The organism is Hydrogenophaga sp., from assembly GCF_030373225.1.
Classification (GTDB): domain Bacteria; phylum Pseudomonadota; class Gammaproteobacteria; order Burkholderiales; family Burkholderiaceae_C; genus Hydrogenophaga.
In genome coordinates, this window is record NZ_JAUCZG010000016.1 from 1 (window position 1) to 87,743 (window position 87,743).

General features: G+C 67.3%; 93 protein-coding genes, 2 tRNA genes and 1 pseudogene. 40 read left to right on the plus strand and 56 right to left on the minus strand.

Going from position 1 to position 87,743, the window contains the following annotated elements; translation table 11 throughout:
- Positions 1-53: 53 nt before the first annotated feature.
- Positions 54-362, minus strand: a pseudogene (locus QUV35_RS10595) (response regulator); the annotation flags it as partial.
- Positions 363-397: 35 nt separating this feature from the next.
- On the minus strand, positions 398-1,459 hold the full coding sequence (locus tag QUV35_RS10600) for a histidine kinase (protein WP_300873477.1): 1,062 nt from the start codon (positions 1,457-1,459) through the stop codon (positions 398-400).
- A 172-nt stretch (positions 1,460-1,631) separates the two neighbouring features.
- Between QUV35_RS10600 and argH the strand changes: the two genes are divergently transcribed.
- Positions 1,632-3,083, plus strand: a complete 1,452-nt coding sequence (argH, locus tag QUV35_RS10605; protein WP_300873479.1) for an argininosuccinate lyase — start codon at positions 1,632-1,634, stop codon at positions 3,081-3,083.
- 1 nt (position 3,084) lies between these two features.
- Here the strand turns inward: argH and QUV35_RS10610 are convergent, their stop codons facing one another.
- Positions 3,085-3,414, minus strand: coding sequence for a hypothetical protein (locus tag QUV35_RS10610; RefSeq protein WP_300873481.1), 330 nt, complete (start codon positions 3,412-3,414; stop codon positions 3,085-3,087).
- A gap of 100 nt (positions 3,415-3,514) precedes the next feature.
- On the opposite strand from QUV35_RS10610, the gene QUV35_RS10615 reads away from it, so the two are divergent.
- From QUV35_RS10615 to QUV35_RS10630, 4 genes are all read left to right on the plus strand, one after another.
- Complete coding sequence (locus QUV35_RS10615) at positions 3,515-4,006, plus strand: hemerythrin domain-containing protein (RefSeq protein ID WP_300873483.1); 492 nt, start codon at positions 3,515-3,517, stop codon at positions 4,004-4,006.
- A 5-nt stretch (positions 4,007-4,011) separates the two neighbouring features.
- Positions 4,012-5,556: a bifunctional aminoglycoside phosphotransferase/ATP-binding protein gene (locus QUV35_RS10620; protein ID WP_300873485.1), complete on the plus strand. Its 1,545-nt coding sequence runs from the start codon at positions 4,012-4,014 to the stop codon at positions 5,554-5,556.
- 107 nt (positions 5,557-5,663) lie between these two features.
- On the plus strand, positions 5,664-6,824 hold the full coding sequence (locus QUV35_RS10625; protein ID WP_300873487.1) for an alpha-hydroxy acid oxidase: 1,161 nt from the start codon (positions 5,664-5,666) through the stop codon (positions 6,822-6,824).
- Positions 6,821-7,333, plus strand: coding sequence for an anti-sigma factor (locus QUV35_RS10630; protein ID WP_300873489.1), 513 nt, complete (start codon positions 6,821-6,823; stop codon positions 7,331-7,333). Before QUV35_RS10625 ends, QUV35_RS10630 begins: the two co-directional genes overlap by 4 nt.
- Positions 7,334-7,340: 7 nt before the next feature.
- Here the strand turns inward: QUV35_RS10630 and QUV35_RS10635 are convergent, their stop codons facing one another.
- On the minus strand, positions 7,341-8,063 hold the full coding sequence (locus tag QUV35_RS10635; RefSeq protein WP_300873492.1) for an SIMPL domain-containing protein: 723 nt from the start codon (positions 8,061-8,063) through the stop codon (positions 7,341-7,343).
- A gap of 64 nt (positions 8,064-8,127) precedes the next feature.
- Here QUV35_RS10635 and QUV35_RS10640 point away from each other — a divergent pair, with 64 nt between their 5' ends.
- From QUV35_RS10640 to QUV35_RS10650, 3 genes are read left to right on the plus strand one after another with little or no spacing between them, the layout of a single operon-like run.
- A complete protein-coding gene (locus QUV35_RS10640) occupies positions 8,128-9,435 on the plus strand; it encodes a DNA polymerase IV (protein ID WP_300873494.1) in 1,308 nt (435 codons plus the stop codon).
- The gene (locus QUV35_RS10645) at positions 9,395-10,237 is read left to right on the plus strand and encodes an enoyl-CoA hydratase-related protein (RefSeq protein ID WP_300873496.1); all 843 of its coding nucleotides are present in this window, start codon (positions 9,395-9,397) and stop codon (positions 10,235-10,237) included. Before QUV35_RS10640 ends, QUV35_RS10645 begins: the two co-directional genes overlap by 41 nt.
- A 29-nt stretch (positions 10,238-10,266) precedes the next feature.
- Positions 10,267-11,328 carry a histone deacetylase family protein gene (locus tag QUV35_RS10650; RefSeq protein ID WP_300873498.1) on the plus strand — a complete coding sequence of 354 codons (1,062 nt, stop codon included), beginning with the start codon at positions 10,267-10,269 and terminating at the stop codon, positions 11,326-11,328.
- Between the two features lie 38 nt (positions 11,329-11,366).
- Here QUV35_RS10650 and QUV35_RS10655 read toward each other — a convergent pair whose 3' ends face one another.
- Entirely contained in the window at positions 11,367-11,966 is a 600-nt protein-coding gene (locus QUV35_RS10655; RefSeq protein ID WP_300873500.1) for a ferritin-like domain-containing protein, read from the minus strand.
- A 246-nt stretch (positions 11,967-12,212) separates the two neighbouring features.
- Here QUV35_RS10655 and QUV35_RS10660 point away from each other — a divergent pair, with 246 nt between their 5' ends.
- The 5 genes from QUV35_RS10660 to QUV35_RS10680 all read left to right on the plus strand — a co-directional run bounded on the left by QUV35_RS10660 (position 12,213) and on the right by QUV35_RS10680 (position 15,770).
- Complete coding sequence (locus tag QUV35_RS10660) at positions 12,213-13,160, plus strand: DUF3034 family protein (RefSeq protein ID WP_300873501.1); 948 nt, start codon at positions 12,213-12,215, stop codon at positions 13,158-13,160.
- Positions 13,161-13,183: 23 nt separating this feature from the next.
- The gene (locus QUV35_RS10665; protein WP_300873502.1) at positions 13,184-13,660 is read left to right on the plus strand and encodes a group 1 truncated hemoglobin; all 477 of its coding nucleotides are present in this window, start codon (positions 13,184-13,186) and stop codon (positions 13,658-13,660) included.
- A gap of 19 nt (positions 13,661-13,679) precedes the next feature.
- The gene (locus QUV35_RS10670; protein ID WP_300873503.1) at positions 13,680-14,339 is read left to right on the plus strand and encodes a plastocyanin; all 660 of its coding nucleotides are present in this window, start codon (positions 13,680-13,682) and stop codon (positions 14,337-14,339) included.
- A 68-nt stretch (positions 14,340-14,407) separates the two neighbouring features.
- Positions 14,408-14,980, plus strand: coding sequence for a sigma-70 family RNA polymerase sigma factor (locus QUV35_RS10675; protein ID WP_300873642.1), 573 nt, complete (start codon positions 14,408-14,410; stop codon positions 14,978-14,980).
- 10 nt (positions 14,981-14,990) lie between these two features.
- Positions 14,991-15,770, plus strand: a complete 780-nt coding sequence (locus QUV35_RS10680; RefSeq protein ID WP_300873504.1) for an anti-sigma factor — start codon at positions 14,991-14,993, stop codon at positions 15,768-15,770.
- 16 nt (positions 15,771-15,786) lie between these two features.
- On the opposite strand, the gene queF is transcribed toward QUV35_RS10680, so the two are convergent.
- From queF to QUV35_RS10710, 6 genes are all read right to left on the minus strand, one after another.
- A complete protein-coding gene (gene queF / locus QUV35_RS10685) occupies positions 15,787-16,638 on the minus strand; it encodes an NADPH-dependent 7-cyano-7-deazaguanine reductase QueF (RefSeq protein ID WP_300873644.1) in 852 nt (283 codons plus the stop codon).
- Between the two features lie 40 nt (positions 16,639-16,678).
- Positions 16,679-17,545: a 2OG-Fe(II) oxygenase gene (locus QUV35_RS10690; RefSeq protein ID WP_300873505.1), complete on the minus strand. Its 867-nt coding sequence runs from the start codon at positions 17,543-17,545 to the stop codon at positions 16,679-16,681.
- 10 nt (positions 17,546-17,555) lie between these two features.
- Positions 17,556-18,332, minus strand: coding sequence for a peroxide stress protein YaaA (gene yaaA, locus QUV35_RS10695; RefSeq protein ID WP_300873506.1), 777 nt, complete (start codon positions 18,330-18,332; stop codon positions 17,556-17,558).
- A 99-nt stretch (positions 18,333-18,431) separates the two neighbouring features.
- On the minus strand, positions 18,432-19,022 hold the full coding sequence (locus tag QUV35_RS10700) for a DUF3501 family protein (RefSeq protein ID WP_300873507.1): 591 nt from the start codon (positions 19,020-19,022) through the stop codon (positions 18,432-18,434).
- A gap of 9 nt (positions 19,023-19,031) precedes the next feature.
- The gene (locus tag QUV35_RS10705; protein ID WP_300873509.1) at positions 19,032-20,381 is read right to left on the minus strand and encodes a heterodisulfide reductase-related iron-sulfur binding cluster; all 1,350 of its coding nucleotides are present in this window, start codon (positions 20,379-20,381) and stop codon (positions 19,032-19,034) included.
- A 176-nt stretch (positions 20,382-20,557) separates the two neighbouring features.
- Entirely contained in the window at positions 20,558-20,980 is a 423-nt protein-coding gene (locus QUV35_RS10710; protein WP_300873510.1) for a rubrerythrin family protein, read from the minus strand.
- 286 nt (positions 20,981-21,266) lie between these two features.
- On the opposite strand from QUV35_RS10710, the gene QUV35_RS10715 reads away from it, so the two are divergent.
- The 4 genes from QUV35_RS10715 (at position 21,267) to QUV35_RS10730 (ending at position 26,859) form a co-directional block, all read left to right on the plus strand.
- Positions 21,267-21,878 (plus strand): VOC family protein, encoded by a 612-nt coding sequence (locus tag QUV35_RS10715; RefSeq protein ID WP_300873512.1) that lies wholly within the window; start codon positions 21,267-21,269, stop codon positions 21,876-21,878.
- A gap of 52 nt (positions 21,879-21,930) precedes the next feature.
- Positions 21,931-23,661, plus strand: a complete 1,731-nt coding sequence (locus QUV35_RS10720; RefSeq protein WP_300873514.1) for an FAD-dependent oxidoreductase — start codon at positions 21,931-21,933, stop codon at positions 23,659-23,661.
- Positions 23,658-23,855: a DUF2783 domain-containing protein gene (locus QUV35_RS10725; protein WP_300873516.1), complete on the plus strand. Its 198-nt coding sequence runs from the start codon at positions 23,658-23,660 to the stop codon at positions 23,853-23,855. The genes QUV35_RS10720 and QUV35_RS10725 overlap by 4 nt, the downstream gene beginning before the upstream one ends.
- Before the next feature lie 85 nt (positions 23,856-23,940).
- Positions 23,941-26,859 carry a valine--tRNA ligase gene (locus tag QUV35_RS10730; protein ID WP_300873518.1) on the plus strand — a complete coding sequence of 973 codons (2,919 nt, stop codon included), beginning with the start codon at positions 23,941-23,943 and terminating at the stop codon, positions 26,857-26,859.
- Between the two features lie 56 nt (positions 26,860-26,915).
- Here QUV35_RS10730 and QUV35_RS10735 read toward each other — a convergent pair whose 3' ends face one another.
- The 4 genes from QUV35_RS10735 to cysM all read right to left on the minus strand — a co-directional run bounded on the left by QUV35_RS10735 (position 26,916) and on the right by cysM (position 29,745).
- Entirely contained in the window at positions 26,916-27,956 is a 1,041-nt protein-coding gene (locus QUV35_RS10735; protein ID WP_300873520.1) for an NAD(P)-dependent oxidoreductase, read from the minus strand.
- Between the two features lie 26 nt (positions 27,957-27,982).
- Entirely contained in the window at positions 27,983-28,210 is a 228-nt protein-coding gene (locus QUV35_RS10740) for a sulfurtransferase TusA family protein (protein WP_300873522.1), read from the minus strand.
- Between the two features lie 76 nt (positions 28,211-28,286).
- Positions 28,287-28,835, minus strand: a complete 549-nt coding sequence (locus QUV35_RS10745; protein WP_300873524.1) for an NUDIX domain-containing protein — start codon at positions 28,833-28,835, stop codon at positions 28,287-28,289.
- A gap of 7 nt (positions 28,836-28,842) precedes the next feature.
- Positions 28,843-29,745: a cysteine synthase CysM gene (cysM, locus tag QUV35_RS10750; protein WP_300873526.1), complete on the minus strand. Its 903-nt coding sequence runs from the start codon at positions 29,743-29,745 to the stop codon at positions 28,843-28,845.
- Positions 29,746-29,784: 39 nt separating this feature from the next.
- Between cysM and QUV35_RS10755 the strand changes: the two genes are divergently transcribed.
- Together QUV35_RS10755 and QUV35_RS10760 are read left to right on the plus strand one after the other, a co-directional pair.
- A tRNA-Leu gene (locus QUV35_RS10755) sits at positions 29,785-29,869 on the plus strand.
- A 123-nt stretch (positions 29,870-29,992) separates the two neighbouring features.
- A complete protein-coding gene (locus QUV35_RS10760; RefSeq protein ID WP_300873528.1) occupies positions 29,993-30,970 on the plus strand; it encodes a calcium/sodium antiporter in 978 nt (325 codons plus the stop codon).
- A 7-nt stretch (positions 30,971-30,977) separates the two neighbouring features.
- Here QUV35_RS10760 and QUV35_RS10765 read toward each other — a convergent pair whose 3' ends face one another.
- Positions 30,978-31,898, minus strand: coding sequence for an SDR family oxidoreductase (locus QUV35_RS10765; RefSeq protein WP_300873530.1), 921 nt, complete (start codon positions 31,896-31,898; stop codon positions 30,978-30,980).
- A gap of 83 nt (positions 31,899-31,981) precedes the next feature.
- Between QUV35_RS10765 and QUV35_RS10770 the strand changes: the two genes are divergently transcribed.
- Both QUV35_RS10770 and QUV35_RS10775 read left to right on the plus strand, forming a co-directional pair.
- A complete protein-coding gene (locus tag QUV35_RS10770; RefSeq protein ID WP_300873532.1) occupies positions 31,982-33,013 on the plus strand; it encodes a CDP-6-deoxy-delta-3,4-glucoseen reductase in 1,032 nt (343 codons plus the stop codon).
- Positions 33,014-33,135: 122 nt separating this feature from the next.
- Positions 33,136-34,113 (plus strand): tripartite tricarboxylate transporter substrate binding protein, encoded by a 978-nt coding sequence (locus QUV35_RS10775; protein ID WP_300873534.1) that lies wholly within the window; start codon positions 33,136-33,138, stop codon positions 34,111-34,113.
- A gap of 311 nt (positions 34,114-34,424) precedes the next feature.
- On the opposite strand, the gene QUV35_RS10780 is transcribed toward QUV35_RS10775, so the two are convergent.
- The 5 genes from QUV35_RS10780 to QUV35_RS10800 form a co-directional block, all read right to left on the minus strand.
- Positions 34,425-34,964, minus strand: a complete 540-nt coding sequence (locus QUV35_RS10780; RefSeq protein WP_300873646.1) for an SCO family protein — start codon at positions 34,962-34,964, stop codon at positions 34,425-34,427.
- 74 nt (positions 34,965-35,038) lie between these two features.
- Positions 35,039-35,944 (minus strand): heme o synthase, encoded by a 906-nt coding sequence (gene cyoE, locus QUV35_RS10785; protein WP_300873536.1) that lies wholly within the window; start codon positions 35,942-35,944, stop codon positions 35,039-35,041.
- The gene (locus tag QUV35_RS10790; RefSeq protein ID WP_300873538.1) at positions 35,941-37,107 is read right to left on the minus strand and encodes a heme A synthase; all 1,167 of its coding nucleotides are present in this window, start codon (positions 37,105-37,107) and stop codon (positions 35,941-35,943) included. The genes cyoE and QUV35_RS10790 overlap by 4 nt, the downstream gene beginning before the upstream one ends.
- A 1-nt stretch (position 37,108) precedes the next feature.
- On the minus strand, positions 37,109-37,795 hold the full coding sequence (locus QUV35_RS10795) for a hypothetical protein (RefSeq protein WP_300873540.1): 687 nt from the start codon (positions 37,793-37,795) through the stop codon (positions 37,109-37,111).
- The gene (locus tag QUV35_RS10800) at positions 37,779-38,513 is read right to left on the minus strand and encodes an SURF1 family protein (RefSeq protein WP_300873648.1); all 735 of its coding nucleotides are present in this window, start codon (positions 38,511-38,513) and stop codon (positions 37,779-37,781) included. Before QUV35_RS10800 ends, QUV35_RS10795 begins: the two co-directional genes overlap by 17 nt.
- Before the next feature lie 75 nt (positions 38,514-38,588).
- Here QUV35_RS10800 and QUV35_RS10805 point away from each other — a divergent pair, with 75 nt between their 5' ends.
- Positions 38,589-38,831, plus strand: coding sequence for a twin transmembrane helix small protein (locus QUV35_RS10805; RefSeq protein WP_300873542.1), 243 nt, complete (start codon positions 38,589-38,591; stop codon positions 38,829-38,831).
- Between the two features lie 87 nt (positions 38,832-38,918).
- On the opposite strand, the gene QUV35_RS10810 is transcribed toward QUV35_RS10805, so the two are convergent.
- The 8 genes from QUV35_RS10810 to QUV35_RS10845 form a co-directional block, all read right to left on the minus strand.
- On the minus strand, positions 38,919-39,800 hold the full coding sequence (locus QUV35_RS10810; protein WP_300873544.1) for a cytochrome c oxidase subunit 3: 882 nt from the start codon (positions 39,798-39,800) through the stop codon (positions 38,919-38,921).
- A gap of 61 nt (positions 39,801-39,861) precedes the next feature.
- Positions 39,862-40,068: a DUF2970 domain-containing protein gene (locus QUV35_RS10815; protein ID WP_300873546.1), complete on the minus strand. Its 207-nt coding sequence runs from the start codon at positions 40,066-40,068 to the stop codon at positions 39,862-39,864.
- Positions 40,065-40,673, minus strand: a complete 609-nt coding sequence (locus tag QUV35_RS10820; RefSeq protein ID WP_300873548.1) for a cytochrome c oxidase assembly protein — start codon at positions 40,671-40,673, stop codon at positions 40,065-40,067. The genes QUV35_RS10815 and QUV35_RS10820 overlap by 4 nt, the downstream gene beginning before the upstream one ends.
- Positions 40,674-40,706: 33 nt before the next feature.
- Positions 40,707-40,817, minus strand: a complete 111-nt coding sequence (locus QUV35_RS10825; protein ID WP_216637513.1) for a cytochrome oxidase small assembly protein — start codon at positions 40,815-40,817, stop codon at positions 40,707-40,709.
- Positions 40,818-40,836: 19 nt separating this feature from the next.
- On the minus strand, positions 40,837-42,453 hold the full coding sequence (gene ctaD, locus QUV35_RS10830; RefSeq protein ID WP_300873550.1) for a cytochrome c oxidase subunit I: 1,617 nt from the start codon (positions 42,451-42,453) through the stop codon (positions 40,837-40,839).
- Between the two features lie 42 nt (positions 42,454-42,495).
- On the minus strand, positions 42,496-43,629 hold the full coding sequence (coxB, locus tag QUV35_RS10835) for a cytochrome c oxidase subunit II (protein WP_300873656.1): 1,134 nt from the start codon (positions 43,627-43,629) through the stop codon (positions 42,496-42,498).
- A 167-nt stretch (positions 43,630-43,796) separates the two neighbouring features.
- Entirely contained in the window at positions 43,797-44,228 is a 432-nt protein-coding gene (locus QUV35_RS10840) for a DUF2244 domain-containing protein (protein ID WP_366945420.1), read from the minus strand.
- A gap of 224 nt (positions 44,229-44,452) precedes the next feature.
- Positions 44,453-45,361, minus strand: coding sequence for a biotin synthase (locus QUV35_RS10845; protein ID WP_300873552.1), 909 nt, complete (start codon positions 45,359-45,361; stop codon positions 44,453-44,455).
- 275 nt (positions 45,362-45,636) lie between these two features.
- Here QUV35_RS10845 and QUV35_RS10850 point away from each other — a divergent pair, with 275 nt between their 5' ends.
- The 3 genes from QUV35_RS10850 (at position 45,637) to QUV35_RS10860 (ending at position 47,111) form a co-directional block, all read left to right on the plus strand.
- A complete protein-coding gene (locus QUV35_RS10850; protein ID WP_300873554.1) occupies positions 45,637-46,161 on the plus strand; it encodes a ComF family protein in 525 nt (174 codons plus the stop codon).
- Between the two features lie 11 nt (positions 46,162-46,172).
- Positions 46,173-46,646 (plus strand): tRNA (uridine(34)/cytosine(34)/5-carboxymethylaminomethyluridine(34)-2'-O)-methyltransferase TrmL, encoded by a 474-nt coding sequence (gene trmL, locus QUV35_RS10855; RefSeq protein WP_300873556.1) that lies wholly within the window; start codon positions 46,173-46,175, stop codon positions 46,644-46,646.
- Positions 46,647-46,787: 141 nt separating this feature from the next.
- Entirely contained in the window at positions 46,788-47,111 is a 324-nt protein-coding gene (locus tag QUV35_RS10860) for a hypothetical protein (protein WP_300873558.1), read from the plus strand.
- Between the two features lie 9 nt (positions 47,112-47,120).
- On the opposite strand, the gene QUV35_RS10865 is transcribed toward QUV35_RS10860, so the two are convergent.
- From QUV35_RS10865 to QUV35_RS10905, 9 genes are all read right to left on the minus strand, one after another.
- A complete protein-coding gene (locus QUV35_RS10865) occupies positions 47,121-47,576 on the minus strand; it encodes a MaoC family dehydratase (RefSeq protein ID WP_300873560.1) in 456 nt (151 codons plus the stop codon).
- A 61-nt stretch (positions 47,577-47,637) separates the two neighbouring features.
- The gene (locus tag QUV35_RS10870; RefSeq protein WP_300873562.1) at positions 47,638-48,255 is read right to left on the minus strand and encodes a ParA family protein; all 618 of its coding nucleotides are present in this window, start codon (positions 48,253-48,255) and stop codon (positions 47,638-47,640) included.
- A 73-nt stretch (positions 48,256-48,328) separates the two neighbouring features.
- Positions 48,329-49,084, minus strand: a complete 756-nt coding sequence (locus QUV35_RS10875) for a sulfite exporter TauE/SafE family protein (RefSeq protein WP_300873564.1) — start codon at positions 49,082-49,084, stop codon at positions 48,329-48,331.
- Positions 49,085-49,155: 71 nt separating this feature from the next.
- The gene (locus QUV35_RS10880) at positions 49,156-49,455 is read right to left on the minus strand and encodes a Dabb family protein (protein WP_300873566.1); all 300 of its coding nucleotides are present in this window, start codon (positions 49,453-49,455) and stop codon (positions 49,156-49,158) included.
- A gap of 5 nt (positions 49,456-49,460) precedes the next feature.
- A complete protein-coding gene (locus QUV35_RS10885; protein WP_300873568.1) occupies positions 49,461-49,766 on the minus strand; it encodes a YciI family protein in 306 nt (101 codons plus the stop codon).
- A 10-nt stretch (positions 49,767-49,776) separates the two neighbouring features.
- Entirely contained in the window at positions 49,777-51,096 is a 1,320-nt protein-coding gene (locus QUV35_RS10890; protein ID WP_300873570.1) for a TRAP transporter large permease, read from the minus strand.
- Positions 51,093-51,647 (minus strand): TRAP transporter small permease subunit, encoded by a 555-nt coding sequence (locus tag QUV35_RS10895; protein ID WP_300873572.1) that lies wholly within the window; start codon positions 51,645-51,647, stop codon positions 51,093-51,095. Before QUV35_RS10895 ends, QUV35_RS10890 begins: the two co-directional genes overlap by 4 nt.
- A gap of 149 nt (positions 51,648-51,796) precedes the next feature.
- Complete coding sequence (locus QUV35_RS10900) at positions 51,797-52,888, minus strand: C4-dicarboxylate TRAP transporter substrate-binding protein (protein ID WP_300873574.1); 1,092 nt, start codon at positions 52,886-52,888, stop codon at positions 51,797-51,799.
- 38 nt (positions 52,889-52,926) lie between these two features.
- Positions 52,927-53,757 (minus strand): intradiol ring-cleavage dioxygenase, encoded by an 831-nt coding sequence (locus QUV35_RS10905; protein ID WP_300873577.1) that lies wholly within the window; start codon positions 53,755-53,757, stop codon positions 52,927-52,929.
- 127 nt (positions 53,758-53,884) lie between these two features.
- On the opposite strand from QUV35_RS10905, the gene QUV35_RS10910 reads away from it, so the two are divergent.
- Positions 53,885-54,814, plus strand: a complete 930-nt coding sequence (locus QUV35_RS10910; protein ID WP_300873579.1) for a LysR family transcriptional regulator — start codon at positions 53,885-53,887, stop codon at positions 54,812-54,814.
- A 15-nt stretch (positions 54,815-54,829) separates the two neighbouring features.
- On the opposite strand, the gene QUV35_RS10915 is transcribed toward QUV35_RS10910, so the two are convergent.
- The 5 genes from QUV35_RS10915 to QUV35_RS10935 all read right to left on the minus strand — a co-directional run bounded on the left by QUV35_RS10915 (position 54,830) and on the right by QUV35_RS10935 (position 59,627).
- Positions 54,830-55,888 (minus strand): maleylacetate reductase, encoded by a 1,059-nt coding sequence (locus QUV35_RS10915; protein ID WP_300873581.1) that lies wholly within the window; start codon positions 55,886-55,888, stop codon positions 54,830-54,832.
- Positions 55,885-56,754, minus strand: coding sequence for an NAD(P)-dependent oxidoreductase (locus QUV35_RS10920; RefSeq protein ID WP_300873583.1), 870 nt, complete (start codon positions 56,752-56,754; stop codon positions 55,885-55,887). The genes QUV35_RS10915 and QUV35_RS10920 overlap by 4 nt, the downstream gene beginning before the upstream one ends.
- Before the next feature lie 131 nt (positions 56,755-56,885).
- Entirely contained in the window at positions 56,886-58,088 is a 1,203-nt protein-coding gene (gene pcaF, locus QUV35_RS10925) for a 3-oxoadipyl-CoA thiolase (RefSeq protein ID WP_300873585.1), read from the minus strand.
- A 118-nt stretch (positions 58,089-58,206) separates the two neighbouring features.
- Positions 58,207-58,929: a 3-oxoacid CoA-transferase subunit B gene (locus QUV35_RS10930; protein WP_300873587.1), complete on the minus strand. Its 723-nt coding sequence runs from the start codon at positions 58,927-58,929 to the stop codon at positions 58,207-58,209.
- Entirely contained in the window at positions 58,926-59,627 is a 702-nt protein-coding gene (locus tag QUV35_RS10935) for a 3-oxoacid CoA-transferase subunit A (protein ID WP_300873589.1), read from the minus strand. Before QUV35_RS10935 ends, QUV35_RS10930 begins: the two co-directional genes overlap by 4 nt.
- Positions 59,628-59,730: 103 nt before the next feature.
- Here QUV35_RS10935 and QUV35_RS10940 point away from each other — a divergent pair, with 103 nt between their 5' ends.
- Genes QUV35_RS10940 through QUV35_RS10950 form a run of 3 tightly spaced genes read left to right on the plus strand, consistent with a single transcriptional unit; the run spans position 59,731 to position 61,640 of the window.
- Positions 59,731-60,531, plus strand: a complete 801-nt coding sequence (locus QUV35_RS10940; RefSeq protein ID WP_300873591.1) for an IclR family transcriptional regulator C-terminal domain-containing protein — start codon at positions 59,731-59,733, stop codon at positions 60,529-60,531.
- Entirely contained in the window at positions 60,528-61,178 is a 651-nt protein-coding gene (locus QUV35_RS10945) for a trimeric intracellular cation channel family protein (RefSeq protein WP_300873593.1), read from the plus strand. Before QUV35_RS10940 ends, QUV35_RS10945 begins: the two co-directional genes overlap by 4 nt.
- 27 nt (positions 61,179-61,205) lie before the next feature.
- Complete coding sequence (locus QUV35_RS10950; RefSeq protein WP_300873595.1) at positions 61,206-61,640, plus strand: DUF1841 family protein; 435 nt, start codon at positions 61,206-61,208, stop codon at positions 61,638-61,640.
- Positions 61,641-61,835: 195 nt separating this feature from the next.
- On the opposite strand, the gene QUV35_RS10955 is transcribed toward QUV35_RS10950, so the two are convergent.
- Positions 61,836-62,504: a c-type cytochrome gene (locus tag QUV35_RS10955; protein WP_300873597.1), complete on the minus strand. Its 669-nt coding sequence runs from the start codon at positions 62,502-62,504 to the stop codon at positions 61,836-61,838.
- A gap of 182 nt (positions 62,505-62,686) precedes the next feature.
- Between QUV35_RS10955 and QUV35_RS10960 the strand changes: the two genes are divergently transcribed.
- From QUV35_RS10960 to QUV35_RS10990, 7 genes are all read left to right on the plus strand, one after another.
- The gene (locus QUV35_RS10960) at positions 62,687-63,529 is read left to right on the plus strand and encodes a MoxR family ATPase (protein WP_300873599.1); all 843 of its coding nucleotides are present in this window, start codon (positions 62,687-62,689) and stop codon (positions 63,527-63,529) included.
- Positions 63,530-63,540: 11 nt separating this feature from the next.
- Positions 63,541-64,134, plus strand: coding sequence for a GNAT family protein (locus QUV35_RS10965; RefSeq protein ID WP_300873601.1), 594 nt, complete (start codon positions 63,541-63,543; stop codon positions 64,132-64,134).
- Positions 64,135-64,148: 14 nt separating this feature from the next.
- On the plus strand, positions 64,149-65,336 hold the full coding sequence (locus tag QUV35_RS10970; RefSeq protein ID WP_300873603.1) for a VWA domain-containing protein: 1,188 nt from the start codon (positions 64,149-64,151) through the stop codon (positions 65,334-65,336).
- Between the two features lie 4 nt (positions 65,337-65,340).
- Positions 65,341-67,389, plus strand: a complete 2,049-nt coding sequence (locus QUV35_RS10975; protein WP_300873605.1) for a BamA/TamA family outer membrane protein — start codon at positions 65,341-65,343, stop codon at positions 67,387-67,389.
- A 7-nt stretch (positions 67,390-67,396) separates the two neighbouring features.
- Positions 67,397-71,500: a translocation/assembly module TamB domain-containing protein gene (locus QUV35_RS10980; RefSeq protein WP_300873607.1), complete on the plus strand. Its 4,104-nt coding sequence runs from the start codon at positions 67,397-67,399 to the stop codon at positions 71,498-71,500.
- 53 nt (positions 71,501-71,553) lie between these two features.
- Positions 71,554-71,628 (plus strand) — tRNA-Arg (locus QUV35_RS10985).
- A 262-nt stretch (positions 71,629-71,890) separates the two neighbouring features.
- Positions 71,891-72,322, plus strand: coding sequence for a VOC family protein (locus QUV35_RS10990; RefSeq protein ID WP_300873609.1), 432 nt, complete (start codon positions 71,891-71,893; stop codon positions 72,320-72,322).
- A 37-nt stretch (positions 72,323-72,359) separates the two neighbouring features.
- Here QUV35_RS10990 and QUV35_RS10995 read toward each other — a convergent pair whose 3' ends face one another.
- The gene (locus tag QUV35_RS10995) at positions 72,360-73,967 is read right to left on the minus strand and encodes an iron ABC transporter permease (protein ID WP_300873611.1); all 1,608 of its coding nucleotides are present in this window, start codon (positions 73,965-73,967) and stop codon (positions 72,360-72,362) included.
- Positions 73,968-74,105: 138 nt separating this feature from the next.
- Here QUV35_RS10995 and QUV35_RS11000 point away from each other — a divergent pair, with 138 nt between their 5' ends.
- On the plus strand, positions 74,106-75,224 hold the full coding sequence (locus QUV35_RS11000) for an ABC transporter ATP-binding protein (protein WP_300873613.1): 1,119 nt from the start codon (positions 74,106-74,108) through the stop codon (positions 75,222-75,224).
- Between the two features lie 40 nt (positions 75,225-75,264).
- Here QUV35_RS11000 and QUV35_RS11005 read toward each other — a convergent pair whose 3' ends face one another.
- Together QUV35_RS11005 and QUV35_RS11010 are read right to left on the minus strand one after the other, a co-directional pair.
- Entirely contained in the window at positions 75,265-75,744 is a 480-nt protein-coding gene (locus QUV35_RS11005) for a copper chaperone PCu(A)C (protein WP_300873615.1), read from the minus strand.
- A gap of 117 nt (positions 75,745-75,861) precedes the next feature.
- Positions 75,862-76,251 (minus strand): DUF2946 family protein, encoded by a 390-nt coding sequence (locus QUV35_RS11010; protein ID WP_300873617.1) that lies wholly within the window; start codon positions 76,249-76,251, stop codon positions 75,862-75,864.
- Between the two features lie 98 nt (positions 76,252-76,349).
- Between QUV35_RS11010 and QUV35_RS11015 the strand changes: the two genes are divergently transcribed.
- Positions 76,350-76,994 carry a glutathione S-transferase gene (locus tag QUV35_RS11015; RefSeq protein ID WP_300873619.1) on the plus strand — a complete coding sequence of 215 codons (645 nt, stop codon included), beginning with the start codon at positions 76,350-76,352 and terminating at the stop codon, positions 76,992-76,994.
- On the opposite strand, the gene QUV35_RS11020 is transcribed toward QUV35_RS11015, so the two are convergent.
- From QUV35_RS11020 to QUV35_RS11045, 6 genes are all read right to left on the minus strand, one after another.
- A complete protein-coding gene (locus tag QUV35_RS11020) occupies positions 76,995-77,738 on the minus strand; it encodes a 1-acyl-sn-glycerol-3-phosphate acyltransferase (RefSeq protein ID WP_300873621.1) in 744 nt (247 codons plus the stop codon).
- On the minus strand, positions 77,735-79,078 hold the full coding sequence (locus QUV35_RS11025) for a dihydroorotase (RefSeq protein ID WP_300873623.1): 1,344 nt from the start codon (positions 79,076-79,078) through the stop codon (positions 77,735-77,737). Before QUV35_RS11025 ends, QUV35_RS11020 begins: the two co-directional genes overlap by 4 nt.
- Positions 79,079-79,345: 267 nt before the next feature.
- Positions 79,346-80,308: an aspartate carbamoyltransferase catalytic subunit gene (locus QUV35_RS11030; protein WP_300873660.1), complete on the minus strand. Its 963-nt coding sequence runs from the start codon at positions 80,306-80,308 to the stop codon at positions 79,346-79,348.
- Entirely contained in the window at positions 80,305-80,823 is a 519-nt protein-coding gene (gene pyrR, locus QUV35_RS11035; protein WP_300873626.1) for a bifunctional pyr operon transcriptional regulator/uracil phosphoribosyltransferase PyrR, read from the minus strand. The genes QUV35_RS11030 and pyrR overlap by 4 nt, the downstream gene beginning before the upstream one ends.
- Positions 80,820-81,194, minus strand: coding sequence for a Holliday junction resolvase RuvX (ruvX, locus tag QUV35_RS11040; protein ID WP_300873628.1), 375 nt, complete (start codon positions 81,192-81,194; stop codon positions 80,820-80,822). Before ruvX ends, pyrR begins: the two co-directional genes overlap by 4 nt.
- A gap of 101 nt (positions 81,195-81,295) precedes the next feature.
- Positions 81,296-81,883 carry a YqgE/AlgH family protein gene (locus QUV35_RS11045; protein ID WP_300873630.1) on the minus strand — a complete coding sequence of 196 codons (588 nt, stop codon included), beginning with the start codon at positions 81,881-81,883 and terminating at the stop codon, positions 81,296-81,298.
- 76 nt (positions 81,884-81,959) lie between these two features.
- Between QUV35_RS11045 and QUV35_RS11050 the strand changes: the two genes are divergently transcribed.
- On the plus strand, positions 81,960-83,480 hold the full coding sequence (locus QUV35_RS11050) for a deoxyribodipyrimidine photo-lyase (protein ID WP_300873632.1): 1,521 nt from the start codon (positions 81,960-81,962) through the stop codon (positions 83,478-83,480).
- 8 nt (positions 83,481-83,488) lie between these two features.
- Here the strand turns inward: QUV35_RS11050 and tldD are convergent, their stop codons facing one another.
- From tldD to rodA, 3 genes are read right to left on the minus strand one after another with little or no spacing between them, the layout of a single operon-like run.
- Positions 83,489-84,949, minus strand: a complete 1,461-nt coding sequence (gene tldD, locus QUV35_RS11055) for a metalloprotease TldD (RefSeq protein WP_300873634.1) — start codon at positions 84,947-84,949, stop codon at positions 83,489-83,491.
- A gap of 38 nt (positions 84,950-84,987) precedes the next feature.
- Positions 84,988-85,875, minus strand: coding sequence for an NAD(P)-dependent oxidoreductase (locus QUV35_RS11060; RefSeq protein WP_300873636.1), 888 nt, complete (start codon positions 85,873-85,875; stop codon positions 84,988-84,990).
- Entirely contained in the window at positions 85,872-87,026 is a 1,155-nt protein-coding gene (gene rodA / locus QUV35_RS11065; RefSeq protein ID WP_300873638.1) for a rod shape-determining protein RodA, read from the minus strand. The genes QUV35_RS11060 and rodA overlap by 4 nt, the downstream gene beginning before the upstream one ends.
- A gap of 22 nt (positions 87,027-87,048) precedes the next feature.
- Between rodA and QUV35_RS11070 the strand changes: the two genes are divergently transcribed.
- Positions 87,049-87,657 (plus strand): YqiA/YcfP family alpha/beta fold hydrolase, encoded by a 609-nt coding sequence (locus QUV35_RS11070; RefSeq protein ID WP_300873640.1) that lies wholly within the window; start codon positions 87,049-87,051, stop codon positions 87,655-87,657.
- The last annotated feature ends 86 nt before the right edge of the window (positions 87,658-87,743 follow it).

Here is an 87,743-nt window from a genome sequence, read left to right on the forward strand (position 1 = left end):
TTGCCTCCCATGTCCAGACTCAGCTCGTCAAGAAACAACCTCTTGACTCTTCACAGGTAGTCCACCGCTTCGAGCTCGAAAGCCTGCACCGCGTGCTCCGCATAGGCGGTGATGAAAACCACCGCCGGGGGCGCCGCCAGCTCGCGCAGGGTCTTGGCCAGCGCCATGCCGTCCACCCCGGGCATGTGGATGTCGAGCAGCACGAGATCACAACCGGTGCGCTGGATCTGCTCCATCGCCTGCACCGCGTTGCCCGCCTCGCCCACCACGTCCACGCGCGGCTCGCTGCACTCGCCGAGCAGGGTGCGCAGCCTCGAACGGGCCAGCGCTTCATCGTCAACGATCAGTACCTTCAGTGTCATGTCACGCTCCGTAGCCAGACGGGTTCAAAACCCGCTTATACCGGTATTTCAAGGCGAACCTGAAACACCCCGTTGACCAATGCGCTCTGGAACCGCCCCTGCACATCGTGCAGCAACGCCAGACGCTGCCGCACGTTGTCCAGGGCGAGCCCGTTGCCCCGCCGCCCACTGCCTGCCGGCACCGTGTTCGTCACCTTGATCACCACCAGGCTGCCGCGCCGCTGCGTGCTGATCCGCACCACCGCGCCGGACGGGCTCGGCTCTACGCCGTGTTTCACCGCATTCTCCACCAGCGGCTGCAGGATGAGGGGCGGCAATTTGGCCCGGGAGGCGGTGTCGTCCACGCTCCACTCCACCTTGAGCCGGTCACCAAAGCGCACCTGCTCGATGGCCAGGTAGTGCTCGGCCAGCTCCAGCTCCTGCCACAGGGGCACGGCCTCCTTGGCATCGGCCAGCGCGTGGCGGAACAACTCGCTCAGGTCTTCCAGCAGGCTTTCGGCCTTGGCGGGCTCCTCACGCACCAGGGCAATGGCGCTGTTGAGCGTGTTGAACAGGAAGTGGGGCCGGATGCGCGCCTGCAACTCGGCCAGCCGAGCGGTGGTCCCCGCGGGCATGCGGGCCTTGGCGCGCCACACCAGCGCGCCCACCAGCACGGCGGCCACCAGGGCGCCCGCCGCGCCGCTGGCCACCCAGGGGGCCGGGTTGGCCAGGCCCATGAGCACGAGCAGCCCGCAACCATAGAGCCCGGCCAGCACACCCAGACCGACGCCCGAGGCCCACTGGGCCTGAACCTCCATGCGGCCGAGCTTGCGCTTGAGCCCGCAGACGCACAGCAGCCACGCCAGCACGGCAGGCAGGGCGGCACCGGTGAGCACCGCCATCTGCGTGATCCAGCCCACGGGTGTGGACGCGCCGAAGATGGCGGCGACGGCCACGATGGCCTGCACGAACAGCACCGCGCGCAACACCACGCCGACCTGGCAGGTGTCGAACACGCGGTCGCGCGCACGGATGTGCTCGGGCATCTCCTGCGACGACTGCGTGCCCAATGTGCTGGGCAGGTCCTGGAAGGTCGATAAAATTCGGGAGTCTTTCATGGGGCGTGCGTCAATGCTGGGGGTCGGTCGACGTTGGATTGTGCGTTGGTCCGGTCCCCGCACCTGGCGAGCGCACGGCGCTGCGATCAAAACGCCGTTCCCGCCTGCCCTGCACGCCTTCCTTGCTGCGGTCTTCCGCTGCTTCTCTTTTCCCTACAGCCGCTGGCACACCATGTCCACCAACCAACTCGACAAGAAATCCGAAGCCTGGTCCGCCCTATTCTCGGAGCCCATGAGCGAGTTGGTCAAGCGCTACACCGCCAGCGTCTTCTTCGACAAGCGACTGTGGCAGGCCGACATCGAAGGCAGCCTGGCACACGCCGGCATGCTGCAAGCGCAGGGCATCATCGGCGCGGCCGACCTCGCCTCCATCGAGCAAGGCATGGCGCAGATCACCAGCGAGATCGAGGCCGGCGACTTCGACTGGAAGCTCGACCTCGAGGACGTGCACCTCAACATCGAGGCGCGCCTGACCCAACTGGTGGGCGACGCGGGCAAACGCCTGCACACCGGGCGCAGCCGCAACGACCAGGTCGCCACCGATGTGCGGCTGTGGCTGCGCAGCGAGATCGACCTCATCATGGGCCTGCTGGGCGAGCTGCAAGTCGCGCTGGTGGACGTGGCCGAAAAAAACGTGGACGTGATCCTGCCGGGCTTCACCCACCTGCAGGTGGCCCAGCCGGTGAGTTTTGCGCACCACCTGCTGGCCTATGTGGAGATGTTCTCGCGCGACGCCGAGCGCATGGTCGACGTGCGTCGGCGCACCAACCGCCTGCCGCTGGGCAGCGCAGCACTGGCCGGCACCACGTATCCGCTGGACCGCGAGCGTGTGGCGCGCAGCCTGGGCATGGTCGATGAACGCGGTGAGCCGCAGGTGTGCCAGAACAGCCTGGACGGCGTGAGCGACCGCGACTTCGCGATCGAGTTCTCTGCCGCCTCCGCCCTGTGCATGGTGCACGTCAGCCGTTTCAGCGAAGAACTGATTCTGTGGATGAGCCAGAACTTCGGCTTCGTGAAGATCGCCGACCGCTTCACCACCGGCTCGTCGATCATGCCGCAGAAGAAAAACCCCGACGTGCCCGAACTCGCGCGCGGCAAGACCGGCCGTGTGGTGGGACACCTCATGGGCCTGATCACGCTCATGAAGGGCCAGCCGCTGGCCTACAACAAGGACAACCAGGAAGACAAGGAGCCGCTGTTCGACACGGTGGACACCTTGAAGGACACGCTGCGCATCTTTGTCGAGATGGTCGGCGGCCAGCTGAATCCGGCCACCGGGGTGAAGGAGGGTGGCATCACGGTCAATGCCATCGCCATGGAAGAAGCCGCCAGACGGGGCTACGCCACCGCCACCGACCTGGCCGACTACCTGGTCAAGAAAGGCTTGCCGTTTCGCGATGCCCACGAGACCGTGGCCCACGCCGTGAAAGCGGCGGTGACGCACAACTGCGACCTCTCCGAACTGCCGCTGACCGTGCTGCAGGGCTTCAACGCCTCGATCGAGAAGGACGTCTACGAATGCCTGAGCCTGCGTGGCTCACTGAACGCGCGCAACACCCTGGGCGGCACGGCCCCCGCGCAGGTGCTGCACCAGATCGCACGCCACCGCGCCCGGCTGGGCTGAGTCAGTTGCAGGGATCGGGCTGCGGCACCTCGGTGCAGCGCTCGAAGGCCTGCGGCTTGAGGCCCCCGCCCACCAGACGGTACTGGTCGAAACACGCCGCACTGGCCGCAAACGCATGCCAGCGGCGTTCGCAGGCGCTCGTGCCCTCGGGCAGGGGTGTTGTGGCGGGCACGGCCCGGTGGGCGTAACGCTGCGGCACATCGGTCATGACCCCGTAGTAAACGCGGCCCCCGTCGTCGGTCCAGCGAACCAGTTCCGCGCCTGCGGCCCACAGCGGCAGGCACAAGGCCAGCGCCAGGGTGCATGTCTTGAGACGGTGTTGGTATGTCATGCCCGTTGCGATCCCGCCGGAGCGCCAGGGTTCCATCGGCGTCCGGGCGCCTTGATGTGCATCAAGGCCGCGCCGCAACACCCGCGGTAGAGTCCCGCCCATGACCGTCACCGCCCACCCCGTCGCCCCTTTGCAATGGTCATCTGCCCTGTCGGTGGGCGATGACCGCATGGACCACACCCACGCCGAATTCGTGGAACAGCTCAACCAGCTGCTGGACACACCGGCAGGGCAGCAGTTGCCGCTGTACCAGGCCTTCGTGGACCACACGGTGGCGCACTTCGCCCAGGAGGAGCGCTGGATGCTGGCCACCGGCTTCGCGCCCGACAACTGCCACGCCGCCCACCACGCCAGCATTCTGGAGACCATGCGTGCCGTGCAGGACCACCACCAGCAGGGTGACCGGGAGGTCATCACCCGCCTGGCCGAAGCGCTGGCCGAGTGGTTTCCCCAGCACGCGGCCAGCATGGACGCCGGGCTGGCGCTGCACCTGCAGGCCGTGGGCTTCGACACCGGCACCGAAACCCTGGCCGACCCGGGCCGCGTGCGCCCCGCCAGCATGAGCGGCTGCGGGAGCGTGGGCTGCAGCTGAGCCGCATGGCCGCTGCGCTGCCCGACCTGATCCACGCCCTGCTGGATGCGGCGCGCTACCCGCACGCGGCGCAGCGGGTGGAGTTGATGGAGACCCACGGCGCCTGGGTGCTGCTGGCAGGTGAGCACGCCTACAAGATCAAGAAGCCGGTGCGGCTGCCGTTCATGGACTTCGGCACGCTCGCCCTGCGCCGCGATGCCTGCCAGGCCGAGGTGCGGCTGAACCGGCGCTTTCAGACCGACGACCCGGCGACACACCTGTACCTCGGCGCGTTGCCGATCGTGGGCACCGCCCGGCTGCCCCGCTGGGGCCAGGCCGGCGCTGACGACGACGAAGCCATCGAATGGGCCGTGCACATGCGCCGCTTCGACGAAGACCGGCGACTTGACCACCTCTGCGCGCGCGGCGCCTTGAAACCCGAACACCTCACCGCGCTGGCCGGACGCATGGCCGCGTTTCAGGCCTCGGCAGCGGTGTCCCCGGCCGATGGACCCTGGGGACGCTTCGACGATGTGCTGGCTTTCGCGCGCGACAACCTCGACACCCTGCGCAGCGGTCTGCCCGGCGCCAGCGAGGCCGAGCAGGTCGAATCGCTGGGCCGCTGGACGCAGGCGTGCGCCACACGCCTGGCGACGCGGCTGGCGCAACGCCGGGGCGAGGGCCGCGTGCGCGAAGGCCATGGCGACCTGCACCTGGCCAACCTGGTGCTCATCGGCGACGAGGTGGTGCCGTTCGACGGCATCGAGTTCAACGACGCCTTGCGCTGGATCGATGTGGCCAGCGACATGGCCTTCGTCTGGATGGACCTGCTCGACCACGGCCAGCCCGGGCTGGCCAACGGCCTGCTGAGCGACTGGCTGGACGCCAGCGGCGACACCACCGCAGCCGACGTGCTGCCGTTCTTTGCGGTGTACCGCGCGCTGGTGCGCGCCAAGGTGGCGGTGATCCGCAGCACCCAGGCCGGCGCCGACGTGGCCGCCGCGCAGGACGAGGCCCGCGGCTACACCGCGCTGGCCGGGCGCATCGCGCAGCCTCCCCCGCCGCAGCTCGTCATCACCCATGGCCTGTCGGGCAGCGGCAAGACCTGGGCTTCCAGCCGCTGGCTGCAGGCCGAACGCAGCGGGCGGGCGATCCGGTTGCGCTCCGACGTCCAGCGCAAGCATCTGCACGGCCTGCGCGCCACCCAGGCCAGTGGCTCGGGCCTGAACGCCGGCCTGTACAGCCCGCAGGCGCACACCGATACCTACGCCCACCTGCTGGAGCGCACGGCGCAACTGCTGCGCGAAGGCTGGTCGGTGCTGGTGGACGCGGCCTTTCTGCGCCGGCACGAGCGCGAGGCCTTTCACGCGCTGGCCCGCTCAATGGGCTGTGCCTTCCACATCCTGGCGACCGAGGCGCCGCTGGCGGTGCTGCGCGAGCGCATCGCCGCGCGCCAGGCACGCGGCGCCGACGCCTCCGAGGCCACGCTGGCGGTGCTCGATCAGCAGCTGGGCTGGCTGGAGCCGCTGACCGATGACGAGCGTGCGCTGGGCCTGCCGGCGCCCGGCTGAGCCCACCACCAAAAATTTCAATCCGGCTTGTTCCGCTTTCACAAGCCATTTGGCGGGGGCACCGCTACCATCAGGCCCGGACCCGCCCCAACAACACTGGAGACCCCATGACCGTCATTACCACCGTGGAAGACCTGCGCGTGCTCGCACAGAAGCGTGTGCCGCGCATGTTCTACGACTACGCCGACAGCGGCTCCTGGACCGAGGGCACTTACCGCGCCAACACCAGCGACTTCCAGAAGATCAAGCTGCGCCAGCGCGTGGCGGTCAACATGGAGAACCGCAGCACCCGCTCGACCATGGTGGGCCAGGAGGTGGCCATGCCGGTGGCGATTGCACCCACGGGCCTGACCGGCATGCAGCACGCCGATGGCGAGATCCTGGCCGCCCGCGCCGCCAAAAAAATGGGCGTTCCGTTCACGCTCTCCACCATGAGCATCTGCTCCATCGAAGACGTGGCGCAACACGCCGGCGAGGGCTTCTGGTTCCAGCTCTACGTGATGAAGGACCGCGCTTTCATCGAGCGCCTGATCGACCGCGCCAAGGCCGCCAACTGCTCGGCACTGGTGCTCACGCTCGATCTGCAGATCCTGGGCCAGCGGCACAAGGACCTGAAGAACGGCCTGTCCGCTCCGCCCAAGCTCACCATCGCCAACATGATCAACATCGCCAGCAAGCCGCGCTGGGCGCTGGGCATGCTGGGCACGAAGCGGCGCCAGTTCGGCAACATCGTCGGCCATGTCACCGGCGTGGCCGACATGAGCAGCCTCTCGGCCTGGACGGCCTCGCAGTTCGACCCCGCGCTCAACTGGGGCGATGTGGAGTGGATCAAGCAGCGCTGGGGTGGCAAGCTCATCCTCAAGGGCATCCAGGACGTGGAAGACGCGAAGCTGGCGGTGGCCTCGGGCGCCGACGCGCTCATCGTGAGCAACCACGGCGGGCGCCAGCTCGACGGGGCGCAGAGCAGCATCGAGGCGCTGCCGACCATCGTGGACGCCGTGGGCAGCCAGATCGAGGTGCACATGGACGGTGGCGTTCGCAGTGGCCAGGACGTGCTCAAGGCCCGGGCACTGGGCGCGCGCGGTGTCTACATCGGCCGGCCTTTCCTCTACGGCCTGGGCGCCATGGGCGAAGAAGGCGTGACCAAGTGCCTGCAGATCATCCACCGCGAACTCGACCTCACCATGGCCTTTTGCGGCCACACCAACGTCGAGACGGTGGACAAGTCCATCCTGCTGCCCGGCACCTTTCCCACCGCCCTGTCATGAACTCACCCGTGCCGGCGCCCAAGCCCCGCACCTCGAAGTTCTGGCTGGGCATCAGCGTGGTGCTGACGCTGGTGCTGCTGATCGGGGCGGCCACCACGGCCAGCATGTACGAGCAGCTCAAGACGCAGATCGTGCACCTGCAGCAGCGCCTGGCGGTCACGCCACAGGTGCGCTACGTGTCGGTGCTGCTCGATGCGCAGGAACTGCCGGCCCTGCTGGTGACCCTGGACCCGCAGGCCGGCGTGCTGCAGGTGCAGCGCCTCAACGAGGTGAAGGAAGGGCGCGAGGACAGCATGCAGCTGTGGGCGCTCGCCGGCGACCAGCCGCCGCGCTCGCTGGGCGTGATCGAGAGCAAGTTCAAGACACTGCAACTGCCGGCCAAAGAAGCCGCCCTGGAAGGTGTGACCCAGCTGGCCATCAGTGTGGAGAACAAGGGCGGCGTGCCGCAGGCGGCAGGCCCGCGCCTGCCGTACCTGTTTCAGGGCTGGCTGGTCCAGAAAGCAATCTGAGCCGTCCTCACTTCAGCTCGTATTCGAAGGTGCTGACCACGCGCAGCCGCTTCCTGCGCGAACTGCCGTCGTCGAAGTCGTTGCCGTCGTCGCCGGTGATGCGGATCACGCCCTGGTTGGCGTTCTTCAGCGGGCCAAGTTCGGCGCCCGCTTCGGCAGCGAACTTGTCGGCCTGTTCGCGCGCATTGCGGGTGGCCTCGGCCAGCAGCGGCGCCTTCACGTCATTGAAACCCCTGAGCTGAAAGCGCGGACCACTGCGGCCTTCGTTTTCGCCGCCGAGCTGCACGCCCGCCTGGATCAAGGGATCGACCGCGCGCGCGGCGGACTCGACCTCGGCCACGCGCGGCGACCTGACCAGCACCTGGCCGGTGCCGTTGAAGCGGAACGGCTGGTTGCCCTGCGCGTACTCACGCGTGAACAAGTCCTGCACCTGCAGGGGCCTGGCCTCCACCTCGGTGTCGGTGAAACCACGCTCCTTCAGGAAGGCCAGCACCTTGTCGCGGTCACCCGCCAGCGCCTGCTGCACGCCACCGAACTCGCTGCCCGCCCGGCGAAAGGACAGCGTCCAGACCGCGAAGTCGCTCTCCACGTCTTTCTCGGCCAGGCCCTTGACCGTGACCGAGCGGTCCGACATGCGAAAACGCTCCAGGCCCTGGCTCACGGCGAAGCCGGCCACGGCGATGCCGGCGGCGATCAACAGGGCAGTGACAAGGCGTGCAAGGGTGTTCATGAAATGTCCTGTTCCAGGCGTGCGCCGGCCGGTGGCCAGCGTCTTGCGCCATGGTAATCCCGCTATGCTCGACCGCGTGGATGCCCCAACCGACCCGACCCTGCCCCGGCGCATCGCCCACCTCGACATGGACGCCTTTTTCGCGTCGGTGGAGTTGCTGCGCTACCCGCAACTCAAGGGCCTGCCGGTGGTGATTGGCGGCGGCCGGCGGCGCGAAGACGACCTGCTGCAGCGCCTGCGCGAGGCCTACCCGCAGCGCGAATGGCACACCGACAGCCTGGACCACATTCCGGTGGACTTCTTTCCACGCCTGGCGGGCTACACCGGTCGTGGCGTGGCCACCACCGCCACCTACGCAGCGCGCCAGTTCGGCGTGGGGTCGGCCATGGGCCTGATGAAGGCGGCCAGGCTGTGCCCGCAGGCCATCCTGCTGCCGGTGGATTTTGACGAAGTGCGCCGCATCTCGCGCCTGTTCAAGAACACCATCCGCGAGATCGCGCCGGTGGTGGAGGACCGCGGCATCGACGAGGTCTACATCGACTTCACCGAGGTGCCTGGCGGCCAGCGCGAGGGGGGGCGGGTGCTCGCACGGCTGATCCAGAAAAGCATCTTCCAGGCCACCGGCCTGACCTGCTCCATCGGCGTGGCGCCGAACAAGCTCATCGCCAAGATGGCCAGCGAGTTCAGGAAGCCCAACGGCATCAGCATCGTGCAACCGCAGGACCTGCAAACGCTGATCTGGCCACTGCCCTGCCGCAAGATCAATGGCGTGGGCCCCAAGGCCGACGAGAAGCTGCAGGGTCACGGCATCCGCACCATCGGCGAGCTCGCGCAGCGCGAACGCGGCTGGCTGGTGGACACCTTCGGCAAGAGCCATGGCGCCTGGTTGCACGAGGTGGCCTGGGGCCGCGACGAGCGCCCGGTGCAGACCGAAAGCGAGCCGGTGAGCATGAGCCGGGAAACCACCTTCGAGCGCGACCTGCACGCCGTGCGCGACCGCGTGGAGCTCGGTGCCATCTTCACCCGGTTGTGCGAGCAGGTGGCCACCGACCTCGGCAACAAGGGGTACCTGGGCAAGACCATCGGCATCAAGCTGCGCTACGACAACTTCCAGAGCGTCACGCGCGACATGACGCTGGACAGCTTCACCGCCGACCCCGCCACCATCCGCCGCCAGGCCGGCCTGTGCCTCAAGCGGGTGGACCTCACCCGGCGCATCCGCCTGCTCGGCGTGCGGGTGGGCAAACTCGTCAAGCTCGGGACAGACGGCACCGCGGTGCAGGTCTACAGTGAGTCGCCATTGCCATCCCCACCACGAGAGCCGAACCACCATGACCGCAACGACCTGCTTTTCCCTGAGCTTGACGGATGACGTCGCCCACCTGGTGATGAACCGGCCCGCCGAGTTCAACACCATGCACCCCACCTTCTGGCGCGAGCTCGACGAGGTGCTGACCACCCTCCACACCGAAGGCACGGCGCGCGCGCTGGTCATCAGCAGCACCGGCAAACACTTCAGCGCCGGCATGTCGCTCGACACCTTCTCGGGTGCCATCAGCATGGACGACCAGAGCCCGGAGGGCCGGGCCGCCATCTTCGACCTGCTCACCGACATGCAGGCCACGTTCACCAAACTGGAGAACCTGCGCATGCCGGTGATCTGTGCCATCCAGGGCGGCTGCATCGGCGGCGCGGTCGACATGGTCACGGCCGCCTGCATCCGGTACGCATCGGCCGACGCCTTTTTCTGCATCCAGGAAATCAACATCGGCATGGTGGCCGACGTGGGCACGCTGCAGCGCCTGCCCAAGCTGGTGCCGCTGGCGGTGGTCAAGGAGCTGGCCTACACCGGCCGCCGCCTGCCGGCCGCCAAGGCACTGACCCACGGCCTGGTCAACGAGGTGTTCGACACCCACGAAGCCACGGTGGCCGCCGCCTTGCAGTGCGCCCGGGAAATCGCCTCCAAACCGCCGGTGGCCATCTGGGGCACCAAACAGGCGGTGAACTACGCCCGCGACCACTCGGTGGAAGACAGCCTGCGCCAGATGGGCTGGCTGCAGGGCGCGGTGTGGAGCAACGCGCACGTGCGCGAAGCGATCACGGCCATGAAGGAAAAGCGCGCCGGCGACTTCACGCCGCTGTCGGCCCTGCAGTCGTTCAAGGCGCTGGGCTGAGCACCCACACCGTCGGGCCCGGGCTTCCCATGAAAACCTTCCACAACCCCCACCACGCTGCCCACGCCGGCCAGCAGGAAATGTTTCGCGGCCGCATGGTGCCCTGCCACGAAGTGCCTGCGCGGCTGGACTTCGTGCTGGCCGAACTGCGGCGCCGCCCGCTCGGTGCGCTGCAACCCCCCGAGGTGGACGACGCGCTGCTGGACGCCGCCATCGGACGCGTGCACAGCGCGCGCTATCTGGATTTCCTGCGGGGTGCCTGGGACGAGTGGGTGGCGATGGATCCGGACAACGCGCAGCGCGACGCCCTGCCCTCGGTCTGGCCGCTGCCCAACCGCCATGGCTTTCGCAACGACGTGCTGCCCGCCAACTTCGCAGCGCGCCTGGGCCTGTTCAGCTTCGATTCGGGTTCACCGCTGACAGCGGGCACCTGGGCGGCGGCGCGCGGCGGCGCCGCCTGCGCACTGGCGGCGGCGAACGATGTGGCAGCGGGTGCACGCTCGGCGTTTGCGCTCTCGCGTCCGCCCGGCCATCACGCGGGGGGCGATTTCTTCGGTGGTTACTGTTTACTGAACAACGCCGCCATCGCGGCGCAGGCGCTGCGCGATGCCGGCCACCACCGGGTGGCGGTGCTGGACGTGGACTACCACCACGGCAACGGCACCCAGACCCTCTTCTACGAACGGGCCGATGTGCTCACGGTGTCGATCCACGGCGACCCGGCCAGCGAGTACCCGTTTTTTCTCGGCCATGCGGACGAGCGCGGCGCGGGTGCGGGCGAAGGTTTCAACCTCAACCTGCCGCTGCCACGCGGCACCGGGTTTGACCTCTGGATCCAGGCGCTGGCCACCGGCGTGCAGGCGGTGCAGCGCTTCGGGGCCACGGCGCTGGTCGTGCCCATGGGGCTCGACACCTTCGAGGGTGACCCGATCTCGGGCTTCACCCTGAAAAGCGCCGATTACCTCGCCGTGGGCCGGGCGCTGGCGGGCGCCGGCCTGCCCACGGTGTTCACCTTTGAAGGTGGCTACGCGGTGGACGCCGTGGGCACGAACGCGGTCAACCTGCTGGAGGGCTTCCAGCAGGCCGCCTGAGCTGGCGCCGACCCTTCGACGGGCTCAGGGCGATCGGCTCAGGCGCCGAACGAGAGGGCGCCGGGTGGCAGTGGGCGGCCCAGGGCGCTGGTGAGCACGGTGTAGTGCATGGTCTCGTCGGCCGCCAGGCGCGCGGCCACCTTGGCCAGCTCGCGGTCGCCCAGGGCCGGGATCACGCTCAGGTAGGCGTTGGTGGCGCCCAGTTCCAGGCGGGCTGCGAGGTCCAGCACATCGGCCTGGCTCTTGAGCGAGGCGGCGTTGAGCGACCGGGCGTAGTCCTCCAGCTTCATCTCGGCCACCGGCTTGCCACCGAGCTTCTGGATGGTGGCGATCAGCGCGTCGCGGTGGGTCTTGTGGTGGCCCTGGAACTGCACCGCCACGTCGAGCACCGGCTTTTGCAGCAGGCCGCTGCCGGCACCGAGCTGGTATGCGTTGATGGCTTCGTGCTCCAGGCCGAGCGCCACGTTGAGAATGCCCACGTCCTTCGACATGTCCGTCTTCTGTGCGTGGGCAGCAGCCATCGCGTCGTTGCCGGCCAGCAGGGCCACGGCAGCGGCGGAGAGCACGCCGCCGCTGCGCATGAAGCCACGGCGCGAGGCGGGGGAAATCAGGGTGTCGGGGGTTGGGATGTTGTTCATGGAAAGTCCTGGGTTGGTGGGGGGGGTGAGCGGTGGTCACCGGGCACAGGCCCTGTGACCACCGTCACGTTGAATACGCAGCCCGGGCCGCCAGTGGATTCAAAAAGCCCGTTGATCGCACTCGACCTCTGCCGCGAACCCGGTTGAATCCGGTCGGGGCCGCGCTGCGTATTCAGTGGGTCAGGCAACCAGGTCTGCCATGCACCGTGACCGGTGCACCCCTCAACCGCCCACCCACCCTTCACCATGGACCACCCGAAAACGAACACCGCCGCGCAGGCACCCTGCTGGCTGCCCCTGGCCGCCGCCATCGCACTGTTGTGTGCCACGCCCGCTCACGCCGACACCGGCAAGCTGCTGCTCACCGGCGGCGTGAGCAGCGTGGAAGGCGCCGCCGGCGGCGGCCTTTCACCCTGGGCCGTGATCGGCAGCCAGGCCACCAGGGGCGAGGTGGGCGTCTCGGCCCACGCCAGCCGCGTCAGAACACGTGACCACGGTCTCGACACCCATGGTGTGGCCGTGGGCTTCCACGACCGACTGGAGCTCTCGCTGGGCCGGCAGGATTTCAACACCGGCGTCACCGGCACGGGCCTCGGCCTGCCAGGCCTGCACCTGAAGCAGGACATCCTGGGCGCCAAGCTGCGCCTGGCAGGAGACGCCGTGCTGGACAGCGACACGCTGATGCCGCAGATCGCCGTGGGCGTGCAGTTCAAGCACCTGCAGTCGTCCGGACTCGACAGCACGCTGGGCGCTCTGGGTGCCAGCCGCGACGGGGTCGACGTGTATGTGAGCGCCACCAAACTGTTTCTCGCGCAAGGTGTGCTGGTCAATGGCACGCTGCGCGCCACCAAGGCCAACCAGGGCGGGCTGCTGGGCTTCGGCGCCACGCTGGGGGGCGCCGACAACGGCGTCGAACTGCAGCCCGAGATCTCGGTGGCCTGGCTGATCAACCGCCAGCTGGCCGTGGGTGTCGAGTTCCGCGCCATGCCCGACAAGCTGCGGCGCGCCGGTCAGGCCGCCGGCCTGGGCGATGGTCTGCGCGCCGACGACTGGAAAGACATCTTCATCGCGTACGCGCCCAACCAGAACGTCTCGCTCACCGCCGCCTACGTGGACCTGGGCCGCATCGTGCCGGCCACCACCGGCGGGCGCAAACAGACCGGCGTGTACCTCTCGGCCCAGATCGCTTTCTGAACTTCTCTCTTTCGATCCTTCACATGAAACACCTCATCACATCCACCGCCCTCACCCTGCTGGCCCTGGCCAGCGGCGCCACGCTCGCGCAGTCCATGCGCCCCGCCCCGTCCGACGCCAGCGCCTACCCGGTGGCACCGGCCGCCGGTCTCTACCGGGCCTTCGGCGAGGAGGCCGGCATCCGCAGCCTCATGGACGACTTCGTCCTGCGTCTGAAGGCCGACCCGCGCGTCGGCGAGCAGTTTCAGGACACCAACCTGACCAACCTGGCGAAGTCCCTGAGCGACCAGCTCTGCCAGCTCTCGGGCGGCCCCTGCGTCTACCGGGGCCCCGACATGAAAACCGCGCACGCCGACCGGGACACCACGCGCGCGCAGTTCAACGCGCTGGTGGAGGTGCTGCAGCTGAGCATGGAGGCGCGCGGCATTCCGTTCACGCGGCAGAACCAGATGCTCGCGCTGCTGGCCCCGATGCACCGCGATGTGATCACCGTTCGCTGAAGCCCCGCCAGGACCGACCATGAAACATCCGCACCTCGCCGCCGGGCTGATCGCCGCCGCCACCCTGTTGTCCACCGCCGCACAGGCCGCCACCGTGCAGGTGACCGTGCTCGGGCGCGACGGCCAACCGCTGCCCGATGCGGTGGTGGTCATCGAATCCGCATCGGGCATCAAGCCGGCCGCACCGGCACCGGTCTCGGCCGTGATCCACCAGCAGAAGATGCAGTTCGTGCCCGCCACCAGCGTGCTGCCGCTGGGCTCGAAGGTGACCTTCACCAACCTCGACCGCTGGGAACACCATGTGCGTGGCAGGCCTGCCGGCCTGGCGTCGCTCAACCCCGGCGCCCAGCCAGGGTTCGAGCTGCGGCTCGATGGCCGGGTCGACGGCAGGGAGGTGGCGGGCGCAGAGGTGATCCTGGGCCAGGCCGGCGCGGTGCAACTGGGTTGCCACCTGCATGGCTCGATGCGCGGCTTCATTTTTGTGGCCGACTCGCCCTGGACCGTGAAGACGGATGCGAGCGGTGTGGCCACGCTGCAGGGTGTGCCCGAAGGTGCGGCCAGGGTGCGTGTGGTGCACGCCGATCAGATCCTGGATGCGCCGCCGCTGGCCGTCAACATCACGCCGGTCACGGCGCTGAGCGTGCCCACGCAGGTCCAGCCCCGCCGGCGCCGCCCATGAAGCTCACCTCGGTGTTCTCGCAAGCCCCGGCGCCGGCATGGGGCCAGCCGGTGCCGCACAATGCCCGCATGAGCGCACAACCCGACGACCTGCTGATCGAACTCATCGACCGTGTGGCCCGGCGCGACGAAGCCGCCCTCAAGGCCTTGTACGACCTGACCTCGTCCAAGCTGTATGGCCTGTCGATGCGCGTGGTGGGAAAAAGCGAATGGGCCGAAGACGCGCTGCAGGAAACCTTTCTGCAGATCTGGCGCAGCGCGGGCGACTACCGCGCAACGCTGAGCCCACCCATGGCCTGGCTCGGGCTGATCGTGCGCAGCCGATCGCTCGACGGCTTGCGCCGGCGCAGCGCGGAGCGCAGCCACCTCACCGACGACATCGACGACGCGATGGCAGACACGATGGAGGGCGATTCGCCCAACCCGATGGACACCACGCTGGCCAGCCAGCAAGCCTGGGCCCTGCACCAGTGCCTGGGCCAACTGGAGAACCGCCAGCGGGAGGTGGTGAGCCTGGCCTACCTGCGCGACCTCAGCCACAGCGAACTGGCCGAGCAGCTGAGCCTGCCGCTGGGCACCGTGAAAACCTGGATCCGGCGCGGGCTCGATCAATTGCGCACCTGCATGGCGCGCTTTGCGTGAGGGCAACGTCATGAACCTGATCCAGCACCCCGAACTCCTCGACCGTCTCGCTGCTGCCCACGCGCTGGGCACCCTGCGCGGTGGTGCACGCCGCCGCTTCGAAGCCATGGCCCGCGAGCAGGCCCCGGTGCGCGCCGCCGCCCTGGTGTGGCAAAGCCGTGTGGCCAGCCTGAACGAACTGCAGTCGGCGCAACCGCCCGCACCCGCCGTGTGGACGCGCATCGAAAACCTGGTGCAGGGCGACAGCCAGCGGCAGGCGATGGCCGCCGCGCGCGCCGACGCCGCCCAGCGGCCCGCCAGTGGCTGGCTGCGCAGCCTGGCGCTGTGGCGCGGCGCCACCGCCGCCGGCGCGCTGGCCACCGTGTTCGCCCTGGTCACCGTGGCGGGTCTGCGCGACAACCTGGGCGCGCAGATCGACGACCTGCAGGCCCGACTGGAAGCCGCCCCGGTGATCGAGTACGTGGCGGTGCTCAACGACGACCAGGCCAACGCCTCCATGCTGGTCACCTTCAACCCGAAAAACGGTCAGCTCACCCTGCAGCGCGTGGGTGGGTTCCAGGAAGCCAGCGACAAGTCGCTGCAGCTGTGGGCGCTGCCGCCGTCGGGCGGTCCACGCTCGCTGGGCGTGCTGGGCCAGGACCGCCTGCTGCAACTCGCCGCAGGCGTTGCCGACGTGCGCGAAGTGCCGACACTGGCCATCAGCCTGGAACCCAGGGGCGGTGTGCCGAGCGAACGCGGCCCGACCGGGCCGGTGCTGTTCAAGGGCGCGCTGATCCAGAAAATGCTCTGAACCGCGCCGGCCGCGCTCACTGCCGGGCGGTGCGCACGTTGGCCGGTGGCGACTGGGGATGGCTGGTGCGCCAGGGGTTGATGTCCAGGCCACCGCGGCGGGTGTAACGCGCATACACCGCCAGCTTGGTGGGCCGGCAGCGCGCCAGGATGTCCATGTAGATGCGCTCCACGCACTGCTCATGGAATTCGTTGTGGTTGCGAAAGCTCACGATGTACTGCAGCAGCCCGGCCTGGTCGATCTGCGGGCCGCTGTAGCTGATCTGCACGCTGCCCCAGTCGGGCTGGCCGGTCACCAGGCAGTTGCTTTTGAGCAGGTGGCTCACCAGGGTTTCGTCCACCGGCTTTTCATCGAGCGCGGCGCTCAGCAGCTCGGGCGCGGGCTGGTAGCGCGTGCACTCCACGTCCAGGCGGTCGATCGACAGGCCCGAGAGTTCCTGCACCCGCTCACGCTCCAGGTGCTCGGGCAGCAGCAGCTTCACGCCCGCGCTGGACAGCAGCGCGCCGCCGTGCCAGATGGCGGTGCTCACATCGGCACGGATGCGCTCGCGCACCGCATCGGCACTGGCGAAAATGCTGTTGTTGAAGCTGTTGAGGTAGAGCTTGAACGACTTGCTCTCGACGATGTGCGTGCTCTCGCATGGCACGGTGATGTGCGCCACGGCCACCTGCGGCTTGCCACGCGGGTTCAGCCAGCTGAGCTCGAACGCGGTCCAGAGGTCGGCGCCCAGAAAGGGCACGCTGCCGGTGATGCCGATCTCGCGCCGCTTGGTCTCGCGCGGCAGGGGAAACAGCAGGCTCGCGTCGTATTGGTCCACATAGGCCGAGGCCTGGCCGAGTTGCGATTGTTCGGGGGTGTTCTGGGTCATGTCGGGAAGAAGGCCTGGGGTGATGGTCATGCCTGGCGCTTCAGACGAATTCGCGCTCGCGCAGCCATTTCGTGGCCACCCACTTCTCGCCCTCGATCACCGGCGCGCCGCCGTGCAGCGTGCGGGTCGAGGGGTGAGGCCGGTCGTAGCTGAAGAACACGGCGTTGCCGCGCACCGGCGCCACCTCGAGCCCGATGTCGGGGAAGGTGGTGCCGCCACCGCGCGCGGGCTCGCTCAGGTACATCACCAGCGTGGCCAGGCGCTGCCCGCCGCGCTTGAGGATGCTCGGCGTGCCCGGTTCGTCGGGGTCGAAGTAGTCGTAGTGCGGCTTGTACTCGGCGCCCGGGCGGTAGTGCAGCACCTGAAAGCCCTCGCCGTTGACCAGCGGCCAGTTGAGCAGGCGGGCGATGCGCGCTTCGATGCGCGCCACCTCGGGCGTCTGCCCGCGCGTGAAGAACATGCCGCTGCTGGTGCGATCCGGGTTGAGCTCTTCGCCGCCGGTCTTGATGGCCACGGTGAGCGAGCGCGCGAGCTGCGGGCGGGCCGATTCGATCAGGGCTTCGCACTCCTCGGCACTGAGCAGGTTGCCCAGCACCACCACGCGCGGCTGGCTCAAGGCCACGATCACATCGACCATGCGGTCACCGGCATCGATCTGGCGCGGCGACTGGCTCAGGTCGAGGTCGGGCAGCCGCCGCAAGGCAGCAGCGGCTTCGCGACGCACCGGTGCGGCCGGTTGAACCGCCACCGGCACAGGGTCTTTCCAGGTGACGTTCAGTGCTGCGAGCGCCACCGGTTGTTGCCAGCCCGAAGCCACCATGGCGGCCAGCACGGCGTCGCGCGAGAAGCCGGCGGCGGCTTGCTCCACGATCCACTGGCGCAATTCGGGGGTGATCGGCTGGTTCATGGTCATCTCCTCAAGCCCTGGCCTCGCGGCGGAACACCAGGCGGTCGGGCCCGGAGGCGGCGCTGTTGAAGCGGTAGCCTTCCAGGTCGAAGTGTTTGAGCTGCTCGGGTGTGGTGACGCGGTGCTGCACCGCGTGACGCACCATGAGTCCGCGCGCACGCTTGGCCATGAAGCTGATGACCTTGTAACCATCGGCCTTGCGCTCCTCGAACACACAGGTCACCACGCGCGGCAGCAGCACCTTGCGGTCGACGGCCTTGAAGTATTCCTCGCTGGCGAGGTTGATCACCACCGGGCTCAGGTCGGCGCGCGCGCGTTCATTGAGGTGGTCTGCGATCTGGCGACCCCAGAACGCATACAGGTTCTTGCCCCGGTGGGTGGGCAGGCGCGTGCCCATCTCCAGCCGGTAGGGCTGCATGCGGTCGAGCGGACGCAGCACACCGTAGAGGCCGCTGAGGATGCACAGGTGCTGCTGCAGCCAGTCGAGGTCGGGACCGGTGAGGGATTTCGCATCGAGGCCACCGTAGACATCACCGTCGAAGGCGAGCACGGCCTGCCGGGAATTCTTCGCGGTGAACGTCGGCTGCCAGGCCTGGTAGCGCGCCACGTTCAGCCCCGACAGGGTGTCGGACAACTTCATGAGCCCGGCGATCTGTTGCGGCGACTGCCCACGAAGAACGTCGATCAGCTCGGCCGCCTGTTTCACGAACAGCGGCTGGGTGTGGGGAGCCTCGGGGCGCGGGGACTCGTAGTCGAGCGCCTTGGCAGGGGAAAGCAGGAACAGCATGGGAGGAAGGTCCGGTCGGGTTCGGGTGGATGCGGTCGGGCCATGAAAAAGGGCTTCCCGAGGGAAGCCCTGATTATCGCCACCGCCACCGCCACCGCCCTAGCGCAGGTCGCCCGCCAGAGAGGCCAGCGTCTCGGGAGACACCTGCACATGGGCGGGGTAGTGGGTGTGATCGCAGCCGATCTTGACAGCAGCGCCGGCCTGGATGGCGGCGCGCATCGCCGGTGTGAATTCGAAACGCACAAAGTGCACGGCGGAGGTCTTGACATCGTTCTCGCGGTCGAGGTCTTCGTCGGCAATGGCGTAGACACGCGCATGGCCTTCGACCTCGACGAACATGCGGTCTTCCACGCCGATCAGGCGGGCGAGTTCGCGCTTGCGTTCGTTGATGTCGGTGTACTCGATCATCATCGTGGCCTTCCAGTTGGAGCCGTCGGGCACGAGCGGCGCATAGGCCTCGATCTCCTGCTGGATGCCCTCTTCCTCGAACACCTTCTCGATGCGCAGCATTTCCTGGATCTGGTAACGGATGGTGGTCTCGCTCTCGAACTGCAGGTTGATGTGCTCCCCCAGCTGCACGCTGCGCAGCTTGCGGTGTGCGATGACATCGGGCTTGTGGACCTTGCGCCACTTGGTGTAGGCCTCCAGGCTCATGAGCGAGTCGGCGGTGATGTGGCCGGTGAGTTGCATGGGGTCTCCTTATTTCAGTCCGTAGGCGCGCGCCACCAGGCTCAATGGGTGCTGCAGTTCGGGCGCACCCAGACCGTTCACTTCAAAGCCCTGTGCAATGTGGTGGCCGCCGAGCGGGCAGTCCGAACTGATGTAGTCCGGCTGGCTGCCGTCCTTCATGGTGGCCATGGCCTTGAACACCGGCTTGCCGATCTTCATGGCGGTCTGGTGGGTGGCCTTCTTCACACCGAAGGTGCCGGCATGGCCCGAGCAGCGTTCAATGGTGTTGAGGGTCGTGTCCGGAATCATCTTGAGCATTTCCTCGGTCTTGCGACCGATGTTCTGCACCCGGCCGTGGCACGGGATCTGGTAGCTCACCTTGCCCAGTTTCTGCGGAAATTCCGTCTTGAGCAGCCCGTCGCGCTTGCGGGCCATGAGGTATTCAAACGGGTCCCACACATGCTCCTTCACGAGCTGGGTGTCGGCGTCGTCGGGGAACATCAGCGGAATTTCCTGCTTGAACATCAGCGAGCAGCTCGGCACCGCCGAAAGGATGGCGAATCCGTCCCTGGCGTACTTGGCGAGCACCGGGATGTTGGCCTCCTTGCTCGCCTGCACCGAGTCGAGGTCACCCAGTTCCAGCTTGGGCATGCCGCAGCATTTCTCCTTCTCCACGATCACGTACGGAATGTCGTTGTGGTCGAGGATCCTGAGCAGGTCCAGGCCGATGCCGGGCTCGTTGTAGTTGACATAGCAGGTGGCGAAGATCGCCACCTTGCCCGGCGTCTTCTCGCCGTCCTTCACGACCGTGGCGCTGGCCTCGGGTGCCGACGAGCGAAACCGTTTCGTCGCGAGTTCGGGCAGCCAGGCTTCCTTGTCAACGCCGGCCACGCTTTCCATCACGTTGCGGGCCAGCTTCGTCTTGTTGATCGCGTTGACCGCCTGCACCACGATCGGGATGCCCGCGAACTGGCCATGCACGTCGGTGGAAGCGAGGAATTTTTCGGCAGCACCGACCTCGCCCTTTTTGAACTTGATCGCCTTGGCCCGCAGCATGGTGTGCGGGAAGTCCAGGTTCCATTCGTGCGGCGGCGTGTAGGGGCACTTGGTCATGTAGCAGAGGTCGCACATGTAGCACTGGTCCACCACCTTCCAGTAATCCTTCTTGTCGACGCCGTCGACCTCCATGGTCTTGCTCTCGTCGACCAGATCGAACAAGGTGGGAAAGGAGCCGCACAGGCTCACACAGCGGCGGCAACCGTGGCAGATGTCGAAGATGCGCTCCAGCTCGTGGAAGCACTTCTCCTCGTCGTGAAAGTCCGGGTTTTTCCAGTCCAGCGCATGCCGCGTGGGCGCCTGCAGATTGCCTTCTGTGGCCATGGGGTCCTCGTCGAAAGAAACAACTTCACCAGGTTTTCGTCAGGGCTCCGCAAGCCCTGACGAAAACGCTGCGCTCCAGTGAGCGCAGCTTCCAGGACACCGCGGCCATGGCTCGGCCAGGCCGCAGGTGTCACCCCTTGCAGAGGTCGCGCGAAGCGCTGCGGGGGTGAGCCCTCTCAATCCACCAGTTCGTTCAAGGCCTTGGTGTAGCGGTTGGCGTGCGAGCGCTCGGCCTTGGCCAAGGTCTCGAACCAGTCGGCCACCTCGTCGAAACCTTCCTCGCGCGCGGTCTTGGCCATGCCGGGGTACATGTCGGTGTACTCGTGGGTCTCACCAGCCACGGCCGAGGCGAGGTTGTCGCGCGTGGAGCCGATCGGCATGCCGGTGGCCGGGTCACCCGACTGCTCCAGGAACTCCAGGTGGCCGTGTGCATGGCCGGTTTCGCCTTCGGCGGTGGAGCGGAACAGGGCGGCCACGTCGTTCTGGCCTTCCACGTCGGCCTTGTTCGCGAAGTACAGGTAGCGGCGGTTGGCCTGGGATTCGCCGGCGAAGGCGTCTTTCAGGCACTGCTCGGTTTTCGAGCCTTTCAATGCGGGCATGGGGTTCTCCTTTCGTGGGTTGAAGAAGCGCTCGACAGGTGCAGAAAGCTGTCTGCATCCGCAGAGACCGGCAAACCTTAGCCCTGACGGACGTCTGCGTCCAATTGTTCCGGGCTATGCGGGGCATTGCATTGCTCTATCGGACGAACCCGGTGGATATCCCCTTCCAGGCTGGGTCGACAAGCCGGCAGCAAAGCCGCAAACTCCCGGAACACCGATTCAATGATTGCACTAAACGAAATGAATTGCATAATGTTGAATCCCGACCGACCTTGAGGAGACACCCATGAAGCCCGCCACCCTGCCCGCTCCGGCCCCGATCCAGCAGTTGCACCACTTCGCCCACCGGGCCAGGGATGCCGAGGAAACGCGCCGCTTCTACGAGGACATCCTGGGCCTGCCGCTCTACCACATCATCCAGAGCGACCACGTGCCCAGCACGGGCGAGTACTGCCCGTACACGCACTTCTTCTTCCGCCTGCAGGACGGCTCCTTCATTGCCTTCTTCGACCTCGGCGACGACGAGGCTGCGTTGCCCAGCCCGAACACGCCGAAGTGGGTCAACCACATCAGCTTTCGCGTGAACACCGAGCGCGAGCTCGAAGACACCAAGGCGCGTCTGCAGGCCAGCGGCATCGAGGTGCTGGGCGTGACCGACCACCACATCTTCAAGAGCATTTACTTTTTCGATCCGAACGGCATCCGGCTGGAACTCACGGCGCAACTGGCCGACGAGTTCGAGATGCTCGAAGAGAGCAAGACGGCGCATGCGCGGCTGGCCGAATGGACCCGGCGCAAGGAACAGTGGCGCCGGGAACGGGCCGAGGGCCACACGGCCGAACCCCTGAAGCCGCAGCAAAACGATCGACCCGAAGTGGGTGGACGCGCGAAGGCCTGAGCTGCCCGGTTGCGGCACACCACGGCAAGACACACCCAGCAAGGAAAGACGCATGCCCATGACGACCTGGCGCGAGACGGCGCTCACCAACAGCTACGAGTTCGCCGCCGGCGCGGGCTACGAGTTGCCGCAATACCCGTTTGTTGAGCCGCCGGAACTCCATGCCAACCGTCGGGTGCGACACCCCGTGGTCATCGTGGGTGGCGGCATCACCGGCCTCACCATGGCCTGTTCGCTGGCGCACCTGGGCGTGCGGGCGGTGCTGATCGACGAAGACAACACCGTCGGCGTGAAGGGAGCCTCGTCGCGCGGCATCTGCTACACGCAGAAGTCGCTCGAGATTTTTCAGCGCCTCGGACTCTACGAACGCATCGCGGCCAAGGGGGTGCAGTGGAGCGTGGGCCGCACCTTCGCCGGCCACGACGAGGTCTACAGCTTCGACTTGCGCCAGCAAGGCAACTTCCACCTCTCGCGCCAGCCGCCCTTCATCAACATCCAGCAGTTCTACATCGAAGGTTTCCTGGTCGAGCGCATCCAGGAACTCGGCGCGGTCGAACTGCGCTGGCAGAACCGCCTCACCGCCTTCGAGCAGAACGCCGACTTCGCCACGCTGACGATCGAAACGCCAGCTGGCCCTTACCAGCTGGAGGCCGAGCACGTGATCGACGCCAGCGGCTCGCACAGCCCGCTGCGCAAGTGGCTGAACGTGCCCTTCGACAGCAAGCGCGGCGACGACCGCTGGTGCATCGCCGACGTGCGCTTCTCCACCCACCCGCCGCAAGAGCGCCACACCTGGATCGAAGCACCTTTCAATGACAACCGCGCGGTGTGGCAGCACCTCATGGCCGACGACGTCTGGCGCATCGACTACCAGATGGCGCCCAACGCCGACCCCGAGGCCGTGAGCCGCGAAGACGTGGTGCGCGAGCGCCTGGCGCGCCAGTTCGGCGCCGACGTGCAGGTCGACATCGTCTGGGTCGGGCCGTACGCCTACCGCAGCGAGTGCGTGCACGCCATGCGCCACGGCCGTGTGTTCCTGATGGGTGACTCGGCCAAGGTGGTGAGCCCGTTCGGCGCGCGCGGCGGCAACACCGGCGTGGCCGACGCCGACAACCTGGCCTGGAAACTGGCCGCCGTGCTCAGCGGCAAGGCCGACGGTGCGCTGCTGGAGAGCTACAACGACGAGCGCCTGGACGCAGCCCGGCAAAACGTCAGCGTGACCAACCGCACCGCGCGTTTCCTGCGCCCGGCCGACGGTACCGAGCGCGTGTTTCGCCAGGCCGCCATCGGCCTGGCGAAACAACACCCGTTTGCCCGCGCACTCATCAACACCGGCCGCATGGCCGTGGCCAATGCCTACGCCCACTCACGCGCCTGCACCTATGCACCGACCGGTGCGGCAGGCCAGTCGGTGCAGAACGTGGGCTTCGAATGGGCGGACGGATCGTCGGGCGATGTGAACGACCTGATCAGCTGGGCCCACGGCGACCTGCTCGTGCTGGCCTTCGGCGAACTGCCACCGACCACCCTGCAGCGCCTGCGCCGCCTGTGCCTGGACGCACCGGTGCGCAGCGTTCAGGTGCTCGGCGCCCGGGGCACGGCCCAGGCCCTGGAGCATGTGCGCGACCCCCGGGGCCACCTGCAAGGCGCCTGCCTCGCAGATGGCCAGGCCTGGGCGCTGGTGCGCCCGGACGGTTACCTGGCGGCCACGGGAGAGGCCATCAATGCCCAACTGGTCGCGGCCATCGAGCGATCGCTGGGCCTGCGCGGAGAACCAGCATGAAGACCACCAACGAATTCCAGGACGCCGACGCGTTCTACGAACACCTGCTCGACGCCCACGCGGGTCTCTCGCGCGACCACTCGGAGCTGCTCAACGCGCGCCTGATCCTGCTGCTGGCCAACCAGATCGGTGACGCGCAGGTGCTCAAGGCCTGCATCGACGCCGCGCGCGATGCGCCCGCCAGCCCGGGCTGAGGGACCGGTCGAATAAAATCCGCGGGTACCCCCATTTCCCCTCACGGCATCCTGCGGGATGCCGTTTCCATTTTTGGCGCGCCCCATGACCGACACCCTGAACCAACCCGGCCTGCAATCCCTGGCCAAATCGTTCGAACCCGCTCCGCTCGAAGCCCGCTGGGGCCCCGAGTGGGAGAAGCGCGGCTACGGCATGGCTGGCTTCCGTGGCACGGGCGCACCCCGGGCCGACGCTGCGTCGTTCGCGATCCAGTTGCCCCCGCCCAATGTGACCGGCACGCTGCACATGGGCCACGCGTTCAACCAGACCATCATGGACAGCCTCACGCGCTACCACCGCATGGCCGGCGCGAACACGGTCTGGGTGCCCGGCACCGACCACGCCGGCATTGCCACGCAGATCGTGGTGGAGCGCCAGTTGCAGGCCAGGGGCATCAGCCGCCACGACATGGGCCCCACGCCCGCCGAAGCGCGCAAGAACTTCGTGGCCAAGGTCTGGGAGTGGAAGGAAGAGAGCGGCAACACCATCACCACGCAGATGCGCCGAATGGGCGACAGCGTGGACTGGAGCCGCGAGTACTTCACCATGGACGCCAAGCTCTCGAGCGTGGTGACCGAGACCTTTGTGCGCCTCTACGAGCAGGGCCTGATCTACCGCGGCAAACGCCTGGTGAACTGGGATCCGGTGCTCAAGACCGCGGTGTCCGATCTCGAGGTCGAGAGCGAGGAAGAAGAAGGCTCGCTGTGGCACATTGCCTACCCGCTGTCCGACGGCAGCGGTTCGCTCACCGTGGCCACCACCCGCCCTGAAACCCTGCTCGGTGACGTGGCGGTGATGGTCCACCCGGAAGACGAGCGTTACACCCACCTGATCGGCAAGACGGTGCACCTGCCCCTGTGCGATCGCGACATCCCGGTGATCGCCGACGCCTATGTGGACCGCGCCTTCGGCACCGGCGTGGTCAAGGTCACCCCGGCGCACGACGCCAACGACCATGCGGTGGGCCAGCGCCACGGACTGCCCGTCATCGGTGTGCTGACACTGGACGCCGCGATCAACGAAAACGCGCCGGCGAAATACCAGGGCATGGACCGCTTCGTGGCGCGCAAGGCGGTGGTGGCCGACCTCGAGGCCGCCGGCCTGCTGGTGGAAACCAGGAAGCACAAGCTCATGGTGCCGCGCTGCGCCCGCAGCGGCCAGGTGATCGAACCCATGCTCACCGACCAGTGGTTCGTCGCCATGCAGTCCAGGGGCAACGAGAAGAACACCAGCGGCACGTCGATTGCCGACAAGGCGATCGCGGCCGTGCAGTCGGGCGAGGTCAAGTTCGTGCCCGAGAACTGGATCAACACCTACAACCAGTGGATGAACAACATCCAGGACTGGTGCATCAGCCGCCAGCTCTGGTGGGGCCACCAGATCCCGGCCTGGTACGACGAAGCGGGCAACGTGATCGTGGCGCGCAGCGAGGCCCAGGCCCAGGCCCAGGCCCCGGGCCAGACACTCGTGCGCGACCCCGACGTGCTCGATACCTGGTATTCGTCGGCCCTGGTGCCGTTCAGCACCATGGGATGGCCCCAGTCCGACAACGCCGTTCAGGGCGACCAGGAGTTGTCGGACTACAACCTCTACCTGCCCAGCACCGTGCTGGTGACCGGCTACGACATCATCTTCTTCTGGGTCGCCCGGATGATCATGATGACGACGCACTTCACCGGTCGCGTGCCGTTCAGGCACGTCTACATCCACGGCCTGGTGCGCGATGCGCAGGGCCAGAAGATGAGCAAGAGCGAGGGCAACGTGCTCGACCCGGTGGACCTGATCGACGGCATCGCGCTCGCGCCCTTGCTGGACAAGCGCACCACCGGCCTGCGCAAGCCCGAGACCGCGCCCAAGGTGCGCAAGCAGACCGAAAAGGAATTCCCGGACGGCATTCCGGCCTACGGTGCCGACGCCCTGCGCTTCACCTTCGCCGCGCTCGCCTCGCTGGGACGCAGCATCAACTTCGACAGCAAGCGCTGCGAGGGCTACCGCAACTTCTGCAACAAGCTCTGGAACGCCACGCGCTTCACCTTGATGAACTGCGAAGGTCAGGACTGCGGCCTGCAGGAGCACACCCAGGAACAGTGCGCGGTGGGCCAGCCCTTCCACGGCTACCTCAGCTTCAGCCAGGCCGACCGCTGGATCAGCTCGCTGCTGCAGCAGACCGAGGCCGAGGTGGCCAAAGGCTTTGCCGAGTACCGGCTGGACAATGTTGCCAACACCCTCTACGACTTCGTCTGGAACGAGTTCTGCGACTGGTACCTGGAAATCGCCAAGGTCCAGATACAGACCGGCGACGCCTCACAGCAGCGCGCCACCCGCCGGACGCTGATCCGCACGCTCGAGGCCATCCTGCGCCTGGCGCATCCGGTGATCCCGTTCATCACCGAAGAGCTGTGGCAGAAGGTCGCGCCGGTGGCGGGCCTGCCCGGCGAATCGGTGAGCATCGCGCGCTACCCGCAAGCCCAGTTGAACAAGATCGACGAGGCGGCGATCGCGCACGTCAACAAGCTCAAGGCGCTGGTGGACGCCTGCCGCAACCTGCGCGGCGAGATGAGCGTGTCGCCCGCCACGCGTCTGCCGCTGTACGTGCTGGGCGACACCGCGTGGATGCAGGCCATGGGCCCGGTGCTGCAGGGCCTGGCCAAACTCAACGAGGTGAAGGTGTTCACCGACGAAGCGGCGTGGGCCGCTGCAGCGCAGGCGGCACCGGTGGCCGTGGTCGGCGAGGCCCGCCTGTGCCTGTTCATGGAGATCGACCTGGCCGCCGAAAAACTGCGCCTGGGCAAGGAAGCCGCGCGGCTGGAGGGCGAGATCACCAAGGCCACCGCCAAGCTGTCCAACGAAGCCTTCGTGGCCAAGGCCCCGCCGGCGGTGATCGACCAGGAAAGAAAACGCGTGGCCGACTTCACGGCCACGCTGGAGAAGATGCGCGAACAGCTGCAGCGGCTGGGCGCCTGACAGAGAACCCACCAGATCGCTCCGGCGGCGGGGGGTGGCACCCCTCGTGCCGGGGGTCAGCCCCTGTGCAAGGCGATCGAGCCCCACTGCGAGGGCGTGACCGCCTGCGGGTCTTCGGGCTCGTGGTACCCGATGCTGTCCAGCACGGTGAAGTCGCTCGCAGCACCGTCATGCCCCACCGCGTGGGGTGACAGGGTTTCATGGATGCGGTGGGCCACATACCAGCTCGCGCGCAACTTGGCCTCGCGGGTGTGCGAACCGAGGCGCGGCGTGAGGTGCAGGTTGGGAATGCCGTGCAGGGGTGTGCCTTCGGCAGCGAACTGCGGGTTGGCACCGTCCATCAAGCAGGCGTCGATGCGCCCGTCGCACAAGGCCAGCGCCAGGGCGTCCTGGTCGAACAATGTGCTGCGGCTCACGCCCACCCACAGCTGGCCCGGCTTGCAGTGATTGAGCAGGCGCTCGTTGATCCAGCCGCGAAAACGCGAGGCGTAGACCATCTGCAGCGAGATCGCATCGGAGCGTGCCAGCAACTCCTGCAGGGACACCGGCTCCACGCCGAGCTTGTCCCAGATGGAGGCTGCATGGTGCACCGCCGGGTCGTAACCCAGCAGGCGCACGCCGAGGCACTTGAGCATGGGCGCCAGCGTGTGGGCCACCGGCGCCAGGCCCAGCAGGCCCACCGTGCTGCCCGAGAGTTCACGCCCCATGCGCACCTGGGAGATCTTGCGACCGAGCAGCGCGCTGATCATGCCGCGGCGGTACAGCATGAGCAGGCCATAGAGCAGGTATTCGGCGTTGGACCGGACGGTCGCGCTGCGCGCCTGCAGCACCCGCACATGGCGCCGCGCGCAGGCGTCCAGGTCGGTGTTGTCGCTGGAGATCTGCATGCGCGCCACGATCTCGAGCTTGGGAGAGAAATTGAGAAACTCCTCGGACACCACCACATGGGGAGGCAACACGATGGCCCGGGTCTTGTAGGTGGCCTTGCGCAACTCCACCGGGTCGTCCCCCAGTTCGGGGCGGTAGGCCACCTCGTGCCGCTCCTGCAGCCAGGACAGCGCCTCGGGCACCAGCGGATCGACGAGGAGAACTTCCATGGGGTCGGAGCGACCGGGGGTCGGCTTCAGCGGCGCTTGAGCAGCGTGATGTGATCCTCGCCCACGGTCTGCTGGTCGACCAGCACGTTCCCGGTTTGTTTGGCGAAGGCCTGGAAATCACGCACCGAACCCGCGTCGGTGGAAATCACCTTGAGGGTCTGGCCGCTGTGCATGTCGGCCAGCGCTTTTTTGGCTTTCAGGATGGGCAGCGGACAGTTGAGTCCGCGGGCATCGAGTTCTTTGTCGGCGTGCATGGGGCTTTCCTTGGATTGGACGCATTCTAAGCGGCGCGGACTTTTACCAGCGCCGTGTCTACGCACTCTTTCTGCGCTAGCTGACCGGGTTGGCAGGCCGCTGGACATCCTCCATGAAGACCGGCTCCAGGCCCTGGCCGCGCAGCCAGTCGGCCAGCGCAAACCCAGTGCCGGCGCGCCAGCAGCGGATGTTGGCGGGTGCCATGAGCTTGTACTCGGCCAGCTCCGGCGACAGCCGGACCTCGCCCTGCGCAAGCGCGTGATAGGTCACGATGAGCTGGTTCATGCGCTGAAAGTCATGCACCCCCACCAACGTGAGTTTTGTCACGTCCAGAGAGGTTTCTTCGGCAATCTCGCGACGAATGCCCTCCTCGGGCGACTCGCCCGCCTCCATGAATCCGGTGATCAGCCCGAACATGCGGCCCGACCAGGCGGCGTTGCGCGCAAGCAGGATGCGCCCGTCGAGTTCGACGATGGCGGCCAGCACCGGCGTGGGATTGTTCCAGTGGGTGAAACCGCAGGCCGGGCAGCGCAGGCGCTGCTTGTCGCCTCCGTCTTCGGCTTGCGTGATCCATTCCAGCGCGGTGGCGCACTGCGGGCAATGGCGGAACTCGACAGCGGTCATGCGCGCCTCAGGCGGGGAACACGCCGGTGGAGAGGTAACGGTCTCCCCGGTCGCACACGATGAAGACGATGGTGGCCTGCTCGACCCGGGCCGCGACCTGCTGGGCCACCCAGCATGCGCCCGCTGCCGAAATGCCCGCAAAGATGCCCTCCTCGCGTGCCATCTGCCGGCACATGGACTCGGCATCGGACTGGCTCACCAGAATGAGCTCGTCCACCGCGGCGGGGTCGTAGATCCTGGGCAGGTACTCGGTGGGCCACTTGCGGATGCCCGGGATGCGGGAGCCTTCGCTGGGCTGGGCACCGATGATCCGGATGGCCGGATTCTTTTCCTTCAGGAAGCGCGAGACCCCGGTGATGGTCCCGGTGGTGCCCATGGCGCTGACGAAGTGCGTGATGCGCCCACCGGTCTGCTCCCAGATCTCGGGCCCGGTGGTCTCGTAATGAACGCGGGGGTTGTCGGCGTTGGCGAACTGGTCGAGCACGCGGCCCTTGCCTTCGGCCTGCATCTTCAGCGCGAGGTCACGCGCCGATTCCATGCCGCCGCTCTTGGAGGTGAGGAGCAGTTCGGCGCCAAACGCCTTCATGGTCTGGGCGCGCTCGATGGAGAGGTCCTCGGGCATGATCAGCACCATGCGGTAACCCTTGATCGCCGCCGCCATCGCCAGCGCGATGCCGGTGTTGCCCGATGTGGCTTCAATGAGGGTATCGCCGGGCTTGATCTCGCCGCGTTCCTCGGCACGCCGGATCATCGAGACCGCCGGCCGGTCTTTCACCGAGCCTGCCGGGTTGTTGCCTTCGAGCTTGCCGAGCACCACATTGCCGCGCTGCGCGTTGTCCGCTGCACCGATGCGCTGCAGCGCCACCAGGGGCGTGTGGCCGATGGCGTCTTCTATCGTGGGGTAGTTCATCCTGTGCACTGTGCCATAATTTGCATCCCATTCCAGAGCGCCCGGGTGGTGAAATTGGTAGACGCGCCGGACTCAAAATCCGGTTCCGAAAGGAGTGCCGGTTCGATTCCGGCCCCGGGCACCACACACGAAGCCGCACCGCATCCGCCGTGCGGTTTTTTTGTGTGCGCGGCTTGAAACGGCGACTGAACAGAGACAATCCGCGAAGCTTCCACCCGATGTCCGCCCACCAGGAACACTGCCCGCCATGCTGATGCCTGCCCTCGCCGTACTCGCCGGACTGCTGCTGCTGGTCTGGAGCGCCGACCGCTTCGTTGAAGGCGCTTCCAGCACCGCCGGCCATTTCAGTGTGCCGCCCCTGCTGGTGGGCATGGTCATCGTCGGATTCGGCACCTCGGCGCCCGAGATGGTGGTCTCCACCCTGGCCGCATCGCAGGGCAACCCGGGACTGGCACTGGGCAACGCATGGGGCTCGAACATCGCCAACATCGCCCTCATCCTGGGCGTGACGGCGCTGGTCGCGCCCATCGTGGTCCAGTCGATGATCCTGCGCAAGGAGCTGCCCATCCTGACCGCTGTCACGCTGCTGGCGGGCTACCTGGTGTGGGACGGTGGGCTGGAACGCGCCGACGCCTGGGTGCTGCTCGGTGTGTTCGCGGTGCTGGTGGGTTGGTCGATCTTTGAAGGCATGCGCGGCGGCAGCGATGCCCTGGCGACGGAAACCGCCACCGAGTTGCAGGCCCATGCCATGCCGCTGTCGCGTTCCCTGTTGTGGGTGGTCGTGGGTCTGGTGGTGCTGGTGGGGAGTTCGCAACTGCTGGTCTGGGGTGCGGTGCAGATCGCGCAGGCGCTCGGCGTGAGCGACCTGATCATCGGCCTGACGGTGGTCGCCGTGGGCACGTCGCTGCCTGAACTGGCGTCTTGTGTGGCCGCGGCCCGCAAGGGCGAGCACGACATCGCACTGGGCAACGTGCTGGGCTCCAACCTGTTCAACTCGCTCGCGGTGGTGGGCATCGCCGGTGCGATCGCGCCGATGCAGATCGATGCCGAGGTCTTGACGCGCGACTACCCCGTCATGCTGGGCCTGACCGTGGTGCTCTTCCTGATGGGCTGGGGATTTCGCAAGCGGCAGGGGCGCATCAACCGGCTGGAGGCGCTGGCGCTGCTGGCGGCCTACGCCGGCTACACAGGCTACCTGATCACCACCGTGCTGCCTTCGGCCTGAGGCCGCCTCAGGCCTTCAGTCCGTCGGCCACGTGCGGGTAGCGCAGACGCAGGCCCAGTTCGTGTTTCATGCGGTGGTTGCGCAGCCGTCGCGACTCGCTCATGAAGCTCAGCAGCATCAGCGGCAAGCGGTCGCCGGCCGCATCGCGCGCCACCCGTGACGGGCGCGCAAGTCCGTACAGGTCGGCAGCAAGATCGAAGTAGTCACCCATCCGCAGCTCGGTGTCGTCGACCACGTTGATGTTGCGCTGCGCTGCGCCGCGCCACAGGGCGAGCGCACACGCACGCGCCAGATCATCGGCGTGAATGTGGTTGGTGTAGACATCGTCTTCCCGGCGCAGCACCGGGGTGCCGCGCAGCAGGCGTTCGCGAGGTGTTCCACCTTCGCGGTCGCTCGCGTAGATGCCGGGTATGCGCAGCACCGTGGTGCGCACACCGGTGGCCCGGCCCAGCCAGTGCACCGCCGCTTCCGCATCCACGCGACGCCAGGCGCGCGGCGTGAGCGGTCGGGCCGGCGTGGTCTCGTCCACCCAGCGGCCCTCGCAATCGCCGTACACCCCCGAGGTGGAGCCGTACACCAGCACCGAGGGCAAGGATCGCTGTGCCAGCGCCCGGGTGAGGGCGCGGGTGCGCGGGTCCAGCCGCCAATCGGCCAATTCGCCCGATGGCGGGGGGGCGAGGTGCAGCACGCGGGTGCCCAGGCCAGCGAGGCGGCGCAGGCTGCGGGGATCGTCCAGATCACCGAGCAGCGGCGTGATGCCCGCTGCACGCAAGCCCGGGATGCGCGTGGGGCTGGAGGTCAGCGCGAGCACACGCACGCGCGAGGCGTGGCCCAGGACAGCCGCGGCGCGCTGGCCAACGTCACCACAACCCACGATCAGGACCCGTTCACGCCGGAAGCGTGCGGGCAAGGCGCCAAGCAGGCTCATGCGATTTCCGAGTTTGAGACAATGACCGGCTGCCGAGCAGGTGCCCATGCATCGCCGGGCCCCTTCACTCACTGCGTGCCAGTATGACATTCACCATCACCGTCGAGCCCAGCGGGCGCACATTCACCACCGAATCCGGAGAAGCCATGCTGGCCGCCGGCATCCGCCAGGGCGTCGGCCTGCCCTATGGCTGCAAGGACGGTGCATGCGGCTCCTGCAAGTGCAAGCTGGTCTCCGGCAGCGTGCAACATGGCCCGCACCAGAGCAAGGCGCTGAGCGCCGACGAGGAAGCGGCCGGTTATGTGCTGACCTGCTGCGGTGTGGCGCACAGCGACGTGGTGCTCGAATCTCGCCAGGTGACCGAAGTCGGTGCCTTCGTGATCCGCAAGATGCCGGTGCGCGTGAGCGCGCTGGAGCCGGCCTCGCACGACGTGATGGTGCTGCGCCTGCAACTGCCCGCCAGCGACACGTTTCAATACCACGCGGGCCAGTACGTCGAGTTCCTGCTGCGCGACGGCGATCGCCGCAGCTATTCGATGGCCAATGCACCGCACACGCAAGGTGCCGCGCCGTCGCTGGAGCTCCATGTGCGCCACATGCCCGGCGGCAAGTTCACCGACCACGTGTTCGGCACGATGAAGGAGAAGGACATTCTTCGGATCGAAGGGCCCTACGGCAGCTTCTACCTGCGGGAAGACAGCAACAAACCGATGGTGCTGCTCGCCTCGGGCACCGGCTTCGCGCCCATCAAGGCGGTGATCGAGCACATGCAATTCAAGAACATCCAGCGGGAAGCCACGCTCTACTGGGGCGGGCGCCGCCCGGCCGACCTGTACCAGAGCACCTGGATCGAAGCCCGGCTGGCCGAGATGCCCAACCTGCACTACGTGCCGGTGGTGTCCAACGCCCTGCCCGACGATGCGTGGACCGGCCGCACCGGCTTTGTCCACGAAGCGGTGCTGCAGGATCTGCCCGACCTCTCCGGCCACGAGGTGTACGCTTGTGGCGCGCCCATCGTGGTCGAGTCGGCCAGACGCGACTATGTGGAGAAAGCCGGTCTGCCCGAGGAAGCGTTCTTTGCAGACTCGTTCACCAGCGCAGCCGACAAGATCTGAGCACGAACCTTGCCTGCTCATTGCGAGCAGCCGCCCCCTCAAGGGGGAGCATCTGCGGACCGGCAGAGCCGGTTGGTGGATGTGTCTGAACGAGTTCCCCCACAAACCCAGGAGACCTGCACATGCCGAGCCGCCGCCAACTGATCACCCACCTTGCCCTCGCCACCGCCAGCCTGGCCCTGCCCGGGCTCACACTGGCACAGACCCCTGCCACACGCATCATCGTGCCGTTTGCAGCGGGGGGTCCGATCGACGTGACAGCCCGCGTGCTGGCCGAGGCGGTCAAGGGGTCGCTGGGCACGGTGATCGTCGACAACCGACCCGGCGCGGGCGGCAACATCGGCGTGAGTGCGGTGGCCAAGGCGCCGGCGGACGGCCTCACGCTGGGCATTGCCACCACAGCTTCGCACGGCATCAACCCCTGGCTCTTCAGCAAACTGCCCTACGACCCGGCCAGGGATTTCGCGCCGATCACCCAGATGCTGCGCGTGCCCAACGTGCTGGTGATGAACGCCGAAGCCGCCAGCCGGCTGAACATCAACAGCCTGGCCGACCTCATCGCCTACGGCAAGGCCAACCCCGGCAAGCTCAACTACGGCTCGGGCGGCAACGGCAGCGCGGGTCACCTGGCGGGCGAACTGTTCAAGAACCAGGCCGGCATCTTTGCGGTGCACATTCCCTACAACGGCGGCAACCCGGCGCAGGTGGGGCTGCTGTCGGGCCAGGTCGACTTCAACTTCGACAACCTCGCCACCGCCGCACCGAACATCCGCTCCGGACGGCTCAAGGCCCTGGCCGTGACCACCTTGCAACGCAGCAGTGTGCTGCCCGACGTGCCCACCGTGGCAGCCACCCTGCCCGGCTTCGAGATCGACACCTGGTGGGGGCTGATCGCACCGGCGGGCACACCGGCAGAGACCTTGCGCAAGCTCAACACGGCGTTCAGCGACGCGCTGAAATCGCCCGAGGTCAAGACGCGTTTTGGCCTGCTGCTGGCCGAGCCGGCTCCCAGCACGCCCGAGCAGTTCGACGACTTCATGAAGCGCGAGCGGGCCAAGTACGAGCGCCTGGTCAAGCTGAGCGGCGCCAAGGTCGACTGAGGGGACAAGGCCCCCTCGCTCCGCCGCTGCGCGGGTCGCTGCCCCCCGAGGGGGCTGTTTCGCCTTGGGACGGCCCGGCGGCGAAACCTGGCCCCCACGCTCCGCCGCTGCGCGGGTCGCTGCCCCAGGACAGGGAAGGGCCCCGGTCCTTGCCGGGTCCGGGGGCTGTTTCGCCTGGGGACGGCCCGGCGGCGAAACCTGGCCCCCACGCTCCGCCGCTGCGCGGGTCGCTGCCCCAGGACAGGGAAGGGCCACGGTCCTTGCCGGGTCCGGGGCTGTTTCGCCTGGGGACGGCCCGGCGCCGGATCGGATCAGCCGGCCAGCAGTTTTTTCAGGTCGGCGGCCAGCGCTGGCGCCCCGCTGCCGTAGCGGTGGTACAGGCGGATGCGGCCCTGCGGGTCGTACACATAGCTGCCGGCGGAGTGGTCCATCGTGTAGCTCGTGGGCGTGGGCCCGGCGACCTTCTTGTAGTAGATCTTGTAGCTCTTGGCCAGTTCGGGCAGCGCATCGGGCGCAGCGTACAGGGCCAGGAAAGTGGGGTCGAAACTGGCCATGTACTGTTTCATGATCTCGGGCGTGTCGCGCTCGGGGTCGATGCTCACGAACAGCCCCTGCAGACGATCGCCGTCAGCGCCGAGCAGGCGCTTGGCCTCGGCAAGTTCGCTCATGGAGGTGGGGCACACATCGGGGCACTGCGTGAAGCCGAAGAAGATCACCACCACCTTGCCCTTGAAATCGGCCAGGGTGCGCGGCTGCCCGTTGTGGTCCGTCAATGAAAAACCGGTGGCGTAGTCGGCGCCGGTGATGTCGATGCCGACGAAGCTGGCGGCCGGGTCGCTGCAGCCGGCCATGAACAGACCGGTGGCGCCGAGCGTGGCGCCCAGGAGATGGCGGCGGGTGAGCGAGGTTCGATCAGACATGGCGGTCACAAGTAATGGTCGATCAGCAGCGCGGCAAACAGCAGCGACAGGTGGATCAGTGAGAAACGAAAGGTCTTGCGCGCGAGTGCATCGGAGTAGTCGCGCCAGAGCGCCCAGGCGTAGCCGCAGAAGCCGATGCTCAGGGCGATGGCGCAGACAAGGTAGAACCAGCCGCTCATGCGCATCATGAACGGCATGAGACAGGCGGCGAACAGCACGAAGGTGTAGAGCAGGATCTGCAGCCGCGTGAACTCGGAGCCGTGTGTGACCGGCAGCATCGGCAGGCCCGACTTGCGGTAATCCTCCACCCGGTAGAGGGCCAGCGCCCAGAAGTGCGGCGGCGTCCACAGGAAGATGATCAGGAAGAGAATCAGCGACTCCGGCGAGACCACGCCGGTCATGGCCGCCCAGCCCAGCACCGGCGGCATGGCGCCCGACGCGCCACCGATCACGATGTTCTGCGGTGTCAGCGGTTTGAGGATCACGGTGTAGACCACCGCATAACCGACGAAGGTGGCAAAGGTCAGCCACATGGTCAGCGGATTGACCGCGAAGTACAGCACCGCCGAACCCGCTGCGCACAACACGGCTGAAAACGAAAGCGTCTTGCCGTTGGTGAGCTGTCCTTTGGCGGTGGGGCGCCAGGCCGTGCGCTTCATCTTCGCGTCGATGTGCTGCTCGACCACGCAGTTGAACGCGGCGGCTGCGGCGGCCACGAGCCAGATGCCGAAGCAGGCCGTGGCGGCCAGCTGCACTTGCGCCCAGCTCGGCACACCGGGCACCGCCAGCACCATGCCGATCAGGGCACAGAACACGATCAGCTGGATCACACGCGGCTTGGTCAGCGCGTGGTACTGGCGCCAGACCGAGGGAAGGGCCACCGCCACCGAGGGAGTCGAGGCGGCACTCATGGGGTCTGTCGGGACATGTTCAGAGCCGACGGGGTGCCGGCGGGTGTGCTGTGCGTCGCGGCGCTGCGCGTGCCGCTGAGGGCACCGGTGAACACGATCACCAGTGCTGCGGCGCCGGCCGTGTGGCCCACCGCCGCGAGCAGTGGCCAATCCAGCACGACGTTGGTCAGCCCGCTGACGAACTGCCACAGGGCGAGCAGCAACAGGGCCCGCGCCGTGCGGCCCATGCCCGGCACCCGCCACAGGCGCCACCCCAACCAGACCATGGCGCCCAGCACCACGAAGGCCATGAGGCGGTGCACGTAGTGGATGGCGGTGAGGGCAGCGAAGGGAATCGCTTCGCCGGCGCTGTTCAGGCCCAGGTGGCGCCACAGCGTGAACCCCTCCCGGAAATCCATGCTCGGCCACCAGCTGCCCTGGCAGGTGGGAAATTCGGTACAGGCCAGCACCGCGTAGTTGGTGCTGACCCAGCCACCCAGCGCGATCTGCATCCACAGCAACACGGTCACCCCCGCCAACGCGGTTCGCAAGCGCCCGGGCAGTTCCAGCGGGCCGCGATGACCGGGTCTGGCGAGCTCATAGCTCACCGCCTGCGCCCGCAACAGGGCCAGCAGGCCCAGGCCTCCGAGCAGGTGCAGGGTGACGATGGCCGGGAACAGCTTCATCGTGACCGTGAGCGCGCCGAACGCCCCTTGCACGCACACCCACACCAGTGTGACCAGCGGCCACACAAACGAGACCGCCAGGCGCTTGCGCTCCAGCCAGCTCACCAGGGCCAGCACCAGGATCAGGACGCCGACGGCGGTGGCGAGGTAGCGATGGATCATTTCGATCCAGGCCTTGGAGAACGTGACCGGCCCGGTGGGCATGGCCTCTTGCGCGGCGGCAATCGACGCGCTCGCACCGACCGGGCTCACGCTGCCATAACAGCCCGGCCAGTCGGGGCAGCCCAGACCCGAATCGGTCAGGCGCGTGAAGGCGCCGAACAGCACCAGATCGAAGGTGAGGAACAAGGTGACGAGGGTGAGCACGCGCAGGCGCTGGGCGGGTGGTGAATGGCGGTTGCGCACCCAGACCCAGGCCAGCGGGCCCAGTGCGATCACCACACCCAGCAGCATGATGCGGGCGATCGGTGCCAGGTCGTACAAAGGTTGGGTGTCCATGTCAGCGTTCCGTGGCGGTGCGTCCGGCCTTGTCCCAGAAGGACGATGCGCGCAGCAGGCGGTCGAGATCGCGCTTGGCCTGCTTGGGGTCGATGGTGGCAGGAAAACGCATCATCCAGTTGCCCAGCGGATCGACCACATACAGGTGGTCCTCGAGCCGCTGGCCGGCGGCGGGCTGCAGCCACGCGGCCAGCGCCTGGGCGTCCACCTGCAGCACCTGCGCGGCGGCGGTGGCCTGTTGCAGGGGTTCGGACAGGGGAGCATCGCCGGTGCGCAGCCACACCCAGTCCAGCCGGTCCTTTTCCCGACCGAGCGTTTCCCGCAACTGGCGTTGCAGCAGCAGGTGTTCCTGGCAGCTCTCGTTGCAGGCGCTGTCGGCCACACTGATCAGCAGCCACTGGTCCTTGAGCGATGCCAGCGGCACGCTCTTTCCCCCGGCATTGATGGCCATGATGGCCGGCAGAGGCCGCTGCGGATCGATCAGCTCGCCGTAGTTGCGCCGACCCTCGGGTCGGATCACGTAATAGGTCAGGTAAGACGCCACCACCGGCGCCACACACACGAGCGCCAGCCCGAGCAGTTTCCACCGGCCCGAGCGCGCGTTGACCACCGCGCCAGCACCACCCTGGTCAAGCTGGGGCAGGCTGTGCACGGTCAGGGTCAGGGGTTCATCAGGCGTCTGTGCCATGGGAAATGCGCTTTCGGCGGGGGGAAATGAATTGGAACCAGACATACAGCACGCTCGCGAGGGCACACAGGCCAAACCACTGGAACGCATAGCCATGGTGTTTGTCGACGCCAAGCGCCGGCTTCGGCCACGCTCGCAACAGGCCTTCGGGGGATGCGCCGGTCTGCTGCACCGAGAACTCCAGCAGATCGAGGGCGGTCTCGCGGGCGAACGCAGCGAGGTCGATATTTTGCCGGATCGGGCCTGTGCCCGCCTCACCCAGCTCGTATAGCTTGCCCGGCGGCGGGGCCAAACGCCCCTCCACCACCACCTCGCCCGCGGGGGTGTCGATGGCGGGCACGCGGCTGCGGTCGATGAAATCGCGGGGCACCCAGCCGCGTTGCACCAGCACCGCGCGCCCGCTGCCCGCCAGTTTCAGCGGCGTGACCAGAATGAAACCATTGCGCGCGCCCATCTGCCGGTTGTCGAGAAACACACTGGATTCGCTTACCCATTGCCCCTGCAGTTGCACGGGACGGTGCAACCCTTCCCCCGGATCGCTCCCCTGGAGCAACTGGCTGTTTTGCCATGCTGGCCATTCGGCGCGCTGGTTGATCTGGTTCTGCAGTTCGATCTTCTGCCGGGCGCGGTCGAGTTGCCAAAAGCCCAGCGAGGCAGTGACCGCCATGGTGAATACCGTGGCGGCGGTGACGACGATGAAACGCGAGCGGGCCGACATCATGACCCTGCTCCCGGCCCCGAAGCGGCGACAGTCACATCACCGGGCCTGGCGGCTGCGCCCATAATCCGGGTGATGAAGTATCTGGTCATCGCGGCATTCGTTGCCATCATCGGGAGTCTGGGCGCAGCGCTGGTGTTCATGATGCGGGGCGGGCCATCGGGTGACGGTGATGGGCAGGACACATCGCACCGCAAGAACCCCATGGCCAAGGCACTGGCGTTTCGGGTCGGTTTTTCCATCCTGCTGTTCGTCGTGGTGCTCATCAGCTACCAGATGGGCTGGATCCAGCCCACCGGACTTCCCCTGCAACGCTGATCACACCGCCTGCCGCAACAACAAAAAGGCGCCGGATGGCGCCTTTTTGTTGAGCCGCTAGGGGTTGTCGGGCACCCCGGGAGAGGCTCACAACCAATAGACCAGGATGTAGAGGCCCAGCCACACCACGTCCACGAAGTGCCAGTACCAGGCGGCGCCCTCGAAGCCGAAATGGCGGTCCTTGGTGAAGTGGCCTTTTTGCAGCCGCAGCGTGATGAACAGCAGCATCAACATGCCCACGAAGACGTGGAAGCCGTGGAAACCCGTCAGCATGAAGAAGGTCGATCCGAAGATGCCCGAACTCAGCTTGAGGTTCAGGTCGGTGTAGGCGTGGTAATACTCGTAGCCCTGCACGATCAGGAACACGATGCCCAGCAGCACCGTCATCCACATGAAGGCGATGGTCTTGCCGCGGTTGCCCGCCTGCAGCGCGTGGTGCGCGATGGTCAGTGTGACACCGGAGGTGAGCAGCAGCGCGGTGTTGATGGTGGGCAGCCAGAACGGTCCCATGGTCTGGAAGGGCTCGACAATGCCGGCGGGCGAAGCCGTTGCGCCCGCCTGGACGCTCGGCCACACGGCCGAGAAGTCGGGCCAGATCAGCGAGTTTTCGAAGCCGCCCAGAGCCGGCACCGAATGCACCCGGGCCCACCACAGCGCGGTGAAGAAGGCACCGAAGAACATCACTTCGGAGAAGATGAACCAGCTCATGCTCCAGCGGAACGACAGGTCGATCTTGCGACCGTACATGCCACTCTCGCTCTCGCCAACCGCTTCACGGAACCACTGGAACAACACGACCAGCCAGAAGGCCATGCCAAAGGCGAGTGAGTAGGCGCCCCAGCCGGCGCCGTTGATCCATTGACCTGCGCCCAGGATGACGAAGAACAGGCCGATGGCCGCCATCACCGGGTGGCGGGAAGGACCTGGAACGTAGTAGTAGGGCGTTGCGCCGTGGGATGCTGCTGACATGCTCACTCCAGTTTTCGCTTGTTTGAATGGGAGAAAAAATCGTTCGACGCAGGCGCGGGCTTCAGCCTGCGACCCAGTTCACCAACAGGATCAGGGCCAGCACGAACAAAAACGCCATGCCCACCCCCACTGCAATGAGGTGCAGGGGATTGAGCCGGGCAATGTCGTTCTGGTAGTCGGCGTTGCGACGCACGCCAAGGAAACCCCACAGCACGGCCCTCACCGTGCCGCCGAGCGACCCTTTGCGCTTGTGCAATGGTTCGGTCATACAGCGCCCGCCGGCTTCATGACCACCGCGGGCCGATAGGCCACATCGGCAGGCGCCGCGGGCACTTTGCCACCCACCTCGAAGAAGGTGTACGACAGCGTGATCGTGGTCACGTCCTTGGGCAGGCGCGGGTCGATCACGAAAGCCACCGGCCATTCCTTCTTCTCGCCAGCCTGCAAGGTGTACTGCGTGAAGCAGAAACACTCGAGCTTGTTGAAGTGGGCCATGGCCTGCTTCGGTGCGTAGCTGGGAATGGCCTGCGCTGCCATGGTGCGGTTCTGGATGTTCTGGAACTCGTACATCACCGTGGTCAGCTCACCTGGATGAACCTGCAAGGACCGCACGGCCGGCTTGAAGTGCCACGGTCCGCGGCTGTTCACATCGAATTCGACCGTGATGGTTCGTGTGGTGTCCACCTGGCTGTTCGCCGCCGCCCTGGACGTGGCGCCCGGGATCTGGCGGTCAGAGAGCGACAGGATGTTGATGCCGGTCGCCTCGCAGATCGCGTTGTAGATCGGTACCAGCGCGTAGCCGAAGGCAAACATGCCCAGCGTGATCACGCCGAGCTTGCCGACCATCTTGAAGTTTTCGCTGCGCAATCCCACGGTCTGTGTCCTGAGTTCAAGGGTGCCGGGGCGTCAGCCGCCCAGGAACACCATCTTGCCGACGAAACCCATGAAAAACACCAGCGCGATCGAGCCCAGGATCAGGCCCAGGCGCTGGTTGTGTTTTTTCTGTTCGGGCGTCATGTTGCGGGCCATGCTGCGCTCAGCCGATCACCTTGGTGGCGGTGGCGTCGAGCTTGGGCGGGTTTTCAAAGGTGTGGAACGGTGCCGGCGATGGCACTTCCCACTCCAGACCTTCAGCGCCTTCCCACGGCTTCTGCGGAGCTTTTTCGCCCTTGCCAGCCATGGCGGGCAGGATCACGGCCACGAAGAAATACACCTGTGCGATACCGAAGAAGAACGAGCCCACCGAGGCGATGGCGTTGAAGTCGGCGAACTGCATGGGATAGTCGGCGTAACGGCGGGGCATGCCGGCCAGACCCAGGAAGTGCATCGGGAAGAAGGTGATGTTGAACGAGATCATCGACCACCAGAAGTGGATCTTGCCGCGGGTTTCGCTGTACATCACGCCGGTCCACTTGGGCAACCAGTAGTAGATGCCGGCGAACATGGCGAAGAGCGATCCGGCGACCAGCACGTAGTGGAAGTGGGCCACCACGTAGTAGGTGTCCTGCATCTGGATGTCGATCGGAGCAACCGACAGGATCAGACCGGTGAAGCCACCGATGGTGAACACGAAGATGAAGCCCACCGCCCACAGCATCGGGGTCTCGAAGGTCATCGAGCCCTTCCACATGGTTGCGATCCAGTTGAAGATCTTCACGCCCGTGGGCACGGCGATCAGCATGGTCGAGTACATGAAGAACAGCTGACCCGTGACCGGCATGCCGGTGGTGAACATGTGGTGAGCCCACACGACGAAAGACAGGATGGCGATCGAACCGGTGGCGTACACCATGGAGGCATAGCCAAACAGCTTCTTGCGCGCGAAGGCGGGCACGACCTGGCTCACGATGCCGAAGGCCGGCAAGATCATGATGTAGACCTCGGGGTGACCGAAGAACCAGAAGATGTGCTGGTACATCACCGGGTCACCGCCGCCGGCGGGGTTGAAGAAGCTGGTGCCGAAGTGGCGATCGGTCAGCGTCATGGTGATCGCGCCAGCCAGCACGGGCATCACGGCGATCAGCAGGTAGGCGGTGATCAGCCAGGTCCAGCAGAACATGGGCATCTTCATCAGGGTCATGCCGGGCGCGCGCATGTTCAGGATGGTCACGATGATGTTGATCGAACCCATGATGGACGAGGCGCCCAGGATGTGCATGGCAAAGATGCCGGCGTCCATCGAGGGGCCCATCTGAAGGGTCAGCGGGGCATACAGCGTCCAGCCGGCAGCGGGTGCGCCGCCCGGCATGAAGAACGAACCCACCAGCATCAGGGCAGCGGGGATCATCAGCCAGAAGCTGAAGTTGTTCATGCGGGCGAACGCCATGTCGGAGGCGCCGATCTGCAGCGGGATCATCCAGTTCGCGAAGCCCACGAACGCCGGCATGATGGCGCCGAACACCATGATCAGGCCGTGCATGGTGGTCAGCTGGTTGAACAGGCCGGGGTTCACGAGCTGCAGACCGGGCTGGAACAGTTCGGCGCGGATCAGCAGGGCCAGCACGCCGCCCACCATCAGCATGGTGAACGAGAACAGCAGGTACAGCGTGCCGATGTCCTTGTGGTTGGTGGCATAGACCCAGCGGCGCCAGCCCGTGGGGGCGTGGTGGTCGTCGTGGCCGTGGGCGTCGTGGTGGTCGAGAACAGCACTCATGGTCGGTTTCCTTGGAAGCTCAATGTTTTTTCGTCAACGCGATCACTGGCGAGCGGCCTGCACTTCGGCCGGTTGCACGATCTGCTGGGTCTGGTTCGACCAGTTGTTCTTGGTGTAGGTCATCACCGCTGCCAGCTCGGTATCGCTCAGCTGCTTCCAGGCGGGCATCGCGCCGTTGTTCTGACCATTGAGCAGCACGTTGATGATCTTGCCCTTGTCGGCATCGACGACCAGCGCCGAGCCGTCCAGCGGCTTGATCGGGCCCGCGCCCTTGCCGGTGGCCTGGTGGCAGGCCACGCAGTTGGCGGCGTATACGGACTCACCGCGCTTGACCAGGTCAGCCAGCACCCACACCTTGGACGGATCATCGGCCGCTGCGGCCAGGGCTTTCTGCTTTTCGCTCACCCAGGCGGTGTATTCCTCGGCCGACACCACCTTCACATGGATGGGCATGTAGGCGTGCTCCTTGCCGCACAACTCGGCGCACTGGCCATAGAAGTCGCCGGTCTTCTCGGCACGGAACCAGGTGTCACGCACAAAGCCGGGGATGGCATCCTGCTTGACGCCGAAGGCCGGCACCATCCACGCGTGGATCACGTCGTTGGCGGTGGTGATGATGCGCACCTTCTTGCCGACCGGAACCACCAGCGGGTTGTCCACCTTGAGCAGGTAGTTGTCGGTGGGTTCGGGGTTGCCGCTGTTGGACATGACGCGGTGGTTGTTGTCCAGCGTGGAGAGGAAACCGATGCCCTCGCCTTCGCCCTTGATGTAGTCGTAGCCCCACTTCCACTGCATGCCAGTGGCCTTGATGGTCAGGTCGCTGTTGGTGGTGTCCTTCTGGGCCACCAGCACCTTGGTGGCCGGCAGCGCCATGCCGATCACGATCAGCAGCGGAACGATGGTCCAGCCAAGCTCCACCCAGATCGGCTCGGCCAGCACCTGCGACTTGTGTCCCACCGACTTGCGGTGCTTCAGGATGGAATAGAACATCACGCCGAAAACGATGACGAAGATGATGGCGCACAAGGCCATCATGAACCAGTGCAGCCAGTGCTGTTCTTCTGCGATGCGGGTGACCGGCGGCGCGAAGTTGAGCTGGTTGACGGCGGGACCACCCGGCAGGTCGTTGACCTTTTGGGCCGCCACCGTGGTCCAGGCACCCAGGCCGAGCGTCAGCGTGGTGGCAGCCGCGCCGAGCCTGGCCCAGGGGTTGCGGGGGGAATGCACCGTTTTCTTCGTCGTACTCACGTTTATCGCCTCAAATATAAGTATTGATTTATATCAATGCAGATTAGAACAAACTTTCCGGGCCCCAGCCAGCCTTCCAACACCCTCTTGTCCGCTCAGACCCCACGCAGGGCCTGCCGGATCTCCCGGGCCAGCAGCGGCCTCAGGTCGGACCGCAAGAAACGCCCCACCTGGACCGAACGCCCTCCGCCCCGGACTTCGATCAACTGACCCGCGTCCCGCCGGGGTTCCACTCGAACCCACTCGCGGGCGAATTCGCATCGCGACGCCCGCCCGGCGGTTTCCCACTCCACCACCAGCCGGCCCTCCAGCAGCCTGATGCGCTCGTTGTCGGTCGCATGACGGGCATACACCAGAAAAGCCGTTCCCACCGCCAGCAGCTCCAGCACCGCAAAAGGCAGCACCAGGGTGGCGCCTTGCGACCAGAAGAATCCCGCGACCCCCATGGAGAGGATGCACAAGGATGCGTAGAGGTAGCCCAATTGCGCCGGGGTGACCGAACAATTGCGCTTCAGGTTCCACTCCATGCCGTGTTCGGACAGGATCGCGAATCGAAAAGCGTTGTTTGCCTGGCTCACCATCCACCGCCGGTACTGGTCGCAGTCGACCCGCAAGTCGGTGCGTTGGCAAAGGGAAAATGCCCTCGAAATTTGGCCAGCGCCGATTGTAGCGGCGTGACGGCGGGCCTCTCCTGACAAAGGCGCCACTCCCGAGTGGGACAAGGTGGCTTGATTGAACGCGCGCCGTCACCTCAGCGGCGACCGGCTCGCAGCATGGCGCGCATGTCATCCACCGCCAGGGTGGTGCTGCTGGCCAGTGGCACCCGGGGCACGGGCTTGAAAGCATGCCCGTAGATGATCTCGAACGTCAGAACCAGTCGCCCGTCGGGTGAGCGCGGCAGGTCCGCCTCGATGGCAGCGCACAGGCGGGCGTGCCAATGGCGCGAGCGGCAGGCGCCGTGGCGCTGGTCGCTCAGATTGCGACCGAGCGCGCGCAGCTCGGCAATCAGCGGCGCTGCACCGCTGAAAGACAGCGTGATGCGCTCCATGTCCATCACTGGCTCGGCAAAGCCGGCGTGCACCAGCATGTCGCCCCAGTCGTGCATGTCGGTGAACGCATGCGCCGGCAACGGCCAGCCTTCGCCGGCATACAGCGCACGCAGCTCCCTCAGGCTGTCGGGTCCGAGACAGGAAAACATCAGGAAGCCGTTGGTTTCGATCTGCCGGTTCCAGCGCGCCAGCAGCGTCTGCGGTCGGGCCTCCATGTGCAGCGCCATGTTGGCCCAGAGCATGCGCACGCGGGTGTCGGCGGTGGCGGCGGCCGGGCCTTCGGATCGACCCCAGCGCAACGGATTCAGCGACCGGGCGGGCGCCTCCCGCGTGGCCTCCATCGCCTGCGCCTGTCGACGGGCCGTCAGGTGGCACGCAGCGTTCGGCAGCATGCCCCGCAGCTTCCGGTGCACTTCCAGCCCGCCCTGCACCGGCTCCCAGTGCAACCAGCTGGTCGGCTGTTCACGAAACCACGGCAGTCGATCGGCCATGCGGGAACCCACCTCCTCGTGCAGCCAGGGACTGCTCGGGGCCTCGCGTTGCAGCCAGCGCTGCGCAGCCACGGGGTCCAGTCCGGGCACGGGGTTTTCGGGGGTGTCGGGTGTGTTCAAGCGGGGAAGCGGTCCATTGCCGCATGGGGGTATCGGCGGCAGCGCGCCAGTATATTGGCCCGATGCCCGCCGCCCGTCTCGCGCTCCTGGATGCCCTGCCCGCGACCTGCCAGGTCTGTGCAGCGTGGCCGGCCCAACCGGTGTGCCCAGCCTGCCTGCGACGCTTCGCGGTTACCCAACCCCGATGCAGGGCCTGTGCGGCGGTGCTGCCTGGCGAACTGCCTTTGTGCGGCGCCTGCCGGATCCGCTCAGGGCCCCCCGTCCTGCAGCAGTGCGTGGCGGCCGTGGACTACGCCTATCCGTGGGACGGCTTGCTGGCCCGCTTCAAGTTCCACTCCGAGCCCGGCTGGGCCAGGCTGTTTGCCGGTCTGATCCTGCAGGTGCCGGAGACCCTGCCCCTGTTGCAGACCTGCGGACTGATGGTGCCGGTGCCGCTCACACCCCGGCGGCTCGGCGAGCGCGGCTACAACCAGTCCTGGGAACTGGTCAAGACGCTCGGGCACCTCGTCCGTCGGCATGGAGCGGCGCCGAACTGTGCTGCGCGGGCCTCGGTGCTGGTGCGCCTGGGCGATGCGCCCGATCAGCACAGCCTGGGTCGGGATGCGCGCCTGCGCAACCTGCGTGGCCTGTTTGTCGTGCACCCCGCCCATGCGCCCGCACTGCTCGGGCAGCATGTGCTGCTGGTGGACGACGTGACCACCACCGGCGCCACACTGCAATCGGCCGCGCAGGCGCTGCTGCACGCCGGGGCCGGGCGGGTGAGTGCAGTCGTGTTCGCGCACACACCGGCGAGCCGGTAAGCTCGGCAGCCATGTTCAACATCGTGCTCGTCAGTCCCGAAATCCCACCCAACACCGGCAATGTGATCCGCCTGAGCGCCAACACCGGTTGTGCGCTGCACCTGATCGAGCCGCTGGGGTTTTCCATGGACGACAAACACATGAAGCGCGCCGGGCTCGACTACCACGAGTACGCCGACCTGCACCGCCACGCCGACTGGGACACATTCCTGCGCACCGCGCGGCCAGACCCCGACCGGCTGTTCGCCTTCACCACACGGGGCAGCCACAGTGCTTTCAGCAACGCATTCCAGCCTGGCGACTGGCTGGTGTTCGGCTCGGAGACCCGCGGCCTGCCCGATGCGCTGCGCGAGTCCATGCCGCTTGCCCAGCGTCTGCGACTGCCCATGCTGGCGGGCCAGCGCAGCCTCAACCTGTCCAACTCGGTGGCCGTCGTGGTGTTCGAGGCCTGGCGCCAGCAGGCGTTTTCGGGTGCGGTTCCGTGATGCAGATCACGCGCCCTGCCACGGCAGCATCCCCTCAAAGCTTGCACAGGGCAGATAATTTCGCATGTTCATCTGCATCGTGACACCTGCTGCCGTGGCAGCCGCCAGCCCCCTGGTGGCGCCGTGCGTCCGGAGAACCGATTGATCACTTCCATTGCCCGTTGGCTCGGGGTGCGCACGGCGCCCCGCAAGCGAAGCCCGCACCGGGCCACGCTCAAGGACCTTGCCGGCATTCGTAACCACCTGCTGCAGGCGATCGACGATTGCCTGGACCAACCCGCCCTGCGCCTGCGCACCAAAATCGAATCAGCACGCACCCCGCAAGAACTGTGGATGCTGCGCAACGATGCGTTTCAGCTGATCTCCCAACAGCACAACCAGTCGGTGGCGGCGGAGCGCATCAATGCGCTGATCCAGTTCTTCGAAGGCTGGCTCGAGCCCAAGCAGCTCGTGCGCATCAAGTAAGACCCGTCTTCACGGGTAGCGCCGCACCAGCGATTCGGCGAAACACACCGGTTTGTCGGCGCCTTCACGCTCCACCACCACGGCCCAGGTCATTTGCAGGCCGCCACTTTCGATCGGCTCGCAGGCCTGCAAGCTCATGCGGGCGCGGACGCGACTGCCCACGGGCACGGGCGCCGTGAAGCGCACGCGGTTGAGCCCGTAGTTCACTCCCATGCTGGAGCCTTTGATCTCCAGCGCAGATTCAAAGAACACCGGCAACAGCGACAAGGTGAGAAATCCGTGCGCGATCGGCGCACCAAAAGGTCCGGCCCGGGCCCGCTCCACATCGACGTGAATCCACTGGTGGTCGCCGGTGGCCTCGGCGAAACGGTTGACCTGTTCCTGGGTGATGGTCACCCAGTCGCTCACAGCCACTTCCTGGCCCAGGCAGGCCGCCACATCGGCCAGTGTTTCGAATGTTTTCATGCGGGCCACTGTACTTCCGACAGGCGCCGGCCCATGTCGGCACCGGGACAGGACAGCCTGCTCAGGCGTCCAGCCACTGGCAGATGGCCTGCCACTGCAGCAGGTCTTTTTCAACCCGGCCGGGCGCCACATCGAACAGGGTGAGGCCGCGTGCGGCGAGGTGGATGTAGTTCTGCGTGTCGCGCAGGGTGCCCAGCACCGGCAGACCCAGGCCGGCCACGAATTCGTTGAGCTTGTCGGCCGCGATGGTGCGGGGGTCGACCCGCATGCCGACAATGCCGATCTGCAGCTTGTCGGCCCGGCGCGATTCCGCCAGTTCGTCGAGAAAGGCGCGGGTGGCGTAGATGTCGAAGATGCTCGGCTGCAGCGGCACCAGCACCTTGTCGGCGATCTTGAGCACGTCCTTGAAACGCCAGCCGTGCAGGCCGGCGGGCGTGTCCAGCACCACGTGGGTGGTTTCCTTCGGCGGGCGGGCGATCAGGTCGTGCGAGACCTGCCAGCTCTGGATGGGTCGCGCGGCCGGCGGTCGAAGCTTGAGCCACAGCGCCGACGACTGCTGGCGGTCGACGTCGCCGAGCATCACCGGATGGCCCTGGCTGGCAAAGTAGCCGGCCACGTTGGTCGACAGCGTGGACTTGCCCACGCCTCCTTTGGGATTGGCAACCACCACGATCGGCATCAGGAGCTCCTTGGCTGGAAAACGGCCCGCACGCCGCAGGCGCAGGGCGGGGCTGGAACGGCGAGCGCCTATGTTATGCCAGCGCGTCCCAGACGAGCTTGCAGCCCGTGAGGAACATCCCGGTGTAGACCAGGCGGTAGAACAGCAACGGCTTGATGCGGTGAGCGATGCGAACGCCCACCCACACGCCGATGGGCGCAAACGGCAGCAGTGCCAGCGAGGTCGTCATGTTGCGCACATCCAGCAAACCCAGCCAGGCGTACGGGATCCACTTGGCCAGGTTGATGAAGAAAAAGAAAAACGCGAGCGTGCCGGTGAACAGCAGCGGCGAGAGCCGCAGCGGGATCACGTAGGCGTTGAGCGGTGGTCCGCCTGCATGCGCGATGAAGCTGGTGAAACCCGAGGTGATGGAGAGCAGGGCACCGATCCACTTCGGCGGCGGCGGGCTGTCGGGCCGGGGTGGAAACACCAGCCGTTGCGCCAGGAACAGCAGCGTGAACACCCCCACGATGCCGGCCACCATGCGGGCGTCCAGCAGCTTGAACAGCAGCGCCCCGACCACGATGCCCGCCAGACCGAAAGGCAGCAGGAACATCAGCAGGCGCCGGTCCACACTCTTGCGGAAGGCCGCCATGCCCAGCAGGTCCATGAGCAGCAGCACCGGCATCAGGATGGCCGCCGCCTGCGGCACTGTGACGGCCAGGGCCATCATGGGCACGGCCAGCGAGCCAAAACCGGCGCCAAAGCCGCTTTTGCTCACGCCCAGCAGCAGCACCGCCGGGATCGCCACGGCATAAAAGAACGGATCGGTGATCAGCGACAGGGCCACGGCAGCAGACAAAAGAAGAGCCCGCGTGCAGGCGCGGGCTCGTTGGAGTGGGCTGATTATCGGCGCTGGCCTCAGGCGGCGTAGTCCACCTGGTGACGCGTCACGCGCAGGCCTTCGATGGCTTGCCGGACCCGCAGGTGCTCGGGATGAACGGCGTAGGCATCAAGCGCAGCCTGTGATTCGAACTCGGAATAGAGCACCACGTCGCAGGCGTAGTCGACACCGCTGCGGTCCACCCCGATCTCCAGGCGCAGCAGACCGGGGATCTTGTCGCGCAGCGCTTCGAAGGCGTGCTTGACGCGCTCGATCGAGGCCGCCTTGCCCTCCCCGGCGGCGGCCTGGATGTTCCACATCACGATGTGCTTGACCATGGTGTTCAGGCTTGGGGTGGAAAGCCGGCCCGTTGCGGCCAGAGGTTGACGAAGGCCTGCACCGAGGTGCTGGCGTACAGCCCGGCCTGGGTGAAGGGCTCGCCAGCCAGCCAGGCGTGGGCCGCGTCGCGGGACGCAAAGTCGATCACCAGCAAGCTGCCCAGCATGGTGCTGCCGTCATCGTGCACGAACGGGCCGGCGAAGGCGATGCGATCGGCCACCGCCGCGAGACAGGCCTTGTGAGCCGGCCGCACGGCCGCGCGCAGCGCCGCGGAGTCGGGCTTGTCGATGAGGATGAAGGCGAACAGCATGGGAGCACTCTCAGAGGTAGGCCAGCCAGGTGGACAGGCTGGGGAAGGCGGCCAGGATGACCAGCATGACGAGCATCATCAGCACGAAGGGGAAGGTACCGGCAAAGATGTCGCGCACGCTGATGCGCGGATCGTTCAGCGCCGACTTCACGGTGTAGACCGACACACCGAAGGGTGGCGTGAGCAGCCCGATCTCGACCGCCACCACGGTGATCACGCCGAACCACACCACGTCCATGCCGAAGGCACGCGCGATGGGCAGCACGATGGGCAACATGATCAGCATGATGGACACCGAGTCGATGATGCAGCCCAGCGCGATCACGATCAGCACGTACATGAACAGGAAGCCCCAAGGCCCGAGGCCGAGGTTTGTGATGCCTTCGGTCACGGCCGATGGCATGCCGGTGAGCGCGAGCATGCGGCTGTAGAGCATGGCCGCGATGATGAGGAAAAGGACCGACACCGAGACAAAGCCGGTTTCCACGAGCACCTGCCACAGCTTGCGCCAGGTCAGGCGTCCGCGCACCAGCGCAATCACGAGTGCGCCGGCTGCCCCCACGGCACCCGCCTCGGTGGGCGTGAAGAAGCCGGCGTACAGACCGCCCAGCACCAGCGTGATGAGCAGCAGGATGGGCAAGAACTTGATGGCGGCCGACAGTGGCGTTTCATCGATGCCCGCACCCACGCCGGCCAGCGCTTCGGGTGTGCCCACCTTGTGCGGCACCAGCCACGCCATGCCCACGATCAGCACGCAGAAGCCCAGCGCGAGCAAAGCCCCGGGAACGATGCCGGCGATGAACATGCGGCCGATGGATTCTTCGGCCAGCACACCGTAGATGATCATCAGCAGGCTGGGCGGGATGAGCATGCCCAGCACCGACGAGCCCGCCACCACGCCGACCGAAAACCGCGGCGTGTAGCCGTGGCGGATCATCTCGGGCACCGCCACCTTGGTGAACACCGAGGCCGAGGCGATGGAAATGCCGGTGATGGCGGCAAACACCGCGTTCGCCGCCACCGTGGCCAGGCCCAGGCCGCCGCGAATGCGGCGCATCAGCCACTGGAACACATCGAAGGTGTCACGCCCCACGCCCGACACGCTCACCAGCATGCCCATGAGCACAAACAGCGGAATGACGCCGAACAGGTAGTCGCGGATCGCATCGTTGGCCGAAGCCGCCACGAAACGGGCCGCCACCTCCGGGCTCTTGATGAGCCACACGCTCACAAAGGAAGTGGCGATCAGCGCAATGCCGATGTGCATGCCGAAGTAGATGCCGGCCAGCATGCAGACGATGGCGGCGATGCCGATGTGCAGTTCGGTCATGCCGCCGCTCCGGCTGCGCGCCAGTCCTCGATCGCCAGCAGGACGTATTGAAGGGCAGCCAGCGCCGCACCGCACAACACCACCAGCCGCATGGGCCAGGTGGGGAAGGTGAAGATGCCTTCGATGCCCAGGAATTCGTCATTGCCCCAGGCGCGGCTGAGCAGCGGCCAGGTGGCCCAGGCGATCACGCCGCAGGCGAAGAAGCCCACCACCGAGAACACCGCCCGCAGGCGCTTGCCCGCGCGGGGGCGCTGGAGGATGAAGGGATCGATGAACAGGTCTGCCCGGCTCATGCGGCCGTGGCGCAGCGTGGCCGGCAGTTGAAGGAACACGATCACCACGATGGACGTGGCCACCAGCTCGGCCACGCCGTCGATGGGCTGGTTGAGCAGGTTGCGCATGAGCACATCCACCACCATCAACACCATCACCATTCCGATGACGACCGAGCCGAAGGCATTCAGACCGTCGACCAGTCGCCCGAAAGCACTGCCGGGCGCACCGGCAGTCGGTGGCCCGCCTTCCAGGTCGGTGTTGGCTTCAAAGCTCATGAGATGAACCCGGAAAAGAAAAGGAAGAACACGACAGATACGTCCGAGGCGTGATGTCCCACCCAAGGTGACCGCGGGTCCGGCTTCGCCGGCCCCAGGTCACACCCCCTCCAGGGGGTGACGCGCAGCAGGCGCGGCGCGGGGGTGGCTCAAAGTTCTTTGTCCCAATCGCGCGCGGGTGTCACACCGCGTTTGCGCAGCGCATCCATGTAGGTCTTCACGATCTCCTTGGCAGGGCCTTTGGCCGCGTTCGTCTTCGCCCATTCGGCCGCCAGGTTCGGCATGGTCTTGACCCACTTGTCGCGCTCGCCCGAACTCATGTTGGTCACGCGCACCGACGGCGTCTGCTTCGCGCCATTGGTTTCCATGGTCTTGAGCGCGGCCTCGTAGCGCTGCATCAGCGTGGCACCCAGGGCCTTGGAGTATTCCTTGCCCACGTCCTTCACGATCTGCTGCACCTCGGGCGGCAGACCGGCATAGCTGTCCTTGTTCATCGCCATGCCGCCGATGTAGAGCGCGCCGATGTTCACCGTGGTAATAAAGGGCGCCACCTCGTAGATCTTGTTGGGCAGGATGCCGGTGGCGATCGAGATCGTGCCCTCGCTGACCCCCGTCTGGATGTCGGTGTAGTAGCTGGTGAGCGAGCCGTCCACCGGCACCGCGCCAGAACCCTTGAGCCACAGCCCGATGCTGCCCGGCGCGCTGATCTTGCGGCCCTTGAGGTCGGCGTAGGTGGCGATCGGGTTCTTGGTGAACAGGTGGTAGGTGTCCACGCCGGTGGCGCCCAGAAACACCATGTTGTTGCGGTCCCATTCCTTCTGCAGGGCGGGCACCTTCTCGTTCATTTCGTTGGCCACGTCCAGGATGATGCGCACGTCGTCGGTGGTGAACGGCGTCACGGTGCCGAACTGCGAGAGCGGCATCTTGGCGGCCTCCAGGTTGTGGAACACCCATCCGATGTCGGTGATGCCCTGCTCCACGCTGGTGAGCGTGGCGTTCATCTTGTAGAGCTGGCCGCCGTAGGCCTCGCGCCATTCGATCTTGTAGCCCTTGTTGAGCGCGGCCACGCGCTTGTTGACCTCGGGCACGAAGAGCGAACTCATGAGACCGACCCAGGGCAGCGTGGTGGGATGGCTCGAGGCAATGGTCAGCTTGAAGGTCTGCTGCGCATGGGCGGTGCCCAGGCCGGCGGCGGTGAGCGCGGCCACCAGGGTGGTCGTGAGGAAGGCGCGTTTCATCATGGTCTTGTCTCCTTGTGGTGGGGCGGGAACGAAAAAACTCAGCGGACCGGATTGAGCACGAAATCGAACTCGACGAGATGGCTGCCGTCGGCCTGGGGCAACCAGTCGGCAATGAGCGACTGGCGCACGCCGAACACCGCATCGGAGTCCAGGTACTGATCGCCGTTGCGAAACACATGGGTGATCAGGGTCTGGTAGCCCGGGGCCTTGATCAGGAAGTGCAGGTGAGCCGGGCGCCACGGGTGGCGTTTGGTGGCCTTGAGCAGGTCGCCCACCGGGCCGTCCTCGGGTATCGGATAGGCCTCGGCCAGGATCGAGGTGAAGTGGTATCGGCCCTGCGCGTCGGCCTGCAGCACGGCGCGCGCCTGCGCATGCTCGCAGTCGGTTCGCTGCACGTCGTACTTGCCCTCGGCATCGGCCTGCCAGACCTCGATGTGCGCCTGCGCCACGGGCGCACCGTCCAGGCCGCGCACCGTGCCGCGAACCTTGCAAGGCGTGCCCTTCGCACCCTGTGCCACGTCGCCGCCGAGCTCGACGTGCGGCGCGCCTTCGACGTGGAAAGGACCGAACACCGTGGCCTCGGTGCAGCCCTGCGGCTTGTCGTTGTTCATCGCCACGGTGAGCATCGACAGGCCGAGCGTGTCCGACAGCAGGATGAACTCCTGGCGCTTGTCGTCGCACTTCTGGCCGGTGGCGGTGAGGAATTCAATGCCCTGCATCCACTCGGCCTCGGTCAGCTTCACTTCGCGCGCGAATGCGTGCAGGTGCTGCACCAGGCTGGTCATGATTTCTTTCAGACGCGGATCGGGCGTCTGCGCGAAGCGCGCGATCACCGCCTGCGTGATGTTGTACTGGTCGAGGTTTCGCACGGCCTGTCTCCTGCTGGTTCTTCCTGCGGGGTTTTCTCTGTAGGCCTGCACTGTAGAAGCTGCGCACAATCCCATCCAGTGCGGCGCTGCAAATGACTTTTCCGCGCGCTGCAAATACGGGGTGAACATGGATCGCTGGACCGAAATGGAGTTGTTTGTGCACGTGGCCGAGAGCGGCAGCCTCAGCCGTGCGGCGGAGTTGATGAACATCTCCAACGCCAGCGCGAGCCGGCAGCTCGCCGCACTCGAGGAGCGCCTGGGCGTGCGCCTGGTTGAACGCAACACCCGCCGGCTCTATCTCACCGACACCGGCCAGCAGTTCTTTCAACGCGCACGCAGCATCCTGGCCGACCTGCGCGACGCCGAATCCACCGTGAACGCGGCCGCGCTCAACCCCACCGGCACGCTGCGCATCAGCGCCTCGCTCTCGTTCTCGCTGCACCACATTGCGCCGCTGCTGCGCGAATACACCGAGCGCTACCCCAACGTGACCGTGCACGTGGAAGCCGCGAACCGCTACCTGGACATCATCGACAACAACATCGACGTGGCGATCCGCAACCGGGAGGTCGAGCCCGACAGCAACATCACGATCCGCCGCCTGGCCGAGACGCGCCGGGTGCTCACCGCCTCGCCGCGGTACCTGGCCAGACACGGTTTCCCAGCCACCCTGGACGAGCTTCAGAAGCACCACATGCTCATCTACGTGCACGCCAACAATCCCTACGAGCTGCGCTTCACCCGCGGCGGTGAAAGCCGGACGGTGGCGGTGAAGGCGCTGCTCGAATCCAACGACGGGCAGATCCTGCGCGCCGCTGCACTCGACGGCCTGGGCATCCTGGTGCAGCCCAGCTACATCGTCTACGACGACATCGTGGCCGGGCGCCTGGTGCCGGTGCTCGACGACTGGGACCTGCCCCGCATCACGGTGAACCTGGCCTATCCGAGCCGCAAGCACCTGAGCGCCAAGGTGCGCACCTTCATCGACTTCATGGCCGAGCACTTCGTGAAGATGGGCTACGAGCGCAAATGGACGGGGCGCTTCACGGTGTACTGAAGGCCGGGTCCGGTATCAGCCCGGTCGTTTTCCTTCAAACGCGTCCTGCAGCAAGCGCCGTATCGGGCCCGCCTCCAGTGCCCGAGGGTTCGGGTACTGGTTGCCCATCGCGATGTCGCAAGCCCGGTCCAGATCGGCTTCCTTCATGCCGATGTCCTTGAGCGCCACCGGCGCGCCGTTGTCCCGGGCCAGATCAAACACCGCCTGCGCGGCGCTGGCGCCGCCGAGCGCCGTGGCGATGCGCGCCATGGCCTCGGGCACGGCAGCGGCGTTGTACGCCAGCGCATGCGGCAGCACGATGGTGTGGGTTTCGGCGTGGGGCAGGTTGAAACTGCCGCCCAGGGTGTGGCAGAGCTTGTGGTGCAGTGCCATGCCCACCGCACCCAGCACGGCGCCGCAGAGCCAGGCGCCGTAGAGCGCATCGGATCGGGCCGCCACATCGCCGGGGTGGGCCCGGATCCGCGGCAGCGCTCGACCCAGGGCCGCCATGCCTTCCTGCGCCATCAGGCTGATGACCGGGTTGGCGTCGACCGCGTACAGCCCCTCGGCTGCGTGGGCGATGGCGTTGATGCCGCTGGTCACGCTCAGGGCCACCGGCAGGCCCAGGCTGAGTTCCGGGTCGTAGATCACGGTGCGGGGCAGCACACGGATGTCCTTCCCGGTTTTCTTCAGGCCGGCTTCGGTGATGCCGTAGATCGGTGTCATCTCCGAGCCGGCGTAGGTGGTGGGAATGGCCAGGATGGGCAGGCCCGAGTCGAGTGCGATGGCCTTGCCCAGGCCGGTGGTGGAGCCGCCCCCGATGGCCACGGCACAGTCGGCACCGAGTTCCCGGGCCACCTCGCGCGCTTCGCGCGCGGTCTCGATCGGCACATGCATGACGGCGCGGTCGAACACACCCGCCGCACGGTCGCCCAGCAGGGCCACCACCCGCTCGGCCATGCCACGCTGCTCGGGCGTGCACAACACCAGCGCACGGTGCGCGCCCATGACGTCGATCTCGCGCGGCAGTTCGGCCAGCGAACCGGCGCCGAACACCACGCGTGAAGGCAGGCTCTGGTAGGTGAAGCGTTTCATGTGGACAACCCCGCACTGCGTTCGACCACCTTGATGATGGCGGCGTAATCGGCTCCGGCGTCACCGTGGGCACGCGCGGCGTCCATCAGCTGGCGCGTCATGGCGGTTTGCGGCAGAGGCACCTGGTGGTCGCTGGCGGCACCCAGGATGAGATCGAGGTCCTTGACCATCTGGTTCACGGTGAAGGTGGCGGAAAAATCGCGCTCGGACAACTGCGCCGACCTGGCCTTGAGAATGGGCGAGGCCACTGCGCTGGCGCCCATCACGCGCCACATGTCGTGCCAGTCGAGCCCGCCCTTGCGGCCCAGCGTGAGCGCCTCGCCCAGCATGGCGCTGGTCTGCGCGATCATCAGGTTGATCACCAGCTTCATCAGGCGCGCCTGCTCGGCTTCGCCCAGGTAAAACTGGTTGGGTCCCCAGCATTGCAGCAGCGGCAGCACGCGGTCGTAGGTGGTGCGAGGACCCGAGGCCAGCACGGTGAGCTGCGCGGCTTGCGCCATCTGGTTGTTGCCCGACACGGTGGTGCGCAGGTGCTCGACACCGGCTGCGGCGCAGATCTGCGCGGCTTGCGCCGACGCGGTGGGCGACACGGTGCTGGTGTCGACCCAGAACGAGCCCGGTTGCGCGTGGGTGGCGACCTGAACCGCCACCTCAAGCAGGGCAGCGTCGTGCGGCAAGGAAGAGAAGACGCCGTCGGCCTGCTGCAGCGCCCTGCTGAGGTCGGGCGCCACGGCGAGCCCGAGCCCGGTGGCGACCGCCACCCTGGCCGGGTCGAGGTCGCTCACGCCGAGTTCTGCGCCGCCAGCGCGCAGGTGCAGGGCCATGGGCAGGCCCATCTTGCCCACGCCGATGAAATGCAGTTGCATGGAAAGTCTCCGGGTCGCGGGTGTCGCTTGAACCTGCGCACTCCAGCGTCTCGCTCAGTGTCGCGTTGCGCTCGGCACACTTCAACCGGCGCTGCGCAAATCAGTTTTGCGCGGGCCGAAAAACGGGCGCCTCAGACGCGTTCGATCACCAGCGCAATGCCCTGCCCGACGCCGATGCACATGGTGCACAGCGCGTAGCGACCGCCCGTGGCGTGCAGGCGGTTCACCGCCGTGGTGGCCAGGCGCGCGCCGCTGGCGCCCAGCGGGTGGCCCAGCGCAATCGCACCGCCCCAGGCGTTCACGCGCTCGTCGTCGTCCTGCAGGCCGAGCATGCGCAGCACCGCCAGGCCTTGTGCGGCGAAGGCTTCGTTGAGTTCGATCACGTCCATCTGCGCCAGCGACAGGCCGGTGAGCGCCAGCACCTTCTGCGTGGCCGGTGCCGGGCCGATGCCCATGATGCGCGGCGCCACGCCCACGGTGGCCATGCCGACCACGCGCGCGCGCGGCGTGAGGCCGCTCTTCTTCGCGCTGGCTTCATCGGCCAGCAGCAGGGCACAGGCACCGTCGTTCACGCCGCTGGCGTTGCCGGCGGTCACGCTGCCGTCGGGCCGCACCACGCCCTTGAGTTTCGCAAGCGACTCCAGGGTGGTGGCGCGCGGGTGCTCGTCGTGCTCCACCACCAGGGCGTCGCCCTTCTTCTGCGGAATCGTCACCGCCACGATCTCGCGCGCGAGGTGTCCGGCCTTCTGCGCGGCCACGGCCCTGGTCTGGCTGGCCAGGGCCATGCGGTCCTGCGCCTCGCGCTCGATCTTGAATTCGGTCGCCACGTTCTCGGCGGTCTCGGGCATGGAGTCCACGCCGTACTTCTCCTTCATCAGCTTGTTGACGAAGCGCCAGCCGATGGTGGTATCAAACACCGCGTTGTTGCGGCCGAAGGCGGTTTCCGACTTCGGCATCACGAAGGGCGCCCGGCTCATGCTCTCCACACCGCCGGCGATCATGAGACCGGCCTCGCCCGCACGAATGGCGCGCGCCGCGGTGCCCAGCGCGTCAAGGCCCGAGCCGCAGAGGCGGTTGATGGTGGCGCCGGGCACTTCCAGCGGCAGGCCGGCGAGCAGGCTGGCCATGTGCGCCACGTTGCGGTTGTCTTCGCCGGCCTGGTTGGCGCAGCCAAAGATCACGTCGGTGATGGCGGCCCAGTCCACGCCCGGGTTGCGCTGCATCAGCGCGCGCAGCGGGATGGCGCCGAGGTCGTCGGTGCGCACGCTGGAGAGTGCACCGCCGTAGCGGCCGATGGGAGTGCGGATGGCGTCGCAGATGAAAGCTTGGGTCATGGCAGGGTCTTCAAAAACACCGTTTGCCCTGAGCTTGTCGAAGGGCTCTTGCGGTGTGGGTTGGCGGGGGCTTCGACAGGCTCAGCCCGAACGGACATTTTGCTGGGTCCAGACAGACTCAGGTCGCGATGGGCAGGCCCACCAGGCGTTCGAGTTCGGCGTGCTCCAGACCGTCGACCTTGTCGATGAGCCTGAGGCCGAGCGGCGTGCATTCGAGCGTGGCGAGATCGGTGTAGATGCGTTTCACGCAGGCGACACCGGTGAGCGGGTAGGTGCAGCTGGGCACCACCTTGCTGCGGCCCTGCTTGTCGAGCAGATCCATCATCACCCAGGTCTGTTTGGCGCCCACGGCCAGGTCCATCGCGCCGCCCACGGCGGGAATGGCGCCCGGCTCGCCGGTGCTCCAGTTGGCGAGATCGCCGGTGGCCGAGACCTGAAACGCTCCGAGCACGCAGATGTCCAGATGGCCGCCGCGCATCATGCCGAAGCTGTCGGCGTGGTGAAAGTACGAGCCTCCCGGCAGCAGCGTCACCGGCTGCTTGCCGGCGTTGATGAGGTCGTAGTCTTCCTCACCGGCGGCTGGTGCCGGGCCCATGCCCAGAATGCCGTTCTCGCTGTGCAACACCACCTCGATGCCCTGGGCGAGGTGGTTCGCCACCTGCGTGGGCATGCCGATGCCCAGGTTCACGTAGGCGCCGTCGTGGATGTCGCGCGCGACGCGCTGCGCGAGTTCGGCCTTGCTGCGGCGCTGGGGAGCACGATCCGGCGCCGGGCCGCCCCAAGCCGGATCAGCCCCCTCGGGGGGCAACGACCCGCGAAGCGGCGGAGTGTGGGGGCTCATGGTTCCCCCTTGAAACCGCCGGCCTGGGTGGCCACGCGGTCGATGCGAACGATGTTTCCAACGTGGATGCCGGGGGTGACGATGGTTTCCGGGTCGAGTTCGCCGAGTTCGACGATGTGGTGCACGGTGGCCACCGTGTGGCGCGCAGCCATCGCCATGACCGGCCCGAAGTTGCGCGCGGCCTTGCGGTAAGTGAGGTTGCCCCAGCGGTCGCCGCACTCGGCCTTGATCAGCGCCACATCGCCGGGCAGTGGCGACTCGAACACGTGGTGGCGGCCGTTGATCTCGCGGGTCTCCTTGCCCGCGGCCAGGGCCGTGCCATATCCGGTCGGCGTGAAAAACCCCCCGATGCCGGCGCCGGCCGCGCGCAACCGCTCGGCCAGGTTGCCCTGGGGCACGAGTTCGAGCTCGACTTTTCCGGCGCGGTAGAGCGCGTCGAACACATGGCTGTCGGCCTGGCGCGGGAAGCTGCAGATGATCTTGCGCACCCGCCCGGCCGCCAGCAGTGCGGCCAGCCCGGTGTCGCCATTGCCGGCGTTGTTGTTCACCACCGTGAGGTCGCGCGCGCCCTGCTCGATCAGGCCGTCGATCAGCTCGGAGGGGATGCCCGAAGTACCGAAGCCGCCGATGAGCACGGTGTGCCCGTCCTGCACGCTGGCCAGCGCGTCGGCGATCGACGGGGAAATCTTGTTGATCACATGGTCTCCTGTGCGGGCCTTGGGCATCGCGTTGAAATTTTGTTCGCCTGAAGAACAAATGTTCGTAGATTGAATTATAAACAGGACATTGCGCCATCCGACCATGCCGACCGCCGACACCACCACCCCACCCCGCCCGGGCGACAGCTACGTTCAGTCGTTCGCACGCGGGCTCGAGGTCATCCGCAGCTTCAGCGCGCAGGCGCCGCGCCAGACACTCAGCGAAGTGGCGGCGCGCAGCGGCCTCACACGCGCCGGCGCCCGCCGCATCCTGCTCACGCTGCAGGCGCTGGGTTACGTGGAGAGCGACGGCCGTGACTTCCGCCTCACCGCGCGCATCCTCGATCTCGGCTTTGCCTACCTGTCGTCGATGCCGATCTGGAACCTGGCCGAGCCGGTGGTCGAGGCGCTGGTCGACTCGGTGAAGGAATCGAGCTCGGCCGCGGTGCTGGACGGCACCGACATCGTCTACGTCATGCGCGTGCCCACCCACAAGATCATGAAAAACTCGCTCGGCATCGGTTCGCGCCTGCCGGCGTACTGCACCTCGCTGGGTCGCATGCTGCTGGCCGGGCTGGACGACACCGAGGTGCGTGAGCGGCTGCAAGCCTCCGACCTGCAGCCGCTCACCCGCCACACCGTCACCGACCCGGCCGCCTTGCTCGGCCGCGTGCAGGCAGCGCGCAGACAGGGTTGGTGCCTGGTCAACCAGGAGCTGGAAGAAGGTCTGATCTCGCTGGCTGCGCCGCTGGTGGACGCCGGTGGCCGCACCGTCGCGGCACTCAACCTCAGTGGTCAGGCCAACCGCACCAGCGCACGCGTGGTGCAGGAAACCTTGTTGCCCCCGCTGCTGGACGCAACCCGCCAGATCTCGGCCCTGCTCGCGGTGAAGGGCAGCGCATGAACCCGACCCTGAACAACGTGGCCCTGTGGGGCGAAGGCCTGCGGCTGCTGGTGGAGGTCGGCGCCACCGCGGCGTTTGCCCTCTCGGGCGTGATGGCGGGCGCACGCAAGCAGCTCGATGCGGTGGGCGTGTGCGTGGTCGGATTTCTCGCGGCCTTCGGTGGCGGCACGCTGCGTGACCTGCTGCTGGACCAGCGGCCCTTCTTCTGGGTGCGCCACGTCGAACTGCTGTGGGGGGTGCTTGCGCTGTGTGTGCTGGCCATGCTGTTCCTGCGCTCGCGGCACTTCGCGCTCACCGAGCGCGCCATGCAGTGGCCGGACGCGCTGGGCCTGGGCCTGTTTGCCGCCACCGGCGTGCACCAGGCGCTGCTGCTGGACATGCCCGCCCTGGTGGCGGTGCTCATGGGCCTGATCACCGGGGTCTTCGGCGGCGTGCTGCGCGACGTGGTGTGCAACGAGATTCCCAGCGCTTTCCACGACCACCGGCCCTACGCCGTGTGTGCATTCGCCGGCAGCTGGGTCCATGTGGGTCTGTGGCACCTGCAGGCACCGGGCTGGGTGGCGCTGCTGGCCTGCGTGGCCGTCACCGCCGGGCTGCGCGGACTGGCCCTGTGGCGCAACTGGCAACTGCCTGCCTGGCGGCTGTGAAGCCCGGCGCTGCGGGACAATCACCCCATGTTCAACCCATCCCAAGCCGATGTGCGCCGCTTCTTCTGCGCGGTGCACGCCAAGACAGAGCAGCAGCAGCCCATGGAGGCGATCGAGACCCTCGCCAGCCAGTGGATCGCCGAACATCCCGAGTACCACAACGAACTGGCCGATCTGGACGGGTCACTGGCGCGCATCGGCGCGCCCGGCACCGAACGCGACAACCCGTTTCTGCACCTGTCGATGCACCTGTCGATCAGCGAGCAGTGCAGCATCGACCAGCCCCCCGGCATTCGCCAGGCGGTGGAACTGCTCGCCGCGCGCCGCGACGACCTGCACGCCGCTCACCACGAGGTGATGGAGTGCCTGGGCACCATGTTGTGGGAAAGCCAGCGATCGGGACGCCCCCCCGACGGGCAGGCCTACATCGACCAGGTGCGCCGAAGGGCGACGGGAGATTGACACCCCCCGCGTCGCCTTCGGCGCCTCCCCCCTCTCTCGCCTTCGGCGGGAAGGGGGCGACATCCTGGGCCGGTGGAGCCGGACCCTTGATGCCCCTGGATCAGATGACCTCGTGCCTGCGGACCGCGCTCCGGCTTTGTCCCCGGAAAGCAAAAAGCCGCTCGGTGAGCGGCTTTTTCGCTGGGCAGTCGGCGCTTACTTGAAGCGTGGCTGCGGCACCACCTTCATTTCGCCTTCCAGCGAACCGAGGTACTTCGCGATCTCGCGCATTTCAGCGGTGGAATACTGCTTGGCGATGCCGGCCATGATGCCGTTGGAGCGGCCCACCACCGGATTGCCTTCGACCGTGTAGGCCTTGAGCGCGAAGAAGAGGTAATCGGCATGCTGGCCGGCCAGCTTCGGATAGCTCGGGTCGATCGGTTTGCTGAAGTTCGCACCGTGGCAGGAAGCGCAGGCCCCTTTTTCAATCAGGGCGGCGGCGGTGGTGCTGGCCGTGCGGGGCGTGTCGGGCGCGGCCTTGTCGGCGTGCGATGCGTAGTAGGCACCCAGGTCGGCCATGTCCTGCTCGCTGAGAGAGCCGGCGATGCCGCGCATGGTGGGGTGCTTGCGGTCGCCCTTCTTGTAGGCGTTGAGCGCCGAAACGATGTAGGCCCCGGTCTGGCCCGAGATCATCGGCACCTTGTGGATTTCGGGAAAGCTGTTCTGGTAACCCACGATGCCGTGGCAACCGATGCACATGTCGGCTTTTTTCTGTCCGGCGGCCACGTCACCGGTCAAGGCCTGGGCATGAACCGAGAAAGCGGCTGCGCAAAGCGTCGCAGCGGTGACAAGGGCGCGGGTGGTCGAAGACAGCAGTGAGGTCATTTTGCAAGCACAATGAATGAGTCAGCGGGGGAAAATCAACGGCTGATTATATAGACCGGTTGCGGCACGCTTTCCCTCGAAAACCCCCGGCGGTGCGAGCCCTGCAGAGCTGCTGCCCGCAGCCGCGGGGCGGGAGCACCCGGGCAGCCGCCCCTTGTTCAACCCTTCCAGCAGAACAACCCATGAAATTCCAAGGTTCCGAGAACTACGTCGCCACGCAGGACCTGATGCTGGCGGTCAATGCCGCCATCACGCTCAAGCGTCCGCTGCTCGTGAAGGGCGAGCCGGGCACCGGCAAGACCATGCTGGCCGAAGAGGTCTCCACCGCCCTCAAGCTGCCGCTGCTGCAGTGGCACATCAAGAGCACCACCAAGGCCCAGCAGGGCCTGTACGAATACGACGCGGTGAGCCGCCTGCGCGACAGCCAGCTGGGTGAGGAGAAGGTCAAGGACATCCACAACTACATCCTCAAGGGTGTGCTGTGGCAGGCCTTCACCGCCGACGAACCGGTGGCGCTGCTGATCGACGAGATCGACAAGGCCGACATCGAATTCCCGAACGACCTGCTGCGCGAACTCGACCGCATGGAGTTCTATTGCTACGAGACGCGCGAACTGGTGCGCGCCAGGCACCGCCCGCTGGTGTTCATCACCTCGAACAACGAGAAGGAACTGCCCGACGCTTTTCTGCGCCGCTGCTTTTTCCACTACATCAAGTTCCCGGACGCCGAGACCATGCAGCGCATCGTCGACGTGCACTTCCCCAGCCTGAAGAAGGAACTGCTGGCCGCAGCCATGAAGACCTTCTACGACGTGCGCAACCTGCCCGGACTGAAGAAGAAGCCCAGCACCTCCGAGCTGCTCGACTGGCTCAAGCTGCTCATGGCCGAGGACATCCCGCTCGAAGCCCTGCAAAGCGCCGACAGCAAGGTCAGCATCCCGCCGCTGGTGGGCGCGCTGCTGAAAAATGAACAAGACACCACCTTGTTCGAGAAGCTGGTCTTCATGAACCAAAGGAACCGTTGAACGGGTTCGCCATGTCGTTCGTTCAACCCGTCACCCTCCGCTCCAACGGCATTGCCCTGCTTCCGCTGTCGCTGGACCACGAGGACGGCCTGCGCGCTGCGGCAGCCGACGGTGAACTGTGGAGGCTGCGGGTCACCTCGGTGCCCGAGCCCTTTGAGACGCGCGGTTACATCGAAACGGCGCTGACGATGCGCAGCGAAGGCCACCGTTTCGCCTTTGCGGTCACGGAAGAGGCCACCGGCCGGGTGCTTGGCAGCACCAGCTTCCACGACATCCTGCCGGCGGTCAAACGCGTGGAGATCGGCTACACCTGGTACGCAAAAAGCGTGCAGCGCAGCCATGTGAACACCACCTGCAAGCTGCTCATGATGGGACACGCCTTCGACACGCTGGGCTGCCACGTGGTGGGCTGGCGCACCGACAACTACAACGTTGCCTCGCAACAGGCCATCGAGCGGCTGGGCGCGAAAAAGGACGGCGTGATCCGTGGCCACGCGCTGCGCCGCGACGGGACCATCCGCGACACGGTGATGTACAGCATGCGTTCTGGTGAGTGGCCGGAGGCGCGTGCCCAGCTGGTGTACCTGAGTGGCCTTCACACCTGAGACCGGGAGCCCCCATGCTGATCGACTTCTTCTACACCCTGCGTTCGGCCAAGCTGCCGGTCTCGGTCAAGGAATACCTGATGCTGCTGGAGGCCTTGCAGGCCGACGTGGTCGGGCCACGCAACCCCGATGCCTGCAGCATGGACGACTTCTACTTCCTGGCGCGCACCGCGCTGGTGAAGGACGAGAAGCACTACGACAAGTTCGACCGCGCCTTTGCCGCCTATTTCAAGGGCGTGGAGATGATCGCGGACTTCACCAAGCCGATCCCCGCCGACTGGCTGCGCCAGGAGATGGAGCGCATCCTCTCCGATGAGCAGAAGGCGAATGCACCCAGGATGGACTGGGACGAACTGATGGAGACGCTCAGGAAACGGCTGGAGGAGCAAAAGGAGCGCCACGAGGGCGGCAGCAAATGGATCGGCACCGGCGGCACCTCGCCGTTCGGCAACAGCGGGCAGAACCCGCAAGGGGTTCGCATCGGTGGCAAGGGTGGCAACAAGAGCGGCGTGAAGGTTTGGGAGCAGCGCGCCTACCGCGACTACGACGACACGCAGGAGCTGGGCACACGCAACATCAAGGTGGCGTTGCGCCGCCTGCGCAAGTTCGCGCGCGAAGGCAACGAGTTCGAACTGGACCTGCCCGACACCATCCGCGCCACCGCGGCCAACGCCGGCTACCTCGACATCAAGATGATCCCGGAGCGGCACAACAACGTGAAGGTGCTGCTGCTCATGGACGTGGGCGGCACGATGGACGAACACATCCAGCGCGTGGAGGAACTGTTCTCGGCCGTCAAGGGCGAGTTCAAGCACCTGGACTTCTACTACTTCCACAACTGTGTCTACGACTTCATGTGGAAGAACAACCGCCGCCGCTATGCCGAGAAGTTCCCCACCTGGGACATCATCCGCAAGTACAACAAGGACTACAAACTGATCTTCGTGGGCGACGCGACCATGAGTCCTTACGAAATATTGCAACCCGGCGGCAGCGTGGAATACAACAACGAGGAGGCCGGCGCCGAGTGGCTGCAGCGCCTCACGCACGCTTTTCCCAAGTACGCATGGATCAACCCGGAACCTCAGGGCGTGTGGCAGTATCGACAGAGCATCAGCGTGATCCAGCAACTCATGAGCCAGCGCATGTTCCCGCTGACCTTGAAGGGGCTGGAAGACACGATGAGATTGCTCTCGAAATAACTGAATGACCCGTCTTGTTCCGGGCTCCGCCCCCAGGGCGGGGTCGTTTGTGCTTTTCCTTGCGTTGTTGTGCCCACCGGCTGCACAGGCGCAAGCCGTGGTGGCGCCCGCCGCAGCCACGGCCAGTCCGCTGCAGGACGCCGTGGATGCGGCCGAAGCCGACACGCCGGCCGCACCCGCCGCCCGCGACCGAACCACACCGCGCACACCCCGACCGCCGGCAGCGCCCCGTTTCGAGATCGACCTGCAGGCGCCCGACGAGGTGCGTGAATTCCTGCTGCGCCACCTGGAGTTGCAGCGCTTTCGGCTGCTGCGCAACCTCGATGCCAATGAACTCGACCGGCTGCTGGCCGCGGCACCCGCCAACCTGCGCGAATTGCTTGCCACCCTGGGCCATTTCTCACCGGTGGTGGACGTCATCGGGCCGCCGGCCCTGACCGCGGCCGCCGATGCGGCGGCAAGCAACGACACATCGGGCAGCCGGCCCCTGGGAACCGTGACCATCCGCGTGTCGCCCGGTCCCGTCACCCGCGTGGCCACGGTCAATGTTTCGTTCGTCGGCGACATCGCCACCGCACCCGAGGCGGCCGGGCAGCGCGAGGCGATCCAGTTCGAGGTGCGGCTGATGCAGGGCCTGCCTTTCTCGCAGACCGACTGGGACCGCACCAAGGACGCGGCCCTGCGTGCCCTGATCGCGCGGCGCTATCCCGCCGGCCGGGTGCAGAACAGCCTGGCCGACATCGACGCCGACAACCGCCAGGCCAACCTCTACATCGAGCTCGATTCGGGCCGCGCGATGCGCATGGGCGACGTGATGGTCGAGGGCGCGCAGCGCTACGACAAGACCACGGTCGAGCGCCTGGTGCGACTGGCGGGTGTGGTGCCCGGCAGCGACTACGACCTGGCGCAACTTCAGGCGGCGCAACAGCGCCTGATCGAGAGTGGGTACTACGACTCGGCCTTCGTGTTCGTGGAGCCCAGCATGGACGGCGAATCCCTGCCGGTGAAGGTGCAGCTGCGCGAGAGCCTGCGGCAGAAACTCGTGCTGGGCGTGGGCGGCAGCACCGACAGCGGCGCGCGCCTGTCGATCGAGCACACGCACCACAGCGTGCCCGGCATCGGCTGGCGTGCGGTGAGTGCGCTCAAGGTCGAACGCGTGGACCAGCTCCTGAGCACCGACTGGAGCTCTCCGCCCAGCAACGATGGCTGGCGCTGGATCGCGGGCGGGCGCCTGCTGCAGGAGCAGGACGACTTCAACATCACCACCAGCCAGCGGCTGCGCGCCGGCCAGTCGCAGGACGGCATTGAGTACGACCGCAGTTTCTATCTGCAATACGACCGCGCCAGCGTCTTCAACGAAGCCACGCAGACCCTGCGCACCGCCGAGGCCAACTCATCGATCACCGCCAACTACGCCTGGACGCGGCGCCGCTTCGACGATCCGATATCGCCCCACGCCGGCCACGGTCTGGCGGTGGAGCTCGGTGCGGGCTACACATTGGGCACGACACGCTTGCCGTTTGCCCGCACGCGGGCGCGCTGGCTGGGCTACTGGCCGCTGGGCGACCGCTCGCCGCCGCCCGAGCCCAAGCCCGGTGAAGCGCGGGACTTGAACGTGTCGACCACGCGCACCAACCAGGGCCGCCTGGCGTTGCGCGTGGAAGGCGGCGCGGTGCTGGCCAAACGCAGCGCCGCCATCCCCGACACGCAGCTGTTCCTCACCGGCGGCGACGCCACCGTGCGCGGCTACGGCTTGCGCGACATCGGCGTTCCCCAGGCGGACGGCAGCGTGCTGCCGGGTCGCTTCAAGGGCGTGGTCAGCCTGGAATGGCAGCGCCCGATCTTCAATGCCGACGGCCGCTCACCGGTGGAGAGCGTGCTGTTCATCGACGGCGGCGCCGTGGCCGACCGCGCGGGCGACCTCAAACCCCTGTGGGGCGTGGGCACCGGCGTGCGCTACAACAGCCCGGTGGGCCCGCTGCAGCTCGACCTGGCTTATGGGCTGGAGACGAAACGCCTGCGTTTGCACCTCAACGTCGGCTTCACCTTCTGACGGCTGCATGAACGCCGAGACCACCCCCCGGCAACACCCGACGCGCACGCGCGGCGGCTGGCGCAGGGTCGCGCTCTGGCTGCCCGCGGGGTTGCTGGGGGTGTTGCTGTCGGTCCCCATCGCGGCCTGGGTATGGGCCGGCACGGAGGGTTCGCTCGCCCGGGCCATCGGCTGGGGCCAGGCTTACATGGTCAAGCAGGGTCAGAGCGCCGGCACGCTCGGCGTGGCCGAGGTGCGGGGCAGCCTGCGCAACGGCGGCGAGATCGGACGGCTGCAGTGGCAACGCGACGAACTCATCGTGCAGGCCACCGGCGTGCGCATCGCGCTGGACAACCGCTTCTGGTGGGACGCCCTGCTCGCGCGCGGCCTGCGCTTCTCGCCATTCGACATCGGCCGCCTGCAGATCACCGACCGCCGCCCGCCCACGCCGGTGGAGCCGCTGCAGCCGATCACCCTGCCGATGGCCATCACCCTGCCCTGGTCGGTCGGTGAGCTGGTGCTCGACGGCAAGCAGGAACTCTCGCTCAGCGGCCTCGAAGGCCAGTACCGCTACCGCCCGGCCGACAGCCTGTGGAACCTGGGTGTGGCCGACGCCCACCAGCTCGATCTGGAAAACCTCCAGGTGGCCGGCGGGCGGTACCGGATCCAGGCCGTGCTGGGCGCGCAGGCCCCGATGCCGCTGCGGGTGGACGCGCAGGGCGAGGTCAAGGCCACCGTGCCCGGCGGCGAAGACCTGGTGCTCAAGGCAATGGCCCAGGTGACCGGCCAGCTGGCCGAATCCGACGCGGCGCTCGACGCCACGGCCAGCCTCACCACCCGCACCGCCAGCGCCAGCGACACCCCGGTGCTCGATGCCGCCGCGCGCATCCGCCCCTGGAAAACCCAGCCCATCGAATCGGCGAACGCGCGCATGAGCCGCCTCGACCTCGCGGCGCTCTGGCCGCAGGCGCCGATGACCGAGCTCAGCGGCACGGTGCAGGCGCAGCCCGACGGTGGCGCCTGGCGCGCGCAAGTGCGCCTGACCAATGCGGTGCCGGGCCCCGCCGACCAGCAACGCCTGCCGCTGCAAAGCCTGCAGGCCGATCTGGAGCAGCGCGGTGCGCGCTGGACACTCTCCAACCTCGACGCCCGGCTCGGCGGTGGCCGTGTCCAGGGCCAGGCCTGGCGCCAGGCAGCGGCCTCGCCCCTGGGCGACTTCCAGGGCGAGTTGACCGCCAGCGGCATCAATCCCGCCGCGCTGTGGAGCAGCATCGCGCCGGCGGCGCTGGACGGCAGCTTCTCAGCGCGCGCGGTGAACGCCGACTCGACCAGACCGGCGATCGACATCAGCGCGGTGGTGAAACCGTCGGGCACCCAGCCCAGGGCCGGCCAGCTGGCCGGCCTGCGCCTGCGCGACCTGAACCTGCAGGGCCGCTGGACGCCCTCCCCCGACAACGCCGCGCTGGGTGTGCTGGACCTGCGCACGCTCGGCGCCGGCCTGGCCGAAGCGACGCTGCAGGGCCAGGGCCAGCTCGACGTGGGCGCGCGCAGTTTCGACGGGCGCCTGGCGCTCACGCTGCCCGGTGCCGAGGGCGACTGGCAAGGCCGCGCGGCCCACGCCCAGGGCAAGGGCGCGTTCAAGCTCGTGCTGGACGACGCCGCGCGCGTGCTCGTCTGGTTGAAAAGCCTGCAGTCCCTGCCCGTGGTCGGCCCGCTGCTGCGCGCCCGGCTCGAGGCGCAGCCCGGGCTGCAGATCGAAGGCAGCGCGCGGCTGGACGCCACATGGACCGGCGGTCTGGGCGTGCTCGGTTACCCGCCACCGCTCAGCGGTGCCACCACCGCCACGCCACCGCGCGTGCAGGCCCGCCTGCAGGCCCCGCGTCTGGTGATCACGCGCGGCGCGCCCGCCCGCGCGGCCGACCCGGCCACCGGGGCCGACGCGGTGGTCGGCACGCTGCAAACGCTGTCCCTGTCCAGGCTGAACCTGCAGGCCGGGGGCCTGCCCCACCAGCTCGACATCAGCGCCACCGGCCAGGCCGAACAAGGCCCCTGGCGCGGCACGCTCGACACCCAGGGCCGGCTGCAGCTGGGCACGGCCCGACAGCCCGACATCGACAGCGGGCGGCTGGACCTGTCCCGCCTGCAACTGCGTGCCAGCGACAACGCGCGCAAGGACCGCGTGGTCGACTGGACACTGCAGGCCGCGACCGCCATCGGTCTGCGCTGGACAGACGCCCGAAGCGCCATCGACCTGCAGGCCGACGCGGGACAGCTGCGCCTGCAACCCACGTTCAACAACCGGGCTGGCGGCGCAGCGGTCGCCACCCCGGCCACCACCACGCCCATGTCCCTGGCCTGGGACCAGTTCGCCTGGCAGCAGGGCGCACTGCTCACGCGCGGGCGTCTCACAGGCCTGCCGCTCTCGTGGATCGACGCGCTGACCACCGCCGAGGGAGCCAGGGCAGGCCCGTTGAGCCAGGCCGGCCTGGGCGGCGACGTGGTGTTCGACGGCGGTTGGGACCTGTTCCTGCCGGCGGACGCCGCCACGCCGCCGCGCCTGAGCGCCCAGCTGCAGCACCGCACGGGCGACCTCTCGGTGCAGACCGACGGTGCGTTCGATGAAAACACCCGCTCCACCCAGCGCCTGCAAACCGGCATCAAGGAGGCGCGCCTGAGCGTGAGCACGCAGGGCGCGAACGTGCAGGCCAGCCTGCGCTGGGACAGCGAGCGACTCGGCCAGGCCAGCGCCGAACTCGGCACCACGCTGAGTCCACCCGGGGCTGAGCAGACCGCCTGGCACTGGGCGAGCGACGCGCCGTTGCGCGGCACGATCACGGCCAACCTGCCGCAGGTGGGCGTGTGGTCGGCACTGGCTCCACCCGGCTGGCGCGTGCGCGGCACGCTGGCCGCCAGCGCCACGCTCGGCGGCACGCGCGCCGACCCGCTGTGGACCGGCAGCTTGCGGGCCGACCAGCTGGCCTTGCGCTCCATCGTCAACGGCATCTCGTTCTCGCGCGGTGAACTGCGCGCCACGCTGGCCGGCGAGCGCATCACCATCGACCGCTTTTATCTGCAGGGCCGCGGCGGCGCCGAGGCCGGCGGCACGCTGCTGGCCAGCGGCACCACCGAGTTCAAGCGCGTCACGGTGGACGGTTTGAGCCGGCGCCAGCCCACCATCAAGCTGCAGGCCACGGCCGACCGGCTTCGGGTGTCGTCCCGCGCCGACCGCCGGCTCACGCTCTCGGGCCAGCTGCAGGCCGAACTGGTGGGCACGGCGCTGCAGATCCGCGGTGCGCTCAAGGCGGATTCCGCCCTGTTCGTGCTGCCCGACGAGTCCACGCCCAGCCTGGGCGCCGACGTGGTGGTGCGGGGCACCGAGACACCGCTGGAGACCCCGGGCGCGTTTCGCGTGCAGCCCAACGTGCTGATCGACATCGACCTGGGCGAGGACTTCCAGGTCAGCGGCCAGGGCCTGCAGACCCGGCTGGCCGGCCAGATCAATGTGCGCAGCACACCCGAGCTGCCCACGCCCCGCGTGCTCGGTGATGTTCGCACCGTGCGCGGTTCGTACCGCGCCTACGGCCAGCAGCTCACCATTGAAAACGGCGTGCTGCGTTTCACCGGGCCGTACGACAACCCCACGCTGGACATCACCGCCGTGCGCCCCAACACCAGCCAGCGCGTGGGCGTGCAGATCAGCGGCACGGCGCAGTCACCGCGCGTGCGCCTGTTCTCGGACCCCGAGTTGCCCGACAGCGAAAAACTCGCCTGGCTGGTGCTCGGTCGCCCGGCCAGTGGTGCCGGCGCCGAAGCCGCGGTGCTGCAACAGGCCGCGCTGGCGCTGCTGGCGGGCCGCGACGGCCGGCTCGACGGCGGCCTGGCCGCCGCCCTGGGGCTGGACGAGGTGTCGTTCGCCGGCAGCGCCACCAACGCCGACGGCTCGGCCGCCTCGGCCGCGCTCACGCTGGGCAAGCGGCTGTCGAACAATCTGTACCTGAGCTACGAACGCAGCCTGGCCGGTGCGCTGGGCACGGTCAGCATCTTCTACGACGTCTCGCGCCGGCTGACCGTGAGGGCGCGAGCCGGCGAAGAAAACGCCATCGATCTGATCTTCACGATCCAGTACGACTAGGGGCGCGGGGCGGCTGGCGCCCAACCGCGCCCGTACAATGCGCTCTCGCTGTCGCGGCCATAGTTCAATGGATAGAACGGGCCCCTCCTAAGGGCCAGATAGGGGTTCGATTCCCTTTGGCCGCACCACCCGGCGCGCCCACCGCCCCGGCCCGGCGCCAGGCCCGGCCCGGCAGCACACCCACCACGATCCTGTTGAAAACCGCCACCGGCGCACGGGCGCGGATCGCTCCCCGCCGGTTCTGCAAGGCGAGACCGGTGTCCCACGGCAAGGACGACGGGGCTCGGGGCCTGTTCGCTGACGCGCGGCAGGCCATGGATGTCGAAAACGAACCGTCCCGATCGTCGTTGAAGGGCAAGCCCTGCCGTTCAACCCCCTTCAGGAGATCCCATGTCCGTTCAACTCTGTGCCTACCTGTCCTACAACGGCGACTGCGCGCAAGCCATGGCGTTTTACGCCCAGGTGCTGGGCGCCAGGCTCGAATCGCTCATCAGCTACGGCCAGATGCCCGCCGAATTGCCGGTGCCGCCCGAACACGCCGACCGCATCATGCACGCCTACCTCGTGCACGATGACTTCGCCATCATGGCCGGCGACACACCGCCCGGCGTGCCCCACACCGGCATCCACGGCTGCATGCTGGCCATCACCTACCCCACGGTGGCGCAGGCCACGCGCGTGTTCAACGCGCTGGCGGAAGGGGGCAAAGTGGGCATGCCGCTGGGCGAGACGTTCTGGGCCGACACCTTCGGCATGGTGACCGACCGCTTCGGCACACCCTGGGGCGTCAACGGTGGACCACGGGAGATGGGCCGGTCTTGAAGCAAGCTCAGCCCGGCGCGCAGCCCGTGCGGCCCGCTCAGCGCTGTCGCAAGGTCCGGCTCAGCAGGATCACCGGCACCAGGCCCACCAGCACCAGCGCGAGCGCGGGCAATGCCGCTTCACCCAGCCGCTCATCGCGCGCGAGCTGGTAGGTCACCACCGCCAGCGTGTCGCTGTTGAAGGGACGCAGCACCAGCGTGGCGGGCAGTTCCTTCATCACGTCCACGAACACCAGCAGCGCGGCGGCGGCGGTGGAGCGTTTGAGCAGCGGCCAGTGCACACGCACGGCCAGCCCCACGCCGGTGGTGCCGAGCATGCGGGCCGAGTCGTCCAGGCTGGCCGGGATGCGCGCGTAGCCGCTCTGCAGCGACTGCAGGGCCACGGCCGTGAAGCGCACCAGGTAGGCCCAGACGATGCCCAGCGCGGTGGCGGTGACGAGGTAGCCCACGCTGGTGTCGGGCTGGACGGCCTGCAGCCAGCCCACCGGCAGCAGCAGGCCGACGACGATGACCGCCCCGGGCACCGCGTATCCCAGGCTGGCGAGCTGCACCACACCGCGCGTGATGCGGCCGGGCTGTGCCCGCACGGCAAAGGCCAGCGCCAGCGCGATCAGGGTGGCGAGCGCGGCCGACAGGCTGGCGAGCCGCACGCTGTTGCGCGACCACTGCACGAAGCCCGACCAGGGCAGTTCTTCCCAGCCACCCATGAGCGGACGCAGCATGAACAGCACCGGCAGCACAAAACCAAAGGCGATCGGCAAGGCGCACAGCGCCACCGCCAGCGCGGCCCGCCCGCCGTGCAGCTGCGCAGGCTGGGCCTCGCTGCTGCCGGCGCGCTGGCCGCGCAGGGTCGAGAAACGCATGCGGTGCTGTGCGCGGTGTTCCAGCCACAGCAGCAAGGCCACCACGGCCAGCAGCATGGTGGCGAGCTGGGCCGCGGCGGAGCGGTTGTCCATGGCCAGCCAGGCCTTGTAGATGCCGGCGGTGAAGGTCTGAACGCCGAAGTAGCTCACCACGCCGAAATCGGCCAGCGTTTCCATGAGCGCCAGCGCCACACCGGCGGCCACGGCGGGGCGTGCCAGCGGCAGCGCCACTTCGCGGATGCGCCGCGCCAGCGGTGCGCCCAGCAGACGCGCGGCTTCCATCAGCTGCGAGGCGCGCTCGGACAGCGCCGTGCGCGCCAGCAGGTACACATACGGGTAGAGCGAGAACGTGAACACCCAGACCGCACCGGGCGTGTTGCGGATTTCCGGGAACACGCGCCCGCTCAGGCCGAAGCTCTCGCGCATCCACACCTGCAGCGGGCCGCTGAACTGCAGGAAGTCGGTGTAGGCATAGGCCACCACATAGGCCGGCATGGCCAGCGGGAGCAGCAAGGCCCATTCGAAAAACCGCCGGCCCGGGAACTCGAACAAGGTCACCGCGCTGGCGGTGAGCATGCCCACCACCGCCACACCGACGGCCACCGCCAGACACAGCGCCAAGGTGGTCAGCGCGTACTCGGGCAACACCGTCCGGGCCATCTGGACGAGCACGTCGCGTGCCGCGGCGTCGAACTGGAACCACGAGCCGCCGAGCGACAGCACGGGTAGCGTGAGCAGACCGGCGAGCAGGATCAGGGGGGCAAGGGCCAACCAACGCAGCATGACAGGCAGAAAAAAGGGGAGGGAGAGGGAGAGGAAGGGCTGGGCGGGATGATGGCACGCGAGGCTGCCGCGTTCCTCGCGGGGCCTTTGATGCACATCAATGCAAATGAGAATTGTAGTTATCTACAATGCCCCACCATGTTCCTGAAAGTCTCCCAGCTCAGCGTGCGCTACCCCGGCCAGCCCCAGGCGGCGGTGGACGGTGTGACGCTGGGACTTCGCGCCGGTGAGATCGGCGTGCTGATCGGTCCCTCGGGCTGCGGCAAGACCACCCTGCTGCGCGCGGTGGCCGGCCTGGAGCACGCCAGCAGCGGCAGCATCACGCTCGAAGGCGAGAAGGTCAGCGACGGCACGCACCACATGCCGGCCGAGCAGCGGCGCATCGGCATGGTGTTCCAGGACTACGCCCTGTTTCCGCACCTCGACGTGGGCAAGAACATCGCCTTCGGCATTCACCGGCTGGCGCGCACCGAGCGCGATGCGCGCGTGGCCGAGGTGCTCAAGCTGGTTGGGCTGGACGGCATGCAGGCACGTTTCCCGCATGAGCTCTCGGGCGGGCAGCAGCAGCGCGTGGCGCTGGCCCGCGCGCTGGCACCACGCCCGCGCCTGTTGCTGCTGGACGAACCGTTTTCCAATCTCGACGTGGACCTGCGCGAGCGCCTGGCCCACGAGGTGCGCGGCATCCTCAAGGCCGCGGGCGCCACGGCGCTGTTCGTCACCCACGACCAGCTGGAGGCCTTTGCCATCGGCGACGTGATCGGCGTGATGCACGAAGGCCACCTGCACCAGTGGGAAGACGCCTACGCGCTCTACCACCGACCGGCCACGCGCTTCGTGGCCGAGTTCATCGGGCACGGCGTGTTCGCGCCGGCGCAGATCAGCCAGGTGGGCAACGATGTGTCGGTGCAGACGCCGCTGGGCGCGCTGCAGGACATGGACGAATGCCCGCTGCCCACGGCGTATGCCTCGGGCCTTTGTGATGTGCTGCTGCGCGCCGACGACATCGTGCACGACGACCATGCGCCGGTGAAGGCGCAGATCCTGCGCAAGGCCTTTCGCGGCTCCGAATTCCTCTACACGCTGCGACTGGCCAGCGGCGAGGTGCTGATGACGCACGTGCCTTCGCACCACAACCACGCGGTGGGCGAATGGATCGGCATCCGGGCCGAGGTGGACCACGTGGTCACCTTCGAGCGCGGATCGGGCGCCTCGAGCCCGCCCGCGCCGGGCGTGGTGCGGTCCGCCCCGGCGGCCTGAGGTCGCTCAAGCCGCCCGCGAGCGGCCCCGCAGCACCCCCTCAGGGCTTGTGCTGACCGTGGTTCGCGCCAGGCGAGGCGGCCATGTTGCCCAGGGGACGCGCCGTGGCCTTCACTTCCAGCGAGGTGCGCAGGCCGTCCTTGCCTTCAAGCACCAGCGTCACGGGCACCACATCGCCCGCCTTCACCGCCGCCTTCAGGTCCATCAGCATCACGTGGTAACCACCGGGCTTGAGCTCGACGGTCTTGCCCGCCGGCAAGGCCAGGGCGGGAATGGCGCGCATCTTCATCACGTCCTTGTCCATCGCCATTTCGTGGATCTCGACCACACCGGCAATGGGCGAGCTGGCCTGAACCACGCGGGTGTCGGCCTGGGCGGTGAGTTGCATGAAGGCGCCGGTGGCCTTCTGCTGGGCCACGGTGGCGCGGACCCAGGCGTCCTTGACTTCAACCGGGGCAGGCGTTTGCGCCCAGGCGCTCGCGGTGAGTGACAACAAGGTGGCAACGATGACTTTTTTCATGGGGACTCCAGAGGGATTGGGGGGAATGAAAAACGGGCCTGCTGGCGACAGGCGCGCGCAGCGGGACAGGGAAAACCACGGCAGACCCGCACCGGCCGAAGCCGGGGTCTGGCCCGCTCAGGCGAGCGGTGGGGCGCGCGATTGCGCCGTCGACCACACCGCACAGGGCAGGATCGACGAGAAATTCCAGCCAGGCCTGGCGCCTGGCTCGTTCGTGGTCAGGCTCGTGGCGGCATGGACCGGGGGCAGGTTGCCTGCCCCTTGAAGCAGACACCAGGCGCAGGAAGACGCGTCCATGAGGCCCGGAGCGTGATCGGTACCCGCCGGCTCGGCAGGACCATCGAGCTGCACCCACACCACCCCGGTGGTGCTGCACACCTCCACCCAGCCCTGGCTGCCCGATCCGGCCACGGCGGCCTGCGCCAGCGTGGGCGCGAGCGCGCCCCAGAGCATGGCCAGCAGGGCCAGCCAGGCAGCGAGTCGGCGAGTGGGACGGTGGGTTGGCATGTCGGACGAGTTTATCAGCGGCTCGCGTCAACTGCGGGACGCCCGGGACATCCCCCGCGCGAATACGATGCACGCACCCCCCAACAACGGAGACCCCCATGCTCACACTCTGCGGCTTCTCGGCCAGCAACTACTACAACAAGGTCAAGCTCGCCCTGCTTGAAAAAGGGGTGGCCTTCGAGGAGGAACTGGCCTGGGTCGGCCAGACGGACAAGGCCGCCAGCCCGCTGGGCAAGGTGCCGTACCTGAAGACGGATGCGGGCCCGCTGTCCGAGTCCACCGTGCTGCTGGAATACATCGAGGACGCCTACCCGGCGCACCCGCTCATGCCGGCCGATGCGTTCGCCAAAGGCAAGGTGCGCGAGATCGTGCGTTACCTCGAACTGCACCTGGAGCTGGTGGCGCGCAACCTGTATGGCGAAGCGTTCTTCGGTGGCAAGGTGAGCGATGCCGCCAAGGAAAAAACCGGCGAACAGCTGACCAAAAACGTGGCGGCATTTGCCCAGCTGGTGAAGTTTTCCCCCTTCATTGCCGGCGATACCTTCACCCTGGCCGATTGCGCCGCCGCCGTGCACCTGCCGCTGGTGAGCAGCGCGACCAAGATCATTTACGGCCGCGACTGCCTGGCCGAGCTGCCGGTGCGCGACTACTTGAAACTGCTGGGTGAACGCCCCACCGTGCAGCGGGTCAACGCCGACCGCAAGACCAACACCGAGCTGATGCTCCAGCGCGCCAAAGGCTGATCAGGCCGTCGGTTCGCACAGGCGAGCGACCTCGGCGCGCAAGTCCAGCGCCCAGGTGCGCCGGTCGCGCCCATGCGGCAGTTGCGGCTCGCCGTAGCGCACCCGGGCCTGCACGCCGTCGCCACACAGCGTGGCCCAGACAGAGGCCACCAGCGTGGTGTCGCCGATGAAGAGCGGACCATCGTGCCGGCCACCGCGGATGCTGTCGACAAAACCCAGCGCCAGCGGCAGCACCGGCGCATTGGCCGTGATCGCGGCCTGCAACAGGTTGGCGTGAAACGGCAGCAGGGTGCGGCCATCGCTGGTGGTGCCCTCGGGAAACACGGTGAGGATGTCTCCCGCGCGCAGGCGCTCGGCCATGTGGTGCACCACCCGCATGGCATCGCGCCGGCTTTCGCGTTCGATGTAGAGCGTGCCGGCACCGGTGATGAGCGAGCCGAGCAGCGGCCAGGTTTTCACGTCGGCCTTGGAGACGAAACGGCTGGGGTGGGCCGCATTGAGCACCAGGATGTCGAGCCAGGAAATGTGGTTGGAGACCATCAGCAGCGGACCGTGCGCGGGCGGTGCGCCCTCCACCACCAGTTCAACGCCCACGATGCCGAGCATCTGGCGCGACCAGGCGCTCACCAGCAGCCCGGTCTGGGGCGCAGAGAGTCGGCCGAACTCGGTACGGATGATCCACAGGCCACGCACCACGTGGCCCACGGCGCGCAGGGCGCGCCAGGACGCGCGCAGCCGGTTCACACCGTGCGGTTCCGTTCGGTGTCCGGCGCATGGTGCGCCACCTGTCCGCCCACCAGCGTGGCGCGCACGCGGGTGGGCAACTCGTGCCCGCCGAAGGGCGTGTGCTTGCCCTGGCTGCGCAAGGCGTCGGCCTGCACCGTCCAGCTCGCGTTCGGGTCGAAGATGCACAGGTCGGCCACACCGCCCACCGCCACGCGGCCCACGCTGGCCTGCAGGGTGCCCAGGCTCGCTCCCAGCACCGACTGCGGGCCGCTGGTGAGCACGGCCAGCGCCTGCATCAGGCCCAGGCCCTCCTGCTGTGCCCAGGTGCAGGCCAGGCCGAGCAGCAGTTCCACCGCGGTGGCGCCGGGCTCGGCCTCGGCAAACGGCAGCGTCTTGGCGTCGCTGTCGACCGGGTTGTGGTCGGACACCAACGCGTCGATGGTGCCGTCGGCCAGACCGGCACGCAGCGCATCACGGTCGCGCTGCTGGCGCACCGGGGGTTGCAGCCGCAGGCGGCTGTCGTAATAGCCGATGTCGATGTCGGTCAGGTGCAGGTTGTGCACGCTCACATCGCAGGTGACCGGCAGGCCCTCGGCCTTGGCCTGGCGCAGCAGCGCCAGCCCGGCGGCGCTGCTGATGCGGCACAGGTGCACGCGCGCGTTCGCGCTGCCCGGCGTCTTGCCCTGGGTGGCGCGCATGAGTTCAAACAGCGTGTGCAGCGCGATGGTTTCGGCCGCTGCCGTAATGCCGGCCAGACCCAGGCGCGTGGCCAGCGGACCGCTGGCGGCCACGCCTTTGCCGAGCCAGAAGTCCTGCGGTCGCAGCCACACGGTGTAGCCGAAGGTGGCGGCGTACTGCAGCGCGCGCTGCAGCACCTGCACGTTGACGATCGGCACCTCGGCCTGCCCGAAACCGATGCAGCCCGATTCGGTGAGCTCGGCCATTTCGGTGAGCACCTCGCCTTGCAGGCCACGGGTGAGTGCGCCCAGCGGAAACACGCGCGCCAGATGCAGTTTTTCGGCGCGGAACTTGAGCATGTCCACCAGCCCCGGTTCGTCGAGCACCGGATCGGTGTCGGGCGGGCAGACCAGCGAGGTCACGCCGCCGGCCACGGCCGCGGCCATTTCGCTCTCGAGCATGCCGGCGTGCTCCTGGCCGGGTTCGCGCAGGCGAACCGCGAGGTCCACCAGACCGGGCGCCACCACGCAGCCGGTGGCGTCGATGGTTCGGTTGGGGTGGAAGTCGGGCGCCACGCTGCCGATGGCGATGATGCGGCCGGCGGCAATGGCCACATCGGCCAACTCGTCGCGGCCGGTGGCCGGGTCCATGACACGGCCGTTCTGGATCAGGATCTTCATGTCGTTACCTTGTTGTGCCAGGTTTCGCCGCCGGGCCGCCCCAAGGCGAAACGTGCCCCCTCGGGGGGCAGCGACCCTCGCAGCGGTGGAGCGTGGGGGTCAAAGGTTTCGCCGCCGGGCCGCCCCAAGGCGAAACGTGCCCCCTCGGGGGGCAGCGACCCTCGCAGCGGTGGAGCGTGGGGGTCAAAGGTTTCGCCGCCGGGCCGCCCCAAGGCGAAACGTGCCCCCTCGGGGGGCAGCGACCCGCGCAGCGGTGGAGCGTGGGGGTCAGGCCTCATTGCTGGCAACGATGGACATCACGGCCATGCGCACCGCGATGCCGTAGGTGACCTGCGGCAGGATCACGCTCTGCGGTCCGTCCACCACCGCCGAGTCGATCTCCACGCCGCGGTTGATCGGCCCCGGGTGCATCACGATCGCGTCCGGCTTCGCCCAGCGCATGCGCTCGGGCGTGAGGCCGAAGCTCTTGAAGTACTCCTGGCTCGAGGGCAGCAGCGCGCCGCTCATGCGCTCGTTCTGCAAGCGCAGCGTGATCACCACGTCGCAGTCCTTGATGCCCTCTTCCAGCGTGTGGCACACGCGCACGCCCATCTGCGAGAGGTCACTGGGCACCAGGGTGCGCGGGCCGACCACGCGCACGTCGGGGCAGCCCAGCGTGGTGAGGGCGTGGATGTCCGAGCGCGCCACGCGCGAGTGCAGCACGTCGCCGACGATGGCCACCGAGAGCCGGGTGAAATCCTGCTTGTAGTGACGGATGGTGTACATGTCGAGCAGCCCCTGGGTGGGGTGCGCGTGGCGCCCGTCGCCGGCGTTGATCACGTGCACGTGCGGGGCCACATGCTGCGCAATCAGGTAGGGCGCGCCCGACTCGCTGTGGCGCACGACGAAGATGTCGGCCGCCATGGCGCTGAGGTTGGCGATGGTGTCGAGCAACGACTCGCCCTTGGCGGTGGAGCTGCGCGCGATGTCGAGGTTGATCACATCGGCGCTGAGGCGCGTGGCCGCGATCTCGAAGGTGGTGCGCGTGCGCGTGCTGTTCTCGAAGAACAGGTTGAACACGCTCTTTCCCCGCAGCAGCGGCACCTTCTTCACCTCGCGGTTGCTCACGCTCACGAAATTGGCGGCGGTGTCCAGGATCTGCGTGAGGATGTCGCGCGAGAGGCCCTCGGTGGAGAGCAGGTGGATCAGTTCACCGTTCTTGTTGAGCTGGGGATTGCGTCGCACGGTCAGGCCTTTTTGGATTCGAGCACGAAGCTCAGGCGCCCGGCATCGTCGCGCGCCAGTTCGAGCAACTGGTCGTCGGCCAGGGTCACGCGCGCCGCGCACACAGTGGCTTCGATCGGCAGCTCGCGTCCGCCCCGGTCGACCAGCACCGCCAGGCGAACGCTGGCCGGGCGGCCGTAGTCGAACAATTCGTTGATCACCGCGCGCAGCGTGCGCCCGGTGTAGAGCACGTCGTCGACCAGCAGCACGTGCGCGCCGTTCACGTCGAAGGGCAACACCGTTTGAGCACTGGTGGCGAGACCGCGCTGCGCGAAATCGTCGCGGTGCATGCTCGACGAGATCACACCGGCGTCGCCCGGCAGGCCGAGGTCGCGCTGCAGGCGCTCGGCGAGCCAGGCGCCGCCGGAGGTGATGCCGGCGAGCAAGGTGCCTTGTGGCGGCGCAGCCACCAGTTTCTTCACGCCGGCCAGCAACTCGCTGTACAGCGCCTCGGCATCGGGCAGGTGGGACGGCGATGTCAAGGCAGGCTCCTCAAGAATTGTTCCAGGATGATGCAGGCCGACGCGGCGTCGGCATCTTTGGCGCCCAGGCTGTGGGCTTCGGTGGTGCTGTAACGCTCGTCCACCTCGAACACCGGCAGGCCGTGACGGCCGCGCAGCTGCCTGGCAAATTTCAGCGCACGCGCGGTGTTCTCGTGGGGTGCGCCGTCGGGGTGGCAAGGCACGCCGACCACCAGGGCATCGGGTTGCCACTCTTTCAGGCGCTGCGCGATCAAGGGAAAGCGCGCGTCACCTTCGGCGGCAATGGTGGCCTGCGGCGTGGCGCTGCGGGTGATGCGGTTGCCCGTGGCCACGCCGGTGCGTTTGAGTCCGAAGTCGAACGCCAGAAACATCTGGCAATGCGCCGGGACTTCGATCGAAGAAGTGACCGGGCCGGCCCCGCCCCCTCGGGGGGCAGCGACCCGCGAAGCGGCGGAGCGTGGGGGTTCCACCACTATGCGTGCCCCGCGTCTGGGGAAAGCATCCACGGCTGCAGGCCGAGCAAGGCCATCGCGCGTTCATAACGTTCGGCCACGGGCGCGTCAAAAATGACGGCAGGGTCGGCTTCCACGGTGAGCCAGCTGTTTTCGGTGATCTCCGATTCGAGCTGGCCCTGACCCCACGAGGCATACCCGAGCGACACGAACACCCGGCGCGGGCCGGCGCCCGAAGCCATGGCTTCCAGCACGTCCTTCGAGGTGGTCATCTCCAGGCCGCCTGGAATGGACAGGGTGGACGCATACACCGACTCGCCCTCGCCCGACACCGCCTCGTGCAGCACGAAGCCGCGCTCGGTCTGCACAGGGCCGCCCTGGAACACCGGCAACTCCAGCAGGTCGTCGCGGCCCATGGGCAGGTCGACCTTCTCGAACAGGCGGGGCAGCAGGATGTCGCTGGGCTTGTTGATCACCAGACCGAGGGCCCCACGTTCGCTGTGCTCGCACATGAACACCACGCTGCGGCCAAATAGCTCGTCGCTGAGGCCGGGCATCGCAATCAGGAAATGATTGGTCAGGTTGATGGGGGCAAAATCAGCTGGCATCCGCGGATTTTAAGCGGCTTGCCTCGTGCCCTCCGGCCGCCTGCGGCCATCTCCCCAGCGCCCTCCAACCGCCAGCATGAACACCTACGACAAAGGCCTGATGTGGTTCCGGCGCGACCTGCGCGCCGAGGACAACGCGGCGCTGCACCACGCACTCAAGGTCTGCCGGCAGGTCTGGTGCGTGTTCGTGTTCGACACCGACATCCTCGATGCGCTGCTGGAGCGGGGACTGGTGGCCGACCGGCGGGTGGAGTTCATCCGCGAATCGCTGGTGGAGCTGGACGCTTCACTGCGCGCGCTCGGACGCGACAACGGCACGGCGGGCGTGGGCCTGATCGTGCTGCACGGGCCGGCGATCCAGCGGGTGACGGCGCTGGCACAGCAGCTGGCGGTGCAGGCGGTTTTTGCCAACCACGACGACGAACCCGCTGCGCTGGCACGCGATGCCCAGGTGCTCGGCGCCCTCGCGCACGCCGGCATCATGCTGCACAGCCACAAGGACCATGTGGTCTTCGAGCGGCGCGAGGTGCTCACGCAGGCCGGGCACGCGTTTGGCGTGTTCACGCCCTACAAGAACGCCTGGCTCAAGGCACTCACGCCCTCGCAACTGAAACCCCATGCGGTGGCGGCCCACGCCGGCACGCTGGCCAGCGTGCCCGAGGCACTGGCAAGGCCGATGCCCACGCTGGCCGACCTGGGTTTCGAGACCACCAACCTCGGCCAGCTGCCCCTGCCCACGGGAACGAGCGGGGCCCACCGCCTGTTTGAGGACTTTGTCGAACGCATCGAGCGCTACGACGAGACGCGCAACTTCCCCGCGGTCAAAGGCCCGAGCTACCTGAGCGTGCACCTGCGCTTTGGAACCATCTCGATCCGCCACCTGGCCTCGGTGGCCTACCAGATGCACCTGCAGGGCTTGTCGGGGGCGAGCACCTGGCTGTCCGAGCTGATCTGGCGCGATTTCTACCACCAGGTGATGGCCAACTTCCCGCACGTGGTGGAGAAGGCCTTCAAGCCCGAGTACGACCACATCAGGTTCGATCACGGCAAACAGGCCAGGGAGCTGTTCGCCGCCTGGTGCGAGGGCCGCACCGGGTACCCGCTGGTGGACGCGGCCATGCACCAGATCAACCAGACCGGCTACATGCACAACCGACTGCGCATGGTGGTGGCGAGTTTTCTGGTGAAGGACCTCGGCATCCACTGGCAATGGGGCGAGCGCTACTTCGCCGACAAGCTGATCGACTTCGACCTGGCCGCCAACAACGGCGGCTGGCAGTGGGCCAGCTCCAGCGGTTGCGACGCACAACCCTATTTCCGCATCTTCAACCCGGTGAGCCAGAGCGAGAAGTTCGACCCGCAGGCCAGGTTCATCCGGCGCTATGTGCCCGAACTCGCCGGTCTGCCGGATGCGGCGATTCACGCGCCGTGGCGGGCCAACGAGATCGAGCTGCTGGGCGCCGGCGTGGAGCTGGGCAGGACCTACCCGCACCCGGTGGTGGACCACGCGGTGGCGCGTGAGCAGACCTTGCTGCGTTATGCCGTCGTCAAGAAACCCGGCAAGACGCCGGCACCGGGCCTGGCGTCAAGCGCCTGAGCAGACCCTCAGGCGGTGCCACCCACGGTGAGGCCGTCGATGCGCAGCGTGGGCTGGCCCACGCCCACGGGCACGCTCTGGCCTTCCTTGCCGCACGTGCCCACACCGCTGTCGAGCTTCATGTCGTTGCCGATCATGCTCACGCGCGTCAGCGAGTCGGGGCCGTTGCCCACCAGCGTCGCGCCCTTCACCGGGTACTGGATCTGGCCGTTTTCCACCCAGTAGGCCTGGCTGGCAGAAAACACGAACTTGCCCGAGGTGATATCGACCTGGCCGCCACCGAAGTTGGTGGCGTACAAGCCCTTCTTGATGCTGGCCACGATTTCCTCGGGCGCCTTGTCGCCACCGAGCATGTAGGTGTTGGTCATGCGCGGCATCGGCACGTGGGCGTAGCTCTCGCGCCGCCCGTTGCCGGTGGCCTTCACGCCCATCAGGCGTGCATTCATCGAATCCTGGATGTAGCCGCGCAGGATGCCGTCTTCGATCAGCACGTTTTTCTGCGAGGTGTGGCCTTCGTCGTCCACGTTGAGCGAACCGCGCCGGTCGGCAATGGTGCCGTCGTCCAGCACGGTCACGCCCCTGGCCGCCACGCGCTGGCCGATGCGTCCGGCAAAGGCGCTGCTGCCCTTGCGGTTGAAGTCGCCCTCCAGACCATGACCCACGGCTTCGTGCAGCAGGATGCCGGGCCAGCCCGAGCCCAGCACCACCACCATCTCGCCGGCCGGCGCAGGGCGCGCGTCGAGGTTGGTCAAGGCATAGGACACAGCCTCGTCCACATACGACTGCACCATCTCGTCATCAAAGTAGGCCAGGCCGTAACGGCCGCCACCACCTGAAGAGCCCACCTCGCGGCGGCCCGATTGTTCTGCGATCACGGTGACCGAGAGCCGGATCAGCGGGCGCACGTCGGCCGCCAGCGTGCCGTCGGCGCGCGCCACCAGCACCACGTCGTGCTCGGCGGCCAGACCGGCCATCACCTGCACCACGCGCGGGTCCCTGGCCTTGGCCAGTTTCTCCACCCGCTCGAGCAGCGCCACCTTGGCCGTGCTGTCGAGCGTGCCGATCGGGTCGACGCCGCCGTAGAGCGAGCGCGATCTGGCCACTTTCGAAGCGGGCGTCTTCACCTTCTTCGACTGGCCCTGGCCGGAGATGCTGCGCACCGTGTGCGCCGCGTCCAGCAGCGACGCCCAGGAAAGGTCGTCGGAATAGGCAAACGCGGTCTTCTCGCCACTGACCGCGCGCACGCCCACGCCCTGGTCGATGCTGAAGCTGCCGGTCTTGACGATGCCCTCTTCCAGGCTCCAGCCCTCGCTGCGGGTGGTCTGGAAATACAGGTCGGCATCGTCCACACCGTGCGACATGATCTCGCCCAGCGCGCGTTGCAAATGCAGGGGCGTGAGGCCAAACGGTTCGAGGAGCAGGCTTTGGGCGGTGGCCAGGCGGGCCAGGGTGGGTTCGCGTGAAATCATCCAACCATTGTAAGAACCACCCGCTGCGCGCGCTGGTGTCAGGGTCTTGGGGAGTGCCGGCGCAGGAACGAGAGCAGCGCGGCGTCGTCCAGATCGGCCATGCCCGCCTCACTGGCCGCCTTGAACACCCCGGCCGCGCTGGCACCCAGCGGACCCTCGAAGCCGACGCTGCGCGCCGCCGCCAACGCCAGTCGGGTGTCCTTCTCGAGCAGGGTCACATGGGCGCGTGGCGCCAGGTCGCCGTCGATCGCGCGGCGCATGCGGTCCGAGCCGATCCAGCTCTGTCCGCTGGAGTGTTCGATCACCTCCAGCGTGGTGTGCAGGTCCAGCCCCATGCGTTCGGCCAGCGCCAGCACCTCGGCCGCGCCCACCAGGTTGATGCCGGCGAGCAGGTTGTTGACCAGCTTGGTGCGCGCACCGTCGCCCACGCGTTCGCTAACCCGCATCACCTGCAGCGACAGGGCCGACAGCAAGGCGGCATGTCGCTCCAGCACGGCGCCAGGTGCTGCGACCATCAGGCTCATGCGGCCATCGCGTGCGCGCTGCGGGCCTCCCGACATGGGCGCATCGATGCAGTCAACCGCCTGGCTGGCCAGCCGCTCGGCGATGGCCACGGTGTCTTCGGGTGCGATGGTCGGGCACAGCAGCACGGCCTGCCCGGCCCGCAGACCGGCCGCGGCGCCCTGCTCGCCCCACAGCACCTCGCGGCACTGCGCGGCGTCGACCACCACGATCACGAGCACGCCCGCAGGACCCAGTTGTGCCACGGCCGACAGCGGTGAGTCGGCCAGGCTGGCGCCGGCGGCCAGAGCCTGCTGCTGGCGCAGCGGGTCGATGTCGCACACCGTCACTGGCCAGTGCGCCTCGCACAGGCGCTCAACCAGGGCGCCGCCCATGTTGCCCGCACCGATGAAGGCGACCGTCATGACTGCATGAAACGCCGCGACTTGGCGATCGACATGAGCATGCCCAACCCCACGCCCATGGTCACCATGGCGGTGCCGCCGTAACTCACGAACGGCAGGGGAACGCCCACCACCGGCAGGATGCCGCTGACCATGCCCATGTTGACGAAGGCATAGACAAAGATGTTGAGCGTGAGGGCGCCTGCGAGCAGGCGCGAGAACAGCGTGGGGGCCTCCATGGCGATGACCAGTCCGCGCACGATCAGGAAGATGAAGCCGGCCATCAGGGCCAGCGTGCCGACCAGACCGAACTCTTCGGAGAACGCGGCGTAGATGAAGTCGGTGGTGCGCTCGGGAATGAATTCAAGGTGCGTCTGCGTGCCCTGCATGAAGCCCTTGCCCCAGACGCCGCCGGAGCCGATGGCGATCATGCCCTGGATGATGTGAAAACCCTTGCCCAGCGGGTCCTTGGACGGGTCGAGCAGCGTGCAGACGCGCTGGCGCTGGTACTCGCGCAGCACATGCCAGTCCACGTCGGGTGCGCACAGCTGCGGCTCGAACAAGATCAGCAGCACGATGCCCACCGACCCGAGGATCACCGGTGGCAGGATCAGTTTCCAGCTCAGTCCGGCGAAGAAGATCACGAACAGGCCGGACGAGAGCACCAGCAGCGAGGTGCCGAGGTCGGGCTGCTTGAGCACCAGCGCCACCGGCAGCACCAGCAGCAGGCCGGCGGCAGCAAAGTCCAGCGGCTTGAGCTGGCCTTCACGGCGGTGGAACCACCAGGCGAGCATGAGCGGCATGGCGATCTTCATCAGCTCGCTGGGCTGGATCACCATGCCGACATTCAGCCAGCGCTGCGATCCCTTGCGTTCGATGCCGAAAAACTCCACGCCCAGCAGCAGCAACACCCCCATCGTGTAGGCGGGCAGCGCCAGGCTCATGAGCCGGTGTGGCGGGATCTGGGCCACCAGAAACAGCACGGCCGCCGCGATCATCATGTTGCGGCCATGGGAGGCAAACCGTGTGCCGTGGTCGAAGCCGACCGAATACATGGTCAACAGTCCCGCGCCCGCCATGACCAGGATGGCCAGCAGCAGCGGCAGGTCGAAGCCCAGAAAAATCGGGGCGACGCGCTGCAGCAGGGAGGGTTTATCGAAGACGGCGGACATCAGCGCGGATTATCCTTCGCCGATGCGCCCGGCCACCACCCACCTGCTCTATCTCCACGGCTTTCGCTCGTCGCCGCAATCCATGAAAGCGCAAAAGGTGGCCGCCCGGGTGCAGGCCGATCACCCGGGCGTGACCTGGTGGTGCCCGCAGCTGCCGCCCTCACCGCGTGAGGCGATGGCGCTGGTGGTGCAGGGCACGGCCAGCTGGCCGCGCGAGCGCATGGCGGTGGTGGGTTCCTCGCTGGGCGGCTTCTACGCTCGCTGGTTCTCGCTGCAAACCGGCTGCCCTGCGGTGCTGCTGAACCCGGCTCCGTTTCCGGCGCGCGATCTTTCGGCTTACATCGGCGAGCAGACAGCGTGGCACGACGCCCAGGAACGTTTCTTTTTCCAGCCCGGCTTTGTGGACGAGTTGCGGACGCAGCAGGCCGACATCGAGCGGCTGGCGGCCCGCCAGCCCACCACGCCCGAACGTTTGTTCGCCATCATTTCCAAGGGCGATGAAGTGCTGGACTGGCGGGAAATGCAGGCCTTCTGCGCCGGCGGCACGGTGCGCCTGCTCGAAGGCAGCGACCACGCCATCAGCGACTTCGACGACCACATCGAAGCTCTCTTCACTTTCCTGAACCTGTAGCGCCCCCAAGCTCCACCGCTGGGCGGTGGCACACCGGGCCAGCCGCCGGGCCGCCCCAAGGCAGGCCCAGCCCCCTCGGGGGGCAG

Bases quoted from the DNA above. Each gene is read 5' to 3' on its own strand.
- QUV35_RS10600 (WP_300873477.1), bottom strand. From the start codon at position 1,459: ATGAAAGACTCCCGAATTTTATCGACCTTCCAGGACCTGCCCAGCACA.
- argH (WP_300873479.1), top strand. From the start codon at position 1,632: ATGTCCACCAACCAACTCGACAAGAAATCCGAAGCCTGGTCCGCCCTA.
- QUV35_RS10610 (WP_300873481.1), bottom strand. From the start codon at position 3,414: ATGACATACCAACACCGTCTCAAGACATGCACCCTGGCGCTGGCCTTG.
- QUV35_RS10615 (WP_300873483.1), top strand. From the start codon at position 3,515: ATGACCGTCACCGCCCACCCCGTCGCCCCTTTGCAATGGTCATCTGCC.
- QUV35_RS10620 (WP_300873485.1), top strand. From the start codon at position 4,012: ATGGCCGCTGCGCTGCCCGACCTGATCCACGCCCTGCTGGATGCGGCG.
- QUV35_RS10625 (WP_300873487.1), top strand. From the start codon at position 5,664: ATGACCGTCATTACCACCGTGGAAGACCTGCGCGTGCTCGCACAGAAG.
- QUV35_RS10630 (WP_300873489.1), top strand. From the start codon at position 6,821: ATGAACTCACCCGTGCCGGCGCCCAAGCCCCGCACCTCGAAGTTCTGG.
- QUV35_RS10635 (WP_300873492.1), bottom strand. From the start codon at position 8,063: ATGAACACCCTTGCACGCCTTGTCACTGCCCTGTTGATCGCCGCCGGC.
- QUV35_RS10640 (WP_300873494.1), top strand. From the start codon at position 8,128: ATGCTCGACCGCGTGGATGCCCCAACCGACCCGACCCTGCCCCGGCGC.
- QUV35_RS10645 (WP_300873496.1), top strand. From the start codon at position 9,395: ATGACCGCAACGACCTGCTTTTCCCTGAGCTTGACGGATGACGTCGCC.
- QUV35_RS10650 (WP_300873498.1), top strand. From the start codon at position 10,267: ATGAAAACCTTCCACAACCCCCACCACGCTGCCCACGCCGGCCAGCAG.
- QUV35_RS10655 (WP_300873500.1), bottom strand. From the start codon at position 11,966: ATGAACAACATCCCAACCCCCGACACCCTGATTTCCCCCGCCTCGCGC.
- QUV35_RS10660 (WP_300873501.1), top strand. From the start codon at position 12,213: ATGGACCACCCGAAAACGAACACCGCCGCGCAGGCACCCTGCTGGCTG.
- QUV35_RS10665 (WP_300873502.1), top strand. From the start codon at position 13,184: ATGAAACACCTCATCACATCCACCGCCCTCACCCTGCTGGCCCTGGCC.
- QUV35_RS10670 (WP_300873503.1), top strand. From the start codon at position 13,680: ATGAAACATCCGCACCTCGCCGCCGGGCTGATCGCCGCCGCCACCCTG.
- QUV35_RS10675 (WP_300873642.1), top strand. From the start codon at position 14,408: ATGAGCGCACAACCCGACGACCTGCTGATCGAACTCATCGACCGTGTG.
- QUV35_RS10680 (WP_300873504.1), top strand. From the start codon at position 14,991: ATGAACCTGATCCAGCACCCCGAACTCCTCGACCGTCTCGCTGCTGCC.
- queF (WP_300873644.1), bottom strand. From the start codon at position 16,638: ATGACCCAGAACACCCCCGAACAATCGCAACTCGGCCAGGCCTCGGCC.
- QUV35_RS10690 (WP_300873505.1), bottom strand. From the start codon at position 17,545: ATGAACCAGCCGATCACCCCCGAATTGCGCCAGTGGATCGTGGAGCAA.
- yaaA (WP_300873506.1), bottom strand. From the start codon at position 18,332: ATGCTGTTCCTGCTTTCCCCTGCCAAGGCGCTCGACTACGAGTCCCCG.
- QUV35_RS10700 (WP_300873507.1), bottom strand. From the start codon at position 19,022: ATGCAACTCACCGGCCACATCACCGCCGACTCGCTCATGAGCCTGGAG.
- QUV35_RS10705 (WP_300873509.1), bottom strand. From the start codon at position 20,381: ATGGCCACAGAAGGCAATCTGCAGGCGCCCACGCGGCATGCGCTGGAC.
- QUV35_RS10710 (WP_300873510.1), bottom strand. From the start codon at position 20,980: ATGCCCGCATTGAAAGGCTCGAAAACCGAGCAGTGCCTGAAAGACGCC.
- QUV35_RS10715 (WP_300873512.1), top strand. From the start codon at position 21,267: ATGAAGCCCGCCACCCTGCCCGCTCCGGCCCCGATCCAGCAGTTGCAC.
- QUV35_RS10720 (WP_300873514.1), top strand. From the start codon at position 21,931: ATGCCCATGACGACCTGGCGCGAGACGGCGCTCACCAACAGCTACGAG.
- QUV35_RS10725 (WP_300873516.1), top strand. From the start codon at position 23,658: ATGAAGACCACCAACGAATTCCAGGACGCCGACGCGTTCTACGAACAC.
- QUV35_RS10730 (WP_300873518.1), top strand. From the start codon at position 23,941: ATGACCGACACCCTGAACCAACCCGGCCTGCAATCCCTGGCCAAATCG.
- QUV35_RS10735 (WP_300873520.1), bottom strand. From the start codon at position 27,956: ATGGAAGTTCTCCTCGTCGATCCGCTGGTGCCCGAGGCGCTGTCCTGG.
- QUV35_RS10740 (WP_300873522.1), bottom strand. From the start codon at position 28,210: ATGCACGCCGACAAAGAACTCGATGCCCGCGGACTCAACTGTCCGCTG.
- QUV35_RS10745 (WP_300873524.1), bottom strand. From the start codon at position 28,835: ATGACCGCTGTCGAGTTCCGCCATTGCCCGCAGTGCGCCACCGCGCTG.
- cysM (WP_300873526.1), bottom strand. From the start codon at position 29,745: ATGAACTACCCCACGATAGAAGACGCCATCGGCCACACGCCCCTGGTG.
- QUV35_RS10760 (WP_300873528.1), top strand. From the start codon at position 29,993: ATGCTGATGCCTGCCCTCGCCGTACTCGCCGGACTGCTGCTGCTGGTC.
- QUV35_RS10765 (WP_300873530.1), bottom strand. From the start codon at position 31,898: ATGAGCCTGCTTGGCGCCTTGCCCGCACGCTTCCGGCGTGAACGGGTC.
- QUV35_RS10770 (WP_300873532.1), top strand. From the start codon at position 31,982: ATGACATTCACCATCACCGTCGAGCCCAGCGGGCGCACATTCACCACC.
- QUV35_RS10775 (WP_300873534.1), top strand. From the start codon at position 33,136: ATGCCGAGCCGCCGCCAACTGATCACCCACCTTGCCCTCGCCACCGCC.
- QUV35_RS10780 (WP_300873646.1), bottom strand. From the start codon at position 34,964: ATGGCCGGCTGCAGCGACCCGGCCGCCAGCTTCGTCGGCATCGACATC.
- cyoE (WP_300873536.1), bottom strand. From the start codon at position 35,944: ATGAGTGCCGCCTCGACTCCCTCGGTGGCGGTGGCCCTTCCCTCGGTC.
- QUV35_RS10790 (WP_300873538.1), bottom strand. From the start codon at position 37,107: ATGGACACCCAACCTTTGTACGACCTGGCACCGATCGCCCGCATCATG.
- QUV35_RS10795 (WP_300873540.1), bottom strand. From the start codon at position 37,795: ATGGCACAGACGCCTGATGAACCCCTGACCCTGACCGTGCACAGCCTG.
- QUV35_RS10800 (WP_300873648.1), bottom strand. From the start codon at position 38,513: ATGTCGGCCCGCTCGCGTTTCATCGTCGTCACCGCCGCCACGGTATTC.
- QUV35_RS10805 (WP_300873542.1), top strand. From the start codon at position 38,589: ATGAAGTATCTGGTCATCGCGGCATTCGTTGCCATCATCGGGAGTCTG.
- QUV35_RS10810 (WP_300873544.1), bottom strand. From the start codon at position 39,800: ATGTCAGCAGCATCCCACGGCGCAACGCCCTACTACTACGTTCCAGGT.
- QUV35_RS10815 (WP_300873546.1), bottom strand. From the start codon at position 40,068: ATGACCGAACCATTGCACAAGCGCAAAGGGTCGCTCGGCGGCACGGTG.
- QUV35_RS10825 (WP_216637513.1), bottom strand. From the start codon at position 40,817: ATGACGCCCGAACAGAAAAAACACAACCAGCGCCTGGGCCTGATCCTG.
- ctaD (WP_300873550.1), bottom strand. From the start codon at position 42,453: ATGAGTGCTGTTCTCGACCACCACGACGCCCACGGCCACGACGACCAC.
- QUV35_RS10840 (WP_366945420.1), bottom strand. From the start codon at position 44,228: ATGGAGTGGAACCTGAAGCGCAATTGTTCGGTCACCCCGGCGCAATTG.
- trmL (WP_300873556.1), top strand. From the start codon at position 46,173: ATGTTCAACATCGTGCTCGTCAGTCCCGAAATCCCACCCAACACCGGC.
- QUV35_RS10865 (WP_300873560.1), bottom strand. From the start codon at position 47,576: ATGAAAACATTCGAAACACTGGCCGATGTGGCGGCCTGCCTGGGCCAG.
- QUV35_RS10870 (WP_300873562.1), bottom strand. From the start codon at position 48,255: ATGCCGATCGTGGTGGTTGCCAATCCCAAAGGAGGCGTGGGCAAGTCC.
- QUV35_RS10880 (WP_300873566.1), bottom strand. From the start codon at position 49,455: ATGGTCAAGCACATCGTGATGTGGAACATCCAGGCCGCCGCCGGGGAG.
- QUV35_RS10885 (WP_300873568.1), bottom strand. From the start codon at position 49,766: ATGCTGTTCGCCTTCATCCTCATCGACAAGCCCGACTCCGCGGCGCTG.
- QUV35_RS10890 (WP_300873570.1), bottom strand. From the start codon at position 51,096: ATGACCGAACTGCACATCGGCATCGCCGCCATCGTCTGCATGCTGGCC.
- QUV35_RS10895 (WP_300873572.1), bottom strand. From the start codon at position 51,647: ATGAGCTTTGAAGCCAACACCGACCTGGAAGGCGGGCCACCGACTGCC.
- QUV35_RS10900 (WP_300873574.1), bottom strand. From the start codon at position 52,888: ATGATGAAACGCGCCTTCCTCACGACCACCCTGGTGGCCGCGCTCACC.
- QUV35_RS10910 (WP_300873579.1), top strand. From the start codon at position 53,885: ATGGATCGCTGGACCGAAATGGAGTTGTTTGTGCACGTGGCCGAGAGC.
- QUV35_RS10915 (WP_300873581.1), bottom strand. From the start codon at position 55,888: ATGAAACGCTTCACCTACCAGAGCCTGCCTTCACGCGTGGTGTTCGGC.
- QUV35_RS10920 (WP_300873583.1), bottom strand. From the start codon at position 56,754: ATGCAACTGCATTTCATCGGCGTGGGCAAGATGGGCCTGCCCATGGCC.
- pcaF (WP_300873585.1), bottom strand. From the start codon at position 58,088: ATGACCCAAGCTTTCATCTGCGACGCCATCCGCACTCCCATCGGCCGC.
- QUV35_RS10930 (WP_300873587.1), bottom strand. From the start codon at position 58,929: ATGAGCCCCCACACTCCGCCGCTTCGCGGGTCGTTGCCCCCCGAGGGG.
- QUV35_RS10940 (WP_300873591.1), top strand. From the start codon at position 59,731: ATGCCGACCGCCGACACCACCACCCCACCCCGCCCGGGCGACAGCTAC.
- QUV35_RS10945 (WP_300873593.1), top strand. From the start codon at position 60,528: ATGAACCCGACCCTGAACAACGTGGCCCTGTGGGGCGAAGGCCTGCGG.
- QUV35_RS10950 (WP_300873595.1), top strand. From the start codon at position 61,206: ATGTTCAACCCATCCCAAGCCGATGTGCGCCGCTTCTTCTGCGCGGTG.
- QUV35_RS10955 (WP_300873597.1), bottom strand. From the start codon at position 62,504: ATGACCTCACTGCTGTCTTCGACCACCCGCGCCCTTGTCACCGCTGCG.
- QUV35_RS10960 (WP_300873599.1), top strand. From the start codon at position 62,687: ATGAAATTCCAAGGTTCCGAGAACTACGTCGCCACGCAGGACCTGATG.
- QUV35_RS10965 (WP_300873601.1), top strand. From the start codon at position 63,541: ATGTCGTTCGTTCAACCCGTCACCCTCCGCTCCAACGGCATTGCCCTG.
- QUV35_RS10970 (WP_300873603.1), top strand. From the start codon at position 64,149: ATGCTGATCGACTTCTTCTACACCCTGCGTTCGGCCAAGCTGCCGGTC.
- QUV35_RS10975 (WP_300873605.1), top strand. From the start codon at position 65,341: ATGACCCGTCTTGTTCCGGGCTCCGCCCCCAGGGCGGGGTCGTTTGTG.
- QUV35_RS10980 (WP_300873607.1), top strand. From the start codon at position 67,397: ATGAACGCCGAGACCACCCCCCGGCAACACCCGACGCGCACGCGCGGC.
- QUV35_RS10990 (WP_300873609.1), top strand. From the start codon at position 71,891: ATGTCCGTTCAACTCTGTGCCTACCTGTCCTACAACGGCGACTGCGCG.
- QUV35_RS10995 (WP_300873611.1), bottom strand. From the start codon at position 73,967: ATGCTGCGTTGGTTGGCCCTTGCCCCCCTGATCCTGCTCGCCGGTCTG.
- QUV35_RS11000 (WP_300873613.1), top strand. From the start codon at position 74,106: ATGTTCCTGAAAGTCTCCCAGCTCAGCGTGCGCTACCCCGGCCAGCCC.
- QUV35_RS11005 (WP_300873615.1), bottom strand. From the start codon at position 75,744: ATGAAAAAAGTCATCGTTGCCACCTTGTTGTCACTCACCGCGAGCGCC.
- QUV35_RS11010 (WP_300873617.1), bottom strand. From the start codon at position 76,251: ATGCCAACCCACCGTCCCACTCGCCGACTCGCTGCCTGGCTGGCCCTG.
- QUV35_RS11015 (WP_300873619.1), top strand. From the start codon at position 76,350: ATGCTCACACTCTGCGGCTTCTCGGCCAGCAACTACTACAACAAGGTC.
- QUV35_RS11025 (WP_300873623.1), bottom strand. From the start codon at position 79,078: ATGAAGATCCTGATCCAGAACGGCCGTGTCATGGACCCGGCCACCGGC.
- ruvX (WP_300873628.1), bottom strand. From the start codon at position 81,194: ATGTTTCTGGCGTTCGACTTCGGACTCAAACGCACCGGCGTGGCCACG.
- QUV35_RS11045 (WP_300873630.1), bottom strand. From the start codon at position 81,883: ATGCCAGCTGATTTTGCCCCCATCAACCTGACCAATCATTTCCTGATT.
- QUV35_RS11050 (WP_300873632.1), top strand. From the start codon at position 81,960: ATGAACACCTACGACAAAGGCCTGATGTGGTTCCGGCGCGACCTGCGC.
- tldD (WP_300873634.1), bottom strand. From the start codon at position 84,949: ATGATTTCACGCGAACCCACCCTGGCCCGCCTGGCCACCGCCCAAAGC.
- QUV35_RS11060 (WP_300873636.1), bottom strand. From the start codon at position 85,875: ATGACGGTCGCCTTCATCGGTGCGGGCAACATGGGCGGCGCCCTGGTT.
- rodA (WP_300873638.1), bottom strand. From the start codon at position 87,026: ATGTCCGCCGTCTTCGATAAACCCTCCCTGCTGCAGCGCGTCGCCCCG.
- QUV35_RS11070 (WP_300873640.1), top strand. From the start codon at position 87,049: ATGCGCCCGGCCACCACCCACCTGCTCTATCTCCACGGCTTTCGCTCG.